Source organism: Stenotrophomonas sp. YJH_SMC_10, from assembly GCF_059371555.1.
The window spans coordinates 1-111,449 of sequence record NZ_JCAFUS010000011.1 but is presented as its reverse complement, the minus strand read 5'-3'; the positions used below and the strand labels follow the sequence as shown (position 1 = coordinate 111,449).

The window sequence follows — 111,449 nt, the reverse complement described above, 5'->3', positions numbered from 1 at the left end:
CCTGGCCTGCCGTTCTTTTTCATCCGCGTGGACCGTGCGGGCAATGTGTCCAAGCGCCATTCGGCCACCGACTTCCACTTCTCGCAGGTGGGTGGATCGTGCCCCCTGTGGATCGTCTACGAGGCGTTCAACCAGCCCGGCCGCATCCTCACCCAGACCGCGCGCATGCCCGATGGCCGCCGCCATTTCTGGCTGGCGCGGCAGGTCAGCAGTGGCCCGGTGGGCCATGGCCAGCCCCGCAAGACCTTCGCGGTGGCGCTGGGCTGCGATCTGCAGCATGCCGAACGCCTGGTGTATTCGCTGGGGCTGGATGTGCAGAGCCCGGGCAACTCGGTGTCGATCGGGCCGGGTTGCCGGGTGTGCCCGCGCGAGGACTGCATGCAGCGCGCGTTCGCGCAGTTGCCGGGGCGATAGGGTTGGTTCGGCAGGGTTGCGCCCTGCACCTGCTTCAATCCAAGGCAACAGCAAAAGCAACAACGGGCTTTCCGTGGGATGGCGGGGTGGGTCCGGTTGCGGGGGACGCCGTAAACCCGTCCTTGGGGGCTTGTCCGCGGCATCCATGCCGCGGACACCCCCGCAACCGGACCCACCCCGCCTTCGACAGTTTCCCGCTGCTGTGGGTGGGTGCCGACCGTTCGTCGGCACGCTGCTCTTGGTGGGTGTCGACCAAGGTCGACACGCTTGATCCACACATCGCGTGGATCTACTAAACCTTTCGTGCGTAGGCTGCATCCCATTGCAATGCCTGCCCATGGAGACACCCATGCCCCTGTTGCGCTCTTGCCTGGCCCTGCTGCTCGCTGCCACCGCCACACCGGCGTGGGCGACGTTCTCCATTGCCGCCTGCAACGAGGCCGGCGACTGTGGGGTGGCGGTGGCCACGCATAACCTGGCGGTCGGCGGCGTGGGCGTGCCGTGGGCGCAGGCGAAAGTGGGTGCGGTCGCCAGCCAGTTCGAAACCAACCCGACCTATGGGTCGAAGGGTCTGGAGTTGATGGCCAAAGGCCGCACGCCTGCGCAGGTGCTGAAGCAGCTGTTGGATGAAGATGGCAACTTCGATGGCACCACGCTGGCCGAGCGCCAGGTGGGGCTGGTCAGCGCACGCGGCGGCAATGCGCAGTACACCGGCGCTACCGCGCAGCAGGCGGATTGGGCCGGTGCGCAGGGCGAGGGCATGCTGAGCGTGCAGGGCAATGGTCTGGCCGGGTGGGAGGTGCTGGCATCGATGCAACGCGTCTTCGCCACCTCACGTGGGCCGCTAGCCGCGCGCCTGCTGGCGGCGTTGGAAGCAGGTCAGGCAGCGGGTGGCCAACGCAGCGGACAGTGGTCGGCGGCGCTGCTGGTGCGTACGCCCGGCGGCGACTGGCAGGACACCGACCTGCGCGTGGACGCTGACCCACGCGCGGTCGCAAGGCTGCGCGAGCTGTACGACATGCGCCTGTCCAACGAGGCGATCATCCGCGCCGAGCAGCGCTGGGAGAAAGGCGATGTGGCAGGGGCGCGTGCGGCACTGGCGACCTCGTTGTCGCTGGCCCATGGCTGGGACCGCACCTGGGCGCGCGCTGCGCGCCTGGCGATGCGGCAGGGGGATATCGCGCTGGCCCGCGAATACCTGGCCGGCCTGCGTGCGCTCAATCCGGGCTGGGTGAAGCAGGAGCTGGCGCTGCCGTTGTATGTACCCATGCAGGGTGATGCGGTGGTGGCGTCGTGGCGATGAGGCACCGCAGGGGTCAGATCGTGCCGACCAAGGTCGGCACCCACCAGAACAGTTCAATCGGCTGCGGCGGAGATCAGTAGATCGGCGTGACCTTCATCTGCGGCAGCGGTCGCGGCGCCCCATCGGTAAGGTCAGGGCCGAGGTCGTCCCAGCTGCGGCCCTGCTCGACCATCAGCCCCCACAGTTGCTGCGAGGCCAGCCGCTTGTCTTCCGAGCCCAGCTTGTACGAGGGCGGTGACGGTTCACCGCGGGCGACCATCGAATACGCCGCGCGGTAAGCCAGCACCTGCTGCGCCGGATCATCGGTGCGCGCCACCTCCAGCGTGTAGCGCTGGTAGGCCGAGGCCAGGTTGCGCCAGCGGATCCAGTAGTGGTTCTCGAACGAGAACGAACAGAAACGCGCACCGGCCAGGCTGCCCTTGTCGGCGATGCGGGTCAGCACCTCCTGCGGCATGTCCAGGTTCATGCCACCCTCGTCGCCCTGCAGGCTGACGTGCACGATGCGGTCGCGATAGCCCGGTGCGCGCGCCTGCAGCAGGTCGCGCCAGTTCTGCATGGTCGCCACGACGGCGAACAGGAAGCGCCCCAGTTCGGCTGCGGCCAGCGGCGTGGCAATGGACTGGTAATGCCGTTGCCAGCCGTGGCGGTTTTCGGTGGGCAGGAACACCGCATGCTCCAGCGCCTGCCGGCTGCCGCTGCCCTGGCTCACTGCTTCGGCGTGCTGCGGATAGACCAGGTTGATGGCGAAGGTCGGCCAACGCGGCAGGGCGGCGTCGAACAGATGGATCGGGAAGTTGCTGCTGATGCCGCCATCGGAGAACCAGCAGATGCGGAAGGCGGTGATCACCGGGCCGCAGGCCTGCCCGGCACTGGTCAGCCCCTCCATGCTGTCGGCCACGTTGTGCTCCGGGTCGGCCGCAGGGGCGGTCGGTTCGCAGCGTCGTTCGCGGCGTGAGGGTTCATGCAGCGGCACCGCGCTGATCAGCAGCGGGAAGCTCAGGCTCATGCGCGTGGCCACCAGCACCGGCAGCTTCGGGCCCTGCGGCAGGTGGTAATACCGCCGCCCGTCCACCTCCAGCGGCGGGCCAGCCTGGCTCACCAGCCACTGCACGACGCTGGCGGGGAACAGCTGTTCGAACTCCTCGCGCAGGAACCAGAACTGTGCGCCGCCCAGCGGCAACGTGCGCGGCTCGTTGTGCGAGATGCAGGTGGTGATCATCTGCAGGCTGATCGCATGCGGGCTGTCCGGCTCACCGGCATAGCGCGGCGCATCGTGCAGGTCGGCGAAGGTCAACGGTGCATCCAGCGGCTTGCCGGACAACTGCTGCAGGCACGCATGCAGCCACTCGGTCAATGCCGGCTTGCGTGCATCGCGCCCGAGACCACTGCACAGGCCCAGCAGGTTGCGCCGCGCCACCCGTGCCACCCGCAGCACCGCGCCAGCGACGCCAGCCCCGTACGCGCACAGCAGTGACGGCAGCAGCGTCGCGGCCACCCCGCTCCAGCCACCGCCCCACCCGCCCAGCCCGAGCAGCAGCGCCAACGACACCAGCACTTCCAGCGGCGCGATCTCGAATACGGCGACGGCCAGGCACAGCAGTTTGTGCGGCAGGCTGGCATTGCCGGTCAGCACCACCAGCAGGCGATAGGCCGCGCGCGCGCCACGCGCCGGCTGGAACAGGCTGTAGATGAAGCCGCGCCGCGACAGCTGTGCCGACACCGCCGACAGCCCGCCATAGCCGGCGTCGCCGGCAAGCTGCTCGCCAGCCTGCATGCGGCGATCACCGCAGGCTGCCGCTGCCGCCACCGCTGCCGCAATGGCGCCGGCCGAAGTGCCGCCGATGCTCTTGAACCGATACTCGCGGGCCAGCGCCAGTACCGCATTGGGGTACACGATGCCGCTGGTGATGCCGCCTTTCATGACCAGATCGCAGTACTTGTCCGCCACTGTCTTGCCCCCGAGCATGCCGTCCGCCGCGTGGGTTGCAGTATGGCGCAGAGGCTTCTCAGGGCCTGAGAACAACGGCGCAGTCCGCGCACGCAATGCGCCGTTCAGCAGAAAGCGTGGCTGCAGGCTTGACCGGCCCGTCCATCGGCGTAGCATCTGCAGCAAGCCAAGGGACAGACCCGCGGCTGCCACAACGACATGAGGGATTCTCATGGAATTCGACTATCTCGTCTTCATCGGGCGATTCGAGCCCTTCCACAACGGCCACGCCGCCGTTGCCCGCCTGGCCCTGAGCCGGGCCCGCAAGCTGATCTTCCTGGTCGGCTCTGCCGATACCCCCCGCAGCCTCCGCAATCCCTGGACCGTGGCCGAACGCGCCGTGATGATCCAGGCGGCCCTCGACGGCCATGGCGACCGCCTGCTGATCCGCCCGCTGCGTGACCACCTGTACAACGAAGCACAGTGGATCGCCAACGTGCAGCGCCAGGTGGCTGACGCCCTGCGCAACGACGGCGCCGCCGCCGATGCCAGAGTCGGCCTGATCGGCATGGACAAGGATGCGTCCAGCTACTACCTGCGCGAGTTCCCGCAGTGGCCGCTGGTGGACGTGCAGCACACCGCCACGCTGTCGGCCACCGAACTGCGGCGTTACCTGTTCGAGGCCGGCGACGTGGACTTCCACGGTGCATTGCTGATGCTGCGTGGCAATGTGCCGGCGCCGGTGTTCGACATGCTCGAAGCGTTCCGCAAGAGCGCGCCGGCCTATGCCCAGCTGGTCGCCGAGTACCGCTTCATCGAACAGTACAAGGCCGCCTGGAAGGATGCGCCCTACGCGCCGACCTTCGTCACCACCGATGCAGTGGTGGTGCATTCGGGCCACGTGCTGCTGGTGCGCCGCCGCTCGGAACCCGGCAAGGGGCTGTGGGCATTGCCCGGCGGTTTCGTCGGCCAGGAACAGAGCCTGCTCGACAGCTGCCTGCGCGAACTGCGCGAGGAAACCCGGCTGAAGATCCCGCTGCCGGTGCTGAAGGGGTCACTGAAGGGCCAGCAGGTCTTCGACCACCCCGACCGCAGCCAGCGCGGCCGCACCATCACCCACGGTTTCCACTTCGAATTCCCCGCCGGCGAGCTGCCGCCGGTGCGCGGCGGCGATGACGCCGACAAGGCGCGCTGGATACCGGTGAGTGAAGCCCTGGACATGGGCCCGCAGCTGTTCGAAGACCACCTGCACATCCTGGAGTATTTCCTCGGCCGCGGCTGACAGGCCCGGCCTCTCCACTGGCGGATAGACCGCCGGTGCCACCCGACGCGAAGGAGCTTCCGTCATGCACTACCTCGATAATCTTCTCCTCAACACCGACAGCTACAAGGCCAGCCATTGGCTGCAGTACCCCCCGGGTACCGATGCCACGTTCTTCTACGTTGAATCGCGTGGCGGCCTGCACGATCGCACGGTGTTCTTCGGCCTGCAGGCGATCCTCAAGGACGCACTGGCACGGCCGGTCACCCACGCCGACATCGACGACGCCGCTGCGGTGTTCGCCGCGCATGGCGAACCGTTCAACGAGACCGGCTGGCGCGATATCGTCGACCGGCTTGGCGGCCACCTGCCGGTACGCATCCGTGCCGTGCCCGAGGGCAGCGTGGTGCCCACCCACCAGGCACTGATGACGATCGAGTCGACCGATCCGGCCGCGTTCTGGGTGCCGTCGTACCTGGAAACGCTGCTGCTGCGCGTGTGGTATCCGGTCACCGTGGCCACCATCAGCTGGCACGCACGGCAGACGATTGCCGCGTTCCTGCAGCAGACCAGCGACGATCCGCTGGGGCAGCTGCCGTTCAAGCTGCACGACTTCGGCGCGCGCGGTGTATCGAGCCTGGAATCGGCCGCGCTCGGCGGTGCCGCGCACCTGGTCAACTTCCTCGGCACCGATACCGTATCGGCCCTGTGCCTGGCCCGCGCGCACTATCACGCGCCGATGGCCGGCTATTCGATTCCCGCCGCCGAGCACAGCACCATCACCAGCTGGGGCCGCGAGCGTGAAGTGGACGCCTACCGCAACATGCTGCGCCAGTTCGGCAAGCCCGGTGCGATCGTGGCGGTCGTGTCGGACAGCTATGACATCTACCGCGCGATCAGCGAGCACTGGGGTACCACCCTGCGCGATGCAGTGATCACCTCGGGCGCCACCCTGGTCATCCGGCCCGACTCGGGCGACCCGGTGGAGGTGGTGGCCGAAAGCCTGCGCCGGCTGGATGAAGCGTTCGGCCACGTGATCAACGGCAAGGGCTATCGCGTGCTCAACCACGTGCGGGTGATCCAGGGCGATGGCATCAACCCCGACACGATCCGCGCCATCCTGCAGCGCATCACGGGCGACGGTTACGCGGCCGACAACGTGGCCTTCGGCATGGGCGGCGCCCTGCTGCAGCGACTGGACCGCGACACGCAGAAGTTCGCGCTGAAGTGCTCGGCGGCACGGGTCGACGGTGAGTGGGTCGATGTATACAAGGATCCGGTCACCGATGCCGGCAAGACCAGCAAGCGTGGCCGCATGCGCCTGCTGCGCCGCCTGGATGACGGCAGCCTGCATACGGTGCCACTGCCGGCCAACGGCGACGACACCCTGCCGGTCGGCTTCGAGGACGCGATGGTGACCGTGTGGGAGAACGGGCGCCTGCTGCACGACCAGCGGCTGGACGACATCCGGGCCCGGGCGGCGGCGGGACGCTGAAGGCGTTTGCGGGAGTCAGGGCCCGGTGCGGGGCAACGGGGATCCGACCCCGGGCTTGACCCCTGCGGCCAACAGGTCCACCTTGCACACGCCGAAGGTATCCCTGCCGTGTCTGGATGGTGGCAGGGATTTAAACGGGAATCCGGTGAAGGCGCCTGGCGCGCCCATTCCGGAGCTGCCCCGCAGCGGTGAATGGAAACGAATCCTGCCAACAGCACTGGGCTCACGCCTGGGAAGCGGCAGGGAGTAGGTGGGCTGCGGCCCGTGTCCATCAGCCCGAATACCGGCCCCGGCCGGGGGACACGACCGTCCCCTGATTCGACCTGGACTCTCCGCGGGGAGGGTGCCGGGGCCATCGTCGTCCTGCGCGCGCAGGCGGTGTGGCCGCGCGCGTCCTGTTCACGGTATCCGGCCAGCCCGCTTCCACGCCCTGACGCACCCGACGATGACCGAGTTCCAACGCCCCACCCTGACCCTGCCCGCCGACGGCAAGCGCCTGCTGCTGCATTCATGCTGCGCGCCCTGTTCCGGCGAAGTGATGGAAGCGATCACCGCCTCCGGGATCGACTACGCGATCTTCTTCTACAACCCGAACATCCACCCGGTGAAGGAGTACGAGCTGCGCAAGCAGGAGAACATCCGCTTCGCCGAGCAGCACGGCATTCCGTTCATCGATTGCGACTACGACACCGACAACTGGTTCAGCCGCGCACGCGGCATGGAGAACGAACCCGAGCGCGGCATCCGCTGCACGATGTGCTTCGACATGCGTTTCGAACGCACCGCGCTGTACGCGCACGAACACGGCTACGACACCATCAGTTCGTCGCTGGGCATCTCGCGCTGGAAGAACATGGCGCAGATCAACGACTGCGGCATTCGCGCCGCCTCGCGCTATGAAGGCCTGCAGTACTGGGACTACAACTGGCGCAAGGGCGGCGGTGCCAGCCGCATGATCGAGATCAGCAAGCGCGAGCAGTTCTACCAGCAGGAGTACTGCGGCTGCGTGTACTCGCTGCGCGATGCCAACCGCCACCGCCGCGAGAACGGCCGCGAGCGCATCAGGATCGGCCTGCTGTACTACGGGCAGGACGCTGGGACGCCGCAGGGCGATTGACGTGTGCGCATGGGGCGGCCACGCTGGTCGCCCCTTCTGTTGTACCGGAACTGCCATGACCGCCCTGCCCGCCGATGTCGCCCTGCTGGTGATCGACCTGCAGCCGGACTTCATGCCCGGGGGCGCCCTGGCCTGCGACCAGGGCGATGCGCTGGTGGCCCCCATTGCCGGACTGTTGGCGCAGCGCCGCTACCGCACGGTGGTGGCGACCCAGGACTGGCACCCGGCGGACCATGCCTCGTTCGCCAGCCAGCACCCCGGCCAACGCCCGTTCGAGACCATCCTGCTGCATGCGCAGCCGCAGACCCTGTGGCCGGACCACTGCGTGCAGGGCAGCGCCGGTGCCGCCCTGCACCCGGGCGTGGACTGGACCACGGCCGACCTGATCCTGCGCAAGGGCACGCGCCAACAGGTGGATTCGTACAGCGCTTTCCGCGAGAACCACGGCCCCGACGGCGAGCGCCCGGCCACCGGCCTGGCCGGCTGGCTGCATGAGCGGCGCATCCGCGAAGTGCACGTGTGCGGCCTGGCCCGCGATTACTGCGTGCTGTGGAGCGCGCAGGACGCAGTGAAGTCCGGCTTCCGGGTGAAGTTCCTGTGGGAGCTGACCCGGCCGGTGACCGAAGCCAATGATGCGATGGTGCGCGAGGCGCTGGGCAAGGCGGGGATCGCGATCGCCTGACCCAGAGCGGTAGTGCCGGCCGCTGGCCGGCAACGCCTGGATCCCTGCAGTTGCCGGCCAGCGGCCGGCACTACCGGATCACACCCGTGGGTAGCGCCGGGCCATGCCCGGCGGACCACGAAGGGGCAGCACGTTACCGGAACACCACCGTGCGGTGCCCGTTGAGCAGGATACGGTGCTCCACATGGCGGCGAACCGCGCGTGCCAGCACCAGCGATTCGGTATCGCTGCCCAGCCGCACCAGTTCACGCGGTGCCATCGCGTGGTCCACGCGGGCCACGTCCTGTTCGATGATCGGGCCTTCGTCCAGATCCTCGGTCACGTAGTGCGCGGTGGCACCGATGATCTTGACCCCGCGCGCGTGTGCCTGGTGGTAGGGCTGCGCGCCCTTGAAGCTGGGCAGGAAGCTGTGGTGGATGTTGATCGCACGGCCGGCCAGCGCGCGGCACAGCGTGGGTGACAGGATCTGCATGTAGCGCGCCAGCACCACCAGGTCGATGCGCTCGCGCTCGACCAGATCGATGATCTGCTGCTCCTGCACCGCGCGCGTATCGGCGGTCACCGGCAGGTGGTGGAACGGAACCTGGTAGGAGGCGGCCAATGGCGCGAAGTCGGCGTGGTTGGACGCCACCGCCGCGATGTCGACCTTCAGCTGGCCGCTGTGGGCGCGGAACAGCAGGTCGTTGAGGCAATGCCCCTGTTTGCTGACCAGCACCAGCAGGCGTGCGCGGCGGCGGCCATCGTGCAGCTGCCAGTCCATGCCGAAGTCCTGGGCGAGCGTGGCCATCGCGGCGTGCACGGTCTCCAGCGGCAGGCCGGCGTCACGGTCGAAATGCACGCGCAGGAAGAAGCGGCCGCTTTCCTCGTCACCGAACTGCTGGGCGTCGAGGATGTTGCAGCCGTGGTCGAACAGCAGGCCGGACACGCGATAGACGATGCCGGTACGGTCGGGGCAGGACAGGGTGAGGATGGAATCGGGGCGCATCGGCACAGTGTAGGGCAGCATCCTGCCCAGCGGCGGGATGATCGCCGATGCAGCCGAACCGATGGGTTCAGTCCCAAGCGATACTTGGCCTCCATCGTGGCAAGCTGGTTGGTCATGAACCTGTTGCAACTGATCCGCAGCTTCACCCGCACCGCAGAGACCGGCAGCATTGCCGCCGCGGCCCGCATCCTTGGCATCAGTGCCACCGCAGTCGGGCAGAACATCAACCGGCTGGAGGCGCATCTGGGCGTACGGCTGCTGAACCGCAGCACGCGCCAGCTGGCGCTCAGCGAAGCCGGGGCGCTGTACCTGGCGCAGGTGCGCCACATCGAGGCCGACCTGGCGCGCGCGCAGGCGATGGTCACCTCCGGCGACATCGAACCGGCCGGGCCGCTGCGCATCGCCAGCAGCAGTGCGTTCGGCCGCCATGTGCTGGCGCCGTTGCTGCCTTCGCTGCAGCAGCGCTACCCGCAACTGCAGCTGGAGCTGCGCCTGACCGACCGCGCCGTGCAGCATGGCCCGGAAGCGGTGGATGCCAGCATCCGCATCGGGGCGCAGCTGGAGGACGGGGTGGTCGCGCGGCAGCTGGCGCGTGTTCCGTTCGTGTTCTGCGCCTCGCCCGCCTACCTTAAGGCCCATGGCACGCCGCAGGAACCCGCTGAACTGGGTCGCCATCGCGGGCTGCTGCACCGCTTTCCCACCGATGGCCGGCCATTGCGCTGGGGCCTGCTGAAGGACGGCCAGCGTGTGGACGCTGCGCTGCCGCCCAGCATGGTCTGCGATGACATCGATGCGCTGGCGTCGCTGGCGGTGGCCGGTGCCGGCATCACCCGGCTGGCCGCGTTCGTGGCCGAGCCGTACCTGCGCGATGGCCGCCTGCAGGCGGTGTTCGGCGCCGACAGCGCGTGGCGGCCGGAACCGATGGACGTCTATTTCTGCGTCAGCGACCGCCGCGACTTCACCGCCAAGATCCGCGCGCTGTTCGAACACCTGCGGGCCGGCATGGCGCCGGCCTGGCGGGTGTGAGCCTCAGCGCGCCTTGAACACGCCGCGCGCCTCGCGCGGCTCGCAGCGCAGGTACTGCGGCGCCGCGTCCACGCTGTCACGCAGGGCAGCGGCGGCATGCCACGGCCAGCGCGGGTCGTAGAGGATGCCGCGCGCCATGGCCACGGCATCGGCGTGGCGATGGCGCAGGATCGATTCAGCCTGCTCGGGCTCGGTGATCATGCCCACCGCGATGACCGGCATGCGCACCTTGGCCTTGATCGCCGCCGCGAACGGCACCTGGTAACCGGGGCCGACGGTGATCTTCTGGCGCTCGTCCAGGCCGCCGCTGGAGACATGCAGGACGTTGCAGCCGCGCGCGTCCAGCACCTGGGCCAGTGCTTCGCTCTGCACCAGGTCCCAGCCACCCTCGACCCAGTCGCTGGCGGAAATGCGCACGCCCACCGCGACCTTGTCCGACACCGCCGCGCGTACCGCGTCGAACACTTCCACCAGCAGGCGCAGGCGGTTCGGCAGCGAGCCGCCATAACCGTCGGTACGGTGGTTGCTCAACGGCGACAGGAACTGGTGCAGCAGGTAACCGTGCGCGGCATGCAGCTCGATCAGCTCGAAGCCCAGGCGCTCGGCACGCACCGCACTGGCGGCGAAGGCGGCGATCACTTCGGCAATGCCCGCCTCGTCCAGTGCCTGCGGCGCCGCATCGGCGGCGTGGAACGGCAGCGGTGACGGCGCCACGGTGGTCCAGCCACGCGCATCATCGGCCGCCAGCTGGCCACCGCCGTCCCAGGGGCGGGCGGTGGATGCCTTACGGCCGGCATGGCCCAGCTGGATGCCCAGCGGCATCGGCGACCAGCGGCGGATGCTGGCCAGTACCTGTGCCAACGCGGCCTCGGTGCCGTCGTCCCACAGCCCCAGGTCGGCCCAGCTGATGCGGCCGCGTGGTTCGACCGCGGTGGCTTCCAGGATCAGCAGGCCGGCGCCGGACTGCGCCAGGTTGCCCAGGTGCATGGCGTGCCAGTCACTGGCGCGGCCGTCTTCGGCGGAGTACTGGCACATCGGCGCGATGACGATGCGGTTGGACAGGGTCAGGGGGCCGAACGAGATCGGCGAGAACAGCTGGCTCAAGACAGGAATGCACGACGTAGGGGATGCGTATTGCACCGCTGCGCGGCTCCGGGATCAACCATCTGGATGGATCGCTGTTTCGCGGGGACGGGTTGCCGGTAGAGTCGACTGACAGTCGACTGCTTTTCCAACGGCTCTCGAAAGGCCCGCGCTGCGCGCGATAGTCGACTGACAGTCGACTCTACCCAGCCGGTGGCTCGATAACCGACGCCAGCGCCTCGGCGCAGTCCCGCTCGTCCTTGAACTGCAGCAGGTCGTCGGCACGGGTGCGGCCACGATTCACGGCGGCCACCGGCAATCCGGCCCTGGCGGCCGCCTGCACGAAGCGGAACCCGGAGTAGACCATCAGCGACGAGCCCACCACCAGCACGGCGTCGGCCTGGTGCAAGTGATCGTGCACTGCCGCCACGCGGTCGCGCGGCACGTTCTCGCCGAAGAACACCACATCCGGCTTCAGCAGGCCGCCGCAGTACGCGCAATCGGGTACAACGAAGCCGGAGAAATCAGCCTCCAGGTCGGCATCGCCGTCCGGGGCGATGCCGGCCTCCAGCGTGTCCCAGCCGGGGTTGGCGTCCAGCAGGCGCTGCTGGAACGCCCCGCGATCGCTGCGCCGCTCGCAGCCCATGCAGCGCACCTGATCCAGGCGCCCATGCAGGTCGATCACCGTGTGGCTGCCGGCACGCTGGTGCAGGCCATCCACGTTCTGCGTGAGCAGCAGCTGCAGTTTGCCGCGGCGCTCCAGCGCGGCCAGGGCGTGGTGGGTGCCGTTGGGCCGGGCCAGGCCGAAGCGCGGCCAGCCCAGCAGGCTGCGCGCCCAGTAGCGCTGGCGGGTGGCCGCCTCGCCCATGAAGGCCTGGTAGGTCACCGGCGGAGTGCGCTTCCACTGGCCGTCGGTGTCGCGGTAATCGGGGATGCCCGAGGCGGTGCTGCAACCGGCGCCGGTCAGCACGAACAGGCGCTGGGCGCGGTCGATGAAGTCGGTCAGCGGCAGGGTCATGGCTGCCAGATGGGGGCGCCGCAGCGCCCCTGCAAGCGCCGGTTCAGCTGGCGTGCTCAGGCGGCCGGCAGCGGGGGTACCGCGATCGGGTGGCCTTCCTCGTCCAGTGCGATCATCACGAAGTGGCCGCGGGTGCACAGCTTGCGCTCGCCGCTGTGCAGGTCTTCGGCGACCAGTTCCACCTCCACCTTCATCGAGCTGCGGCCGACCTCGACGATGCGGCCGATGGTTTCCACCATCTGGCCGATGCGGATCGGCAGCTTGAAGTCGACCTGGTCGCTGCGCGCGGTCACCACGGTACGGCGCGAATAGCGGGCGGCGGCCAGGAACGCGGCCTTGTCCATCCATGCCAATGCCTGGCCACCGAACAGGGTGCCGAGATGGTTGGTGTGGTTGGGGAAGACGATTTCAGCCATGCGCACTTCGGTGGGCGGCACGGTCTCGGTGATCGGGGTCATGGGGGTGCTTCGGTGTGGGGTGCGGCAATTTTAAGCCAGGCCCCGTGCAGGCAGCGCTACACTGCGCCACGCCCACCGCCAGGACCGCCCATGCCCGCCACTTCCGACCTGCTGGCCTTCGCGCTGGTTTCCCTGGCCATGGTGCTCACGCCCGGGCCGAACATGATCTACGTCATCTCGCGCTCGATCTGCCAGGGGCCGATGGCTGGCCTGATCTCGCTGGGCGGGGTGGCGCTGGGCTTCGTGTTCTACATGCTGTGCGCGGCACTGGGCATCACTGCCCTGCTGATGACCGTGCCGTTTGCCTACGACGCGCTGCGCATCGGTGGCGCGCTGTACCTGCTGTACCTGGCGTGGCAGGCGCTCAGGCCCGGCGGCCGTTCGCCGTTCGCGGTGCGCGAGCTGCCGCAGGACAGCCCGCGCAGACTGTTCACGATGGGCTTCCTGACCAATCTGCTGAACCCGAAAGTGGCGGTGATGTACCTGTCGCTGCTGCCGCAGTTCCTGCATCCGGACAGCGAGGGCAGCGTGCTGCTGCAGTCGATCGTGCTGGGCTCCACCCAGATCGCGGTGAGTGTGACCGTGAACGGCATCATCGCGCTGACCGCTGGCAGCATCGCCGGTTTCCTGGCCGCGCGCCCCACCTGGCAGAGGGTGCAGCGCTGGCTGATGGGCACGGTGCTGGCCGGGCTGGCGGTACGCATGGCGGTGGAAGGGCGGCGCTAGCCGCGCCTTGTAGCGTCGAGCCATGCTCGACTGCTGTTTGCGAAGACCAGTCGAGCATGGCTCGACGCCACAGAAACGAAAAACCCCGGCATTGGCCGGGGTTTCTCGTTGCGACAGGCCTGACCGGTCCGATCAGAAGTTCATGTCGAAGGCGACTTCGCCCTGCACGCCGACCTGGTAGGCCGAGACGCGGCGTTCGAAGAAGTTGGTCAGTTCCTGCACGTCCTGCAGTTCCATGAACGGCAGCGGGTTGCGCACGTTGTACTTCTTTTCCATGCCCAGCTTGGCGAAGTGCTGGTCGGCGCAGTGCTGCAGGTACTGGCGCATGTCGCGGGTCGAGATGCCGGCCACGCCGCCGGACAGCACGTCCTCGGCGAACTGCACCTCGCACTCGATGGCTTCGGCCAGCATGTCGTAGACCTGCTGCTTCATCTCGTCATCGAACAGGTCCGGCTCTTCCTCACGCACCACGCGCACCGACTCGAACGCGAACTCCATGTGCGCGCTCTCGTCGCGGAACACCCAGTTGGTGCCCGAAGCCAGGCCCGGCAGCAGGCCGCGCGAACGGAAGTAGTACACGTAGGCGAAGGCAGCGAAGAAGAACAGGCCTTCGATGCAGGCGGCGAAGCAGATCTGGTTGAGCAGGAACTGGCGACGCTGCGCGCGGGTCTCGATGCGGGTCAGGTCCTGGATCGAGTCGATCCACTTGAAGCAGAAATCGGCCTTCTTCTTGATCGAGTCGATGTTCTCCACCGCCGAGAACGCCTTGGCGCGCTCTTCCGGATCCGGCAGGTAGTTGTCGAGCAGGGTCAGGTAGAACTGCACGTGCAGTGCTTCTTCATACAGCTGGCGCGACAGGTACATGCGCGCTTCGGGCGCATTCAAGTGCTGGTACAGGTTCAGCACCAGGTTGTTGGACACGATCGAATCGCCGGTGGCGAAGAACGCGACCAGGCGGTGGATCAGGTGGCGCTCACCCGGCGACATCTTGCTGTGCAGGTCGGTGATGTCGATCTGGAAGTTGATCTCTTCCACCGTCCAGGTGTTCTTGATCGCGTTCCGGTACATGTCATAGAACTGCGGATAGCGCATCGGGCGCAGGGTCAGTTCAAAACCGGGATCGAGCAGCATCTGCTTGGGCTTGTCGGCCATGGGTGTTTCCTTGAATTCCTGGGTGAGCCACCGGGCATGGCCCGGTGCTACCGTGGGTGATGATCGTTGGCCGGGGTTGCCGGCCAGCGGCCGGCACTACCGCGCGGCGGTGCCGCTGTTACTGGCAGGCCTCGCAGGCTTCCGGGTTTTCCAGCGAGCAGGCGATGGCTTCGTCCGGGCTGAACACCTTGGCCGGGGCCGCCGCGCTCACCGTGGTCTTGGCGATCTTGGTGGCCGGACGCGAACGCAGGTAGTAGGTGGTCTTGATGCCCTGCTTCCAGGCGTACATGTACATGGAGGACATCGCGCCGATGTTCGGGCTTTCCATGAACAGGTTGAGCGAGGCCGACTGGTCGATGAAGGCGCCACGCTCGGCGGCCATGTCGATCAGCGAACGCATCGGCAGTTCCCACGCGGTGCGATAGACCTCGCGCAGCGCTTCCGGGATCTGCGGCAGACCGGCGATGGAACCCTCGGCCAGCTTGATGGCATCGCGCATTTCCGGCGTCCACAGGCCCAGCTTCTTCAGCTCGTTGACCAGGTAACGGTTGACCTGCAGGAAGTCACCGGACAGGGTCTCGCGCTTGAACAGGTTGGACACCTGCGGCTCGACGCACTCGTAGCAGCCGGCGATCGAGGCGATGGTCGCGGTCGGCGCGATCGCGATCATCAGCGAGTTGCGCAGGCCGTGTTCCTTGATGCGCTCACGCAGGGCATCCCAGCGCGCGGTGTCTTCCGGCACCACGTTCCAGGCGTCGAACTGCAGTTCGCCACTGGCGGCGCGGGTGTCGTTGAACGACGGGTGCTTGCCGCGTTCCTGGGCCAGCTCGCAGGAGGTTTCCAGCGCGTGGAAGTAGATCGCTTCGGCAATCTTCTTCGACAGGGCGCGGGCCTCGGCGCTGTCGAACGGCAGGCGCTTGCGGAAGAACACGTCCTGCAGGCCCATGCAGCCCAGGCCGACCGGACGCCAGCGCAGGTTGGCGCGGCGGGCGGTCTCGATCGGGTAGAAGTTCAGGTCGATGACACGGTCGAGCTGGCGCACGGCCAGGCGCACGGTCTCGGCCAGCTTCTCGAAGTCGAACTCGTTGTGCTCGTCGAAGTGGTTGCCCAGGTTGATCGAACCCAGGTTGCACACTGCGGTTTCATCGTTGGAGGTGACCTCCAGGATTTCCGTGCACAGGTTGGACAGGTGGATCACGTTGCCCGGACGCAGGGTCTGGTTGCTGGCGCGGTTGCACTTGTCCTTGAAGGTCATCCAGCCGTTGCCGGTCTCGGCCAGGGTACGCATCATGCGGGCATACAGCTTGCGCGCGGAGATGGTGCGGTTGGCCTTGCCCTGCGCTTCGGCCTGCAGGTAGGCCTGCTCGAAGGCTTCGCCGAACAGGTCGGTGAACTCCGGCACGACGCGCGGATCGAACAGCGACCATTCCTGGTCGGCCTCGACGCGCTTCATGAACAGGTCCGGCACCCAGTTGGCCAGGTTCAGGTTGTGCGCACGGCGGGCTTCGTCACCGGTGTTGTCACGCAGTTCGAGGAAGTCCTCGATGTCGGCGTGCCAGGTTTCCAGGTACACGCAGGCCGCGCCCTTGCGCTTGCCGCCCTGGTTCACCGCGGCCACCGACGAATCCATGGTCTTCAGCCACGGCACGATGCCGTTGGAGTGGCCGTTGGTCGACTTGATCAGCGAGCCACGCGAACGCACGCGGGTGTAGCTGACGCCGATGCCGCCGGAGAACTTCGACAGCTGGGCGATGTCGCCGTACTTGGCATAGATCGACTCCAGCGAGTCCTGCGGCGAGTCCAGCAGGAAGCACGAGGACAGCTGCTCGTGGGTGGTGCCGGAGTTGAACAGGGTCGGGCTGGACGGCAGGTAGTCCAGGTTGCCCATGCGCTTGTACAGCGCCAGGGTCTCGGACACGTCCTCGCTCAGCGCACTGGCGATGCGCAGGAAGAACTGCTGCGGGGTCTCGATCACCTTGCGGGTGTGCGGGTGGCGCAGCAGGTAACGGTCGTACAGGGTACGCAGGCCGAAGTAATCGAAGTTCAGGTCCAGCGCGCCGTCGATGGCGTCGTTGAGCTTGCGTGCATTGGTCTGCACGAAGTTCAGCAGGCGGTCGTTGATCAGGCCGACTTCATGGCCACGGCTGACCGACTGCGAGAAGGCGTAGATTTCCTGGCCCGAGACTTCCTTGGCGATGTAGTTGGCCAGCAGCCGCGCGGCAAGGCGGCCGTACTCGGGCTCTTCACCGATCAGCAGGGCGGCGGTGCGGATGGACAGCTCGTCCAGCTCGCGGGTGGTGGCGCCGTTGTACAGGCCGGAAATGGTGCGGGTGGCCACGCGCATCGGATCGACGGCGTGCAGGCCTTCAGAGGAACGCTGCACCGCGCGCACGATCTTGTTCAGGTCCACCAGTTCGGTGGTCCCATTGCGCTTGGTCACACTCATCGCGTTGGCCGTCGGCGGCGACGTCAACAGGAATTCGCTTTCCTTCTCGATGGTGGCGCTGGATTCGGTGCTCACGGCGTGTGTCCTCTTGGCGTGATTGGGGGTGCTCGATGCATCGGGTGACGCGGCCCGGGACATGACAGCCCAGGGTGACAGGACGGCGTCGCAGGGAATGAGACCTGCGCCGGCCACTGCCGTTGACGATCGCGGAGGGGTACTGGGGCCACCCCCTGGAATTGGGGTTGCTGCGACCGACGGCCACAAGATAGTGGGGGTAATGGGGTCCGTCAACGCCAAATGTAGTGAAATTCGGCAATCCCTTGCGCCGCAAGGATCGTGCCATCGACGCCTGGATCGGACGCTTCAGACCTGCCGGAACGGGCTGCGCAGTCAAGCCCGAAAGGCGTCATTGCGGTGGCACAACGCACCGCGAAAACGGAACAATGACAGCTTCACATGACAGTGATGAAACTGGCTAGGGACAACCCTGTGGATAGATCGTGGGCAGCCGGTGGGAATCCGGTGGATGCCGGGATCACCCTCCGGGCAGCGACGCGAGGCCGTATGTGGCGGCCGGGCCGGAAGAGCCGCCGCAGGGAAACGCCGTTGCGCCCTATCCCCCGATCATTGCCGGCCAGCGGCCGGCACTACCGGAATCCCAAGGGGGGCGTGCCGGCCGCTGGCCGGCAATGCACGCCCGCAGAGTCGCTCACGCCCGGTGCGGGGTGCCCAGGTACTCAGCGCTCTGCATCTCGATCAGGCGCGAGGCGGTGCGCTCGAAGGCGCCCTGCAGGCGCTGGCCGGTGTACAGCTCGATCGGCGAAGTGCTGGCGGTACAGACCAGGTTGACGTGGCGGTCGTACAGCTCGTCGATCAGGTTGACGAAGCGGCGCGCGGCATCTTCGTTCAAGCGGTCGAAGGCGGGAATGCCACCCAGCAGCACCGTGTTGAACTCGTGCGCGATCTCGATGTAGTCCGACGGCCCACGCGGGCCCTCGCACAGCGCGGCGAAATCGAACCAGGCGATGCTCTTGCCGCGGCCCCGGACCGGGATCTTGCGGCCCTCGATCTCGATGTTGCCGGGCTTGGCCGGCTGGCCGCCGCTCAGTTCGCTCCAGCGCGTGGCCAACCAGTCGTCGCTGTCGGCCGCCAGCGGTGCGCGGTACACCGGCGAGCGGGTCAGCGCGCGCATCCGGTAGTCCTCGGTGCCTTCGGCATACAGCTCGACGCAGAAGCGCTGCAGCAGGCCGATGGCCGGCAGGAAGCTCTCGCGCTGCAGGCCGTTGAGGTAGAGGTTCTCCACCGCGGTGTTGGAGGTGGTGACCAGGGTCACGCCCTCGGCGAACAGGCGCTCCAGCAGCCGCGCCAGCAGCATCGCGTCACCGATGTCGGTGACGAAGAACTCGTCCAGCACCAGCACGCGCAGGTTGCTGCGCCATTCCTGGGCGATCTTCGCCAGCGGGTCGCTCTGGCCCTGGTGCTCGCGCAGGCGCTCGTGGACGCTGCGCATGAAGCGGTGGAAGTGGGTGCGGTACTTCTGCCTGATCGGCAGGCCGTCGTAGAACAGGTCGACCAGGAAGGTCTTGCCGCGGCCGACGCCGCCCCAAAAGTACAGGCCCTTGACCGGCTCGGGCTTTTTCCAGAACGAGGACAGGCGATCCAGCCAGCCGTCCTCGGCACTGTCCAGCAGGGCCAGGTGGATGCGGTCCAGCTCGGCCAGCGCCGCATGCTGGGCCGGATCGTCCTGCCAGTCACCGCGGGCGACCCCTTCCGCGTACCGCTGCGACGGGGTCAGCTCGGTTGCACTCATGCCGCCGCGCCCAGCCAGTGCTTCACGCCGTGGGTCAGCGCGCCACGCAGGTCGATCAGCTTGCGGTGGAAGAAGTGGCTGGTCTCGGGCATGCGTACCAGCTCATGCGGGGCGTCCAGCGTGTCCAGCCACTGGTAGACAGCCTGCGGGTCGACGATCTCGTCCTGCTCGCCCTGGATCACCAGCCAGCGCGCCGGCGGCGCGATGCCGTCGAAATCCCAGCGACCGGCCGGCGGCGCGATCGAGATCAGCGCTTCCGGCTGCAGCGTGGCGGCGGCCTTCAGCGACACGAACGCGCCGAAGCTGAAACCGGCCAGCCACAGGCGGTCGTGCGGGCGCTGGCTGCGCACCCAGGCGGCGACCGCCTTCAGGTCGTCCTGCTCGCCCACGCCGCCATCGAAGGTGCCGGCCGAAGCGCCGACGCTGCGGAAGTTGAAGCGCACCGTGGCGATGCCCAGCTCGCGCAGGGTCGTGGCGGTCATGGTGACCACCTTGTTGTGCAGGGTGCCGCCCTCGGTGGACAGCGGATGGCAGACGATGGCCACGATCGGCTGTGCCGGCACGTCGGCCTTGGGCAGGTCGACGACCACTTCCAGCGGGCCGGCCGGGCCGTCCAGTTCGAGGCAGGCGGTTTCGCCGGGGGCGACGGGGAACGAAGGCTTGTGCATGGCACCATGATACCGTCCCCCGCCCCTGCCCTGTGCCCGTCCCATGCTCTTCCTGTCTTTAGCCGTGATCTGCAGCGTGCTGGTTTCGGTGTTGTTGAAGATGGCCGGACGCCGCCAACTGGATGTTGCGCAGATGGTCACCTGGAACTATCTGGTGGCGGCAACGCTCACCGCCGTGGTGCTGCAGCCGCCGCTGGATGCGCTGCGCGCGCCACATGCCCCGTGGCTGTCCTTGCTGGCGCTGGCGGTGGTGCTGCCCTCGATCTTCCTGGTGCTGGGCCGCGCCGTGGCGGTGGCCGGCATCGTCCGCAGTGACGTGGCGCAGCGCTTGTCGCTGCTGCTGTCACTGGCCGCCGCGTTCCTGTTCTTCGGCCAGACCGCCACGCCGTGGAAGCTGGCCGGGCTCGGCCTGGGCCTGCTGGCGATGGTGGCGATCAGCCTGCGCCCACGCGGGCCGGTGGTCGCGTCCTCGCCCGGCGGCTGGGGCTGGCTGCTGGGGGTATGGGCCGGGTTTGCGGTGGTGGACGTGCTGCTCAAGCAGGTGGCGCTGTCCGGCACGCCGTCGATGGCGGCGGTGCTGGCCAGCTTCAGCGTGGCCTTCGTGCTGATGCTGGCGCTGCAGCTGTGGCGGCATGCGCGTGGCCGCAGCCGGCTGGCCTGGCGCAACCTGGGCGCGGGTGCGCTGCTGGGCCTGCTCAATGGCGGCAACATCCTCTTCTATGTACACGCGCACCAGGCGATGCCGGACAGCCCGGCCACCGTGTTCGCCGGCATGAACATCGGGGTGGTGGTCTTGGGCGCGCTGGTGGGTGTGTTCGCCTTCGGCGAGGCCACCACGAAGTGGAACCGCGCGGGGCTGGCGCTGGCGGTGCTGGCGATCGGGTTGATCGCCTGGGGGTGAGCGTTGGTTGCGGCGGGCCATTTCCGCGCCCGCGGTGGGATGTCACTTTTCTTTTCGCGCGAAAAGAAAAGTAACCAAAAGAAACGCGCCGCCAGCCGCGAGCCGGTGCTGTGCACCGGTACCCTGCGCTTCTCGGTGAACCAGGGGACGGCGCCGAACTCGCTGCGCTCAGACATCGGCGCCTCTTCGCCCCTGATTCACCTGCGATGCTCGGCTCGCTTGAAGGCGGACTGGTAGATCAAAAGCAACGGCAGCATCCGTGCCGATCAAGGTCCCTCCCAGAGCAGATCCCCGGCGAACCCTATCTGTCGAAACCCAGCAGCAGCGGGTCGTGGTCGGAGCTGCGCCACGGGCCCTGCACGTTGCGGCCCTGGTAACCGCTGGCGTCCTGCTCGTCGGCGTTGCTGTGCCATTCGGCGGCACCGCGCAGGCGCTTGGCCATGCCCGGGTTCAGCAGGGCGTGGTCGAGACGGCCGGTGTAACCGTTGTAGACGTAGCTGTAGGGATGCTCGACCTTGGCCACCTTGAACGCGTCCTGCCAGCCCAGGTCACGCAGGGTGCGGATCGGGTCCTCCATCGCGTAGGCGTTGAAATCGCCAAGCAGCACCGCGTCCCTGGCACCGGTACCGGTCGGGTCGGTCTGCAGCCAGGCGTGCAGCTGCTGCGCCGAGGTCACGCGGGTGGCGTTCCAGCAGCCCTGGTTGTCGTTGTGGTCGGCGTCGGCACTGCTCGCATCGCGGCAGCCCTTCGACTTGAAGTGGTTGGCGACCACCACGAACGGCGCACCGTGCTTGCCCTGGAAGGCCTGCGCCAGCGGCACGCGGCTGTGCTCGACGAACGGGCCGCCGGTCAGTGTGGCCGGCTTGCCCAGCGGTTGCAGGCGGTTGCTGCGATAGATGATGCCGACCCGGATCGGGTTGTCGCCGGGGCCGTTGCCGGCGTCGACGAAGCGCCAGTCGCCCTGCGCGCCGCGGTCGCGGTTGAGCGCATCGACCAGTTCGGCGATGGCCGACTGCGGGCCGTAGCCGTCGTTCTCCAGTTCCATCAGCGCAGCGACATCGGCGCCCAGCGCGTTGACCGTGGTGACCAGCTTGGCGAGCTGCGCCTTGTGCTCGTCCAGCGTGCGCGCGCCGCGCAACGTCGGGAAGCCACCGCCCTGGCCGTCACCATTGAAGAAGTTCTCCAGGTTGAAGGCGGCCACGTGCAGGCTGCCCGGCACCGTGGGTACTGCCGGGCGCTTCAGTTCCGGCAGCTTCAGCGCGCCTTCGACCTGCAGGCGCGGATGGCCCTGCGCGTCCACGCGCACGATGCCCTCCACGTTGCGCAGCTGCATGCCGGTGCGCAGCACCGGATTGCCCGGCAGGTAGGGCACGCTGGCGGGGTCGCGGGCAGTACGGCCATCTTCCAGCACCAGGCGGCGGCGCTGGTTGTCGGCCATCACCTGCTCATAGCCGGCAGAGCCCGGCGCGGCCACTTCGGTCGGCTGCCAGAGGCGGCCATCGAAGGCCACGGTGAGCTGGCCGAAGCGCTCCAGGCCGTCGGTACCGGCCAGGGTGAGCGGCGCAGCGATGCGCACGCGCTGCCCATCCAGCGCGCGCCAGTCGGCCGGCGCGGCGGTCAGCACCACCGGGGCGCTGCTGCGCGCGGCAGGGGGCGTCGCGATCGGCGTGGCCTGCGGCTGGGCCTGGGCGAACGCGCCGGCCGGCAGCAGCAGGGACAGGGCAAGGGCGAAGGAGCGGCGGTGCATCGACGGGCGATTCCTGGGAAGAGGGCGCACAGACTAACCCTGAAATGCGAAGCCCCGTCTGCAGGCGGGGTTTTGAGCTTGGTGGGCAAAGCCACCGGCGGCGGAAGGAGAACGACCGGGGCGATGGGGCGACCGGCGGGTAGAGTCGACTGTCAGTCGACTATCGCGCGCAGCGCGGGCTTTTTCGGTGGCGTTGGGAAGAGCAGTCGACTAACAGTCGACTCTACCCCCGTTCCGCGGTTCCGCCATCCGGTTCGGCCGTTCCCCGTTCCGCGGTTCCGCCATCCCGTTCGGCCGTTCCCTGTTTCGACGTTTCCGCCGTTTTGCGGTTCGGCCGTTCCGGCGGTTACTTCAGGTTGGCCAGCATCCAGTCCACGGTGGCGTGGATCTGTTCTTCGGTCAGCGCCGGGTTGCCGCCCTTGGGCGGCATGATGCCGCCGTCGGGGCCGGTATAGCCCTCGATGGCGTGCTTGTAGAGGGTGTCCTTGCCCTGCGCGATGCGCTTGTCCCAATGCGAATGGTCCAGCGTCGGTGCCATGCCCACACCGTTGGTGTGGCAGGCGGTGCACAGGTTGTCGAAGATCACCTTGCCATCCTTGGTGCCGCCGTAGGCCACCTGCGACGCCGCCTTGGCCAGCGCGGCGGCCTTGGCCGCGGCCTGCGCGGCGGCGCCGGTGCTGCCGGCATAGACCGCGCCGGTGGGCGAAATGCGCTGTTCGGTGCGCTTGGCCGCAGTGGGCGACACCTCGGGCGGAATCCGGGTGTGCAGGTAGGCGGCAAGGACGATGAGGCCGAGGGTGATGGTCGCCAGCAGCGCGATCACCATGGAGAAGCGTTTCAGGAACTCCAGATCGTAATTCCGCACTCTTCGTTACCCCTGGCTGATAGTCGTTGGACCACGGCTGAGCGACTGCGTGATGGACCGAGTATAGAACGCGCCTTGCGTGCGACAACAGGCGTCAATGCTGGTGCGGCGCAGCATGCCGGGGGCTGGGGTCAGATCCCTTTTGCGCCGCAAAAGGGATCTGACCCCAGCAACAGAAGCCGGCCAGCGGCCGGCGCTACCGGATTACCGGGGCGCCGATCGCGCGCAGGCAGAAGCTGCAGATCGCATCCACCAGCGCATCCTCGTCGCGGTGCGCTTCGCGGCTGGGTGCGGTGGGGCCGACCATCGCCTCGGTGAAGGCACCGACCAGGCAGGCGGCGGCCACATGCGCGTCCTGCGCCGGCAGTTCGCCGGCCGCCACGCCTTCTTCGACCAGCCGCAGGAACACGTCGCCAAACGCGCGGCGGCCGCGCATGCGCTCGGCTTCCACGTCCGGATCGACCGGTTCGACGATGAAAGCATGCGCCAGCCCCGGCCCGGCCAGGGCGCGGCGGACGAAGGCGGTGATCGCCAGCCGCAGGCGCTCGCTGGCCGCCTCCGGGCCACTGGCGATGCGCTCCATGATCGCGACCTCGTGGGCCACGGCGGCGTTGAGGACCTCCACGAACAGCTCGGCCTTGGACGGGAAGTGGCGGTAGATCAGGCCGGTGGACACCCCCGCCTGGGTCGCCACGGCGGTCACCGGGGCGTTGCGCCAGCCGCCGGTCGCGACCAGTTCGCGGGTGGCCAGCAGGATCCGTTCACGGGCGCCCGCCAGGCGTTCTTCCATCAATGCAGAGCGTTTATAGGCCATGTTCTGATTCTAGTTTCAATTTTTGAATTCGTATTCACTTCTTGTCCGAACCCCGCTACGCTGGGGCCATCGCCCGTGCGGGTGGCGGTCCTGCCGACCGCCGCCCGCTCCCCCGCCGGGTGCGTCCATTTCCTGCCATCCCGCCGTGGAGCCACCACAATGCACGTGCCATCCCTGAACTTCGATCTTGGCGAAGACATCGACCTGCTGCGCCAGAGCGTGGCCCATTTTGCCGCCGCCGAGGTCGCACCGCTGGCCGCCGAGGCCGATGCCAGCAACCAGTTCCCGCTGGCCCTGTGGCCGAAGCTGGGCGAGCAGGGCCTGCTCGGCCTCACCGTGGAAGAAGCATACGGCGGTACCGGCATGGGCTACCTGGCCCACGTGGTGGCGATGGAAGAAATCTCGCGCGCCTCCGGTGGCATCGGCCTGTCCTATGGCGCGCACTCCAACCTGTGCGTGAACCAGCTGCGCAAGAACGGCAATGAGGAACAGAAGCAGCGCTTCCTGCCCGGCCTGTGCGATGGCAGCCTGGTCGGTGCGCTGGCGATGAGCGAGCCGGGGGCCGGCTCGGACGTGGTGTCGATGAAGCTGCGCGCCGACAAGCGCGGCGACCGCTACGTGCTCAACGGCAACAAGATGTGGATCACCAACGGCCCGGATGCCGACGTGCTGGTGGTCTATGCCAAGACCGACATGGACGCCGGCGCCAAGGGCATCACCGCGTTCCTGGTCGAGAAGGGCATGAAGGGCTTCTCCACCGCGCAGAAGCTGGACAAGCTGGGCATGCGTTCTTCGCCTACCTGCGAGCTGGTGTTCCAGGACTGCGAGATTCCCGAAGAGAACGTGCTGGGCCAGGTCGGCGGTGGCGTGCGCGTGCTGATGTCCGGCCTGGACTACGAGCGCGTGGTGCTGTCCGGTGGCCCGCTGGGGCTGATGGCCGCGGCCATGGACGTGGTGATGCCCTACGTGCACGAACGCCACCAGTTCGGCGAACCGATCGGCAGCTTCCAGCTGATCCAGGCCAAGATCGCCGACATGTACGTGGGCCTGGGCGCCTGCCGCGCCTACGTCTATGCCGTGGCGCGCGCCTGCGACCAGGGCCGCACGACCCGCCAGGACGCCGCCGGTGCCATCCTGTACGCCGCCGAGAAGGCCACCTGGCTGACCGGCCAGGCGATCCAGATCCTCGGTGGCAACGGCTACATCAATGAATACCCGACCGGCCGCTTGTGGCGCGACGCCAAGCTGTATGAAATCGGCGCCGGCACCTCGGAGATCCGCCGCATGCTGATCGGCCGCGAACTGTTCCAGCGCACCCTGTAAGGCCACCGCGATGACCGTCCTGACCAGCCAGCTGCAACCGGGCAGCGAAACGTTTGAAAGCAACCGCGCGGCCATGCAGGCCGTGGTCGACGACCTGCATGCCACCCTCGCCCGCACCGCGCTGGGTGGCAGTGAGGCGGCGCGCGCCAAGCACACCGCACGCGGCAAGCTGCTGGTGCGTGAGCGCATCGACGCCCTGCTCGACCCCGGCAGCGCCTTCCTGGAAATCGCGCCGCTGGCCGCGCACGGCATGTATGAAGACGCCGTGCCCGCCGCGGGCGTGGTGGCCGGCATCGGCCGGGTGAGCGGCGTGGAATGCGTGATCGTGGCCAACGACGCCACGGTCAAGGGCGGCACCTACTACCCGATGACGGTGAAGAAGCACCTGCGCGCGCAGGAGATCGCCGAGCAGAACCACCTGCCCTGCATCTACCTGGTCGATTCCGGCGGCGCGTTCCTGCCGCTGCAGGACGAAGTCTTCCCCGACCGCGATCATTTCGGCCGCATCTTCTACAACCAGGCCAACCTGTCGGCGCAGGGCATTCCGCAGATCGCCTGCGTGATGGGCAGCTGCACCGCCGGTGGCGCCTATGTGCCGGCGATGAGCGACGAGACCGTGATCGTGCGCGAACAGGGCACGATCTTCCTCGGCGGCCCGCCGCTGGTGAAGGCGGCCACCGGTGAAGTGGTGACGGCCGAGGAACTGGGGGGCGCCGACGTGCACACCCGCATCTCCGGCGTGGCCGACCACATGGCCGACAACGATCTGCAGGCGCTGGCACGGGTGCGCGCGATCATCGCCCAGCTCAACTGGCGCAAGCCGGAACCGGCGATGGCGGTGCAGGCCCCTGAAGCGCCGTTGCTGCCGGCCCATGAACTGTATGGCGTGATCCCGGCCGATACGCGCAAGCCCTACGACGTGCGCGAGGTGATAGCGCGGCTGGTGGATGGCTCGCGCTTCGACGAGTTCAAGCCGCGCTACGGCGCAACGCTGGTGACCGGTTTCGCCCATCTGAACGGCTACCCGATCGGCATCATCGCCAACAACGGCATCCTGTTCTCCGAGTCGGCCCTGAAGGGCGCGCACTTCATCGAGCTGTGCACCCAGCGCAACATCCCGCTGGTGTTCCTGCAGAACATCACCGGCTTCATGGTCGGCCGCAAGTACGAACAGGGCGGCATCGCCAAGGACGGCGCCAAGCTGGTGATGGCGGTGGCCTGTGCCAAGGTGCCCAAGTTCACCGTGGTCATCGGCGGCTCGTTCGGTGCCGGCAACTACGGCATGTGCGGCCGTGCGTACTCGCCCAACTTCCTGTGGATGTGGCCGAACGCGCGCATCGGCGTGATGGGCGGCGAGCAGGCCGCCAGTGTGCTGGCCACGGTCAAGCGCGATGGCATCGAAGCCAAGGGCAGCCAGTGGCCGGCGGCGGAAGAGGATGCCTTCAAGGCACCGATCCGCGACCAGTTCGAACAGCAGGGCCACCCGTACTACGCCAGCGCGCGCCTGTGGGACGACGGCGTGATCGATCCGGCCGACACCCGCCAGGTGCTGGCGCTGGCGCTGTCGGCCAGCCTCAACGCCGCCCCGCAGCAGACGCGCTTCGGCGTGTTCCGCATGTGACCCGTGCCATGACCGAGCACGCTCCTATGAAGCACGTTGCCATGTTCAGCAAAGTCCTGATCGCCAACCGCGGCGAAATCGCCTGCCGCGTCATCGCCACCTGCCGCCGCCTCGGCATCGCCACCGTGGCGGTGTACTCCGATGCCGACCGCAACGCACGCCATGTGCGCCTGGCCGACGAAGCCGTCCACATCGGCCCGGCCGCCGCACGCGAGAGCTACCTGCGTGGCGATGCCCTGCTTGACGCCGCGCGCGCTACCGGCGCAGAGGCCATCCACCCCGGTTACGGCTTCCTGTCGGAGAACGCCGACTTCGCCGATGCCTGCGCCGCCGCCGGCATCACCTTCATCGGGCCACCGCCCAGCGCGATCCGTGCGATGGGTGACAAGAGCGCGGCCAAGGCGCTGATGGCCAAGGCCGGTGTGCCGCTGACGCCGGGTTACCACGGTGACCAGCAGGCGCCGGACTTCCTGCGCGCACAGGCCGATGGCATCGGTTACCCGGTGCTGATCAAGGCCAGCGCCGGTGGCGGTGGCAAGGGCATGCGCAAGGTCGAGCGCAGCGAGGACTTCGTCGATGCGCTGGCCAGCTGCCAGCGCGAGGCAGCCTCGGCGTTCGGCAACGACCACGTGCTGGTCGAGAAGTACGTCGAACGGCCGCGCCATATCGAGATCCAGGTGTTCGGCGACAGCCACGGTGAAGCGGTCTACCTGTTCGAGCGCGATTGCTCGGTGCAGCGCCGCCACCAGAAAGTCCTGGAAGAGGCTCCCGCCCCAGGCATGAGTGCCGAGCGCCGCGCCGCGATGGGCCAGGCCGCGGTCGATGCCGCGCGCGCGGTGGGCTACGTCGGTGCCGGCACGGTGGAGTTCATCGCCGGTCCGGACGGCGATTTCTATTTCATGGAAATGAACACCCGCCTGCAGGTCGAGCACCCGGTCACCGAATACATCACCGGCACCGACCTCGTGGAGTGGCAGCTGCGCGTGGCTTCGGGCCAGCCGCTGCCGCTGCGCCAGGACCAGCTGGCCATCCATGGCCACGCGATCGAAGCGCGGCTGTACGCCGAAGATGCCGATCGTGGCTTCCTGCCGTCCACCGGCACCCTGCGCCGCCTGCGCCTGCCGGCAGCGTCGGCCCACGTGCGCGTCGATACCGGCGTGGAGGAAGGCGACAGCATCACCCCGTACTACGATCCGATGATCGCCAAGCTGATCGTCTGGGACGTGGACCGCGACGCCGCGCTGCGCCGCATGAGCCAGGCACTGGCCGACTGCCAGGTGGTGGGCGTGACCACCAACGCTGGTTTCCTGCGCCGCCTGGTGAATACCGGTTCGTTCGCGCAGGCCAGGCTGGATACCGCGCTGATCGAACGCGAACAGGCGGCATTGAGTGCCGTCGGCGATGCGGGTGCGGACCTGTGGCTGCTGGCCGCCGTGGCCGCAGTGGCAAGCACGGCACCCGCCAGCACCGACGCGCGTGATCCGCATTCGCCGTGGCAGTCACAGGATGGCTGGCGCCTGGGCGCGTGCGCGCCGCGCGTGCTGCCGCTGCAGCAGGGCGAGCGCCGGCACACGCTGAAGGTGTGGGCGCAGGCCGATGGCTGGCGCGTGCAGTGCGATGACGCAGCACCGGTGGGGGTGATCGGCACGGCCGATGTGCGCGGGCTGGCGGTGCAGCTGGGCGGGCGCCGCTGGACACTGCAGCTGCTGCGTGACGGCGACCAGCTGTACCTGTTTGGTGCCGATGGCCAGCATCGCTTCACCCTGCACGATCCGGTCAGTGAATCGGACCATGCCGTGGCCGACGCCGGCAGCCTGCTGGCCCCGATGCCGGGCAAGATCGTGGCCACGCTGGTCGCTGCCGGTACCGAGGTCAAGCGCGGTACGCCGCTGGTGGTGCTGGAGGCAATGAAGATGGAGCACACCCTGCAGGCACCGGCCGATGGCACGGTGAAGGGTTACCGTGCCAAGGCCGGCGACCAGGTCGGCGACGGCGCGGTGCTGGTGGACTTCGAGGCGGCCTGATCGCCGGGGCGGCGGCCGCTCAGGGGCCGTCGCCCGCCACCACCCGCCCGGCCGGATCGAATTCGGCCGTGTCCAGCGTGGCGCTGCGCCACCCCAGGCCACAGATGGCCATCGCGCTCTGGCCGATGCCATCGAAGCCGAAGGCACGATCGACATCGGCATCGTTGATCGCCGCTGTCACGAACGCTGCCAGCCCGCGCTCGGTGGCGCACAGGTACAGCAACTGCGAAATGTGGCCCACGTCCAGCGTCACCGCACGGTGCGCCTTGGCATGGTTGCGGTACTTCCAGAAGCAGCGGTCATAGCGCGGCGCCAGCACCAGCAGCGCCGGCGCATCGGCGAACCACGCCTGCCCGGACAGCATCCGCCGTGCCATCGCAGGCAACGCCTGCGGCGGCGGCGACGGCAGCGGCAGCACGGCGTGCTGCACCGGATGATAGTGGTACAGGCCCGGTGCCAGTCCTTCCACGTTCTGCACCAGCAGGAAGCCCTCAGTGGGATGCAGGCCGCCACCGGAAGGCACGTTCTTCTTCAGGAACTCGGTATCACGCTCGACCTTCTGCACCGCGTGGGCCATCAGCGTGCGCTGCAGCACCTGGGCCAGCAGCGGCAGTGGCAGCGCGCGCTGCGGGTCGAAGTTGCGGCAGGTCGCGCGGCGCGCCAGCAGGGCGTCGAACGCCGCCTCTTCGCTGCGCGGCAGTGGCTGGTAGTCGCCCTGCATCGGCTGCACCACCGGCGGCGGCGGCCCGAGACGCTGGCGCAGGCCGGCGGCGGTGTCCAGGCCCTGCCGGCGCATGTCGTCCACGCTGTCCACGGCCTGCCAGCGCGCGTGGCGATGGGCCAGCGCGGCCAACGGCCACCACTGGCTGCGCCGCAGCGCTTCGTCGCGCATCTGGTGCCCCACCTCGCTCGGTGGGTCGGTCAGCAGCAGGCCCTGTTCGACCAGGCGGGCCAGCATGGCCGGGGACGCATCGGCCGGCGGTTCGCTCCAGCGGTGCGCGCTGAGCTCGCCCAGCAGCTGGCGCTCCTCGGCATCGACCGGCAGCGGCTGGTCCAGATGGGCGGCCAGCGCCACCCAGCTGATCTGGCTGTCCATCTCGGCATGGCCGGCCAGCATCGCGCGCAGGTCCAGGGTGACCGCCTCGCGCGGCTCGAACATCAGGCTGGCGCAGCGGCGCAGGCGCATCGGTTTCCTTCCTTGTGCCGCACAGCCGGCATAGCAGCAACGACCGCAGCGCGGCCAACTTTAGCGATGTGCACCGCCCGGCCCTCAATGGCAGGCTGTCGCGGCCGATACGAGTAGCTCCACCTACGGACGTTCCCCATGAGCACCCATCCCCGCCTCTCCGCCGCGGACGCCAGCACCCTGCTGGACCATCTGATCGGCAATGACGACTTCCGCCGCCACTTCACTGCTGCGCCGGGCGAGGCGCTGGCCTCGATCGGCCTGGATGCGGCCGTCGGTGAAAGCGACTGCATGAAGATCGACACCCTGGCCCCGGTCGAGGAGCTGCGCCGGGTGCGCGATGCACTGCAGGCCCATCTGTCCGGTTCGGTGGCAGCCATGACGGTGGTGTTCTGCTTCGAAGCGGGCAGGGTCGGCGAACGCATCGACGGTTGAGCCGCCATCAGGGTGCGCCCGTCGCGGCCGGCGTCGCCCAGGTCGAGACGTCATGCACGTTCAGCGGTTGCCATACCTGCAGCGCGGTGACCTCGGCAATCGCCCGGCCACGGTGCTGGGCCAGCCAGGCCTGCTGCCGGCGCACGGCCGCGTCGTCGCCCTGCGCACGCAACGCGAGCAGCAGCACCACGTGGGCCTGCACCGGCTCGTTGCCGTCGAGCATCGGCTCGATCAGGGTGCGGGCGGCATCCGGTCGCTGCATCTCCAGCTGATCCTCCGCGCTGACGATGCGCAGCCAGCGTTCCGCGACTGGACTACGCAGGCTGCTCAGCAGCGGCCGCTGCTCGTCCAGCCAGCGCCTGGCCAGATCGAACTGGCCCTGGCGCTGGGCCAGGTGCACCAGCGCCAGCCATTGCAGGCCACGCGCATGCAGCATGGGATCATCGCGCTCCTGCAGCATCGGCTGCAGCAGTGCGGCGGTGGCCTGCAGTCCGGTCCGGTCCGCCGTGCCGCACAGCGCCGATACGCTGGCGTGCTGCAGTCGCTGCTGCACCTGGAAGTCGGCCAGCGTCGGCGCCGGTGCGTCTTCGCGTACCGCCTGCTGCATGGCCGCGCAATCGCGCTGCGCGGCCGCCAGCAGCAGTTGCGCGCGCAGCTTCATGCGCTGCTGCAGGGCATCGGCGGCACGGATCTGCGGCAGCAGTTGCGCGGCCTTGGCGTACTGGCCCTGCGCGACCAGCACGTCCACGCCGGTCTCATCGGCATCATCACGGCCGCGCAGGACCTGTGCCTGGGCCAGCGTCTCGGCCGCCAGCTGCGGCTGGTTGGCGGCGATCTGTATCCGCACCAGGTGGACCAGCGGATACAGGCGCAGCGGATCCTGCGGCACCGCGGCCGCACGCGCATAGGGTTCGGCCTCGCTGAACTGGTTGGCCTGCAACAGGTACCAGGACGTGTTGGACAGCCCGGCGAACGAATCCGGATAGACCTTGGCCAGCGTGCGCCAGTGCTCCAGTGGCCAGCCACCGGGCTCCAGCTCGGCCATCCAGGCCTTCAGGTACAGCCGCTCGCGTGGCGGCAGTCGATCCTGCAGGTCCAGCGCGTGCTGCATGGCTTCGCGCGCGCGCCGCCCTTCCTCGACGCGCGCATGCAGCTTGGCCACGCCCATGTAGGCCAGGGCAAAACCGGGATCGATGTCGATCGCGGCCTGGTAGAGGTTGCGTGCCTCTTCGAAGCGACGCTGGCCCAGCGCGCTTTCGGCCAGCGCGAACGCACGCAGCGCGCGCAGGTCCTGGGTCGAAGCGCGCGGCAGCGGCAGCGATTGCTCGAGGCTGGCCACCGACTCACCCAGTCCGCGACGCAGGCGACCGACCACGTCGTCCACCGCGAACACCATCTGGTCGGATCGATCGGCGGTGGCGGTGAAGGTCTGGATCACCTGGCCACTGCCCGGCGCGGCAACATCGATGGCCAGCTCGTAGCCACCGATCTTCTGCCGCACGGTCGGCAGCAGCACCGCACGCGCGCCCTCACGCACCGCCACATCGACCGCGGTATCGCGGTTGAGCCGGGTATCGCCCGAGAGCCGCGCCATTTCCAGGCTTTCGCGGATCTTGCCTTCCGACAGCACGTTCACGTAGCGCGACTGCTCCAGCGCGATCCGGATCGCGTGCCGCATCGAGTCATCGAAGATCGGATCGCCGGTGAGGTTGTCGACATCGCCAAGCACCACCCAGTCACGTTCGGCGAAGGCAATGGCCGGCTCCGACCGCAGCAGCAGCCAGCCGCCGAGCACGGCCGCGGCCAGGATCAGGCCTTCGGCGGCCATCACCAGCGGTTGCCGCCACAGCGGCAGGTCGCGGCGCGCCTTGGCGTTGGCGCGCGGCATGCGCAGCGGCGCCGAGCCGATCTCGCCCACTTCGATCACTTCCTGCACCACCGGCACGCCCTTGAAGCGCCAGCGCCCGTGCGACTTCCACAGCAGGCGCGCGCCACGCTCACCCAGTGCATCGGTGGCGCGGCGGGTGAGCGATTCGGCGACCGCCGACAGCAGGATCTGGCCGGGGCGGGCCAGCGTCATCAGGCGCGCGGCCATCGGCTTGGCCAGGCCTTCCACTTCCATCGACTTGGCACCGGCGCGAACCGCTTCGGCGCTGTTCTCCCAGGTCAGCACGTCGCCCACGTGCAGGCCGGCGCGCGCGCGCAGTTCAATCGCGCGCTGCTGGCCCAGCGCGTGCAGTTCGCGCTGGTAGTCCAGGGCGAAGCCCAGTGCGTCGACGGCGCGCTCGAACAGCATGAACAAGCCATCGGAGCGATCGATCAGCTGGCCGTTCCAGCGCTGCTGCAGTACCAGTACCAGGCGGTCGTGTTCCTGGAACAGTCTTGCCGCCGCCACATCGCCGATCCGCTCGACCAGCTGCAGCGAATCACACAGGTCGGTGAACAGCAGGGCGCGTAGCTGGGGGCTATGCGGGGCTGACGTTCCGTTGTCGCCATTCATCGCCTGCCTCTCCCTATTGGCCGTCCGGATCATCCGCCCAGCGCAGGCAGTTGCCGCCATCGCGCTTGGCCTGGTACAGCGCACGATCCGCGCAGGCATACCACTCGCTCCAGCCTGCCTCCGGCGCCAGCAGGCAGGCACCGATGCTGACCAGGCTCACATGCGGCGTGCCATGGCTGCGCTCGAGCAGGCCATGCACCGCACTGATGATGAACTCGGCCGCGTGCTGCACGATCTCGCGGTTGCCGCGGCGCAGGATCAGGCAGAACTCATCGCCGCCGAGCCGGCATGCCAGGTCCTGCTCGCCGGCCATCGAGCGCAGGATGTTGCCCATGCTCTGCAGCACGCGGTCGCCGGCCTGGTGGCCATGGCGGTCGTTGATCTGCTTGAAGCGGTCACAGTCGATCAGCAGCAGTGCCTGCGGTGGCCCGTCGGCATGCACGCGGCATTCCTGCAGGTACAGGGTGAGGCCGCGGCGGTTGTGCAGGCCGGTCAGCTCATCGGTTCGCACCAGCTCACGGGTGTGGGTCAGCTGGTGGGTGGTGATGTACAGGTTGTCCAGCGCGGTTTCCAGGTCGTGGTTGCGGCGGCGCAGCTGGCTGATCAGGGCCTGTTCGTTGGTCAGCACGCGCATGATCGTGCGACGCAGGAAGTACGCCACCAGCCCGGGATCGGATTCGACCAAGCGGTGGAAGTCGGCCGGCCCCAGCTCCAGCACATCGCAGTCGACCAGCGCACGCGCGCTGGCGCTGCGCAGGTGATCGCCGACCAGCAGGCCCAGTTCTCCGAAGAACTCGTGCCGCCCGAGCGTCTTGATCACCAGGTCCTCGCCGAAGTCCAGTTCGATCTGGCCGTCGAGGATCACATACATGCGCTCGCCGCGGTGGCCACGCTGGAACAGCCACTGTCCGGCATGAAGCTTGCATGGGCGGGCGAATCTGGCAAACAATGCCACCTCGGCATCGGACAACAGCGCGTGCACGATCTCGGCCATCGCCACGCGGGCGATACCTGTCGTCATATCACTGTTCTCGGCCGCACCCCTGCCGGTCATTCCCTGCACCCGCCGCCAGCGTCCCCTGGTGAGCCGCGGAGCATAGCACCGCTTTAAAGTGTGCGTCCTATCTCATTTTGAGCCTTCCGCCCCGCTTCCCGGATGTGAAGATCGGCGGTGGCCCGTTCTGGTCACCGGTGTCCGGGCAAAACCCTTGCCGGATCAATCCGATGCCGGGTTTCACAGGGTTTCGGCCAAGTTGCCGGGGCCGGGGTGCGCCTGATTGACGCTGCCCGCTGGCCGCCTGCTTGCATCGATACAACAACGCCGGCAGGTCCCCCGACCGGCCGGCGTTGTCTGGCCCTTCCCTGGCCACCCTGATCACCCGGTGCCCGGTAGTGCCGGCCGCTGGCCGGCAGCTGCATGGGCTTCGGAAACATCGATGGGTTGCCGGCCAGCGGCCGGCACTACCGGATCACGCGGCGCGTTCGCTGCGCCCGCCATGGAACTGCTCTTCCTCGGTGGAGCCGGTCAGCGCGGTGGTCGACGACTGGCCCTGCTGGATCGCCTGGGTCACCGCGTCGAAGTAGCCGGTACCGACCTCGCGCTGGTGCTTGACCGCAGTGAAGCCACGCTCGGCCGCTTCGAACTCGGCTTCCTGCAACTCGACGAACGCGCTCATCTGGCGGCGTGCGTAGCCGTGGGCCAGATTGAACATGCCGTAGTTCAACGCATGGAACCCGGCCAGGGTGATGAACTGGAACTTGTAGCCGTAGCTGCCCAGTTCGCGCTGGAACTTCGCAATGGTGGCGTCGTCCAGGTTCTTCTTCCAGTTGAAGCTGGGCGAGCAGTTGTAGGCCAGCAGCTTGCCCGGGAACTTCGCGTGGATCGCCTCGGCGAACCTGCGTGCGAACTCCAGGTCCGGCTTGCCGGTCTCGCACCACACCAGGTCGGCGTAGGGCGCATAGGCCAGGCCGCGGCTGATCGCCTGGTCCAGGCCGTTGCGGGTCTTGTAGAAGCCTTCGACGGTGCGCTCACCGGTGGTGAACGGCCTGTCGTTGCCGTCGATGTCGCTGGTCAGCAGATCCGCCGCTTCGGCATCGGTGCGCGCCACCAGCAGGGTCGGCACACCCAGCACATCGGCGGCCAGCCGCGCGGCATTGAGCTTCTCGATCGCCTCGCGGGTCGGCACCAGCACCTTGCCGCCCATGTGGCCGCACTTCTTCACCGAGGCCAGCTGGTCCTCGAAGTGCACGCCGGCAGCACCGGCCTCGATCATCGCCTTCATCAGTTCGAAGGCGTTGAGCACGCCGCCGAAGCCAGCCTCGGCATCGGCCACGATCGGCTGCAGGAAATCGATCTCGTCCTTGCCTTCGGCGTGGTGCAGCTGGTCGGCGCGCAGCAGCGTGTTGTTGATGCGCTTGACCACCGCCGGCACCGAATCGGCCGGGTACAGCGACTGGTCCGGATACATCTGGCCGGCCAGGTTGGCGTCGGCCGCCACCTGCCAACCGGACAGGTAGATCGCCTTCAGCCCGGCCTTGACCTGCTGCATGGCCTGGTTGCCGGTCAACGCACCCAGCGCGTTGACGAACTCGCGCTCGTGCAGCGACGCCCACAGCTTCTCCGCACCCAGGCGGGCCAGCGAATGCTCGATGTGGACGGTGCCGCGCAGGCGCACAACGTCGGCGGCGCTGTAGTTGCGCTGGATGCCTTCCCAGCGCGGGTTGGTGTCCCAGTCGTGCTGGATCTGTTCGGCAGTGGGCAGCGTGCTCATGTCTTTCTCCAGTTCGGTTCGTGCGTACAGCGGGGAGGGAAACGGCGGGAGGGCGGGCAGTCGGTCAATCGATGCGCGCGTAGGCCGGCAGGGTCAGGAAATCGGTCAGTTCGTCACTGCGGCTCAGTTCGCCGAGCAGGGCGATGGCCTCGCCGATGCGCGCGCCGCCGGGCAGCGCGGTGGTGTCGCCCAGCCGCGCCGGCAGCTGCGCCAGGGTGGCATCCAGCAGGGCCAGGTCGATCGCGGTGCCATCGTCCAGCTGCTGGCCCGGCGTATGCAGCCACTGCCACAGCTGGCTGCGGCTGATCTCGGCGGTGGCCGCGTCCTCCATCAGGTGGTGGATCGGCACGCAGCCGTTGCCATCCAGCCACGCTGCCAGGTAGCGCACGCAGACTTCCACGTTGCCTTCGAAGCCGGCGCGGGTGATCGTGCCCGGCGGCCGCGCGATCAGTTCGTCGCGGCCGACGCGCACATCCTGGCGCAGCACGCCGTGCTGGTTCGGGCCGGGCATGTGCTCGTCGAAGATCGCCATCGCCACCGGGATCAGCGCCGGGTGCGCGACCCAGGTACCGTCATGGCCGGCGCTGACTTCGCGCAGCTTGTCGGCGCGCACGCGGGCCATCGCCTGTTCGTTGGCGGCAGCATCGTTGTTGATCGGAATCTGCGCGGCCATGCCGCCCATCGCATGCGCACCGCGGCGGTGGCAGGTCTGGATCAGCAGTTCCGAATACGCCTTCAGGAACGGCTGGGTCATGGTCACCTGGCCGCGTTCGGGCAGCACGCGGTCGGCGTGGCGGCGGAAGGTCTTCAGGTACGAGAAGATATAGTCCCAGCGCCCGCAGTTAAGGCCGACGATGCGGTCACGCAGCGCGTGCAGGATCTCGTCCATCTCGAACACCGCCGGCAGCGTTTCGATCAGCACGGTCACCTTGATCTGGCCATGCGGCAGGCCCAGCATGCCCTCGATGTGCGACAGCGCGGTCTCCCACAGCGCCGCCTCTTCCATGCTCTGCAGCTTGGGCAGGTAGAAGTACGGGCCACGGTCCTTCGCCTGCAGGGTGCGGGCGTTGTGGAAGGCGAACACCGCCGCGTCGAACAGGCCACCGGCGAGGAACTGGCCGTCGATGCGCACGTGCTTTTCGTCCAGGTGCCAGCCACGCGGGCGCACGATCAGCACCGCCTGTTCGTCGTACGGGCGCAGCGTGTAGTGCTTGCCATTGGGGGCGGTGTACTGCAGATCGCCGCGCACCGCCGCAGCCAGCGACTGCTGGCCGGCCAACAGGTTGCGCCAGGTCGGCGAGGTCGAATCCTCGAAGTCGGCCATGAACACCTTGGCGCCGGAGTTCAGCGCGTTGATGACCATCTTCGGGTCGGTCGGCCCGGTGATCTCGACGCGGCGGTCCTGCAACGCGGCCGGCAGCGGCGCCACGCGCCAGTCGCCGCTGCGGATCGCGGCGGTGTCCTCGCGGAAGTCCGGCAGGCCGCCCTGGTCGAAGAACGCCTGGCGTTCACGGCGGGCCTGCAGCCGTGCCTGCCGGCCCGGTTCCACCGCACGGTGCAGCGACACCAGCAGGGCCAGCAGCGGCGCCGGCAGCAGGGTGTCCTGGCCGGCCACGCGCGTCGCCAGAGCGATACCGGGGGTGGCCTTCGCGGCGGGGGTGGGAACAGCGGAAGCGACGGCGGACATGGGGCGACTCCAGCGGTGGGGGAACGACTCCACGGTGCCGCCGGGCCTGAGTATTTGGCAAAACAGTTTTTGCAATGTTCTACATAAGTTGTGCTAATACTCGTGACACGATGAGCACACGCACCCCGCCAAGTCCGCGTTTTTCCTACAAATCGGATCGGCTGAAGCCGTTGCGCGCGTTCTGCCAGACCGTGCGCCTGGGTTCGGTCTCACGGGCGGCTGAGGCGCTGTTCGTCAGCCAGCCGGCCATCAGCCTGCAGTTGCAGGCCCTGGAACGGGAGCTGGGGGTGCCATTGTTCGAGCGCAGCGGGCGGCGCCTGGTGCCCAGCCGCGAGGGCCAGCTGCTGTACGAAATGGCGCAGCCGCTGGTGGAGAACCTGGACGGGCTGGAGGCCCGCTTCCGCGACAAGGTGCGCGGCCTGGATGCGGGCGAGCTGAACATCGCCGCCAACAGTTCGACGATCCTGTACCTGCTGCCGAAGATCGTCGAGCGCTTCCGCCTGCACCACCCGGACGTGCGCCTGACCCTGCACAACGCGATCAGCGCCGATGGCACCGACCTGCTGCGCGAGGATGCCGCCGACCTGGCAATCGGTTCGATGACCGATGTACCGGCCGACCTGACCTACGCCCCGGCCTACCGCTTCGAGCAGGTCCTGATCGCACCGCACGACCATCCTCTGGCTGCCGGTGGCGAGCTGGAGCTGGCTGACATCGCGCGCTATCCGCTGGTGCTGCCGCCGAAGCGGCAGATCACCTACCGCCTGGTCGACCAGGTGTTCCAGCGCCACCGCATCGCCTACACGGTGGCGCTGGAGGTGGGCGGCTGGGAGGTGATCAAGCAGTACGTGGCGATGGGCATGGGGATTTCGATCGTGCCCGCGCTGTGCCTGCACGAGGCCGATCGCGAGCGGCTGGCGGCGCGATCGATGAAGCGCTGGTTCCCCGAGCGCAGCTACGGGGTGATCGTGCGCCGTGGCAAGGCACTGTCGGCGCAGGCGCGGGCGTTCATCGAGCTGATCCAGCCGGAGTTGTTCAGTCCGCGCGATTACGACCAGAGCGGGCATTCGGAGCGGTGAGGGATGTTCGGCAGGGCTGCGCCCTGCACCCGCAGAGGCCGAAGCAACAGCAACGGCGACAGCGGGAATTCCGTGGGATGGCGGGGTGGGTCCGGTTACGGGGGACGCCGTAAATCCGTCCATGGAGGCTCGGTCGCGCCATCCATGGCGCTCACGCCCCCGCAACCGGACCCACCCCGCCTTCGACAGTTTTCTGCGAACTGTGGGCGGGGACGGATCCCGTTGCGGCGCAACGGGCTCTGACCCCGCCTCTGATTCATTTCCGGCTGACGATGAATAAACTGGACCCATGTCCATCGAACTCCGTCACCTGCGCTACTTCCTCGCTGTCGCCGATACGCTGCACTTCGGCCAGGCGGCGGAGCGGCTGGGCATGTCGCAGCCACCGCTCAGCCAGCAGATCCGCCAGCTGGAGGAACTGATCGGGGCGCGCCTGTTCGTGCGCAGCCATCGCCGCGTGCAGCTGACGCCTGCTGGGGAGCTGCTGCAGGAGCGCGCGCGCGCGATCGTGCAGCAGGTGGAAACCGCAGTGGACGAGGTGCAGCGTGCGCAGCGCGGCGAGCAGGGTGAACTGCATATCGGCCTGACCCGCGCTACGCCGCTGTCGCCGCAGATTCCGCGTTCGATCCTGCGCTACCGCCAGCAGTACCCGCAGGTGCGGCTGCAGCTGAGCGAGATGAACACCCTGCAGCAGATCGATGCGCTGCTGGAGGGCCGCCTGGACGTGGGCATCATCCGCAAGCGCGCATTGCCGCCGGAGCTGGTGGCGCACAGCCTGTTCGTCGATCCGCTGGCGCTGATCGTGCATGCCGACCACCCTGCCCTGCGCAGGCTGTCGAAGCAGGGCACGGTGTCGTTGCGCGACTTCGCACAGGAGCCGTTCGTGGCATTTCGCCGCAGTGCGGGCGCGGGCATCCATGACCACATGATCGCGTTGTGCGCGGCGGCGGGTTTCACGCCGCGCATCGTGCAGGAAGCCGGCGAGGCGTCGACATTGATCAGTCTGGCCGCCGCCGGGCTGGGCGCGGCGATCCTGCCATCGTCCTGCGACCACATCCGGGTGGAAGGCGCACGCTTCGTCGCGCTGGCCGACGCCGGCGCGCATTCGGAGGTACAGCTGGCGTGGCATCGCGAGCGCGTCACGCCGCTGATCCGCAACTTCGCCGGGCTGCTGCGCGGGGCGTTCGCCGGTAGAGTCGACTGTTAGTCGACTATCGGGCGCAGCGCGGGGGTTTTCGCGGTCTGATGGAAGAGCAGTCGACTAACAGTCGACTCTACCTCGGCAAATCCGCCACACCGTGGTTGCCGGCCAACGGCCGGCACGACCGTACGCGGTGGGTCACGCGGTGACCGGCTGCGGGGCGCGCTGCTGCAGCGCCCAGACGATGCCACCCCCGATCAGGGTCAGCACGGCAGCGAACGCGCACACGCCCAGCCAGTCCCAGGCCGCGTAGGCCAGGCCACCCACCCCGCCCAGCACGCTGGAGCCCAGGTAGTAGGCGAACAGGTACAGCGCTGAGGCCTCTGCGCGCATCGTACCGGCGCGGCTGCCAACCCAGCTGCTGGCCACCGAGTGGCCGCCGAAGAAGCCGAAGGTCACCAGCGCGATGCCCAGGGCCATCGTGCTCAGCCACGGCATCGCCAGCAGCGCGATGCCGGCGCCGATCAGCGCGAACGAGATCGACAGGATGCGGCCGCGCCCGTACCGCGTGGCCTGCTGGCCCATCCACGCCGAACTGAAGGTGCCCACCAGGTACACGCTGAAGATCAGGCCGACCACGGTCTGGCTGAGGTGGTACGGCGGCGCCAGCAGGTGGTAGCCCAGGTAGTTGTAGAGGGTGACGAACACGCCCATCAGCACGAACGAGGTGGCGAACAGCCACGGCAGGCCCGGGTCGGCGAACAGCAGGCGCCAGCGCGACGGCAACTGGCGCAGGCCATCGCGGCGGGGATGGAAATGGCGCGACGGCGGCAGCTGCAGCCACAGCAGCACGGTGCTGGCCACGGCGATGATCGAGACCACGCCGATGCCCCAGCGCCAGCCCCAGTGATCGGCGATGATGCCGGCCAGCAGGCGCCCGCTCATGCCACCGATGGCGTTGCCGCCGATGTACAGGCCCATCGCCAGGCCCAGCGCGCGGCTGTCCATTTCCTCGACGAGGTAAGTCATCGCCACCGCCGGCACGCCACTCAGTGCCAGGCCGAGCAGGGTGCGCAGCACCAGCAGCGTGGTCCAGTCATCCACCAGCGCCGTGCTCAGCGACAGCATGGCCGAGGCCAGCAGCGCGACGATCATCAACGGGCGGCGGCCGACCGCGTCGGACAGCAGGCCGGCCAACAGCATTGCCACGGCCAGCGTGCCGGTGGTCAGCGACAGCGACATCGCGCTGCCGGCGGCCGACACGCCGAAGTGGCGGCTGAACTCGGGCAGCAGCGGCTGCACGGTATACAGCAGGCCGAAGGTGGAAAAGCCGGCCAGGAACAGTGCCAGCGCGGTGCGGCGGAAGGCCGGCGTACCCTGCTGGATGCGGGTCTCTGCGCTGGAGTCGACAGTGGGGGGGCGGCGTTCGACGGCCGCCGCGGTTTCGCCAGTCATGGGATCGATGGGCCGGTGGGGGGACGGCCGGGCATGGGAGGGAACGGGCCTCAGACTAGGCCCGTCGATCCAGTCGATCCATAACCTGATAGATCAGGATTGATATATAGAAAGTATCAATTCAGCTTACAGGCGTTGCCACTCGAAACCGTCACCGCGGCGGTAGTACACCGCCACCGCGCGGCCGTAGATCTTGTCGGCGTCGACGAATCCGAAGAAGCGGCCGTCGAAGCTGTTGCCACGGTGGTCACCCAGCACCAGCACCTTGCCCGCCGGCACCACCAGGTCGGCGATGTCCGGACCGCCCCCCATGTCCAGATCGAGGCGGGCTCGGCGCTCGCCGAAGGCTTCCACGTCCTGCAGGTCGGCAATCTGCAGCGGCTGGCCGTTGATGCTCAGATGGCCCTCGCGCATCTGCACATGGTCACCGGCCACCGCCGCCACGCGCTTGATCAGCCGGGTGCCGTCGGCAGGTGAATCGAACACCGCCACTTCACCGCGCTGCGGAACGCCGGTGGACATCAGTTCCTTGCCGGTGAACGGCAGGCGCAGGCCATAGGCACGCATGTCCACCACCACCCGGTCGCCGGGCTGCAGGGTTGGCTGCATCGAGCCACTGGGCACCACGTAGTGGTTGGCCAGGGTATCGCGGGCCGCGGCGAGCAGGCCGAGCATCACCAGCAGCGGCAATGCTTCCTTCTTCAGCCAGAGCAGCGCGCGTTCGGGAAGGGAAGGACGGGCAACAGCATCCATGACAGGCTCCGGGTAAGGGAAGCTGCATCAGACCCCATCCGGGCGGGAGAGGTTCCCGTGCCGCCCTGCGAGCCTGGGCCCGGCGCTACGAAAGGGGTTACGCAGGTTTTACGCGCCGGCCCGGCTGCGGGCATCGCACCTTTACGGGCACCACGCGCATCGTGTGCCCACCGCGCCACAGGGCGCATTCCGCAAGGTGTTGTATGACCCTCCTGGTGATCCGCCACGCCTCTTCGTCGGCACCGCGTCCCCAACTGCCGGCACAGCTGGCCGGCCATCGCGTGCTGTGCAGCGACTGCGCCAGCCTGTCCGAAGTGCGCCAGTGCCTGTGCCAGCCGCAGGCGCGTTCGGCCGACTGGGTGCTGCTGGATGTCGGCGTGGCCGACGACGCGCAATGGCAGGCCGAGGGCGGCGCGTTGCAGGCGGCGCTGGAGCGGCTGCCGGCGCAGTACATCGAACTGCAGTCGCCCAGCGAGCCCGGCCTGGACGCGCGCCTGCGCCTGCAGCACGGTCCGGCCGCCGTGGTGGTCGACCAGCGCAGCCAGCAGGCCGGGTACCCGTTGTCGCTGGCCATCGTCGGCCGTCGCCTGGCACAGGAGGGCTGAGCCATGTCGATCTTCATCATCCGCGGCCCGGAAGCGGCCGGCGCACTGATCCGTACCGCGATGCCACTGCCGGCGCAGGTACTGAAGTCGCTGGTGCATCGCGCGATCGACGCCGGAACCAGCGTGGCGATCCGCGCCTGCGGGTCGGAACAGGAACTGCTCGATGCGCTGCGCGTGGCCGATCACAGCCGCGGCGAAGTGACGCTGCTCGACCCGGGCGCATGCGCCAACAGCCTGCGCCTGCAACGCCTGCTGCCCTACCTGCACAATGCCTACGTGGAGGTCCACGACGACGGCGCGGTGGCCGAGCCCTGCCTGCCGGCCGGTGTCGGCCAGCGCCTGGGCATCGCCGCCGGCTATGGCGCGCAGAGCTACGTGCTGGCGCTGGATATCGCGCTGGATCACCTGGGGTTGGCCGAACAGGCCAACCGGGTGCACGTGGGAACGTGATGGCCGGGCAGTGCCCGGTACCCGGTAGTGCCGGCCGCTGGCCGGCAACCTCGACGGCAACGGCTGGCATTCCGTGGGATGACGCGATCTGCAGTGGATGCACGCCCTGCGTGGATGAGCGGCACACTGCGGAATCTGTCGATGGCATCCACGCAACGAAAAACGGCGGGGTTTCCCCCGCCGTTATTTCTTTCGTACTTCAGGTCACGCTTACTTCAGCCCGCGGAACTTCAGCAGCGGTTCCACCGACGGATCCTTGCCGCGGAAATCGCGGTACAGGGTCGACAGCTCCACGCTGTTGCCGCGCGAGAGGATCTTGTCGCGGAACTCCTGGCCGTTGGCCGCCGTCAGCCCACCGTGCTCGGTGAACCACTGGTAGGCGTCATGGTCGAGCACTTCGGCCCAGAAGTAGGCGTAGTAACCGGCCGAGTAACCACCACCCCAGATGTGGTCGAAGTAGGTGGTGCGGTAACGCGGCGGCACCTGCGGCAGGTCGACCTTGAACTTCTTCAGCGCGCTGGCTTCAAAGGCGCCGACATCCTGCAGCGGCGCATCGGCCTTCTGGGTGTGCCAGGCCAGGTCCAGCAGCGCGGCCGACAGGTACTCGGTGGTCGCATAGCCCTGGTTGAAGCTGCGCGCCTTGAGGATCTTGTCGACCAGTTCCTGCGGCATCGCCTCGCCGGTCTTGTAGTGCTTGGCGTAGTTGGCGAACACCTTCGGGTCCAGCGCCCAGTGCTCGTTGAACTGCGACGGGAACTCGACGAAGTCGCGCGAGGTGGCGGTGCCGGCGATCGACGGGTACTTCACGTTCGAGAACATGCCGTGCAGCGCATGGCCGAACTCATGGAACATGGTGGTGACGTCGTCGAAGCTGATCAGCGCAGGCTGGCCGGCGGCCGGCTTGGTGAAGTTGCAGACGTTGTAGACCACCGGCTTGGCACCGGTCAGGCCGTCCTGTTCGACGAACACGTCCATCCAGGCGCCGCCGGACTTGCTGTCACGCTTGAAGTAGTCGGTGTAGAACAGGGCCAGCGAGGTACCGTCCTTGTCGAACACTTCGTACACCTTCATGTCCGGGTTGTAGGTCGGAATGTCGGTGCGCGGCTTGAAGGTGATGCCGTACAGCTGGGTGGCGGCGTAGAAGACGCCGTTCTGCAGCACGTTGTCCAGTTCGAAGTACGGCTTGATCTGCGACTCGTCCAGATCGTACTTGGCCTTGCGCACCTGCTCGGCATAGAAGTCCCAGTCCGATGCGGCGACCTGGAATCCGCCCTTCTGCGCGTCGATGACCTTCTGGATCTCACCGGCTTCGGCGCGCGCCTTGGCGGTGGCGGCCGGCACGGTGTCGGTCAGCAGCTTGAGCGCGGCAGCCGGGGTCTTGGCCATCTGGTCGCCCAGCTGGTAGTCGGCGAAGGTGTCGAAGCCGAGCAGCTTGGCCTTCTGCGCACGCAGCTGGGCCAGGCGCTGCACGGTCTGCCGGGTGTCGTTGGCATCACCGCGCTCGGCGCGGGTCTCCGAGGCCTTCAGCACGGCGGCGCGCTGGTCGCGATCGCTCAGCGAGCCGAGCACCGGCTGCTGGGTGGTGTTCTGCAGCGGCAGCAGGAACTTGCCGTCCAGCTTGCGTTCCTTGGCGGCGGCCGCGGCGTTGTTGATCGCATCCTCGTCCAGGCCGGCCAGCTTGGCCTTGTCGTCGACGACGACGGCCGCAGCGGCGGTGGCGGCCACCAGGCGGGTATGGAACTGGGTGGAGAGGGTGGTCTCTTCCACGTTGAGCTTGCGCAGGGTCGCCTTGTCAGCGTCGGACAGCTGCGCACCGGCGCGCACCAAGCCATCGTAGTAGTGCTCGACCAGGCGCTTCTGCACCGGGTCCAGCTCCAGCGTGTCACGCTGGTCGTACAGCGACTTCACGCGCGCGAACAGCTTCGGGTCGAGGTTGATCTCGTCCTGGTGCGCGGCCAGCTTCGGCGCCACTTCTTCCTGGATCTTCTGGCGCGCATCGTTGGTGTCGGCCTGGACCAGGCCGAAGAAGATGCGCGACACGCGGGTCAGGGTCTCGCCGCTGCGCTCCATCGCCACGATGGTGTTGTCGAAGGTGGCCGGCTCGCTGCTGTCGGCGATCTTGCGCACGTCGGCCAGGTGCTGGCGCATGCCCTCTTCGAACGCCGGCAGGTAGTCGCTGTCCTTGATCTTGTCGAACGGCGGGGCCTGGAACGGCAGCGTGCTGGCACTCAGCAGCGGATTGGTGGAGGCTTCGGCCGGCTGCTGGGCCGGGGTCTTCTGGGCATCGGACACGGGGGTGGACTCCTTGCCGGAACAGGCCGCCAGCGCCAGGCTGATGGCGGCGGCCAGGACTACGGTACGCGACATGTAAAACGCTCCTTGGGCAGACGGTATGGATACCAGCCCTCCACCCTACTCCTGTCGCGCTCGCCCGGCATGTGCCGGACGTGGCGTCTGTGCGGCGGCCTGCAACCGGCTCAGACCGTGCCGCGGGTCTTGCCGATCCAGGGCCGGTAGAACTCCCGGATGGCAGCCATGTCGGCCACATCGTCGCCGCTCGGGGTGAACAGCGGACCGATGCCGATGGTCTTTTCCGGATAGTGGAAATACGCGGTCAGGATCGGTACGTCAGCCATCCGGGCAATCTTCAGGAAGCCGGCCTTCCAGTCCTTCACCGCCTTGCGGGTGCCCTCGGGGGTGATGGCGAACCACATCTTCTCGTTGTTGCGCAGCAGGTCCACGGCCTGGCCCACCGTGCCCTGCGGCGAGCTGCGATCGAGCGGGATCACGCCCAGCCGGTGCAGCAGCGGGCCCAGCGGCCACCAGAACAGCGACGCCTTGCCCAGCACCTTTACCTTCATGCCCAGCGCGATCTTCGCTGCCATGCCCCACAGCCCGTCCCAGTTGGACGAATGCGGGGCAATGATGAAGACCAGCCTGGGGATGTCAGGCAGGGTGCCGGTCACCTTCCAGCCACCGAGACGCAGGGTGCAGCGCGCCAGCCAGCGCAGGAAGGCGTTGGGTTTGACCTGCGGCATCTGCGGCGGCACGGCCGGCAGCAACGAAGTCGGGTTGTTCAAGCAATCACTCCCAGTCACGTGATGAGCGCCCGCGCTTGATCTGCGCGCGCCCGCGTTTGGCGTCCAGACGACGCAGTTTCGACCCGAGGGTCGGCTTGGTGGCCTTGCGCGGTTTGGGCACGCTCAGCCCGGCCTGGATGAAGGCCGCCAGCCGCTCGCGCGCATCCTCGCGATTGCGATCCTGGGTGCGGAAACGTTGCGCGTCGATGACCAGCACGCCTTCGCCGGTCATGCGCCGGTCACGCCGCGCCAGCAGCCGCGCGCGCAACGGTTCGGGCAACGAGGGCGAGTTGGCCACGTCGAAACGCAGTTCCACCGCGGTGGACACCTTGTTGACGTTCTGGCCGCCGGCGCCGCTGGCGCGCACGAACCGCTCGACGATCTCGCCGTCGGGGATTTCAAGCTGCGCGCTGATGGTGACCGGTCCACTGCCCATCCGCGCATTGTAGCGGCAGGCACGTGGTGGAGTGCGCCATCGCGCCCCGTATGCCGCCGATCAGGCACCGAACACGCCGCCTTCGCCTGGGCTGCGGGTATGCTGGCGGTCCCATGTACCGCAGGAAGCCCCGCATGACCCGCTTCACACCCGCCCTGCCGTCCCTGCTGCGCCGCGCCGCCCTGCTGCTGGCGCTGGCCGTGGCCAGCGTTCCGGCCCTGGCCGCCCCGCCGACCGACGGCGACATCAACCGCCTGCTGTCGGCCTCGCGCGCGCAGAGCATGATCGACACCATGGTGCCGCAGATCGAAGCCATGCAGCAGCAGCAGTTCCAGCAGGTGGCCGCGCAGCGCCAGCTCACCGCCCAGCAGCAGGAACAGCTGAAGCGGATCCAGGCCCGGACCAGCCAGACCCTGCGCCAGGCGATGTCGTGGCAACAGCTGCGGCCAATGTACGTGGACCTGTACAAGAAGACCTTCAGCAAGGAAGACGTGCTGGCAATGGCCGAGTTCTACGAGAGCGCGGCCGGCCAGAGCCTGCTGGACAAGACCCCGGCGCTGATGCAGAACGTGATGGTGGCCATCCAGGCCCGCATGCAGCCCCTGTTTGCAGAGCTGCAGAAGGACCTGGAAGCGATCGTCAACGAACCGGAAAAGAAGTGAGGTAGTGCCGGCCGCTGGCCGGCTCCCAGTACATCTGGCATCACGCAGCTGCCGGCCAGCGGCCGGCACTACCGTCAAACGGTGTCCACCTGCCAGCCGAACAGGTCAAGCGCCTTCTGGAATTCACGGTCCAGCGGCGCACTGACATCCACGGCGCCGCCGCCGGGATGCGGGAAGCGCAGGCGCTCGGCGTGCAGCAGCATGCGATGCACGCCCTGCATGCGGAAGATCCTGTTTGCAGAGCTGCAGAAGGACCTGGAAGCGATCGTCAACGAACCGGAAAAGAAATGAGGTAGTGCCGGCCGCTGGCCGGCTCCGCAGTACATCTGGAATCACGCAGCTGCCGGCCAGCGGCCGGCACTACCGTCAAACGGTGTCCACCTGCCAGCCGAACAGGTCCAGCGCCTTCTGGAATTCACGGTCCAGCGGCGCACTGACATCCACGGCGCCGCCGTCGGGATGCGGGAACCGCAGGCGCTCGGCGTGCAGCAGCATGCGATGCACGCCCTGCATGCGGAAGATGCGGTTGTGGCGGCCATCGCCGTGGCTGGTATCGCCGATCATGTGGTGCGACAGGTGCTTGAGATGCCGGCGGATCTGCCGGAAGCGCCCGGTCTGCGGCTGGCAGCGCAGCAGCGCGTAGCGCGAGCGGGTGAATTCACCCACCGGCACCGACAGCTCGCCGGTGGCCAGGCGCTGGAAATCGGTGATCGCCGGCTTCTTCACCGGCTTGCCCGGCCCACCATCCAGGTCATGGTCCACCCGCCACGACAGCTCGGCCGGCCAGCCCCGGCAGACCGTCAGGTAGTCCTTGGCCACTTCGCCACCCATCAGCGCCTTGCCCAGCGCACTGGCGGTCTCGCGGTCGAAGGCCAGCAGCAGGCAGCCGCTGGTGGCCCGGTCCAGGCGGTGCACGAGGAAGATCGGGCGGCCCAGCTGCTCGCGCAGGCGGTCGGCCAGGAAGTCGTCCTCGCCTCGGGCCAGCTTGCTGTCGTGGACCATCAGCCCGGCGGGCTTGTTGACCACAGCCAAGCGCTCGTCCAGGTGCAGCAGCTGCAGGGGCACGGTTTCAGTCTCGACCGCGGCGAGGGTGTCAGGTTCGGTACTCACCGCAGGATTATCGGGGCTGGGCACTGAATGGGGTAGAGCCGGCCGCTGGCCGGCTGCCTCCGGGCAGTTGGATTGCTGCGGTTGCCGGCCAGCGGCCGGCACTACCGGATCACGGGTGTGTGGCGCGGCGGTCAGCCGTTGCGCACGGCCAGCAGCTCGCCGTTGCCCACCGGCACCAGGCTGGTGCTGAACGCCGGATCAGTGTCCAGCAGCGCCCGCAACGGCTCCATCTCCACCGCGTGCGACGTGGCGTTGTCCACCACCAGCAGGCCCCCCGGCCGCAGCACACGGCGCAGCTGCGGCCACCAGCCGGCGTACTGCGCGCGGTCCGAATCGAGGAACAGCAGGTCGATGCTGCCTTCGGCGGCCTCGGCCAACCACTGCCCGGCATCGCCATGCACCAGCGTGATGTGCGCGGCCAACCCGCTGCGCGCGAACGTGGAGCGCGCCATCGCCGCCTTGTCCTCGGCAAATTCCAGCGTGGTCACGTGGCCGTCGATGGCGGCGGCGGCCTCGGCCAGCCACAGCGTGGAGTAGCCGTTGGAGGTACCGATTTCCAGCACCCGTCGCGCATTGCCGAAACGCACCAGCACCGACAGGAATTCGCCGGTGTCCGGCGTGATGTTGAGCATGCGGCGGCCGCGCTGGCTTTCACGCGCGTCGTTCTCGGCGCCGAAGCGTGCCAGCTCATCCTTCAGCGCCCGCAGCACCGGGTCTACTTCCACCACGCGCGCGCCAGCGCCAGCGCACCGACGGCACCGGACACCCAGCTCCACATCGGCACCTCACCCCAGTACCAGCCTGGCGGCTGCAGCACGTACATCAGCGCGGCGATGGCCAGCAGGCCAACGCCGGTGATTGCGCCGACCGCGCGCTTCTGCAGGCGCTGCACGCTGGCGTCGAGCGCGACCAGATCGCGCGAGCGCATCGCCAGCTCATGGCGGCCCTCCACCTGCTGGGTCAGCCAGGCATGCACCAGGCGCGGCATGTCCGGCGCGTGGGTCATGATCTCCGGCAGGCGCTTGCCGATCTCGCGCACCACCCGGCGCGGGCTGTAGCGCTCGCGCAGGATCTTCGCCAGCACCGGCTTGGCCACTGCCCAGATGTCGATCTGCGGGTCCAGCTGGCGGCCGACGCCTTCGATGTTCAGCAGGGTCTTCTGCAGCAGGATCAGCTGCGGCTGCAGGGTCAGCTGGTAGCGCTGGGCCACGCGGAACAGCTTCATCAGCACTTCGGCCAGCGAGATCTGCGACAGCGGGCGGGTGAAGTACGGCTCGCACACCGAACGCACGGCTGCTTCCAGATCATCGATGCGCACGTTGTCCGGCATCCAGCGCGCCTGCACATGCAGCTCGGCGATGCGGCGGTAGTCGCGGTTGAAGATGGCCATGAAATTCTCGGCCAGGTAGTACTGATCTTCCTGCGACAGCTGCCCCATGATGCCGAAGTCCAGCGCGATGAAGCGCGGATTGGCGCGGCGCGCCGGATCGGTGTCGACCCAGATGTTGCCGGCATGCGCATCGGCATGGAAGAAGTTGTCGCGGAACACCTGGGTGTAGAACACCCGCACGCCCTTGGCAGCCAGCGCCTTGCGGTCGATGCCGGCCTTGTCCAGCGCGACGATGTCATCGGACGGAATGCCCCACACCCGCTCCAGGGTGAGTGCACGCTCGGCGGTGTGGCTCCAGATCACTTCCGGGACGTACAGATCGTCGCTGTGTTCCCAGAAGCGGCGCAGCACGCTGGCGTTGGCGCCTTCGCGCTGCAGGTCCAGTTCGGCGGCCAGGGTGTTCTCGACCTCGGCCACCACTTCACGCGGACGGATCTTGTCGGCACGCGGATGGGTACGCTCGACCAGCGCGGCCAGCGAATTGAGCAGGGCGATGTCGGCGTCGATCTGCTTCTCGATGCCCGGGCGCAGCACCTTGACCACCACCTGGCGGCCATCGGCCAGCGTGGCCGCATGCACCTGCGCGATCGAGGCCGAGGCCAGCGGTTCGGTATCGAAGCTGGCGAACGCCTCGCTGACCGGCCGGCCGAGGGCATCCTCGACGATGCGGCGTGCGGTTTCGCCATCGAACGGCTTGACCCGATCCTGCAGCAGGGTCAGTTCGTTGGCCACGTCCGGCGGCACCAGGTCGCGGCGGGTGGACAGGATCTGGCCGAACTTGACGAAGATCGGGCCGAGATCCTGCAGCGCCAGGCGCAGGCGCGCACCGCGCGACTGCACGGCGATGTCGGCCGAGGCACGCGGTACGAACGGCTTGGCCAGGCGCAGCCAGCGCTCGGCCGGCGTGCCCTGCAGCAGGTCGTCGAGGCGGTAACGCAGGATCACCCGGCCGATGCGGCTGGCCCGCAGCACGGCCTTCATGCGGCACCCGGCAGGCGCTGCACGCGTGCGCCGAGGCGCTCGACGTCATCGCGCAGCACGTCCACGTCATCGTGGAAGGCATCCAGCTCGGCGCGCGGCACTACATCGCGCGACTCCTCGGTGATGAATTCGGCGGCGCTGTGGGCCAGGTCGATTGCCCCCTGGCGCGCATGCTGCAGGGCACTGCGCAGGGTGTTGGCAACCTGCACCCCCAGTACCTCGCCGAACACGCTGACGAACGGCTGCTGCCAGTCCGGATCGAAGCCCTTGGCCAGCTGCTGCAGGCGGCGCGCCAGTTCGGCGTCACCGGCCACGCGCACGCGGCCCTTGCTGTTGGATTCGCCGCGCCGGGCGTTGGCCAGCAGCGGCAGCTGCGCCAGCACGCCGGCCAGGCTGCTGCGCACGGCCAGGTCGGCTTCCTGCGCATCCACCGGGCCGACCCGCAGCTGGTCGCCATCAACGCTGATGCGCATTGCCAGCGACGGCGCTTCCAGGGTCAGGTCGATGTGCCGGCCATCGAGGCTGGCCAGGGCATGGCGGGTATCCGGATCCAGCGCCAGCGCGCGGTTCAGGGCGATCTGCAGGGCGCGGCCAGCGACCGGCTTGAGGGACTTGAGCAGGGAAGGAGCCATGCGCGCATTCTACCTGCGTGGGTGGGGAGCTTGGGCCGGGCTGCCGCCCGGCACCCGCGGTAGTGCCGGCCGCTGGCCGGCAACCTCAACCCCAACAGCAACAGCAACAGCGGGCATTCCGTGGTTGGCGGGATGGGGCCGGTTGCGGGGGACGCCGTAAACCCGTCCGTGGGGGCTTGGCCGCGGCATCCATGCCGCGGACACCCCCGCAACCGGCCCCACCCCGCCTTCGACGGTTGCCTGCCGTCCGTGGGGTCGGATCCCGTTGCTCCGCAACGGGCTTCGACCCCTGTTGATGGGCCATGAGGACGGTAGATCCACGCCATGCGTGGATGGATTTCTGGTTCATCTGTGCCTCACGCGGTGGGTCGATGAAGGTTCATGCTATGAGGCCACGCAACGCACAGGACATCGCATTTCCCATGGCACGCACCCGGGTCGGCATCATCTTCGGTGGCAAGTCTTCCGAACACGAAGTTTCACTGCAGTCGGCGAAGAACATCCTGGACGCCCTTGATCGCGAGCGCTTCGAGCCGGTGCTGGTCGGCATCGACAAGCAGGGCCAGTGGCATCTGAGCGAACCGGCGACCTTCCTGCTGCATGCCGACGATCCGGCCCGCATCGCGCTGCATCGTTCCGGCCTGTCGCTGGCGGTCCTTCCGGGCGCCGAGCAGGCGCAGCTGCAGCCCTCGGACGCGGCCAGCGCCCTGGCGCAGATCGATGTGGTGCTGCCGATCGTGCACGGGCCGCTGGGCGAGGACGGCGCGCTGCAGGGCCTGCTGCGCATGGCCAACCTGCCCTTCGTCGGTTCACCGGTGCTGGGATCGGCCGTGGCGATGGACAAGGACGTGACCAAGCGCCTGCTGCGCGACGCGGGTCTGCAGGTAGCGCCGTGGTTGTGCATCCGCCGCCACCAGGCGGCGTCGGTGGATGTCGATGCGGTGATCGCCCGGCTCGGCCTGCCACTGTTCGTGAAGCCGGCCAACCAGGGTTCGTCGGTGGGCGTGAGCAAGGTCAAGGATGCGGCGGGCTTTGCCGAGGCGCTGGCACTGGCACTGCGCTACGACCACAAGGTGCTGGTGGAATCGGCGGTGGCCGGCCGCGAGATCGAATGTGCGGTGCTGGGCAACGCGCACCCTCAGGCCAGCCTGTGCGGCGAGGTAGTGGTGCACGACGAGTTCTATGCCTACGACACCAAGTACATCAACGAAGATGGCGCCGACGTGGTGGTGCCGGCCGATATCGATGCCCTCACGCAGGCACGCATCCAGCAGATCGCCCTGCAGGCCTACCAGGCGCTGGAGTGCGCGGGCATGGCGCGCGTGGACGTGTTCCTCACCGCGGGCGGCGAGATCATCATCAACGAGGTCAATACGCTGCCGGGCTTCACCCGCATCAGCATGTATCCGAAGCTGTGGGGCGCCAGCGGCATCGACTACACCACGCTGATCACCCGCCTGATCGAACTGGCGCTGGAGCGCCATGAGGCCGATCGCGGGCTGCAGAGCGCTGTGTAACGTGGTGATCGCCCGCAGAGTCGAGCATGGCTCGACTCTGCGGAAAGCGATGCCGGCCAGCGGCCGGCACTACCGGCTAGCCTCGCTTGCGGAACATCGAGATCACGGCAAGGATCAGGAACACCACGAACAGGATCCAGGCGATGTTCGTTGCGGCGCCGGCAATTCCGGAGAAACCCAGAACGGCGGCGATGATGGCGATGACAAAGAAAATAATGGCGTAGTGCAGCATGGCGCTCCTCGCGGGTGGTCGAGCCTTGGATGGCGTGGGTCCATCCTCCCGATCCAGCGGTGTGCAACCAGTGATGGCGATCTATGCGGCAGATGAAGCCTTCAGCCTGCGCAGCCCTTCTTCGATGCTGACCTGCGGCACGTAGCCGAAGTCACGGCGTGCCGGTTCCATGCTGTACCAGTGCGGCGTGCACAGCTGCTCGGCCAGGAAGCGGGTCAGCGGCGGCTCGCCGCGCAGGCGCAGCAGCGGCCACAGCCGCTCGCAGACGGCGCCGATGCGGTAGGCGGTCTTGAAGCTGATCGCCTTGTCCACCGTTGGCGCACCCACCGCCTGCAGCAGCCTGTTGACCAGCTCGCGCATCGGCAGCGGCTCGCCGTTGGAGATGAAGTAGGCCTTGCCCGCACACGCAGCGCCCGGTGCCAGGGCGTCAAAGGCGAGGAAGTGCGCCAGCGCGGCGTTGTCGATGTAGGTGGTATCGACCTTGTTGCTGCCATCGCCGACCAGGCGCAGGCGCCCCTGCCGCGCCCGCTCGGCGAGCCTGGGCACCAGCTGCTGGTCACCGGGGCCCCAGATCAGCCGCGGGCGCAGCGCCACCGTCGCCAGCGCGGCGTCATTGGCCGCCAGCACGCGCTGTTCTGCGATCGCCTTGGTGGCCGCATACGGCGCCTGGAAATCTTCCCCGTACGGCACCTCGTCCGCGCCCAGGCCTTCCACCGGATGCGTGGCACGATGGGTCACGCTGGGCGTGGAGGTGTAGACCAGCCGGGTGATGCCATGCGCGCGGCACGCCGCGATGACGTTGTCGGTGCCGACCACGTTGGCCTGGTGGTAGCTGTCATAGCTGCCCCACGCCCCGGCCTTGGCACCGTTGTGGAACACCGCATCGACGCCGGCCACCGCGTGCAGCACCGCCTGTGCATCGGCGAGGTCGCCGCGGATCTGGCCCACGCCGATCGCCTGCAATGCCGGGTAATGACTGCGGTTGAACGCCAGCACCTGGTGGCCACGTTCAACCAGGCCACGGCACAGCGCCTGGCCAAGGAAACCACCACCGCCGGTGACCAGGATCTTCATGCGCGCTTCTCCAGTTCGGCGCTGGCCCAGACGGCGAGCTTTTCGCGGCCGATCTTGGCGTTGTGACGGATATCGACGGGGAACGCCGGATGCACCAGGAAGTGCTGCAGGCCGGCCTCCGGCAGGCGGGCGGCGGCGTGTGCACGCAGCGCTTCCTGCAGCGCCGGGCTGTCGGACTGGCCGCGCTGCAGTTCCACGCACAGCACCGGCACCTGCGCGCCGGCGGCGCCGACGCCGACCAGTGCCGTGCGCGCCACGCCGGCCACGGTGTTGAACACCGGCTCGACCTGCTCGGTGTACAGCGGCCCGCGCGCGGTTTCCACGCGCTGGGTCTTGCGCCCGCAGAACCACAGGCGGCCCTGCGCGTCGAAGTAGCCCACATCGCCCATGCGGTGGACGATGCGCGTGCTGCCGTCGTCCAGCGTCTCGCGGATCTTCGCCGCCGCGGTGGCCTGCGGGCGGTTGAAGTAACTGTCGGTGGCGGTCGGTCCGGCCACGGTGATCTCGCCCACTTCGCCGGTGGCCAGCACGCGCGCCTGCGACCACTCCGGCAACGGTGCGTCGTCGATGGCGATGATGCGCACGTCGTTGGGCGCCACCACGCTGCCCACGCAGGTGCCGGCACCGGCCTCGGTCGCGGCACGGGTACGCTCCAGTTCGCGCCCCTCGACCACCGCCACCGGCAGGCACTCGGTGGCGCCGTACGGGGTCCAGAACTGCGCATCGGCCGGCAGCAGGCCCCGGATGGTGGCGACCACATCCGGCGGCACCGGGGCACCGGCCGAGGTCACCCGGGTCACCGTCGGCAGCGGCCGGCCATGCCGCGCCAGCACCCGCATCAGGGCCGGCGAGCCGAACAGCTGGGTCACGCCGAAACGCTGGATGGCGTCGTGCAGGCGGGCCGGGTCAGCCTGCGCCGGCCGGGTCGGGTCCATGTCCGGAATCACCGAGGTCAGCCCCAGCGCCGGATCGAACAGCGCGAACGGCGGGAACGTCGGCAGGTCCACACCGCCCGCTTCCATGCCGAAGGCGCTGCCCAGCAGCTGGATCTGTCCAACGAAGTGGCGGTGGCGGTAGACCACGCCCTTGGGCACGCCGGTGGAGCCACTGGTGAACAGGATCGCGGCCATGTCCTCGCCATCGGTGTCGGCCAGCATCGGCCCAGCGCTGGCGCCAGCGCGCTCCAGCGCGGCCAGCGTGGTGCCGCCCCAGCCGAGGCGCCGGCCGACCGTGACCAGGCGGGTGGCCGACGGCGCCCAGCGCAGCACCAGCCGCGCCACGTGCGCCAGCGGAATGCCGATGAAGGCCTGCGGCTGCGCTTCGTCCAGGCACTGCTTCAGCGCACGCCTGTCGATGCCCGGGTCGACCAGCACCGGCACCGCGCCCAGCTTGAACAGCGCGAACATCAGCAGGAAGAACTCCGGCGAGGGCCGCACCATCACGACCGTACGCACGCCGCGGCCGATCCCGTAACCGGCCAGGCCGGCGGCCATGGCATCGCTGCGGGTGTCCAGCTGGCGGTAGTCCAGGGTCACGTCGTAGGCCGCCATGCCATTGCCCGCGCCGCGGCGGCCGGGACAACGGATGGCAATCTGGTCAGGGCGTTCACGCGCCAGTTCAGGCAGGCGCGCGGCAATGTTGCAGGGTCGGTTCATCCGTTCATTGTCGCCGCTTACGGAATTTCTTGCGCGGCGGCCCACTTCGTGGAAAATCCGCTCCCTCGTTCCTGATTCCGACTGCCGCCCGAGGCGGCTTGCCCATGCAACATCCCTGCATGACCTGCGGCGCCTGCTGCACCCAATACCGCGTGGCCTTCCACTGGATGGAATCGGACGAGGTCACCCCCGGCGGCGTGCCGCACCAGCTCACCGAGGTGCTGGACCCGCACCGCCTGTGCATGCGCGGCACCCACTCCAAGCCGGTGCGCTGCGTGGCGCTGGATGCGCAGATCGGCGTGTACTCGCGCTGCACCATCCACCCCAACCGGCCCAGCGTGTGCCGTGAGGTGGATGCATCCTGGGAGTACGGCAAGGCCAGCCCGCAGTGCGACAAGGCACGCATCGCCTATGGCCTGGATCCGCTGACGCTGGCCGACTGGCGCTGGCGCGATGATGCCGACAATGACGACGACCATCCGGACGACAACGGCAACAGCCCGTCCTCACCGCCGCAGGCACCGGTCGCGGCGTAATGGTAGTGCCGGCCGCTGGCCGGCAAGCGCGCTATGCGCGCCGGGTTCATGAAGTTGCCGGCCAGCGGCCGGCACTCCCGGGATCCGGCCCGGGAGCCGATCAGAGCGGGTTCGCGTCCAGGAAGGCGCGGATCTCCGGCACCAGCACTTCATGCTTGTCTTCCAGCACGTAGTGGCCGGCGTCCTCGAAGGCATGCACCTCGGCCTGCGGCAGCGCGGCCTGGAAACCCTTCAGGAAGTGGTGGTCGAACACGAAGTCGCGCAGGCCCCAGCCGAGGAAGGCCGGTCGATCCGCGAACGACGGCAGCGCCTTGCCGGCCCGTTCCAGCAGCGACCAGGCCTTGTCGGCCGGCGACAGCGGGATGTCCTGCATGAAGCGGACGGTGCTGATGCGGTTGGCCCAGCTGTTGTACGGCGACACGTACGCGCGGCGCACATCGGCCGGCATCTTCCGCTCCACGCCCAGCCACGAGGCACCGGACGAGAACGCGTTGAAGCTGCGGATGATCCACTCACCGATCTTCCAGTGGCGGCCGAGCGCGATCTGCCAGGGCATCTTCTTCGCCGCCGGCATCGGGAACGCGGCGGTGTTGAGCACCACCAGGCGCTGGACCTGGGCGTGGTGCGACAGCGCCCAGCCGAAGCCGATCATGCCGCCCCAGTCGTGCACGGCCAGGGTCACCGGGCCGGTGATGCCCAGGTGCTTCAGCAGCGCATCGAGGTCGTCCACGCGCGACTGCAGCGTGTAGTCGTAGCGGCTGTCATCGGGCTTGTCCGACAGGCCCATGCCGATGTGGTCCGGCACGATGCAGCGGTACCTGTCCGACAGGCCGGCCACCAGCGTGCGCCAGTAGTAGCTCCACGACGGGTTGCCATGCACCATCAGCACCACTTCGCCGTCGCGCGGGCCTTCGTCGAGATAGTTCATCGACAGGCCCGGTCGGACCTCGAAGCGCTGCGGGTGGGCGGGGTAACCGGGAAGCTGGGACATCGAATCGCACCTGTAGAAAGGGCCGGTAGAACCGGCCCCTGGACACTTGGAAAAATCATCGCTGCCCATCGTGCAGCAGGTCAGCGGTGACTTTTTTACCAGACCACTTCAGCCATCGAGCAGTTCAGGCCCGAGCCAATGCCCAGAAGCGCGATGCGATCGCCCTTCTTCAGCTTGCCCAGCTGCTTGAGCTTGCTCAGCACGATCGGCACCGAGGCCGGGCCGATGTTGCCGTGCTCGCCGAAGATGGTCATGACCTTCTTCGGGTCGATGCCGAAATTCTTGATGAACGCGGCGGTGTGCGGCTGGCTGACCTGGTGGATCACGAACTGGTCCAGTTCTTCCACGGCCCAGCCGAGTGCGATCTTGGCGGCGCTGAAGGTCTTCTGCGCCAGCTTGATGCCTTCGATCAGCAGCAGGCGGGTGTCGGTCACCATGCGGTCCAGGTTGCCCAGGCACAGCTGGTTCCACTCGGTGGCCGAGCGGGTCACGCCGCCCTTGTAGCGCGGGGCATCCGGCACCAGCTCCGAGCGCGCCATCACCATCGCGGCGGCGCCCGAACCGGTGGTCAGCGCGGCCAGCTCGTTGCGGAAATCATCGGCGGTGACGTCCGGGGCGGTCATGCGCTCCAGGGTCTTCTCGTACACCAGGTTGGCGGTCTCGCCATCCACCACCAGCGCGTAGTCGATATCACCGCGCTCGATCATGCGCGCGGCGATATCCATGCCATTGATGAAGGCCAGGCAGGCATTGGCGACGTCGAAGGTCATGCATTCGTCGCTGACGCCGAGGTTGCCCGACACGATGGAGGCGGTGGACGGCTCCAGGTAGTCGCGGCTGACCGAGGTGTTGACCAGCAGGCCGACCTGGGTCGCGGTGATGCCCGCGTCTTCCAGCGCCTTGCGCCCGGCCATGGTGGCAGCGTCCGAGGCCAGTACGCCGTTGTCCCACAGGCGGCGGGCGTGGATGCCGGCGATGTCGCCGAGCACATCGGTGCGGATACCCAAGCGATCCAGCGTCGGCTGCAGCCGCTCGTTGATTTCCTTGGTCGTCAGCGTATGCGGCGCGTCGACGTGTGCCAGGCCGGCGATCGAGACATTCTTGAAGAGCATCGAGGTTAGCGCCAAGGCTCAGGCAAAAGGGGGCGCTATTCTATAACCCCCGGGCTTTCACCGCATCTTTACGAATTCAGCCTTGGCCGTATGGTGAAGCGTTCAGCGCGGCGGGCACTGGAACGCTGCAAAGCGCTGGCTGCCATCGGCGGGGGCCGCAGCGGCCTGCACGGCATTGGCGCCGGCGCTGGGGGCCTCATTGCGGGCCAGCGTTTCCAGCTCTTCCTGCACCCGCAGCGGGTTGCGGTTGTAGAAGCCGACCTTGCTCTTCACGGTGACCACCACCTCGCCCTTGGCGATGCAACCGGCTGGAACCGGGCCCGCCGGCAGCACGCGGGTCGCCTTGCCGGCCGGTTCGATCGGCACCCAGGTACAGGCGGTGACGGTGAGCAGCAGGGAGGAAAGCAGCAGAACGCGCATGGGCAGATCCTGGAAGGGTATGGGGGGATTCTGCCTGAACAGCCTGAATCGGGGGTAGCCGGGGCCGGGGTCATAGCCCCCTGCGGGGGATCCGACCCCAGGTCGGCAGAGGGGTCAGCCCCCCCGCAGGGGGCTCTGACCCCGGATGCATGACGGGGTTGCCGGCCAGCGGCCGGCACTACCGGGGCAGCCGGCCCGCCACAGGGCGGGCCGGGTATTGCCTTATTTCTTGACCGGGTTGCCTTCGGCGTCGATCACCGTCACCTCGCCCAGGTTCAGCGCACGCACCGCCGCTTCGGTCTGCTTGAGATCGCCCACCACCACCCAGGTCAGGGCCTGCGGCTTGATCTCGGCAGCGGCCTGCTGCACCTGCGCCGGGGTCATCGCTTCGATCTCGGCCTTGCGGCGCAGCACATAGTCGTCCGGACGCTTGAACTGCACGATCGAACCGATGGTGGCGGCCACCGCGCTGGCGGTCTCGTAGGCACCGGGCAGGCTCAGGGTCTGGATGTTGCGGATGCGGTTGACCTCGGCCGCGGTCGCCGGCTTGCTGCCATCGGCGAACGCGGCGATTTCCTTGCGCATCTCGGCCATCGCCGGGCCGGTCTTGTCGATCTGCACCGGCGCGCTGGCCATCCACGGGCGCTGGCCCACCGAGTTGACCGCGCTGCTGCGCGCACCGTAGGACCAGTGCTTGTCCTCGCGCAGGTTCATGTTCAGGCGCGAGGTGAAGTCGCCGCCGATCACCCCGTTGGCAATGTCGAAGCGGGTGGAACTGGACGCACTGGAGGGCGGCACCACCTGGCCGGCGAACAGGTTGGCCTGCACTGCACCCGGCTGGTCGATCAGGAACACGCGCGGGCCCTTCGGCAGTGCGACATCGGTGGCCGCCTTCACCTGCGGCGCATCGCCTGCCGCCTTCCAGTCGCCCAGCTGCTTGTCCAGCAGCGGCACGATCTCGGCCAGCGTGGTGTCGCCGACCACGATCAGGGTGCCGTTCTGCGGCCGCAGCCAGTCGTGGTGGAAGTCGACCAGGTCCTCGCGGGTCAGGCCGTTGATCGCCGCCTCGTCGCCACTACCGGTGAACGGAATGGCATACGGATGGCCCTTGCCGTACAGCAGCGGCGGCAGCACGCGCATCGCCACCGCACCGGGGTTGACCTTCTCCTGCTGGATGCCGGCGATCCAGGTCGCCTTGACCCGGTCGATCTCGCCCTGCTCGAAACGCGGCTCACGCAGCAGGTCGCGGTACAGCGCCAGCGACGGTGCCAGGTTTTCCTTCAGCGCCGACAGGTCCACGCTCATCGAGTCCAGGCCGGCCGAGGCATCCAGGCTGGCGCCCAGTGCGTCAGCGGCATCGGCGAAGGCCAGCGAGCCCAGCTTGCCGGCGCCTTCGGTCATCAGGCTCATGGTGAAGTTGGCGGTGCCCGGCTTGCGGCCCTGGTCGGCACTGAAGCCGCCCGGGAACTGGTAGCTGAACTGCACCACCGGGATCTCATGGCGCTCGGCCAGGATCACCTGGGTGCCGTTCTTCAGCGTGGCACGCTGCAGCGCCGGGAACTTCAGCTGCGGGAACTCGCGGGTCTGCGGCACGCCGGCCTTGCGGTCGACCTGCTCCGGCAGGGTGCTGTACTTGGGGTCCACCGCCGGTACGTTGAACGGCTTCGGCGCCTGGCTGGGATCTTCCTTCAGCGCCACGCGTTCACCCGGTGCGATCACCAGGGTGTGGCTGCCCTTGTCCAGCCACTGCGCGCCCAGGCGGCTCAGGTCGGCAGCGCTGGCCTTCTCGATGTTGGCCAGCGAGGTGCGGAAGCAGCCCGGGTCGCCAGTGAACACTGCGCACTCGGCCAGTGCGTCGGCCTTGCCGCCGAAGCCACCGATGCGCTCGATGCCGCGGATGAAGCCTGCGCGGGCACCGGTCTTGGCCCGCTCCAGCTCGGCCGCGGTGGGGCCCTGCTTGATCAGCCGGTCCAGTTCCTCGTCGATGATCTTCTCGACCTTGGCCGGGTCCTGGCCCTGCTTGACCGTCGCCATGATCACGAAGTTGGAGCCCAGCTGCGACGTCGACAGGCCCGACGCGATGCTGTCCACCAGCTTGTCCTGGTGCTGCAGGCGCTGGCTCAGGCGGGACGACTTGGCACCGCCCAGCACCTGCGCGAACAGCTGCAGCTGATCGACCTCGGTGGTGCCGACCTGCGGCACGTTCCAGGCGCGGTAGATGCGCGCCTGCGGCACCTTGTCGGTCATCGTCTCGCGCGTGTCGGCGCTGCGCTTGGCCACGTTCACGGCCGGCTGCGCCATGGTCGGGCCGGCCGGGATGCTGCCGAAGTACTTGGCGACCTTTTCCTTGGCGGTGGCCAGATCGATGTCGCCGGCCAGCACCAGTACCGCGTTGTTCGGGCCGTACCAGGTGCGGAACCAGGTCTTCACGTCATCCAGCGACGCCGCGTTGAGATCGTTCATCGACCCGATCACGCCGTGGTGGTACGGGTGGCCTACCGGGTACAGCGCCTTGTTGAGCTGGTCCCAGGCCTGGCCGTAGGGCTGGTTCTCGCCCTGGCGCTTCTCGTTCTGCACCACGCCGCGCTGCTCGTCCAGCGCGGCCTGGTCGATCGCACCGACCAGATGGCCCATGCGGTCCGATTCCATCCACAGCGCCATGTCCAGCGCGGTAGTCGGCACGTTCTCGAAATAGTTGGTGCGATCGGTGTTGGTGGTGCCGTTCTGGTTGGTGGCACCCACCTGCTTGAACGGTTCGAAGAATTCGCCGTCGTGGTTTTCGCTGCCCTGGAACATCAGGTGTTCAAACAGGTGCGCGAAGCCGGTACGGCCGGCCGGTTCATCCTTGCTGCCCACGTGGTACCAGACGTTGACCGCAACGATCGGCGCCTTGCGATCGGTATGCACGATCACGCGCAGGCCGTTGGGCAGGGTGAACTGCTCGTACGGGATATCGACCTTGGCCGGTGCCGCCGGCTTGGCGGCGAGCGCATGGGTGGGCGCGAGCGTGCCCAGGGCGGTGCTGAGGGCGACGGCCAGCAGTGCAGCGCGCGGGCGAAGGGCGAGAGACATATCCGGATCCTTGGTCACGAAGGTGAACCCCGATCCTAGCCTGCGCGCGCGGCGGCCGGAATCGGTCACCAGTCACTGGGGGTGTTCGCCCCCAAGGCCCTCCGCTCCCGGCCCGATCGGCGTGCCTGGCCCGTCACATGCGCCGGCTGAAGACGTCCGGACAGTGTCCGTGGCGCGACGAATGGACAGGTGTCCGCCCAGCGGACACTTTTCGGATGCCGAAAAACCCTTTCAAATCAATAACTAAAAGTTGGCACGCGGATTGCTTGGTACTTCCTGCGCCAGGAAGGGCTTCAGACAAAAGCTGACTGAAGACTGAACAAATGCAGGAAATCGAAAATTTCTCTTGCATGCCCAGAATTGGTGTACTACCTTACTACCACACCACCGCTCAACAACACTAAACAGGCCCCGTCATGAACACCAAGACCATTGCCATCGCCATCGCCCTGATCGCCGGCACCGCGGTTGTTTCGTCGGTGCAGGCCTCCGAATCCATCAAGACCCTGGCCACCGTGCAGGTTCGCCCGGCCGCCGACCAACTGGCCCAGCAGGCCTGGGAACAGGCCAGCGGCATCCCGACCCTGGCCACCGTGGAAGTGCGCCCCAGCGCTGACCAGCTGGCCGAGCGCAACGGCTACGTCGCCGCCCCGGTCGCCGCCGCGATGCCGATCACCACCCTGGCCTCGGTGGAAGTGCGCCCGAGCCTGGAACAGCGCGTCGCCCTGGCCGCCGAACTGGAAGCCCAGCGCTACGCCGCCACCCTGGCCGCCGCCGCCACCAACGTCGCCAACTCGGTCATCGTCAACCTGCCGGCCCTGCAGGTGCGCCCGAGCGCTGCCGACCTGCAGGCGCTGGCCACCGAAACCGCCCAGGTCCTGCTGCGCCCGTAAGCGGTGCCGCCCTGCCCAGCGCAGGGCGCGCGCCGTAAAGCCGGCCGCCGTCGCAGGTACACTGCGCCGATGAATGCCGCGCCCCCGTTCCACGTGATCCTGTTCCAACCGGAAATCCCGCCCAACACGGGCAATGTGATCCGGCTCTGTGCCAACACCGGCGCGCAGCTGCACCTGGTCGAGCCGCTCGGCTTCGCACTGGAAGACAAGCAGCTCAAGCGCGCCGGCCTCGACTACCACGAGTACTCGCGCCTGCAGGTGCACCCCGACCTGGACACCGCGCTGGCGCGGATCGCACCGAATCGGTTGTTCGCACTCAGTACCCGCGCCAGCGTGCGCTACGACAGCGTGGCCTTTGAAGAGGGCGATGCCTTCCTGTTCGGCCCGGAAAGCCGTGGCCTGCCGCAGGACGTGCTCGATGCACTGCCGGATGGCCGCCGCCTGCGCCTGCCGATGCGGCCGGGCAACCGCAGCCTCAATCTTTCCAACACCGTTGCCGTGGTGATGTACGAGGCGTGGCGGCAGCACGGGTTTGCTGGTGGGGCGTAGCTCACGTGTGTCACTTTCTTTGCTCGCGCAAAGAAAGTAGCCAAAGAAGCGCGCCGCCATCGGCGAGCCGGTGCTGCGCACCGGTACCCTTCCGCTTCAAGGCGGACCCGACAGCCGCGCGGTAAATCCACGCCATGCGTGGATGCCTTCCGCCTGGATCAATCAGGAGTGGGCGCCCTTGCGTTGCCCGGGGCGTGTGCGATTGTCCACAAAAGAAAACTCCAGACCATCAATATCGGCATGCGCACCGCACATGCCCAAGCCCGTCACCGTCGGGTCGATCCCGCCGGATGAGACTCTCAGCGCACCTGCATGTTTCTCGATAGCCACTGTGCCCAGTTCGGACTGATGAATCAGTTTTCCGCCTTCTGGCTTCATATGCAGCACGAAGGAGCAGACGTGCTGCATCGACTGGGTGCTGTGCAGCTCAACCCTGTAGCCCAGTGATTCTTCGACAATCGACAGGCTGTCCCTGAATCCATCGCGGCAACTGCGTCCGCTGCCCGGTTCGGTACACAGATCGCTCGCCTGCGAATAGCTGCCTGCCCATGCCGCATCATCCCTGTTGCCTGCCCACGCCATCTGCAGCACGGAGGCTTGGAAGAGCAGCGGGAGGCACAGCAGTCTTACAGTGGAATTGTTCTTCATTCAGTTTGCATCTCCGGATAGGCGTCCGTTGCCGCCCACCCTACTCGGCAATGCCGGCCAGCGGCCGGTACTACCGGTGCACTCAGAACGCGTTGATGCCGGTCAGTTCGCGGCCGATCACCAGCTGGTGCACGGTCTCGGTGCCTTCATAGGTGATCACCGATTCGAGGTTCAGTGCGTGCCGGATCGCCACGTGTTCGGTGGTGATGCCAGCCCCACCGAGCAGATCGCGACACTCGCGGGCGATGTCGATCGCCATGCGGCAGTTGTTCCACTTGGCCAGGCTGACCTGCTGCGGCTGCAGCTGGCCGGCTTCCTTCAGCCGGCCCAGCTGCAGGGCCAGCAGCTGGGCGGTGGTGATGCGGCGGGCCATTTCCGCCAGCTTGATCTGCGCGCTCTGGGTGGCAGCCAGCGGGCGGCCGAACAGCACGCGCTCCTTGGCGTAGCCCAGCGCTTCATCCAGGCAGGCGATGGCCGCGCCGATCGGGCCCCAGCTGATGCCATAGCGGGCCTGGGTCAGGCAGCCCAGCGGCCCCTTCAGGCCCTTCACGTTCGGCAGGCGGTGGCTGTCGGGCACGCGCACGTCATCGAAGAACAGCGCACCGGTCAGCGATGCGCGCAGGCTCATCTTGTGCTTGATTTCCTGCGTGGTGAAGCCGGCCATGCCCTTCTCCAGCACGAAGCCCTGGATACCGTCCTCGGTCTGTGCCCAGACGATGGCCAGGTCGGCCACCGGGCCGCTGGTGATCCACATCTTGCTGCCGCTGATGCGCCAGTCGCTGCCGTCGCGCACCGCGCGGGTCTTCATGCTGGCCGGGTCGGACCCGCCGTGCGCCTCGGTCAGGCCGAAGCAGCCGATCAGCTCGCCGCGTGCCATCGCTGGCAGCCACTGCTGGCGCTGTTCCTCGCCGCCGTACGCGTAGATGGGATACATGCACAGCGAGCTCTGCACCGAAACGAAGCTGCGCAGGCCAGAATCGCCGCGCTCCAGCTCCTGGCAGATCAGGCCATAGCTGACCGCGCCGAGGCCACCGCCACCGTATTCGGCCGGCAGTGTCGCGCCGAGCAGGCCCAGAGACGCGATCTCCGGCACCAGCTCGGCGGGGAAACGGGCCTGGTCGAAGGCATCGCCGATGATCGGCAGCACGCGCTCGTTGGTGAAGCGGGCGACGCTCTCCTGCACCGCGCGCTCTTCCTCGTTGAGCAGGGAACGGACATCGAACAGATCGTACGGATGCAAAGCCATGGCACTCACGCGCAGTCAGGACCGGGCCATTGTCGGTCATCCGCACAGCGCGTGCCGGCCTGGGTCGGCACCGGCAGGGCTGCAGCCCTACGCTGCATTGCAGCAATCCGGGCGTGAACATCGCCGATCTAGCTCGATCACGCGCGGCCCGGTACCCTGACACATTCAAACAACCGTTTCGCCCGTGGCTGCACGCGCGATTCCCAGGCACCGCCGGTGGCCCCGATGCCGGCCCTACCCACGAGTCATGCAATCGATGAGCGCTGAAGCCAACGCCCTGCCCCCGCGTGAAGTAATGGAGTTCGACGTGGTGATCGTCGGCGCCGGCCCCGCCGGCCTGGCCACCGCGATCCGCCTGCGCCAGCGCGCGATCGAAGCCGGCCGCGAACTGTCGGTGTGCGTGCTGGAAAAGGGCTCCGAACCGGGCGCGCACGTGCTGTCCGGCGCGGTGATGGATCCGCGCGCGCTGGCCGAACTGTTCCCGGACTGGGCCGAACGCGGCGCACCGCTGAAGCAGAAGGTCACCCGCGACGAGTTCCTGTTCCTCAGCGAGACCGGGTCGCGCAGCACGCCCAATGCGCTGCTGCCGGAGTGCTTCCACAACGAAGGCAACTACATCATCAGCCTGGGCGAAGTGACCCGCTGGCTGGCGCAGCAGGCCGAGGCGCTGGAAGTGGCGATCTTCCCCGGCTTCGCCGCCGCCGAGGTGCTGTACGGCGGCAACGGCGAAGTGATCGGCGTGGCCACCGGCGACATGGGCATCGAGAAGGACGGCAGCATCGGCCCGGCCTTCGAGCGCGGCATGGCGCTGCACGCCAAGTACACGGTCTTCGCCGAAGGCGCGCGCGGCCACCTCGGCCGCCAGCTGATCGCCCGCTACAAGCTGGACGAAGGCAAGGACCCGCAGGCCTACGGCATCGGCATCAAGGAACTGTGGCAGATCGACCCGGCCAGGCATGAGCCGGGCCTGGTGGTGCACGCCGCCGGCTGGCCGCTGGACAGCGACACCTACGGCGGCGCGTTCCTCTACCACGCCGAAGGTGGCAAGGTCGCCATCGGCTACGTGGTCGGCCTGGACTACAAAAACCCCTGGCTGAGCCCGTTCGAGGAATTCCAGCGCTTCAAGACCCATCCGGATATCCGCAAGCACCTGGAAGGCGGTACCCGCATCGGCTACGGCGCGCGTGCGATCACCGCCGGCGGCCTGCTGTCGCTGCCGAAGACGGTGTTCCCCGGTGGCGCGCTGGTCGGTTGCGAGGCCGGTTATCTCAACGCCAGCCGCATCAAGGGCAGCCACGCCGCGATCAAGACCGGCATGCTCTGCGCCGACGCCGCGTTCGACGCGCTGGCCGCCAACCGCCAGCACGATGAGCTGAGCGACTATCCGAAGGCCTTCGAAGCCAGTTGGCTGTTCACCGAACTGCAGCAGGCCAAGAACTTCAAGCAGTGGTTCAAGAAGGGCCAGACCGTGGCCACGCTGATGACCGGCGTGGAGCAGTGGCTGCTGCCGAAGCTGGGCGTGCGCAACCCGCCGTGGACGCTGCACCGCACCCAGCCGGACCATGCCTGCCTGGAGCCGGCGGCCCAGCACACCCGCATTACCTATCCGAAGCCGGACGGGGTGCTGACCTTCGACCGTCTCAGCTCGGTGTTCCTGAGCAGCACCAACCACGACGAGAACCAGCCCAGCCACCTGACCCTGAAGGACCCGAGCATTCCGGTGAAGGTGAACCTGGCCGAGTACGCCGGCCCGGAAGCGCGCTACTGCCCGGCCGGCGTGTACGAGTTCGTTGGCGAAGCCGACAACGCACGCCTGCAGATCAACGCGCAGAACTGCGTGCACTGCAAGACCTGCGACATCAAGGACCCGACCCAGAACATCGTCTGGGTGACCCCGCAGGGCGGCGGCGGCCCGAACTACTCGGGCATGTGATCGCCCCGGGCTGCGACCGCGTGTCGCAGCCCGGCCACTGCAGCGCACCGCTATCCTGCCCGGCCATGCGTGTCTCCCTGCTCACCGCCCTTGCCTGGGCCCTGCTTGCCACGGCCTGCCAGCGCCCGCCTGCGCCAGCGGCCACGCCCGAACAGGCCCGGCAGCAGGCCATGCAGCGCGCGTTCGAACTGTGCGCCGGCTGCCACACCGTGCAGCCCGGCGGCATCCACCGCTTCGGGCCGAACCTGCACGGCGTGATCGGCCGCCGCGCCGGCAGCCTGCCCGACTACGGCTATTCCGAGGGCATGCGCCGCGCCGACATCACCTGGACCGCGCAGACCCTGGATGCCTTCCTGCAGTCGCCCACCCACGTGGTGCCCGGCACCCGCATGTACAACGCCTTCCCCAGCCCCGAACGCCGCGCGCTGGTGATCGCCTACCTGCAACAGCAGTCGGCTCAGTGAGCCAGTCGCTGCAGCTGATGCTGCAGCCGGGCCACGAACGCCGTGACGGCTGCGAACAACGGTGCCGGGTCGGTCCCGCCCGCATCCTGCAGGCGCTCGACCAGCGCGTTGGCCTGCCCGGCCAGTGCCGTCGCTCCGATCGCCCCGAGGCCGCCGGCCTGGCGATGCAGGTGCCGCGCCGCGGTCTCGCGGTCACCGGCCTGCACGGCGCGCAGCACGGCCGCGAGGTCGCCCTCACTGGCCTGCAGCAGACTGTCGCGCAGCTGTTCGGCCACCGCACGCGAACCGTAGCGCTGCTGCAGGGTGGCCAGGTCAGGCACCGCATCACCGTCGTCGGCGGCGTCCTCCTGTACGGCCGCGTCGAACGACTGGCCCTGCGCCTGCGGCAGCCAGCGCAGCAGCGCGGTGCGCAGCGTGGCCAGCGACAGCGGCTTGGCCAGCACCTCGTCCATGCCTGCCTCGCGGCAGCGGCGCGCATCGTCGTCCAGCACGCTGGCGGTCAATGCCAGCACCGTCAGTCGCGGCTGCCCGGTACGACCCTCGCGTTCGCGCAGCAGGCGGGTGAACCCAAACCCGTCGAGTACCGGCATGCGGCAGTCGGTAATGACCAGGTCGAAGGACTCTGATGACAAGCGGTCCAGCGCCTGCTGGCCGTCGCCCAGCAGCACATAGGGCACGCCCAGTTGCTGCAGCCGCCACGCCATCATCGCCTGGTTGGTCGGGTGATCCTCGATCACCAGCACCCGCGCCTGGCGCAACGCGGCGGGCAGCAGCGCGGTCTGGTCCTGCTCGGCCAGCAGCGCCGCCGCGTCCTCGCTGCCGGCCTCGACCAGCGAGACCCGCACTTCGGCGCGCGTGCCTTCGCCCAGCGTGCTGTGCAGGGTCAGTTCGCCCTGCATCATCTGCACCAGGCGCTGGCAGATGCTCAGGCCCAGGCCGGTGCCGCCGTGGTCACGCTGGATGTAGGCGCCGGCCTGGGTGAATGGCGCGAACAGGTGCTGCAGTTGTTCCGGTGCGATGCCCATGCCGGTGTCGGTCACGCTCAGGCACAGCGGCTGCACACCGTCCTCGCTGGTCGGCCCCAGCACCTCCAGCTGCAGGCGCACCTCGCCCTGGCTGGTGAACTTGATGGCATTGCTGAGCAGGTTGAACACGATCTGGCGCAGCCGTACGCCGTCCACTTCGTGGGCCGGCGCCAGATCGGGATCGATCTGCACGTGCAGCGCCAGGCCACGCGCGCTGGCCTGCGCGGACAGCAGGCGGCACACGCTTTCCAGCAGGGGCCGCAGCGGTTGCGGCACCGGCTCCAGGCGCAATGCACCTGCTTCCAGCCGCGAGTAATCGAGGATGTCGTCGAGGATCTGCCGCAGCATCTGCGCCGAATCCTCGATCACGCCGAGGATGCGCTGCTGCTCGCTGTCCAGCGGCGAGTGCGCCAGCACCTCCAGCATGCCCAGCACGCCACTCATGGGCGTGCGGATCTCGTGGCTCATCGTGGCCAGGAAACGCGATTTGGCTTCCGCAGCCTGCTCGGCCTCTGCCTTCGCCGCCGCCAGCGCATCGGCCTGCATCCGCGCTTCGGTCACATCCACCCAGTAGCCGCTCCAGATCACCGCGCCCTCTTCGGCGGCATAGGGGTGGGCCTGGCTGCGCACCCAGCGCGTGCCTTCCTCATCGCTGCGCAGGCGGAACTCCAGGACCAACGGTGCGAACTGGCGCGCGGCCTGTTCGATGGAATGCAGGATGTGCGCGCGGTCGTCCTGCTCGATGCGTTCCAGCAGCAGCTTCGCATCCTGCTCGGCCTGCTGCCGGGTGATACCGAACAACGCCGGCAGGTCGCCGGCAATGAACGGGAAACTGAGCGTGCCATCGGCATCGCGACGTGCCTGGTAGACCACCGCCGGCAGGTTGTCGGTCACCTCGGCCAGGCGCTGCTCCAGCTGGCGGCGTCCTGCCACCTCACGGCGCAGGCGCCAATGGCCGACGCCATGCACCAGCAGCGCGGTCAGCAGCACCAGCAGCACCGGCACGCCCCACCGCAGCACGTTGCTCCAATCGACACCGTTGCGGTACTCCACCCCCAGCCAGGCGTTGCGCAGGGCCTCGCGCTTGCGTGGGGTCATCTGCAGCAGCAGGCGATCGAAGGTGGTGGCCAGCGCCGCGTGGCGGCGATCCACGGCCAGCACCAGCTGGTCGTTGAAGCCGGCCGGTGCCGCCACCTGCAGCCGCCCCGGGAAACGGCTGCGCAGCAGGTGATCCACCACGGCAAGGTTGCCGATGTACGCATCGGCTTCGCCATCGAGCAGGCGCTGCAGTGACTGTTCGACGCTGCGTGCAGCGATGATCCGCGCCTGCGGTGCCTGCTGCAGCACGTAGCCGCGCACACGCTCCGGGTCGGACAGCAGCACGCGCTTGCCCTGCAGGTCAGCCAGGTCCAGCAGCGACTCGCCATCGCTCCTGACCACAATCACGTTCGGCACGCTGATGAAGGGCTGGCTGAACACCCAGTCCGGGCCCAGGTAACGTGAATCGACAGGAATGCCCATCACCGCCTGCAGCTCACCGCGGCGGGCCTTCTCGCGTACCTCGTACCAGTCGTGGCTGTCCTCGACCTGCAGGTTGGCACCGGCCTGCATCAGGCGCTGCAGGTATTCGCTGGCCAGGCCGCTGGGCCGGCCATCCTCGCCGGTGAACGACAGCGGCGCGGCATTCGGGGCGAAACCGATCTTCAGCGGCTGCTCCAGCACGCGCTTCTCGGCCTGGCTCAGCGCCAGCTGCGCCGATGCCGACCAGTGCGGCGGTGACAACCAGCGTTGTGCCAGGGCATCGCGCTGGGCCTGGCTGGTGGCCGCCAGCGCCAGGTCCAGGGCTTCGGCCAGGGGTTGCTTGCTGTTGGGAATGCCGAAGTGCAGCCGCTCAGGGGGCAGGTCGCTCGGCCGCAGCAGCGCCACGCCCTGCAGGCGCCGGCTGGCAATCAGCTCGGTGGCGACAAATGCATTGCCGATGTAGACGTCGGCCTTGTCGTCTATGACCATCTGCAACGCGCTCAACGTGTCGCTTGCGACAAGCTGGCGGGCACGCGGGAATCGGGCGCGCACCTGCGGACCGGTCAGGAAATCCTGCTCGATCACGACCCTCAGCCCATCCAGGTCCGGCATGTCGGAGGCACGCAGGTCATCGGGCCGGCCCACCAGGGCGAGCGGCGCCTCACTGTAGGCCGCGGTATAGACCATGCAGCGGGTGCGGTCGGCACTGAGACCGACATTCATCACCACGTCGATCTCGCCACGGCATGCCGCATCCAGCACGGATGTCCAGTCGGGATAGCGGCGCGCCTCGACCTTCATGCCGAGCTGGCGTGCAAGATGCGACAGGTAGTCCGGTCCCAGACCCACCTGCTGGCCGTCACGGAGGGACTCGAAGGGCGGCCAACCGCTGTCATACTGCCCGACAACGATGGTCGGATGCGCCACCAGGTATTCGCGCTGCAACGGGCTGAGCGGCAGCAGCCCAGGGACCGGCTGTGCCTGGGCCACGGGCAGGGCCAGCACCGCCAGCAGCAGGAGCAGCCCGCGAACAGCCCACCTACGCATCTGCGTCGATCTCCTAGAATCCTGCCAGGGACCGCGATGGTCGCGGTCCGGCGTGCCCGATGGCCATACTAGAGCATGAGCTTGCGCATCATCATCGCAGACGATCACCCGGTGGTCCGCATCGGTACCCGCGCCGTCATCGAGTCCAGTGGCGTGGGCCGCGTGGTCGGCGAGGCCGACAGCGCGCAGGCACTGATGACCCTGCTCGCCAACCAGCCCTGCGACCTGCTGGTCACCGACTACTCCATGCCGGGCAGCCCGCAGGCCGATGGCTTCGCCATGATCGGCATGATCCGGCGCCGCCACCCGGACCTGCCGGTGCTGATGCTCAGCGTTTCCAGCAACCTGGCGATCCTGCGCATGGTGCTCGACAGTGGTGTGCTCGGCCTGGTCGACAAGAGTTCGTCGATGGACGAGCTGCCGCAGGCGATCCAGGCGGTCTACCGCGGCCAGCCCTACATCAGCCGCAGCCTGCGCGAGCGGGTGGAGGCAGCCGGCAGCTGGCGCATGCGCGAGGGCGACGGCAAGCCGCTGTCCCCGCGCGAGGTGGAGGTGCTGCGCCTGCTCGGCACCGGCATGACAGTGAAGGAGATCTCGCTGCTGCTGCACAAGAGCGTCAGCACCATCAGCCGGCAGAAGGGCGATGCGATGCTCAAGCTGGGGTTGAAGGGCGATGCCGAATTGTTCGACTACCTGCGTGACGGGAAAATCTGAGACGCGATTCACATAATCGCCCGGACAGCAATGCGAGGTCGAAGGAATTGACCGGCGCATGTCCGGCCCCCAGCCGCGTCGCCGTGGAGATGCGGGCCGCCAGCGGGCAGGGCCTGGCGCTCAGCAGCGGTGCGGTGCAGGGCGCGCCTGACGTGCTGCAGCCGCAGCAGGAGACCCCGCGGGAGCCGGCGCGGCAGGCCCAGAAGGCGATGGGCGTCTGACATGCCAACGCCTTGGCAGAGAAGGGAGGGGCCATCTCCGCGTGGCCTTTTCCCTTTCTGCCAGCTGAGCGGCCGAGGCCGCTTTCAGCCTTGCTTCATGCCACCTGCCGCTAGATGAATGCGCAAGCCGCACGGTGGACCAGGCAATGTTCCGGCAATGTTGGAACGCCAGCGTGGACATCACGGCAGCCGGGGCGCCCCGCGCCCTCCCTGCCCAGCGTGGCATGCACCTCACAGGAGAACGAATCATGCTCAGTACTTCCACACTCAGCTTCCGTGGTCTGGCGATGGCGCTGGCACTGGTGGCCGGTGTCGCCGTGGTCAGCGATGCCAGCGCGATGTCGAGGAAGGACAAGCGCACCCTGGTCGGCGCCGTGGTCGGTGGCGTGGCCGGCAACCTGCTCTCCAACGGTGATCCTGCCGCCACCGTCGGTGGTGCCGTGGCCGGCGGCGCGATCGGCAATCTGACCACCTCCGACCGCCGCGACCGTCGTTATTACGACAATCGCTACTACGACAACCGCTACGACCGCCGCTACGATCGTGGCTACTACCGCAGCGGTTACTACGACCGCGGCGACGACCGCCGCTGGCAGCGTGAGCGTTACTATGACAACCGCTACTACCACGACCGCGGCCGCCATCGCGGCTGGTAAGCAGCGCGGCATCCTCGATGCCGCTGTACGGACGGGCGGGTCGGTGACCCGCCCGTTTGCGTTGGTGGCGCTCATGGCGTTGAATGCGCAGCCTTGGATGTGACTTTCCCCTCTCGGGCTGCGGCATGACGTCTTCCTCCCACCGCGTGCAGGGCCTCAACAACGACGAGGTGGCTGCCGACTGGCCACCGATCAGCGCGGCGGACATCGCGTGGCTGCGCCAGCGCTACCCGCAGCTGGACAGCGGCAGTCAGCCGCGCTGGCACAGCCCGCGGCCGCTGTCGGCTGCCGCCATCGTCAGCGGCGCGAACGGGGCGGTGTTCGTCAAGCGCCATCACCACAGCGTGCGCAGCGCGACGTGCCTGGAAGAAGAACACCATTTCATCGCCCATCTCGCTGCGGCGGGCGTACCGGTGGTGCAGGTGCTGCCAGCGGCCGATGGCCGCACCGCCGTCGAGCACGGCGAGTGGACCTTTGAACTGCACGCCGTCGGCGTGGGCGATGACCTGTACCGCGACGCGGTGTCGTGGTCGCTGCTGACCGATGTCGCCCAGGCCCGCGAAGCCGGGCGCGCACTCGCACAGCTGCACCGTGCCGCCGCCAGCTACCATGCGCCCCAGCGCAGCACCCATCTGCTGGTCGCGCGCGATGATCTGATCCGCGCCGACGATCCGATCGCGGCGATCAAGGCAGGACTGCATGAGCGTCCCGGGCTGGCCCGCTATCTCGCGCGCATTCCCTGGGAGGCGCAGCTGCAGCGCGACGTACTGCCGTGGCACGCCGGGCTGGCCGAGCGCCTGCGCGCCGAGCCACGGCTCTGGGCGCATAACGACTGGCATGTCTCCAACCTGCTGTGGCGCGACGGGCAGGTCAGCACCGTGCTGGATTTCGGCCTGGCTTCGCCCACCAGCGCACTGTTCGACCTCGCCACCGCGATCGAGCGCAACGCGGTGGCGTGGCTGGAACTGGAACGCGGCAGCGAGGCCGTGCGCCTCGACATCGCGCTGGCGCTGCTCGAGGGCTATCGCCAGGTGCTGCCGCTGTCGGCGGCACGCGCGCACCTGCTGGCCGACCTGCTGCCCATGGTCCATTTCGACTTCGCACTGTCCGAAGTGGAGTACTTCGAGGGCATCACCGGCTCGACCGCGAATGCCGACGTGGCCTGGCAGCCTTTCATGCTGGGCCATCCGGCGTGGTTCCATACCGCCCCGGGGCAGGCACTGCTGCAGGCCCTGCACGCCGCCGCGTGACCCGGTTGGGACACCGTTGGGGTCAGATCCCTTTCCTGCGGAAAGGGATCTGACCCGGCAGCCTGAAGGACGCCCGCTCGCAAATCCGTACCATTTGTAGTGAAATGGTGACCTGAAGCGGGGGTGCCTGGATCTGCCAGGCTGAGAGAGTCCCTTGGAACCTGATCCGGTTTGCACCGGCGTAGGGAGCTTTGAGCCGCAGCCACACCCCCATCATGGGCCGGTGCACCTGCGCGCCGTCGCTTCGTCTCCCTTGTTGTCCGAAGACGAATCGAATGAACCGCTGCCTGCGCCCCACCCTGCTCTCCCTCGCCCTCTGCGCCGCGCTGCCGCTGCACGCCAGCGAGGCCGAGTCGTCCCCCGATGCGGCTGCCCGCGGCGCCGAAGGTTCGCCGACCGAACTGGCGGCGGTGCGCGTGGAGGCGGGCAAAGCGAAGGCCGATACCTCGCGCGTGAATGCCTTCGGCGGCGGTTCGTGGAAGGACACGCCGGCGTCGGTGAACGTGCTCGAGCGCGATTACCTCGACCGCCGCCAGGTGCGCTCGCTGTCCGAGCTGGCCAGCAACGATGCCTCGCTGGGTGATGCCTACGCGCCGGTGGGCTACTACCAGAACATCGCCATCCGCGGCTTCGCACTGGACGCGGCCACCGGCTACCGCTTCAACGGGCTGTCCATCGCCGGCGAACAACGCCTGGCGCTGGAGAACGTGCAGTCGGTGGAGATCCTCAAGGGTGAAGCCGGGCTGGCGGCAGGCGTGATGGCGCCGGGCGGGATCATCAACTACATCGGCAAGCGCCCGGCCGAGGTGCGCACCGCCACGCTCGGCACCGATTCGGAAGGATCGCGCTACGCCGCTGTCGACGTCGGTCATTGGATCACCCCGCGTTTCGGCCTGCGCCTGAATGCCGCGTGGGATTCCAGCCATTCCTATGTCGAGCACGCCGATGGCCGCCGCAACTTCTACGCGCTGGCCGCCGACTGGTTGATCGGCGAACGCGGCAAGCTGGAGGTGGATGCGAACTACCAGACCAGCGCGCAGCGTTCGGTGTCCGGCTACCAGCTGCTGGGCGCGCGCGACCTGCCGCGCGGTGTCGACCGCGAACACCTGCTGGGTTACCAGCCGTGGCAGCGCCCGGTGGACATCGCCAGCACCAACATCACCGCCCTGCACACCTACGATTTCAATGACGCCTGGCAGTCGCGCGTCTCGGTCGGCCACAGCCGCTCGGTGATCGATGACAACGTCGCCTTCGCCTACGGCTGCTACTACGCCACGCAGTGCGCCGATGGCAGCGTGCCGGGCAATTACTTCGCGCCGAACGGCGACTATGACGTCTACGACTACCGCAGCCCGGACGACACCCGCCGCAACCAGCAGGCCCGTGCCGAGCTGCGCGGGCGCTTCCAGACCGGCAGCGTCGGCCACCAGCTGACCGTCGGTGCCGACTACTTCCGCCGCACCGTGGACAGGCGCCCGAGCGTCAACGAGTACGTCGGCACCACCAACATCCACGATGCGCCGGTGCCGGTATTCGAGCCGTCGCCGAAGATGCCGGGCCCGTCCGCACGACGCCTGGACAGCCGCCAGACCGCGTTCTTCGCGCTGGACCGGATCAGCTTCGGTGATGACTGGCAGTGGTTGGCCGGCGGTCGCTTCGTGCGCCTGGACGAGCGTGCCTACGACAAGCGTGGTACGCCGCAGCGGCACAGCCGCCTGTCGCGTTTCCTGCCGCAGACCGCAGTGGTGTGGAAGGCCACCGACCAGCTCAATGCCTATGCCAGCTACGTGCGCGGCATTTCGCTGGGCCAGGAGGCGCCGTTCTGGACCAGCAACGCCGACACCTTCCTGCCGTCGGTGCAGTCGCGGCAGCTGGAAGTGGGCGTGAAGTACGTGCCGGTCGAGGCGCTGACGCTGGGCGCGGCGGTGTTCCGCATCTCGCAGCCGTACCAGTACGCCAAGCCGGACAGCAGCGACGTCGGCTACACCTTCGTCGAGGAAGGCACGCAGACCCACACTGGCCTGGAGCTGACCGCCAACGGGCAGCTGACCGACGCACTGCAGATCGTGGCCAGCGCCAGCGTGCTGCAGGCGCGCGCGCGCGACACCGGCACGCCGGCCTATGAAGGCCATCAGCTGGTGAACGTGCCGAAGCTGCGCGCCAGCGTGCACCTGGCCTACGCGCTGCCGTTCGTGCAGGGCCTGGATGTCACCGGCGGCTGGCGCTATGCCGGTGCCAACGTGGCGCGTGCCGACGGCGGCGTGCGCGCACCGGACTACTCGGTATTCGATGCGGGCCTGCGCTTCCAGCATCGCCTGCACGAGCGTGCGGTGACCTGGAACCTGTCGGTGGACAACGTGTTCAACCGCTTCTACTGGCGTGATACCGGCAGCAGCGGCGGTGACTACTACCTGTTCCCCGGCGCACCGCGACAGGCCCGCCTGTCGGTGACGTTCGCGTTGTGAGCAGCGTGATGCTCGAGTGGAGCGCCGCGCTGTGCAGCATCCTCGGCGTCTGGCTGATGGCCCGCCGCCGGTTGTCGGCGTGGCCGGTGGGCCTGCTGTCGGTGGCTCTGTATGGCCTGGTGTTCGCCGAGGCCAAGCTGTACTCGGACACGCTGCTGCAGGTCGCCTTTGGTGGCTTCCTGGTCTACGGCTGGCTGAACTGGCGCCAGCACGCGGCCGACGAGGGCAGCATCCGCATCGTGCCGCTGGCGCGTAGCACGCTGCTGCGCGACCTGGCCATCGGCCTGTGTGGTGGCGTGGCGCTGGGCGCGGCCATGCACACCTTCACCGATGCCGCGCTGCCCTGGCTGGATGCGATGCTGACCGCGCTGAGCCTGGTCGGCCAGTGGTGGCAGGCGCGCCGTCACGTGGCCTGCTGGTGGGTGTGGATCGCGGTGGACGTGGTCTACGTCGGCGCGTACCTGTTCAAGTCGCTGCACGTGACCGCCGCGCTGTATGTGTTCTTCCTCGGCCTGGCCGTGTTCGGCCTGCGCGCATGGAGCGCGGCCGCGCGCGAGCCACAGGTGGCAACGCAGTAGAGCCACGCCATGCGTGGCTGTTGCGGGCAATCGGCGCGCCATCCACACATGGCGTGGATCTACGGGCTCAGGGCCAAACCCAGGCGCAGCGGCTGGCGCATGTCGGCCGGTGGGGCCGCCTGCAACGGCGCAGCCTGCAGCGTCGCGCGCAGGTCGGCATCGACCTGGGCATCACCCAGGCTGTCGAACTCCAGTTTCGAAATGCGGCCGTCCGCGGCGATCCACAGGCTTACCGGCAGTGGCATCGGCGTGTCCGGGTGCGCCTCCAGCCATTCCAGTACACGCTGCGCCTGCGGATCGTGCTCCTGCTGCAGGCGCTGCTGCAGCTGGCCTCCCACGGAGGCGGCGTAGGCCATCCAGTGCGCAGGGGCTTCCTGCGCGGAAACGCTGGCACTCCCCAGTGCCAACGCGCCGAGCACTGCAGCCAGATGCCGCCACCAGCGGCGCATGCCGGTCCTGTTCCCTGCCATGACCATCGCCTGCCTCCTGCACTCCCATCCAGCGCGCCATGGTCGGCGCCCTAGATGACAGGCAGATGGCGGCCGGTGATGGCCCGGCGCGATCACTCGCCCAGGTCGGCCAGCACCTTGCGCGAGGGCGCGAAGAAGGTCACGCCGGTGGTGGCGGTGGAGAAGTCGAGGATGCGGTCGTGCAGTGGCGCGGGATTGCCGATGAACATGCGCTCGAGCATCTTCTCGATCACCCACAGGCGGCGGGTGTAGCCGATGAAGTAGGTGCCGTACTCGCCGCGGCCCGGGTTGGCGAACGGCATGTTGTCGCGCAGGATCTCGTGCTCGCCGTCGGCATCCTCGATGGTGCACAGCGTCTTGTGCGACTTCTGCGCATCGGCCGGCGCGTCGTCCAGCTCGATGTTGTCGTGCTTGGTGCGGCCGATGATCGCTTCCTGCGCCTCGGTCTTCTGCGCGCGCCAGGCGTCAAGGTTGTGCAGGTACTTCTGCACCACCACGTAGCTGCCGCCTGCGTGGTCCGGATCCTCGTCACCTACGATCGTGGCTTCCGGCAGCGACAGCCCTTCCGGGTTGGCGGTGCCGTCGACGAAATCGAGCAGGTCGCGGCCATCGAAATAGCGGAACCCGGCCACGTCATCGACCGCTTCAACGGCATCGCCGAAGGCCATCAGCAGATTGCGCTCGAACGCCACGATCAGGTCCATGGTGCGCGCCCGGATGTGGTACAGCAGGTCACCGGGCGTGGACACGGCGGTGTGGGTGGCGCCCTTGATCTCGCGGAACGGCTTCAGCTCGCGCGGCGGCGTGGAGCCCACCAGCGGCTGCCACACGCGGTGGCCGATGGCCACGTTGCAGGTGAAGGTACGCTCGATCTCGCGGATGGCGGTGTTTTTGATCAGGTCATCGGTGCTCGCCAGCACCTCGCGTGCCCTGGCGATCGACGCCTCGTCATCCTTCACCTTCAACACCAGGAACGCCGCCGAATGGGTCAGTGGCGCGGTGATCTGCTGCGGCTCGTTGTCGAGCGTGTGGTTGAGGGCGGTGATCGGTGCGGGCTGGGAGTTCACGGCGGTTCCTGCGGGCTTGAGGCGGGCGCATCGCGCGTGGCGATGTGCGGGCGATCATAGCGGAACCGCCAGACCGGGGACGGAGCGGTTCTCAGTTCGCGGTCGATGCCGCTTGTGCTTGAGAGAGCGCCATGACGCTGCAGACTACGTAGCGTTGTGGATCGGTCCAGGCGATGCGCAGATACGGGCCTTCGAGCAAGCCATGGTCGCAGAGCCAGCCAAATACCTCGACCGGACTCCATTCGCGACCGGCCGCAAACGCTACACCAAGATCACGCAGGGCAGCGAACAAACGAGCTTTGCTGATGTCGTCGCCCACTTCAGCACGCAAGGTGGGGGCCTGTCCCTGGAAGCCGAGGGCATGCAGCGCCGCAAGCACGCCAGCGTCCAGAACCGCTACCTGCACGGTGCTGCCGTCGGCCTGCTGCACATATGCGGAAATGGGGATCTGCATGCGGGAACTCTGCCTGGCTCGGTCCCAGTATGCCCGCTCCACGACGGGCATAGGCAGGATCAATCCACGTCACTCCAGACCGCCAGCTCGTAGCCGTCCAGATCGCGGAAGTGGAAGCGGCGGCCGCCGGGGAAGGCGAACACGGCCTGCACCACCTCACCACCGGCGGCAACCACGCGCCGCTCTGCATCGGCCAGGTCCGCGCAGTAGAGGATCACCAGCGGTCCCCCATGGGCACGCACCTGCGCGTCGGCCACGAAGCCACCTTTCAGGCGGCCGTCGTCGAACTCGGTATAGGCCACGCCGTAGTCGGTGAACTGCCAGCCGAACACCTCGCCATAGAAGCGCTTGCTGCGGGCGATGTCGGCGACGTTGAATTCAATGTTGTCGATGCGGCGTTCGGCATCGTGGGTAGCAGCATGGCTCATGGCATGGCTCCGTTGAGGGAGCCCCAGCGTCGGTCAGTGCAGCCGGCGGGTCTTGAACAAAACGGCCATCATTGCCCCCACTCCAGGCGCAGTTCGCTGGCGGTCATGCCAGCCAGTTCGCGAGCGTCACGGCTGAGATGGGCCTGGTCGGCATAGCCGGCATCGGCGGCCAGCATCGCCAGCGAGTGCTGCGGCAGCGCGCGACTGTGACGAAGAAACCGTTGCAGGCGCAGGATACGCTCCAGCGTCTTGGCGCCGTAGCCGAACTGCGACTGGCTGAAACGCCGCAGGCTGCGCGGGCTCAGGCTCAAGTGCGCCGCCAGCGTATCCAGCGTGGCGTCACCCGCGGCGAGCGCCCGGAACAGGACATGTGCACGCTGCGCCGAAGTATCGAGCGCGGACACACCCATATGCTGCTGCAGGCAGTGCGCCATGCGCTGCAGGCGCAGTGCTGGCGCGGTGTCGCCGATGGAGGCCGCAGCCTTGTTCACCCACGTGCCCTTCAGATCAGCCAGTGGCACGGCCTGGCCGATGATCCCGGCCAAAGGCAGGCCCAGCGCGGCCAATGCCTGGCCGGGACGGAAGCGTGCGCCCAGCACCTGTGCACCGGGTGCCAGCGCCGGGTGCGCGGCCACGCGGTCCGGGCCGACCACGAACAACGCACCGTCGCGCCAGAGGATATCCACGCAGCCATCGGGCAATACGGTGATGTGCCCATCGGCATCGGCAGGAAGCTGGCTCTGCCAAAGCTGGCCGAAGTGGCCACGCAGCGAGCCAGGTGGCAGATGCTCCTGATAGGCCGTGCCGGTACCTGCGAGAGAGGGGGAATCGCCCATGCGACATTGTGGCGCCCCGGAGCCCATAAAAGTGAAGCCCGGCGCGAGGCCGGGCTTCGGTTGGCGTGTGGGAGAGAGAGAGAGAGTCACACGCCAGCACAACACGCACTAACGACAGGCGTTTGTTACCAGGTGAAGCGCGGGCCCACGAACCACTCGCGGTCGCCGGCCTTGGCCAGCTTCACTTCGCCACTCAGGCCCCAGTTCTGGTTGAACTTGGCGGTGGCGCCGACGCGGCCGTAGAACTCGCCGTCCGGGTTGATGCCGTGCTTCTTGGTGTAGTCCTCGTAGCCGGCCATCACGTAGCCTTCCACGTACGGGTTGAACGCGGTGCGCACGCCGACTTCGGTCGAGTAACCGTTGAAGTCCAGGCCGTGCTTCATGTCGAACTTCTGGTACGCGACGCGGGCGACCAGGTCGGTGTTCGGTGCGATGCCGTAGTTGTAGCCGGCACCGATGCGCCACTGGTCGACGTCATTCTTGAACGTGTCGGTCTCCTGCGCGCTGTAGTCGCCGAAGATGTGGAAGTTCGGGTGCACCGCCACCGAACCCTTCACCTTCCAGCCGTCGGCGTCGCCGCCCTTGGCATCGGTGTTCACGTAGCCGCCTTCAACGTAGTTGTACGACAGGCCATCGGTTGCCGATGCAGCGAACGGCAGAGCAGCCAGAAGACCCAGGGCGAGCAGCGAATTCTTGTTCATCGGGACACACCTTTCATTATTTTGGTTTCGTCGGCCGCCTCCCGGGAGGGGGAGAGAGAAGAGGCGGTCGACAGGTGTGAATTATCCGTTAGGGGGGCCAATCGACCCTGAATATTGAACTGACTGGTGTATAAATAAGGCTGCCGTTCAGGGAACTCGCTGAGCGGCACGTAGCTACGCTCCCGTAGCACGTGCCGATCGCGCCACTGATGGGAGCAATCATCTCCACAGATCATGAGGACAAAGGCGAACCCTGCTCAGAGTCTGCAACTCGCTAGTCTCCTCTCGGCCAGCTCGGCGAAGCAGACTGGAAAGGTCTGGTGGTCACGCTCGGATCATAGGATCAGGACTGGCAGGATTTCGTAGACAACTCAGAGCCGTAATCAGCGGTGACGAGAGCAGTACCTATGGCGAGCAAGCAGTACAAAGATGAGTTCAAGGCCGAGGCGATCAAGCAGGTGACCGAAAGGGCTTCGCAGTTGCGGAGATTGCCAAACGGCTTGTTGTCTCTTCCCATAGCCTGCACGAGATGGCTCCGGAAGGCCAAAGGCGGACGGCTGGCGGGAACGGCGGAGGGGTGATCTTGCGATCTTCAATGGACTCAGCCGAGGTCAGGTCAGACGCATGAAGGCTGGGATCAAACGCCTGACTGAGGCGCGCGACGTACTGAAAGGGCCGCGGCGTTGCCCAGACTGCGACATCCTGGCGCGGGTAACGACGGAGCGAGATTCATTGCGCGATGAGGCACTGTTCTTTGCCAAGGAATCGTTCTGAGATAAGAGGCGACCGAGCGCCACCGCAACAGGTATCCGATCCGGCAGATGCGCCGATGCCTGAAGGTGTCGTCCAGCGGCTTCCATGACTGGCGACCTAGACACCCCAGAGTCCGTGCACAGGGCAATATCCGATTGCTGGCCAAGATCCGTGCGCACCACGCGTCCAGTAATGGCGTGATGAACGCGCCGCGCATGCATGAGGCGTTGGGCTAAGCAGGCGAGACGGCCAGCCTCAACCGGGCCGCCCGGTTCGTGACGGCTGACGGGCTGGCTGGAGTTCCGCGTCGTCGACACTAACGACACAAGCCCTCGGTTCTGCGCGCGGCCTTCGTGCGCAACCATCTGGCACGCGACTTCACAGCAAACGAGCCCAACACAGAGTAGGTGCTGTACCCCCGCTACCTGAGAACCGGCGAAATCTGGTTGTACCTGTGTCCGGTGCTTGTTTTTTGCTCAGGCAAGGTCGTCCGCTGGTCGATGGCGCCAGTGCAGGATTGGCATCTGGTCCTGATAGCGGTGATGATGGCACGCTGGCAACAACCGAATTGCAGTGAGGTGATCCTGCACTCCCATCGCGGCATGCCGTTCAATAGCAGCGAGTGCCAGCATTTCCTGAGAGACCACCGCATCAACAGTAGAGCAACGTCGGCCACTGCTTTGACAATGCAGCCACCGAATGCTCCTTCGGGAAGCTCCAGCGTGAGCGTGTCTACCGACGCCGATACCTGAAGCTGGCCGAATCTACGGCGGATGCACTCGATTACATCGGGCGGTTACACGCCCCGCTCATCCAGCGAAGGCTTGATGCCAAAGATCAGCCTTTCGACTCTTACCCGATCGTCCGTGGAAACGGGGGTGGAACCCGTATCCCATGATGTGGTGGCAGGGCGAATGTGACCAGAGTCGAGGGTGACTTTAAAGGTGTCCTGATCTGGCCCCCTGAAAACGGACGCCATGAAGCCGTTTCAGGCGGCAGTCCGGAGCTGCCGGGCGTAGTTGTTAGGCGAGTGGTAGCCCAGCGCCGAGTGTAGCCGGGCTGGATTGTAGAAGCCGTGGACGTAAGCAGCGATGGACTGGCTGGCTTGTTCTCTACTGGCGTAAGGCTCGGCAGCCTCTTCTGTCTTGAGCGTCGCAAAGAAGCTCTCGGCCACCGCGTTGTCCCAGCAATTGCCAGGCCGGCTCATGCTTTGGACCACGCCATGGGACTGCAGCAGCTGGCGAAACTCGTTTCCCCAGTACTGCCCACCACGATCTGAATGGAAGATCAGGCCGGGTCGTTGTGGATGCAGAGCCCAAGCATTGGCAAATGCTTTCACCGCCAGCTCTTCAGTCAGACGCTTGGAAACGCTGTAGCCCAGCACCTGCCGGGTCTGGACGCTGATGACCACGGCCAGATGCAGCCATCCCTGGCGGGTAGGGACATACGTGATATCGAGGCTACGCAGAGACGTGACTGCAGACTCTGCAGTCCCCCTCCTAAGCGGGAGATCTCTGGAGCAAGGCGCCCCACTGCCAAGTCAAAGAGCGCCTTCGCGCCCCTTGCAAGCGAGGGTATCTCTCCTGCAGCGAGTAACAGGCTTCCTGCCTGGAACGTGATCTCACCCGCTTCGTTAAGCGCGCCCTTCATCTCAAAGGGTTGCCATGCTTCCGTGCCAGTAACGGCACGGAAGGCGAACGCCTGAGGCGACAACTGAATCAGCGCCGCTACATCGTTGATCGCCGCTTTGCCAATGGCACCAACGTACTTCCCGCCGGCTACGAGGTCGCGAGCGTCATCGCGCCTATAGATCAAGCCCTGCTGTCGACTCACGCCTGCCCCGTAGCTCTGGGCACGGAGGTTCTCTGCGTTCTGTGCGGCCCATGCATTCCAAGCCGGCCGGGTGATGTCGCCCATCACCGTTGCCCCATCACCGTTGCATAGCTACGCAAGTAGTTCCCGTCCGCACGCGCGGGTGCCGGAAGGTGTATTTGCGGGCGTAGCCCCAGTAGTGCATGAAGTCGTGGTTGGCCCGCTCATCGCCGGATACATGCACGGTCGGCAGAGTCAGCGCCCACTCCCCAATGATCACATCCTACTGCTAATAACATTGAAATCGAACTGCAAGCTAAAGCGATCCGGAGCATCCATGTTCGCCGCACGATAGACCGCATCTACCCCAAGCACCCAAGCATCTCCAGTTCCTGACACAACCCTCAGCTCCACCGGGAAACGGAGGGTCATCGCAGTTACGACACCGTGCATGGGATCGGTGGACAATTGTCGTAGACCTGTTTCGATGTCTGGCTTTGAAAGAAGAGTCAAAGACAGCAACCTGGCGCCCACGTCTTGAGCGGACAGCTCCGCTTCGACGTCATTCACAACGAAAGCAGGAAAGTCAGGGCCTCGCCTGATCCACGCCATCATATGGCGATCTGGCTCTGCGAGCTCGAATCCATCTACTTCAATGGTTAGGTCACTGTTGACTGACTGTACAAGCACTTATCGCCCTCTCTTCCAATCTAGATAATTCTAGGAGTGCCCGGAACCCGATCCGAATGATCTTCCCCAAGCAGGATAAGATCGAATGTAAACTCAATTGCACGCGCCTTTGCAAGAACGTTATCCGATCTTTCTGATAAGTGCGGAGCCTCTGCTTTGAGTGCCTTTATCACCGCTTGAATTGTGTGAAGCGTCTGCTTCGGAAGCATTGCCTGGCCCTTCCAAAGGGTGGCGAGTTCCCGGGTGAGTAAATCCACTCTAGAAAACTCTGTTTCGTTCAAATACCCAGATGATTGCAAGTCAACAATAAATCTATCGGAACTCAATTCCAGTTGCTCTTCAATTTCATTCACTCTATTGCTCCGATGATCGCCCGTTCAGGAATGCTCTGGAAAACAGTGACCTCCTGGGCCCAGATCGACCTATGACACGGGAGGCCTGCCCTTCCGTTCACCCGGGGAGCAGTTTTCCATACTTCGACGTGGGCAGTATCCGCCTTGCCAAGGTCAATGGCGACTATCCCATGCCCACTATCGTAAGCTCGAGCGACCTCAAGCTTCTTCGTTGTCGATATCCAAGGGCTATTCATAGCAGCACCACCCTCGCCCACACCCTGGTTTGCCACATGTTCGGCCGCAGTCCAAGTACCGTCAGGAGCCTTGGCGATCAAACCAGTCCCGCTCTTCAGAGCCGCAGCATCCTGGGCAGTCAATGCGCGGTAGACGATCATGCCCTTTTCAGGTTTTGCAACTAGACGCAGGTCCGAGATGGCATGCGGCGCTACGCGCTCCAGCGCTCCAGGGTTGGGCAACATACGGGTGGATCGCGCAGCGGTTCCCGCCCCACCCACGAAGATGCTTGCAACGCCGAAACTGATCGCGCCTGCCTTCTCAACTGATCCGTTCAACTCGAACGGCTGCCATACCTCTGTACCCGTGGCCCAACGATAGGCCATTGCCAGACTGCCCATCTGCGCGGTGGCCGCTAGATCATTGATCAGCCCCTTGACGCCTCCCTCCACGAATCGGCCCATCGCCCGAAGATCACGCATGTCATCCCGGCCCTGTACCACGTTACGGTCCCGTATCGCGCCTGCCCCGTAGCCCTGGGCACGGAGGTTCTCTGCGTTCTGTGCCGTCCATGCATTCCAAGCCGGCCGGGTGATGTCGCCCATCACCGTTGCATAGCTACGCAAGTAGTTCCCGTCCGCACGCCCCGGCGCCGGAAGGTTATAGTTGCGGGTAGCCACCCAGCTTTCGCACGAAGAGGCTGTCCAGAAACTCATCAGACAGCCCCTTTGCTCCATACGACTCCCCGGCGAGCCGACGTCTTTTAACTAAAGGACCCTTGCGTCAACCTCAGGACCACGGCTCACCACGGAACACGACATTCCTGATCTTGGTCAGCCATTCAGCCGCCTCCTCAGGGGACTCAAATTCGTTTGAAGTCAACTTGTTGATCTCCTCAACCGGGAGATCTCCCGACTCTACATAATGATCCATTTGGTCCTCAAGTAGTTTGACGTCGTATCCAATACGCCCTTCCTTTATAAGATCGCGAAGCTCGCGCACTTCAACCCATTCGACGTGACAGAAATTCCTAAGCGCTCTTTTCAACGGATCAGGCAAACCACTCATTCCACTATCCTCGCCTAAAAGTCATCACGGCTCAGGGAACATTGTATTGAACGCCCAAACACCAGACGAGCCCCTGTTATATCGCGCAACAACGTACGCATCGTTAGAAAATTGCGCACGACCGGCTCCTAACGGATTGTTCTTTGCTCCATATCTGGTGACGCTATACACGTGATCTCTGAAGTCATCGCCAAACATAGCTTTCGGCAGTCACATATGCGGCGTCGCTAGTAAATTGCGTCGCGTGCGCAGCGTAAGCATGTTGGCCACCGTGAACGCCGTCCACCCTGGTCCCGGTCATAGGATCTAAGCCTTCGACAACTCGAGTGTAGAGCTGGACCCTGGTCAGTTGCGATCCATGTCTCTGAACGCCGTGTCCCTCTGCGGTCAAGCGTCTCATTTGGACATCGATGACCGTCTCATCCGCGTTCGGTCCAGAGGATGCTGGCGCAGCGTCCGCACGCTGCGCGTTTCCAAGGTTCGTTGGGCGCACGGCCGCGAATGCGCGCTGGAGCGCGCCTTCGTGCAGGACAGCAGGGGCACCGATCTATCGCAGTGGCTGTACAACGGGCCTGGCGATGACGCTCGGCGCGGGGATCTCGGCTACTGGATCGGCTACCGCATCGCCCGCGACTATGTCTCCCGCGCGTCCGACAGGTCGAAGGCGATTGCGGAGCTGCTGGATGTACGGCCCGCGACGGCCAATGCGCTGCTTGAGGCAAGTGGATGGGTGCCTGCGTGCACCGCTGCAACACGCTCGAGAATCCAGCGCCCGTGAGTTCGGCTTCATACTGATGAATTGGCGATCTTGAATAGGCGCAAGGCGCTCGGCCGACGCAGACCAGCTCGCCTGATCCCGCTTGTTAATGTTGGGTCACAGGCGGACTTCACAGCCCTTCCACGTAGTCAAATTCCAGCTGAAAGCGCTTGGTAGCGCCGGGAACAAACGCCGCTATATTCCAGCTTCCCCAGACGAAGGAGGGAGTGCAATGAACCTGAACCCGCAACACATGAAGACGGCCCGCGCGCTTGCTGTAGCGCTCATCGCCACCGTGAGCCTTGGCGCTTGCGCCTCTTACAAGAACGAGTTTGCAACGATCAACTCGCGCCTCGACCAGCTCGATGTAAAGGTGCAGGGCGCCGCACAGAGCGCTGAATCCGCCAACCAGTCCGCACAGCAGGCCAACCAGCGCCTGGACCAGATCGAAGGCCGCGTGCAGCAGCTTGAAAGGGCACCTGCCGGCCGCAAGCCGCGCGGGTAACCGCTCCCTCACCGTTTGAATTGATCCACATCTGTACCGGGAACCAGTGGCCTTCGCCGGCCACTGGCGTCCTTCCACCACAGATCTGCATTGCAAGGAGCCGTCCCATTCGTACTTCCTCCTCCCCTGCACGCCGCGCCCTGCACGCCACTCTGGCCATGGCGCTGGCGGTTGCGTGCAGTGGCGTAGCCAACGCAAAGGACGCGAAGGACGACGTACCGGCCCAACGCGTCGCCGCCATCGATGAACTGCCGCCCGACCAGAACGTGTCCGAAACCGTGATCGAACTTGCCGGCTGGGTCGTTGCCAGCAAGGACAACCAGGGCTATCCGTTTGCGGTCATGGACAAGGCGGCGGCGCAGGTGCTGATCTTCAGCGGTGAGGGAAAGCTGCGTGGCGCGGCACCGGCACTGTTCGGTTCGGCCATCGGCGACCACTCCGCACCCGGCGTCGCAAAGCTCGCACTGAGCGCGATTCCCGGCCACGACCGCACCACGCCTGCCGGCCGCTTCATTGGCGGCTACGGCCCCTCCGACGATGCCGGGCGCGTGCTGTGGGTGGACTATGATTCCGCCGTTTCGCTGCACCCGCTGCCGCCGGGCAGCCCGAAAGAAAAGCGCGCCGAGCGGTTGGCATCGCCCACGCCGGACGACAACCGCGTCACCCACGGCTGCATCAACGTCTCGCCGACGTTCTACGAGCAGATCGTGCAGTCCACGTTCGAAAAGGGCGGTGTGTTCTACATCCTGCCGGACAAGGATTCGATCGCGAAGACGTTCCCGGAGTTCGCGCAGAGCCGTGGCGATGCGAAGGACGCCGACGAGAAGGGCGCGCGGCGCGCGAGCAAGTAGCGCGCGCTCGCTGTACCGGTCCACCAGACCGTCCGCCCGGCCTCGCCTCAGCAGCGAGCGCCTGGCCAGCACCGCCATCCCCTCCACCGCCCGCAGGTGAAAGGCGAGGGCTGCAATCGCCCGTCGCCATCGAATTCCTGTCGAACCGCCGCTCACCTGCATCGCTGCCAGAGTGCCGCCTGGTGTGCCGTCCGCTGCATGCCTACGGATCTGTTTCCTGGACGCGCAAGTGACGGCGCCGTGCTGCGGCAGGCCGGCACTTGCGGGCGGCTCATTTGTTCGATTATTCTAGAAATATGGAAACATCGAACGCAATCAGCGCGCTGACCGCCCTCGGTCACGCGACCCGACTCGCCGCCTTCCGCCTGCTGGTGGAGGCCGGCCCCGCCGGACGCATGGCTGGCGATATCGGCACCGCCCTGCAGGTGCCGCCGGCCACGCTCAGCTTCCATCTGAAGGAGCTGGTGCAGGCCGGCCTGGTAGAGAGCGAAAGCCAGGGTCGGCATGTCTGCTATCGCGCCAACTTCAATGCGATGAACGGCTTGATCGAGTACCTGACGCACAACTGCTGCGCGGGCTCGCCGACAGGGCAATGCACGCCCGGCGCCCCCGCGTGCGGGTGCTGAACCCACGCAACGCCCTCCCTCAAGGCAATTGCTCCATGACCCGCAATGTCCTGTTCGTCTGCACCGGCAACAGCGCCCGCAGCGTGCTTGCCGAAGCCACCCTGCGCGCCTGGGGCGGTGATCGCTTCACCGCGTTCAGCGCCGGCAGCCAGCCTGCCGGCCAGGTCAATCCATTCGCGCTGGCCCAGCTGCAGGGCGAAGGAATGCCCATTGACGGGCTGCGCAGCAAATCATGGGACGAATTCGTGGATGCAGCCCCGATGGACCTGGTGATCACCGTGTGTGACGCGGCCGCTGCCGAAGCCTGCCCGGTGGTGTTCGGTGACTTCATCCGCAGCCACTGGGGCCTGCCCGATCCGGCTGCTGTGACGGGCAGCGACGCCGACAAGGCCGCAGCCTTTGCGCTGGCCCACGCCATCGTGAAAACGCGCCTGCGTGCGCTGCTCGCACTGCCCGAATCGGTGTGGTCCGAACGCGAAGCGCTGCAGGACGCGCTGGATCGGATCGGCCAACTGCTGCCGACCGACGGCGCGCAGTGACGGTGCCACTGCCATGAGTCTGTTCGAGCGACACCTGACGCTGTGGGTTGTGCTGTGCATTGCGATGGGCACGCTGCTGGGCCACGTCCTGCCCGGTGCTTTCACGGTGCTGGCGTCCGCCGAAGTCGCCAAGGTCAACCTGCCGGTTGCCGCGCTGATCTGGCTGATGATCATCCCGATGCTGCTGAAGGTCGACTTCCGCGCGATGCGCCAGTTGCAGCAGCACTGGAAGGGCATCGGGGTAACACTGTTCATCAACTGGGCGGTCAAGCCGTTCTCGATGGCGCTGCTGGGTTGGCTGTTCCTGCGCCATGCCTTCGCGGACTGGCTGCCCGCAGCACAGATCGACAGCTACATCGCCGGGCTGATTCTGCTGGCGGCCGCGCCCTGCACCGCCATGGTGTTCGTCTGGAGCAACCTGTGCCGCGGTGATGCCAACTTCACCCTGAGCCAGGTGGCGTTGAACGACGCGATCATGGTGGTCGCATACGCACCGGTGGTTGCACTGTTGCTGGGCCTGTCGGCGATCACTGTGCCGTGGGACACGCTGCTGTTGTCGGTGGGTCTCTACATCGTGGCGCCGGTGCTGATGGCTTCGCTGCTGCGGCACTGGATCCTTTCGCGCCGCGGCGAGGCGGGCCTTCAGGGTGCGCTTCGAAGGTTGGGGCCGCTGTCCCTGTCCGCGCTGCTGCTGACGCTGGTGGTGCTGTTCGGGTTCCAGGGCCAGCAGATCGTGAAGCAACCGCTGGTGATCGCACTGATTGCAGTGCCGATCCTGATCCAGGTCTACTTCACTTCAGGCCTGGCCTACCTGCTCAACCGCCGCTTGGGCGTGGCGCACTGCGTGGCCGCCCCGTCAGCGCTGATCGGGGCCAGCAACTTCTTCGAGCTGGCGGTTGCCACGGCAGTAGGACTGTTCGGCGTGCATTCGGGGGCGGCGCTGGCGACGGTGGTTGGCGTACTGATCGAGGTGCCGGTCATGCTGTCCGTGGTCCGGATCGTGAACCGTACTCAAGCCTGGTATGAGAAGCGCAGCCCGCAGTGATGGAACGGACGCGCTGGGCCAGGCCGCGCGGAGATACTGGCGTCGCGTCAGCCCCGTATCTGGCTGGGCGTAACGTCCATCCGCCTGCGCAGCAGCCTGCGCAATGCCGCCGCGTCGCCCAGTCCAACCTGGGCGGCGACCTCGTCCACCGGCAACGTGCCTTGCGCCAGCAGGACTCGCGCGCGGTTGAGCCGTATTGACTGGATCAATGCCTGCGGCCCGTGGCCGAGCAGCCGCGTGACCTGCCGGTTGAGCGTGCGGATCGACGTGTTGGCGTAGGTGGCCAGATCCGCAACGGTGATAGCTCCAGGCATTGACCGCTCGATATGTGAGGAAAGCCGAGCGATCAGCTCGCTTTGCGGTGCCATCAGCGCCGGCGTCGCGTAGCGTGACTGAAGATGCCGGCGGTCCACCAGCAGCGCCTGTCCCACCGCAGACGCCAGCGCATCGCCGAAGCGCTGCCGCAGCACGTGCAGCATCAGGTCCAGATGTGCGAATGCGGCGCCGGCGGTCATCAACGCGCCCGACTCGATCACCATGCGGTCGGCTTCAACCGACGCCGCCGGTGCAACGCGGCGCAACGCTGGCGACAGCCACCATGTGGTGGTAACGCTGCGACCGGAAAGCAGTCCTGCCGCATTCAGCAGGAACACCGAGGAGCAGGAGGCAGCAATGCGCCCGCCGGACTGCACATGGCGGCGCAGCGCGGCCGCCAGCACAGGCACGTCATCCTGCGCCAGGCGCGCCGCCAACTGATCCGCGTCGTCCACATCCAGCCCTGGCAGGATCCAGCATTCGCGTCGGGTGGCCCGGTCCGGCAGCTGCGCCACGTCGACCTGCAATCCGCCCGCCAGACGCAGGGCACCGGCGTCAACGCCACAGACCCGCCATCGGGGAGGCATCACCCCGGCTCGCGGTGCAAGCTTCGCTGCGGTAGCGAGCACATCGAGGGTGAGTGCAACGCTGGAGCCAAAAGCGCCCGCGGGAACGACGAGTGTGAAATCGTGCATTGGCCGATTGTGCGTCAAAGATGGCAGATCGGCCACTTCAGTCGGTACTCGCGGGGGCGTCCAATGACGCTTCCTTTCCCCCACGGAGCACCACTGATGCCGACTCTCCAGATCAAGACGCCTGCCGGCGCATTCACCACGTCGCAATGCCGCGCGATGCTGTCCGCTGTCGAGCAGGCGGCCATCGCGTGCAGCGGACTGGGACCGCTGCCCCACCAGCGCCGGCTCTGCTGGGTGCTCCATGAGCCGGTCGCTCACTGGCGCTGTGGCGACGAGGACACCTTCGAGACGTTCGTCCCGGTGCTGGTACAGGTGCTGGCACCCGCAGGCGTGCTTGATGCTGAGCGACGCACGCGCTACGCACGGGCGGTGCACGATGCGATCGTCGGTGCACTGGCGCATCCGGAGTCGCGCCGCCTTGCCGTATCGATCACCGTCAGCGACGTCGCCGATGGGACCTGGGGCGCAAACGGCGAGCTGTGGAACCTGGCCAGGTTCGCGGCCGTGGCCGGTTATGCGCACATGCAGGCGTAATCGTCGCAGGCCGCTGCCGACGCTCGATCACGCTCCGCTTGCGCCCTGTCGCCATCGGCTTGGTGGGGCGTTGGTGGGCAACGTCGTCAACTCCGACCCGTGTCGCATATTCCTCATGCCGCTGTGGCCGTTGCGGCGCCTGCGTCTGCGACGGCTTAACCGCGTGCAAGAATGCCGAAAGCGTCTTTGATCAAGCATTGAATGCAACTGTTCTGATTGGCACTGCGCCGCGACACGCGTACAGATGGCGGGCCACCGGAAAATCGGTGGCCGGGCCTCGAAAACCCGTTAGATCACGAACGTTGTTTGCGCTTGCCAGCCGGCGTCACCCCGCGTGGCGCCGGCTGGCATTCCGTCTGCCGGCTATGGCGGGCGGAGCGTGGAGGCCTTGCGCCTGCCGGTCTTGTTCGTGATCTCCCGGTTTTCGAGCCACGTCTCCGCCCGCCACCTTTGTGTGGCGGCTACCGTCTGTCCTGCACGGAGCACTGCCATGACATCACCGGACTTCCCGCGCCTGCATCCGCATCACTCGCCCGCCAATGCCGGTGAGTTGCCAGAGCACGCGCCTGCGGCCGATCCGAACGCCTTCATCGCCACGCTTCACCGCATCGGCAAAGGCGCGGCCGCCGATGGCCAACCCTGGCCGGAGCGTCACCAGATGCCGGGCCGTTGCATGGCGCTGGCCGATGCGGACTGTGCACTGGCCGGCCAACGCGTGACGTTGGAGCTGCTGCTGGCGGCCGAGCGCGTGCGTCAGAACGGCGCGGAGGCGGAGTACGTGGGCGACCGGGTGATGGAAGGGCTGATCCTGGCGTGCCTGACCATGAACGCACAGGCCAGCGCGCGCATGCAGCCCGAAGGATGACGCGGGCACCACCTCACTCGCAAAGCGCGCTGTCTTCCTTCAACGCGGCATCCTGCAGTGGCTGGCGCTGTTCGATCTGCGCACGTTGTTCCGCCGTCGGTTCGCCCAGCCACCACACACGGCAGCGCGCGGTAAGACGGCCGACCATCTTCGCTTCCGCCGGCGAATACAGCATCGCCAACGCGGTGCCGGGGCAGTCGTGGGCCTGGCAGGCGGTGTAGAACCACCACGGCTCGCCCTGCAGCACCACCCGCTCGCCGGGCCCGCTGGGGCCGCTCAACAGCCGTTGGTGCAGCGAGGGAATCTCCTTGTCGCTGGATTCGGCTGCCGCCGTGTCCTTCATCAGGGTGTTGAAGGCCGCCAGCACCTTCGGGTCCTTGCGACCGCAGTCGTCCACGGTGTTGCCGCCGACCAGGGTGAAGAAGTGGGTCGCCAGCGGATTGTCCGCGCAGGTGAGTTCGCCGCCGGCGCTCGGGTCTTCCGGTTCGCCTTCGTTGTCCCACACCGCGGGGTCCACGCCGTCTTCGATGGACGGTTCCTTCTCGACCGCCGTGGCCGTGGCCGCAGGTGCTTCGGCAGTCGGTGCCGGTGCCGCCGGTGCTGCGGCCGGTGCGGGTGCCTGCCCGCAGGCCGCCAGCAATGCGACCGTCAGTGCCATCCCTGTGATTCGAATCTTCATTCCCAGTCCTGTTCCATCCATTCGGGTTCCACGCCAGGTGCGGTCAGCGCACCTGCCGGGTCTGCGATTGTATGGGTGCCGGGTTGCGCCGCAGCACGCGGTGGCGGCACAACGGCCGCCACCGCGGGCACGGTCACGGTGGCAGGGTTTTCTGCACGCTGATCTGGATGCCCTGGTTGTCGCGGCTGCTGCTGTCGAACTGGTTCTGGTATTCGGCACGCAGCGACCAGCCCTTCAGCGTCTGCAGGCCGATACCCGCGCCCAGCAGCGTGTGGTTGCGCGACTGCCGGCCCAGGCTGGTGCGATAGACCGGGCCGGACATCAGGTCGGCGTAGCGCATGAAGACCTCGCTGGAGCCCTGCATGTCATGGCCGAACTCGGCGCGCAGCTGCGGCGTCCACATGCCGTAGTCGCGCTTCACCCACCACTGGGCCAGCACACCTGCGGTGGCGGTGCTGGTGTTCACCGTCTGCTTCCCGAAGTCGAGCGCGTACACCGCATCGCCGCGCTCGCGATAGCCATCCAGCGTTGCGCGGGCCAGGTCCAGGCGCCCGTACGGGGTCAGCAACAGGTTGTCCAGACGGTGCTGGAAGCCGGTGGAGAACGAGGCGAACCACTGCCTGCCACCGCGGCTGCCATAGGCGGTATTGCCGTTGTCGGTGATGAAGCGACGTGCATCGAAGGTCAGCCACTGATAGCCCAGCAGGCCATCCACATAGAACCCGCCTTGCGGATGGAAGCTGGCATAGCCGGCGATGCTGTAGCCATCGACCGTGCTGCGGCTGCCATTGCGACCGATATCGGACGCGTCGTGGCCATAGCCGATGCCCGCGCCCAGGCTCAACGACGGACCCAGCTGGCGGTCCGCACCCAGGCTGACGCCGGAGGTGGTGAAGTCGATGCCGTTGCTGCCTGCACCCGGCTTCAGCGTGCCGAAGTTCACCGCACCGCCGGTCCAGAACGCGAAGCCGTCGGCCGGGGTGGCCGCAGGCGCGGCATCGCCCTGCAGCGCCGGTTCCTCGACCATCGACAGTGCCTCGCCGGTGGCGCCGATGCCCTTCTGCAGCAGCTCGGTCTGCTGCGCACGGCGCTGGCTGCTGGCCGAGCTGAAGGTGATGCCGTTGCTGAAGCAACTGCGGCCGCCGCCGGCGCGCAGGCTTTCCAGGCGCCGCTGGAAGTTGCCGATCTGGCCGATCGCCATGCGTCGCGCACCCTCCACCTGTGCGTCGAGCACGCCCAGCACTTCGGCATCGCGTGAGGGATCGCTGCGCGGCTTGACCATCACATCCACCGTGCCGGGCGCCGAGGTGGCGAAGGCATTGCTCAGCGTGTAGGTGATGCGCACCGCACCCCCGAACGTCGCCGCCGCGGTGAAGGCCAGCGTGTAGCCGGTGCCGCTGGCGGAGATGCTGGCGGTACCCGCTTCGGCCGGCGAGACCGACACCACGTTGGCGGCGGTGAACGGTCCGCCGCGTGCGGTCGTGGTCAGGTCCACGTTGACCACGGTGCCGGCAATCGCCGAAGCGTTCAGTGCCGGTGCCACCGGGCGTGGATTGACGTTGATGCTGATCCGCGCCGGGGCCGATGCGCCGAACGGGTTGCTGAGCGTGTAGTCGAAATCGACGACACCGGACGCGTCGGCAGCGGCGCTGTAGACGATGCCGGTGCCCTGCACCACCGCAGTGCCTGACGATGGTGCCCGGGTAATGGTCACTGCGGTGAAGGGACCATTGGTCGCCCCGGCCTCGGCCTGCACGGTGACCGATTGCCCGGCCAGCACGGTGGCGCTGTGCGTCGCCGCCACCGGCACCGCCAGCGGCGTGACGGTGATGCTCACCGTGGCCGCCGTGGAAGTACCGCCGGGGCCGGTGGCGGTGTAGGTCAGGCTGTCGTTGCCGAAGAAACTGGTGGCCGGGGTGTACACCACGTCCAGCCCGCTGACCACCGCCGTGCCATGCGTGGGCGCCTGCACGATCGCGATGCTGGTGATCGGCCCGGTGTCGTTGGCAGAGACGTTGATGCTCACGGCCGCATTGGCCGGCGTGCTGGCCGCATCGTTCACCACCACCGGCACCGGCTGGTTGATGCCCAGCGTGTACGCCTGGCTGCCGGTAAAGCCGAAGGAATCGGTGGCGGTGACGGTGAAGCTGTAGTTGCCGGCAGTTGCAGGCACGCCGCTGAGGATACCGGCGCTGCTCAGCGCGATACCGGGAGGCAGCGCGCCTGTGGCCAGGCTGTAGGTGAAACTGCCACTCCCGCCACCGGCACTCACTGTCTGGCTGTAGGCCGTTGCGACCTGGCCACCGGGCAGCGTGGTCTGGATGAAGACAATGGCCGGTGCATTCACCGCCACCGTGTAGGCCTGGCTGCCGGTGAAGCCGAAACCATCGGTCGCGCGCACGGTGAAGGTGTAGCTGCCGACGGTGGTCGGTGTGCCACTGATCACGCCGCCACTGCTCAGCGCGATACCCGGTGGCAGCGCACCTGCAGTCAGGCTGAAGGTGTAACCGCCGTTGCCACCGCTGGCGGTCAGTGTCTGGCTGTAGGGAGTGCTGCCCGCCGCCGCAGGCAACGTGGCCGGCGTGAGCGTGATCGCCGGCGCAGTGACTGTGAAGCTGTAGGTCTGGCTGCCGGTGAAGGCGTGGCTGTCGGTCGCAGTGATCGTGAAGGCGTAGGTGCCAGGGGTGGTGGGTGTACCGGACACAGCGCCAGCGCTGCTCAGGCTGATGCCCGGCGGCAATGCGCCGCTGGACAGGCTGTAGGTGTAGCCGCCGGTGCCTCCGATGGCACTGATGGTCTGCGCGTAGAGCTGGCCGCCAGTGGCTGCCGCCAGCGAGGAAGGCGCCAGCGTGATCGTCGGTGCCAACACGACAAGCGTGTAGCTCTGGCTGCCAGTGAACGGTGCACCGGTACCGGTACTGCTGTCGGTTGCCCGCACGGTGAAGTTGAACGTGCCCGCCACGGTCGGCGTACCGGACAACACGCCGGCGCTGGACAACGACAGGCCTGCGGGCAATGCCCCGCTCAGCAGCACGTAGGTATAACCCGGTGTTCCGCCACTGGCGGAGAAGCTGTGGTTGTAGGCGGTGCCGGCGCTGGCATCGCCCAGGCTTGCCGCCGGCAGCACGACGACACCGCCCGCCACGGCGCCCGAATAGGACTGGCTGCCGGTGAATCCGCCGCCATCGGTGGCGCTGATGGTGAAGCTGAAGGCGCCCGCCTGGGTGGGCGTGCCACTCAGCACTCCGGTGCTGGGGTTCAACGACAGGCCTGCCGGCAGCACACCCGCGTTGACGCCATAGGTGAACGTGGCCGGATGACCTTCCGAAGCCACGAACGTCTGGCTGTACGCGATGCCGATCGTCGGCGCGGGCAAGGTTGCCGGCGACAGCGTGATGGTGGGCGCGGCCACCGACAGCGTGTAGCTGCCCGACACAGTGAAGGGAGCGCCTGGACCGCTGGAACCATCGGTGGCGGTGAGGGTGAAGGTGAAGTTGCCGGTGGCACTGGGCGTACCCGACAGACTGCCGGTGGAGGCCAGGGTGACGCCAGGTGGCAATGCGCCCGCGGTGATCGCGTAGCTGTACGGTGCGGTGCCATTGGCGGCAGTGAAGCTCAGTCCGGTCACCGCTGCTCCGGCGGTAGCGTTGAGCACGCTGCCCGGTGTCGGTGTCAATGTCAGCGTGGGTGCGCTCACGGTGATCGCGTACGCTCGGGTGCCGGTATACGGGCCCGTGCCCGTGCTGCTGTCGGTGGCCGCAAGCGTGAAGTTGTAGGTACCGCCTGCAGTGGGCGTACCGCTGAGCACGCCGCCGCTCGACAGGCTCAGGCCCGGCGGCAGGGACCCGGCGGTGACGGCGTAGCTGTAGCCGACGGTGCCGCCGGAAGCGGCCACGGTCTGCGAGTAGGCCGCGGCCACGGTGGCATTGGGCAGCGAGCTCGGCGCGATCAGGATCGTCGGGGCGTTCACGGTCAGTGCCAGCGCCGCGCTGCTCGCACTGAAGGGTCCGGTGCCACCGCTGCTGTCGGTGGCGGTCACCGTGAAGGTGAAGGTACCGCCCGCCGTCGGCGTGCCTGCCAGGCTGCCATTGCTGGCCAGCGTGATGCCCGCCGGCAGGCTGCCCGAGGTGACCGCATAGCTGTAGGGCGCGGTGCCGCCCGCTGCGCTGGCCAGCGAGCCACTGTACGCCGTGCCGACCGTTGCGGCAGCCGGATTGCCCGGTGCATAGGTGACGGTCGCGGCAGCGATGTTCAGTGTCAGCGTGCCGCTGGTGGCACTGAACGGGCCGGTGCCGGTGCTGCTGTCAGTGGCGCGGACGGTGAAGGAGAAGCTGCCGTTGGCGGTCGGCGTGCCGGACAGGCTGCCGTTGCTGGCCAGGGTCAACCCAGGCGGCAGGCTGCCCGAATTGAGCGTGTAGCTGTACGGCGTGGTGCCGCCACTGGCACCGGCCAGTGACTGGTTGTACGCCACGCCGACGGTTCCTGCGGGCGGGTTGGCGGGTGCGTAGGTGATCGTTGGCGGCGAGACCGTGAGGGTCGCGGTCGCCGGGCTCGAGGTCCCACCGGCATTGGTGGCGGTATAGGTGAAGCTGTCCGGCCCCGCATAGCCCGGCGTGGGGGTGTAGGTGATCGAGGTTCCCGAGGCGGTTGCAGTGCCATGCGCGGCCTGGGTACCGACCGCAACCGATGCCGGGACGCCACCGGTGATGTTCAAGGTGATCGGGTTGCTGGTACTGCCGTAGGCAACCGTCGCGCTGACCGGATTGGCGACCGGCGGCACCACGTTCTGCACGTTGATCGACAGGTTGGTCGCCGAGAAGAAAGGCGTAGGCGTGCTGCTGTCGGTGACGCGCACGCTGAAGTTCGTCACCCCCAATGCGGTGGGCGTACCCGAGATGGCCCCGTTGCTGGCCAGCACCAGTCCGGTCGGCAAAGTAGTACCGGCGTCGAGCGCAAAGCTGTAGGGGCCATTGCCACCACTGGCGGTCAGCGTGAAGGAGTACGGCGTATTGATGGCTGCTGCGGAAGGCACATTGGTGACCGTGATGGTCGGCGCAGCAACGCTGATCGAGTAGCTCGCCGTGCCCGTCAACGGTGTGCCGGCACTGTCGGTGGCGGTCACCGAGAACGCGAACGTTCCCTGCGTGGTCGGCGTACCGGACAGGAGGCCAGTGCCACTCAACGTCATTCCGGCCGGCAGTGCACCGGAAGTGACGGCATAACCGTAGGGCGCGGTGCCACCGCTGGCGCTGAGTGTGACACCTGCATAGGACACGCCCACCGTTGCGCCGGGCACGGTGGCCGGCGAAATCGTGATCGGCGAGGCCGATGCCTGGATGTACACGGTGACCTGCACATTGTGCGAGCCGGTGCCATCATCGAAGGCGAAGGTATCGATCGTCGATCCGTTGCCGCTGTGGGCATAGGAGATTCTCGAGGCCGCATGGCTGGTGATGGTGGCAGTACCGTTGCCGGCCGGCGTGGTCACATTGCCGATGCCGAAACCGGGCACGCCCTGGCAGCTCGAGGCGTCGATGGTAATGGTGCTGCCGGCGGCCATCGGTGAGCCCGCGCTGGCATTGGCCGGCGTGAAAACCGAGCATGCTGCATATGAAATCGCGGGCAGCGCGAGTGTGGCGCCCAGCAGCAGGATTGCCCCAAGGCGGCCCCAAAAACGACGGCCGAGCCCATAGCGCATCGCGTCGCGATGCATCGACTCTGCGTGCCACATGTTTTGCCCCCTGCTTGCCCGGCTTCCCGACGGGCGCTGCGCCTTGTTGCGCGAGTGAGAAAACCGCCGTGGCAGCCGGTCGGGCAGCCGCGGTTCCTGACCTCCCCACCCGGCAGACTCCCTGGCCCTGCCCGGCGGTCCTGCCCCTCGAATCCCTGAATCACGTGGGCAGGCAGCGCGATATTCTTGCCCACAGCCACCGACACTTGTCAAGGATCCCGATAATGCGCCAGAGTTATATCGCCGGCCGGGGGCCAAGTGCCGGCGCCTATCCCAGGGGGAAAATCGTATGTCGGAACCCTTTCTCGGGCAGATAATGCCCGTGGCGTTCAACTTCGCGCCGAAGAACTTCGCTTTCTGCAACGGTCAGTCGATGTCCATCCAGCAGAACACCGCGCTCTTTTCGCTGTTGGGTACGTTCTACGGTGGCAACGGCACGACCAATTTCCAGCTTCCGGACCTGCGTAGCCGCACGCCCCGGGGATCCACCAATGGCAGCAACATGGGTGATCGCCAGGGGCTGGAGAGCGTGACCCTGCTGACGTCACAGATTCCCCAGCACGCACACGTTTTCGGCGGCACCACCGCCGACGGCTCAACGCGTATCCCACAGGGCAACGTGCTGCTCGGCAAAACCGGCACGCAGAATGTCTACGGTGCTTCAAGCGGAGCGCAGGTGCCCTTGAACGTGCTTGATGCCAGCGGGCAGACGCAGCCACACGCGAACCTGCAACCGTATCTGGTCATCAACTTCTGCATCGCACTTTATGGAATCTACCCTTCGCGCGGCTGACCGGAGTTTCTGCCATGTCTCAACCCTTTGTTGGCGAAGTCCGTCTGTTTCCCTACAACTTCGCGCCGGCGGGCTGGTTCGATTGTGATGGCCGACTGCTGCCCATTTCCGAATACGACGTGCTGTACACCTTGCTGGGCACCACCTACGGTGGCGATGGTGTGAACACCTTCGGCCTGCCCAACCTCTGCGGGCGCGTACCGGTTCACCAGGGCACCGGCATTGGCCTCGGCACCTATGTGCTTGGCCAGGCAGGCGGCAGCGAATCGGTCACCCTGACCACCGCGCAGCTGCCCGCGCATACCCATGCGCTCAATGCGGTGAACTCGGCAGCCACGTCGGCGGCACCCGGGCCGGCACTGCAGCTCGGCGCGGTCAGTGGCGACACGCTGTATACCGACAGCACCACCGACCTTGGCAGTGGCACCCTGGTGGCAGCATCGGTGAGCGCGATCGGCGGCGGCCAGCCACACGACAACACCATGCCCTCGCTGGTCGCCCGCTACTGCATCGCATGGGCAGGCGTCTTCCCATCGCAAGGCTGACGATCATCGACCGCCTACCAGGACCCCTATCATGAGCGATCCCTTTACCGGCGAAATCCAGATTTTCGGCTTCAACTTCGCCCCTTACAACTGGGCGATGTGCCAAGGACAGCTGATGCCGATCCAGCAGAACACCGCGCTGTTCTCACTGCTGGGAACGACCTTCGGTGGCAACGGCACCAGCAACTACCAGCTGCCGAACTTCACCAACAACATCGCATGCGGCCAGGGCAGCGGCCCGGGCCTGTCGCAGCGCGACATGGGCGAGACCTTTGGCAGCGACAATGTCACCCTGTTGATCAACGAGATGCCCAACCACACCCATGGCGCACGCATCTACAACCAGCCCGACACTGCGCATCGCAGTGGCATACCTGGCAATGGAAATGCACTGATCACGCCGGAGTCGAGTCCGATCCTGGCCGTGACACCGACAGTCAACAGTACCTTCCCGCTGACGACGGTGGGCGTCGCGGGTGGGAGTCTGCCGCATGAGAACCGGCAGCCCTATCTCGCCCTGAACTTCTGCATCTGCCTGTCGGGCGTCTTCCCGCAGCGGCCATGACGTCGAACGTGGCACTGGCCTTTCCCTCGCTGCGGGCAGCCTGGCTGCCCGCAGCGAGGGACGGTCTTCCCGCAGGTGTGAGCGTGCGCGAAGCACAGGATGGCGACCTGCCCTTCCTGCAGCGGCTCTATGCCGAATCACGTGCGGCCGAGCTGGCCAATGTGCCGTGGCCGGACGCCTTGCGCCAGGCGTTCCTCGACAACCAGTTCGCGCTGCAGCACCTGCACTACACCCGGCATTACCAGCCTGCGCACTATCTGCTGGTCGAGCAGGCCGGACAGCCGATCGGGCGCCTGTACCTGCATTGCGACGAACACGAAGCCACCCTCATCGATATCGCCCTGCTGGACGCCGTGCGCGGCCGTGGCATCGGCTCGGCCCTGGTGCGCTGGGTACAACGCGCGGCGCATGCGGTGCCGCTGCACAGCGTCGTCCTGCATGTCGCCTGGGAGAATCTGGCCGCGCGCCGTCTCTACGAACGGCTCGCGTTCCACACCGAAGGCGATACCGGCAGCCACCTGCGCATGCGCTGGGTGGCGACAGCGGTCAGTTGAACAGTGCCTGGTAGATGAAGCCGGTCCGATCGCGCGCGATCGGCACCAGGAAAATGCCGAACTCGCCGAGCCCATGGTGGCGCATGGTGTAGGTGCGCTGCGGGAACAGCACCGCCGATTCATTGCGGAACAGCAACGAGAACGGTGCGCGCATCTGGCCGGCAATCTGCCGATCAGGCATCGGCGCGGCTTCCACCAGCACGAAGGGGACACCGGTGTTCTCGATGTCGGCGCTGAACGTTTCGTTGAGATGACCTGCGAACTGGTCCAGCTGGAAAAAGTGCATGCGTCCCCTCCCCCGGTTGACGTCGAGCATGCCGAAGCGGCAACGCGCTTTCAATGGGGCCTGCGCCACCGCCTGCCGGGCGCGGATGGGGGATACTCGCCCTTGCGCTCACCGGCGCGCCCAAGGACTGAGCCGATGCGTATCTGCCTGCTGCTTCTCGCCCTGTCCGGACCGCTGCTGGCCGCCGATGGCCCGCCATCGGCGCCGGCGGCCACTGCGCTGCCGGAGGTACCGCTGCCCCCTTCGCTGGATCGCGTACTGCGCGACTACGAGCAGGCGTGGCACACGGGCGACGCCAAGGCGCTGGCCGGGTTGTTCGCCGAGGATGGCTTTGTGCTGCAGAGCAACCAGCCGCCGGTGCGCGGCCGCAGTGCGATCGAGGCCGCATATGCCGGACAGGGCGGCAGTCCGTTGCGGCTGCGTGCGTTGGCGTACGCGGTGGACGGGAATGCGGGCTACATCATTGGTGCCTACCGCTACGGCAACAACGTGGGGGACACCGGCAAATTCACGCTGACGCTGAAGCGCGTGGGCGATGGGCCGTGGTTGATCTTCTCGGACATGGACAACACCAGCGCGCCACCACGGGCGCGGTGATCGCTGCCGCCGGGCGCCAACCAAGGTTGGCAGCGACCAGAAGCGGGTTCGGCAGTAGATCCACGCCATGCGTGGATGGGTCGCGCACATAAAAAAAACCCCGGCACGTGCCCGGGGTTCTTCGATTCACTTGAACAGCGTGTCCGGATATTCCGGTTTCTGTTCCCGCGCCAGCAATGCGCGCAGCCCTTCTTCCGGCGTCTGCTCGCCGTGCAGCACGGCACGCACGCGGTCGGAGATCGGCAGGTCGATGCCATGGCGGCGCGCCTGTCGCATCACTTCGTCGGCGGTCTGCACCGACTCGACCACCTGGCCGATTTCGCGCACGGCATCCTGCAGCGTCTGGCCGCGGCCCAGGGCCAGGCCCAGGCGACGGTTGCGCGACAGGTCGCCGGTGCAGGTCAGCACCAGATCGCCGAGGCCGGCCAGGCCCATCAGCGTTTCCGGCTTGGCGCCGATCGCAGCGGCCAGGCGCAGCATCTCGTTCAGACCACGGGTGATCAGGCCGGCACGAGCGTTGAGGCCCAGCTGCATGCCATCGGCCACGCCGGTGGCCACCGCCAGCACGTTCTTCATCGCGCCGCCCAGCTCGGCACCGACCATGTCGTCGCCGGTGTAGGCGCGGAACGCCGGGCCATGCATCGCCTCGGCCACCGTCTGCGCGAACTCGGGCACGTCGCCATGCACGGTGATCGCGGTCGGCAGGCCCTGGGTCACTTCCTTGGCGAACGACGGCCCGGTGACGACGGCCAGCGGCACGTCCTCACCCAGCACTTCGCGCGCCACTTCATGCAGGAAGCGGCCCGAACCGGGTTCGAAGCCCTTGGTGGCCCAGGCCACGCCGGCACCGGCCGGACGCAGCGGCGCCAGCGCGCGCACGGTTTCACCGAAGGCATGCGACGGCGTCACCACCAGGATCCAGGCCGCGCCCTCCACCGCCGACGCCAGGTCGGTGGTAGCCCGCAGGCTGTCCGGCAGCGGGATGCCCGGCAGGTAACGCGGATTCTCGTGGCGCTGGTCGATGGCGTCGACCACGGCAGCATCGCGGCCCCACAGCACGGTCGGGTGACCGTGCCGTGCGAGCAGGCTGGCCAGCGCGGTTCCCCAGGAACCGGCGCCAAGCACGGCGATCTTGTCAGCGGGAGTGCTCATCCGTGACGTCGCGGCAGGAATCAGGCGTTGCCGGCCGGCTCGGAGTCAGCCAGCGACGGTGCGTCGCCCTGCTCCTGGCGCTGGCGCAGGGTTTCTGCGTACAGGCCTTCGAAGTTGATCGGCTGCAGGAAGAACGGCGGGAAGCCGCCGGCCTGGATCAGGTCGCTGATCAGCTGGCGCACGTACGGGAACAGGATGTTCGGGCACTGGGTGCCGAGCAGCACGTCGATCGACTGCGGGTCCAGGCCGACCAGGCCGAACACGCCGGCCTGCTTCACTTCGGCCACGTAGGCGGTGCGCTCACCGGCCTGGCAGGTCAGGGTCACGGCCAGCACGACTTCGAAGGCGTTCTCACCCAGGCGCTGCACCTGCTGGTTCAGATTCAGCTGCAGCTCCGGCTGCACCTGGTCATTGAAGATGGTCGGCGCGTTCGGCGACTCGAAGGAGACGTCCTTGACGTAGATCTTCTCGACGGTGAAAGCGGGGCCGGTAGCGGCATCGACCGGCGCAGCGGCGCCGTTGGTGATCTCTTCGGACATTTCCAGTAACTCCAGGTGAATGCAATGAAAACGATGGTCGAACTACTGCGATGGGGGCGGGATCAGGCCCAGACAAGGCCGGATCCGCCACCTGCGACAATCAGTTACGGCCCTTGACCAGCGGCAGCTCGGCCTGCTGCCAGGCGGGGATGCCGCCGTCGAGCACGTAGACCTTCTCGAAACCGGCCTTCTTCAGCGCCTTGGCGGCGGTTTCCGAAGCGTTGCCGCTGCGGCACACCAGCACCACCGGCGACTGCTTGGCGTTGGCAACCAGCTTGTGCTCCGGGCCGAAGGCACTGGCCTGGGCGTTGCGGCTGCCGGCAATGTGGCCCTTCTCGAAGTCACCGCTGGCCGACAGGTCGACCACCACCGTGCCGCCCGCGTTCATCAGCTGGGTCAGTTCGGCGGGCTTGATGCCCTTGAAGCCCCGGAACAGGCGGCGGATCTCGGTGACGATGATGGCCACGGTCAGGCCGACCAGGGCCGCGGACAGCATCGGGTTTCGGCCTGCAAAGGCCAGCAACTCTTCGTAATTCACTCAGGTCACGGGTCGATTAAGCGGGCGCCGATTGTCGCACAAGCCGGACGCGGCCCGTCACTGCCCCTTCCACAGGTCCGGCAGGCCGGCGGTCTGCCACCAGCGCTTGGCCTCCGGGTCCCAGCGCCAGCGCTCGACCACCACCACCGTGCGCTCGGCCTGGGTGTTCTGGTTGATCACCCCGATTTCGACCCGGCGCTCGACCAGGCCGCCATCCAGCGCGGCACTGCTGCGCTCGCGGTAGGACGACACGCGCAGCTGCGCGTAACGGTTGAGCTCGAACTCGGTCGGCGGCTTTTCCTTGCGCAGCTTCGGGTCCAGGTAGCCGATGGCATCGTCCATGCTGCCCCAGCGGATGGTGGCGCCGTAGGCGACCTGGGTCTCTTCCAGCAGCTTGCGCTGCTTGCGGCTCAGGTCGTCGGCCGAAGCCACGGCGCTGACCAGCAGCAGGGAATACATCAGGAACTGGATGAGGCGGCGCATCGGTGGTTTCCCCAGGACGTCAGCCTGCCATCCTACCCTCTGGCGAAGGCAACAAAGCGACCGCTGAACTCGGCCGCAGGCTTGCCATCGGCACCGGGCTGGGTGGCAATGATGCTGATCCGGGCCTTGCGGCGCTGGCGGAAGGTGTTCAGGAAGGCATCCCAGCCGGTGGCTTCGGCCGCTTCGGCATGGGCATGCAGGTCCTCGTAGACCGGCGCCAGGTAGCGCAGGTTGCTGTCGGCCACGTAGACCTCGGCATCGTGGCCAGCCAGGCGCAGGCGCAGGCTGACCAGGGCCCAGCCGGACAGGGTCAGCACCGAGGCCAGGCTGCCGCCGAAGGCGTTGCCCTTGTCGTTGACGTTGGCGGCCAGCGGCGCGGTGATGCGCAGCACGCCGTCAGCATAGCCGTCGAGGCGGATCTGCATGGCGCGCACCGCCGGCATGCAGTCCAGCACGTCCTGCAGGGCGGCCAACGAGGAAGTCAGGGCATCAACGGACATCGGAGCAGCGACCACGACAACGAAGGGCCCGCATAATGCAGGCAATGGTCGACCATACGATACCCACTGGCGCCACCCGTTCCGGCGCGCGCTGGACCCTGATCTCGCTGCGCCCACAGGGCCAGCAGGCGGCGCTGCGCCGCGCCGTTGCGGGGCGGGGCGGACAGGTACTGGCGCTGCCGCCGTGGCGGCTGCAGCGCCTGCACGGCACGCCCGTGCTGCGCCAGCTGCAACGCGCGCTGAACTGCGACCGGGTGGTGTTCACCAGCCCCGCCGCCGTCACCGCCGCAGCATCGCTGCTGGCGCTGGCCGAAGCGCAGCGCAGCCCCTGGCTGACCGTGGGCGAAGGCACCGCGCGCGCGCTGCAGGCGCACGGCGTGGCCGAGGTGCATGCGCCGCAGCGGATGGACAGCGAAGGCCTGCTTGCGCTGCCGGTGCTGGCGGACGTCCGCGGCCTGCGCATCGGCCTGGTGACCGCGCCCGGCGGGCGCGGCCTGATCGCCGCGCAGTTGCAGGCGGCGGGCGCCACGATCGAACGCGCCGACGTCTACCAGCGCCGCCTGCTGCGCCTGCCTCGGCGCACGCTGGCCCGCTTGGCGCATTCAGCCCAGCCGTGGGTGCTGGCCGTGAGCAGTGGCGAAGCGCTGCAGCACGTCTGGCAGCAGCTTCCGCCGGCCGAGCAGCAGCGCCTGCGCGCCTGTGCCCGCGTGGTGGTCGCCAGTGACCGCCTCGGCGAACAGGCGCAGGCGCTCGGCCTGCAGCGCATCACCCGCAGCGCCGGCCCCACCGCTGCGCAGCTGGTGGCCGCTGCACACGCCACGCTCACCGTCCCGGCAGCGACCTGAACAGGGACGTGGATCACGCTTGCCGCTGTCGTCGGCAACAGTGATGCTGTGCACAACGCGGCCAGCCGGACTTCCACCGGCGACGCTGCCGACAAGGAAGCCCGATGAACGACACTCCGCCCGCTCCCCCACCCCATCGACCCGTGCGCTGGCTGCTGCCGCTGGCCGCTGTGGTCGTGCTCGGCGCGGGCGGCTATGCCGGCTGGTACGTCTGGCAGCAGCAACAGCATGAGCAGGAAGCGCAGGCACAGACCACGGCCGTCCAGCTGAAGGGCCTGGAGGCCACGCTGGATGCGCTGCGTCGTGACCAGCGCGCGACCAGCCAGCGCCTGCAGGACGCAGCGACCACCAACCGCGTGCTGCGCGACGAGATGCTGGGCCTCTCCCAGCGCAGCGCGTTGCTGGAAGAGAACCTGGCCAAGCTGGCCGACAGCGCCAACCAGGGCCGCCAGGCGGTGCAGCGCGACGAGGCCGAGCTGCTGCTGACCCAGGCCGCACAGCGCCTGAACTACGCCGACGACGTAGACGGCGCACGTCGCCTGTATGCGCAGGCGGCCACCGCACTGGCCGAACTGCCCGACACTGAGGGACTGAACCTGCGCCAGGCGCTGGTGCAGGAGCGCGAGGCCCTGGATGCACTCGGCAGCGGCCCGCGCGTGCAGGCGCTGCAGCGCCTGGATGCTGTGGCCCAGGCGCTGCAAGGCCTGCCCTCGCAGATCACCGGCACGACCGGCGGCAACGCAGCCAAGCCCTGGTGGCAGGCCACGCTGGCGCCGTTCGTGGACATCACCCCGAGCCGCCAGAACGGCCCGCTGACCGCCGCCGAGCAGCGCACTGCCGACGATGCGCTGCAGCTGGAACTGACGTTGGCCCGTGCCGCCATCGAGCGCGGCGACCGGGCCGGCCGCAATACCGCCCTGGACCGCGTGGAGCACTGGGCACAGCGGCGCTGGCCGGATTCACCAGCCCTGCGCGCGCAACGTGCTGAACTGAAGGCCTTGCGCGAACTGCAGCTGCAGGCCAACGACGCTGTCCTTGGCAGCACCCTGCAACAACTGCGCACCCAGACCGACCGGAGGTAAGCCCGCATGAAACCCCTGCAATCCCTGGTCGTGCTGTTGCTGGCCGTGGCCATCGGCGTGGTGGCCGCGCAATGGCTCGGCGCCGATGACCTGAACCGCTTTGGCGAGGTGACCCTGCGCTACGGCGGCTACGACTACCACAGCAACCTGCCGAAGGTGGCGCTGCTGGCAGTGATCACGGTGCTGGTGCTGTGGCTGCTGTGGAGCCTGATCGCCGCACCGTTCCGCGCCTGGGGCCGCTACCGCCGCAAGCAGGGCCGGGTGCGCCTGATCGACGGCCTGCAGGCCTATGAGCACGGCCAGTGGCAGCGTGCCGAAAAACTGCTGGATGGTGCGGCCAAGGACCCGGAAGTGAGCGCGGTGGCGCTGGCCAATGCGGTGCGCAGCGCACAGGCACGCGCCGACGGCCCCGCCGGCGAAGCACTGCTGCAGCGCCTGGGCGAAAGTGACGCCACCCTGCAGGCGCTGCTGCGCGCCGAACAGCTGCTGGCGCGCGACCTGCCGGTGGATGCGATCAACGCGCTGGACGTGGCGGCGATCCAGCCGCTGCCGCCACGCGGCCTGTGGCTGCGCACCGAGGCACTGGCACAGGCCGGCCGCGCCCACGAGGCGTATGGCCAGCTGGGTGCACTGCGCCAGAGCAAGGTGCTGCCGGCCGAGGCCAGCAGCGAACTGGAAGCGCGGCTGGCTGCGCAGGCGCTGCTGGAAGCGGCCGACGTCAACGCGCTGGCCGCGCAGTGGGAAGCCACGCCGAAGGCGTTGCGCCCGACCCCGGACGTGGTGGGCGCGTATGCCAGCCGCGCCGTGGCGCTGGACTGGGACGAGCCGGCGCTGCTGGCGCTGGAACAGGCCCTGGACCAGCGCTGGGATGACGAACTGGTGGCGCTGTATGGCCGCCTGCCGGCCGAGCGCCTGGCCACCCGCCAGGCCAACCTCGCTCGCTGGCGCAACGTGCATGACGGCTCGGCCGCGCTGCGGCTGGCGCAGGGCCGCGTGGCCCTGGCCCAGCAGCAGTGGGAGGCCGCCGATGCGTTCCTGCACGAGGCCATCGCCGCAGGCGCCGGTGCACCGGCGTGGGAAGCACTCGGTGAACTGTTCGCCCAGCGTGGCGAACACACGCTGGCCGCACAGTGCCTGGCCAATGCGCTGCGCCTGCAGCGCGGCGAGGACAGCGTGGCGCTGGTGCGCGGCAGCGAGGCGCCACTGCGTGCCACCGTGGAAGAGCAGCCGATCGCGGTGCAGCCGCCGGTGTATGACGCCAACGAAGAGCGCGACGAGTTCGGTAATCCGCGGTTGCCGTGAAGCGTGCCGACCAACGGTCGGCACCCACCGATGCAAAAAAGAACGCCGCCCATTGGGCGGCGTTTTCGTACCAGCGCTGCCGGCCAGCAGCCGGCACTACCGTGATGCTCAGCGTTCGACGATCGCCACCACGCCCATGCCGCCGGCGGTGCAGATCGACACCAGCGCGCGGCCACCGCCGCGTTCGGCCAGCTGCTTGGCGGCGGTGGCGATGACGCGGGCGCCGGTGGCGGCGAACGGATGACCGGTGGCCAGCGACGAACCCAGCAGGTTGATCTTGTCCGGGTCGATGCGGCCCAGCGGTGCGTCCAGCCCCAGGCGGTTGCGGCAGTAGTCCTCGCTCTCCCACGCACGCAGGGTGCACAGCACCTGCGCGGCGAAGGCTTCGTGGATCTCGTAGATGTCGAAGTCCTGCAGGGTCAGGCCATTGCGCTTGAGCATTTCCGGCACCGCGATGGTCGGTGCCATCAGCAGGCCTTCGCCATGCACGAAGTCCACTGCCGCCACGTGCGCGTCACGCAGGTAGGCCTGCGGCTCATGGCCATGCGCGCGCGCCCACTCTTCGCTGGCCAGCAGTACCGCAGCGGCACCGTCGGTCAGCGGGGTGGAATTGGCAGCGGTCAGCGTGCCGCGGCCGGAAACCTTGTCGAACGCCGGCTTCAGCGTGGCCAGCTTTTCCAGCGAGGTGTCCGGGCGCAGGATGTTGTCACGCTCGACGCCACGGAACGGTGCGATCAGGTCGTTGAAGAAGCCACGCTCATAGGCGGCGGCCAGCTTCTTGTGCGAGGACACCGCCCACTCGTCCTGCGAGTCGCGCGAGATGTTCCATTCCTTGGCCATGTCCTCGCAGTGGTCGCCCATGCTCTTGCCGGTGCGCGGCTCGGCCACGCCCGGGAACTCGGGCTTGAGCTCGGAGAACTTGAAGCCGGCGGTGAGCGCGCGGATCTTGTCGCCGGTGCTCTTGGCGCGGTTGGCGGCCAGCAGGCGTGCACGCAGCTTCTTGCCGTAGACGATCGGCACGTCGGAGGTGGTGTCCGAACCGCCACCGATGCCCGATTCGATCTGGCCCAGCGCGATCTTGTTGGCCACGGTGATGATGCTGTCCAGCGAAGTGCCGCAGGCGCGCTGCAGGGTGATGCCCGGGGTCAGCGGCGACAGGCCGGAGGACAGCGTGGCCTCACGGCCCAGGTTCCAGTCGCTGGAGTGCTTGATCACCGCACCCATCGCCACTTCGCCCAGCTGCTGGCCGTGCAGGCCGAAACGTTCGACCAGCGCGCCCAGCGTACGGACCGACATGCCGAGGTTGCCGACATCCGAATACGCGGTGTTCTGGCGGCAGAACGGAATGCGGACGCCACCGAGGATGGCGACGGGACGAGCGTTGGGCATGGAGATACCTGGCATGGATGAGGGTGTCTGCAACATGGCCTGCACGGCGGAGCAGGCATAATGGAGCCAAGTGTAGCTGCCGCCCTGTGATGGGCCAACCGTGGAACCATGAGCAAACCCGACCCCGCGATGAATGCCCTTGGCGTGCTGGCCCTGGAACTGGCCGGCGGCGAAATCCCCCGCCAGGCGGTACTCAGCGCTGAACAGGCCGGTGAACTGGCCGAACGTGTCGGCCGTGACCTGTCCAAGCTGGTGCCACAGGTCGCCGAACTGGACCTGGTGTTCGCCGCCGCGCATTTCGACCCGGCCGAAGTCCTGCGTCCGGGCTGGCCGATCCATCGCCGCCTGGAAGAACTGCAGATGCGTGCCCCGGGCCGCAACCAGGGCCCGCGCCTGCTGGCCTTCGGCACCGATGCCGCAGGCGATGTGCCGCTGCCGTTCCAGGCCGATGCGACCCTGGTGGGGGGCGGCCTGCGCGTGGTGCCGTTCCTGCTGACCGGCAGCGACGTGGCCACCACCCATGCCGTGGCCGAGGCGCTGGAAGACACCCTGCTGGCCAACGGCATGGCGCATGCCGATACCGCGCTGATGGCGCAGAACGCCTTCGGGGCCCGCATCGAGCACGCGCGCTATTTCACCGTGAACGACCTGGCCGCGATGATGTCGATGCAGTACGACAACCAGGGCCTGGCCGCGCTGTGGCCGCTGATCGAGACCGCGATCATGGCGCCGGGCGAAGATGAGTGGCTCAATGCCGCGCCCGAGCCGTTGCTGCGCTATACCCATGGCGAGGCACGCATGGCGCTGTTCGATCCGGCCGGTTGGTGCGCGTACTACAACCACAGCAAGAACGACTGCGACCGCCTGCAGGGCATCTACGAGCAGTTCCTGATGCGCCAGCGGCAGATGGCCGCGGTGCTGGAAGCGCATGGCGTGCCGGTGCTGTTCGTGCACTGCGAGGCCGGCCAGGACGCCCGCGAGCTGCTGGCGCGCTGAAGACGGGTAGTGCCGGCTGCTGGCCGGCAACGTCCGGATCTGCGATTGCCGGCCAGCGGCCGGCACTACCCATAAAGAATGAAAGAACGCCGGCTTGCGCCGGCGTTTCCCGTTTCCAGCAGAAATGGCCGCAGTGTTGTTCGTGCACTGCGAGGCCGGCCAGGACGCACGCGAGCTGCTGGCGCGCTGAAGGACGGGTAGTGCCGGCCGCTGGCCGGCAACGTCCGGATCTGCGATGGCCGGCCAGCGGCCGGC

Annotated in this window: 102 protein-coding genes, 4 pseudogenes and 2 riboswitches (1 of these 108 running past the window's edge); of the genes and pseudogenes, 48 read left to right on the top strand and 58 right to left on the bottom strand. The window is 67.5% G+C overall.

Features of this window, described 5'->3' with window-relative positions:
* Both AC5P9C_RS14975 and AC5P9C_RS14970 read left to right on the top strand, forming a co-directional pair.
* On the top strand, positions 1–414 hold the end of the coding sequence (locus tag AC5P9C_RS14975) for a helix-turn-helix domain-containing protein (RefSeq protein WP_049466250.1). 954 nt of this gene lie to the left of the window's left edge; 414 of the gene's 1,368 nt are visible here — the last part of the coding sequence; its start codon lies off the left edge, out of view; its stop codon occupies positions 412–414.
* 349 nt (positions 415–763) lie between these two features.
* Complete coding sequence (locus AC5P9C_RS14970; RefSeq protein WP_064237433.1) at positions 764–1,717, top strand: DUF1028 domain-containing protein; 954 nt, start codon at positions 764–766, stop codon at positions 1,715–1,717.
* A gap of 73 nt (positions 1,718–1,790) precedes the next feature.
* Here the strand turns inward: AC5P9C_RS14970 and AC5P9C_RS14965 are convergent, their stop codons facing one another.
* Complete coding sequence (locus tag AC5P9C_RS14965) at positions 1,791–3,683, bottom strand: RpoH suppressor (protein ID WP_329853924.1); 1,893 nt, start codon at positions 3,681–3,683, stop codon at positions 1,791–1,793.
* Positions 3,684–3,876: 193 nt separating this feature from the next.
* Here AC5P9C_RS14965 and AC5P9C_RS14960 point away from each other — a divergent pair, with 193 nt between their 5' ends.
* The 4 genes from AC5P9C_RS14960 (at position 3,877) to pncA (ending at position 8,199) form a co-directional block, all read left to right on the top strand.
* Positions 3,877–4,926: a bifunctional nicotinamide-nucleotide adenylyltransferase/Nudix hydroxylase gene (locus AC5P9C_RS14960; RefSeq protein WP_049465432.1), complete on the top strand. Its 1,050-nt coding sequence runs from the start codon at positions 3,877–3,879 to the stop codon at positions 4,924–4,926.
* A 64-nt stretch (positions 4,927–4,990) separates the two neighbouring features.
* A complete protein-coding gene (locus AC5P9C_RS14955; RefSeq protein WP_343541229.1) occupies positions 4,991–6,400 on the top strand; it encodes a nicotinate phosphoribosyltransferase in 1,410 nt (469 codons plus the stop codon).
* A gap of 78 nt (positions 6,401–6,478) precedes the next feature.
* A riboswitch (cobalamin riboswitch) is annotated at positions 6,479–6,706 on the top strand.
* A 139-nt stretch (positions 6,707–6,845) separates the two neighbouring features.
* Positions 6,846–7,517 (top strand): epoxyqueuosine reductase QueH, encoded by a 672-nt coding sequence (locus AC5P9C_RS14950; RefSeq protein WP_049415804.1) that lies wholly within the window; start codon positions 6,846–6,848, stop codon positions 7,515–7,517.
* Between the two features lie 55 nt (positions 7,518–7,572).
* The gene (gene pncA, locus AC5P9C_RS14945; protein ID WP_343541226.1) at positions 7,573–8,199 is read left to right on the top strand and encodes a bifunctional nicotinamidase/pyrazinamidase; all 627 of its coding nucleotides are present in this window, start codon (positions 7,573–7,575) and stop codon (positions 8,197–8,199) included.
* Positions 8,200–8,332: 133 nt separating this feature from the next.
* Here the strand turns inward: pncA and purU are convergent, their stop codons facing one another.
* Positions 8,333–9,184: a formyltetrahydrofolate deformylase gene (gene purU / locus AC5P9C_RS14940; RefSeq protein WP_026347242.1), complete on the bottom strand. Its 852-nt coding sequence runs from the start codon at positions 9,182–9,184 to the stop codon at positions 8,333–8,335.
* A gap of 114 nt (positions 9,185–9,298) precedes the next feature.
* Between purU and AC5P9C_RS14935 the strand changes: the two genes are divergently transcribed.
* The gene (locus tag AC5P9C_RS14935) at positions 9,299–10,210 is read left to right on the top strand and encodes a LysR family transcriptional regulator (RefSeq protein ID WP_053462614.1); all 912 of its coding nucleotides are present in this window, start codon (positions 9,299–9,301) and stop codon (positions 10,208–10,210) included.
* Positions 10,211–10,213: 3 nt separating this feature from the next.
* Here the strand turns inward: AC5P9C_RS14935 and AC5P9C_RS14930 are convergent, their stop codons facing one another.
* From AC5P9C_RS14930 to AC5P9C_RS14920, 3 genes are all read right to left on the bottom strand, one after another.
* A complete protein-coding gene (locus tag AC5P9C_RS14930; RefSeq protein ID WP_343540790.1) occupies positions 10,214–11,314 on the bottom strand; it encodes an NADH:flavin oxidoreductase/NADH oxidase in 1,101 nt (366 codons plus the stop codon).
* 181 nt (positions 11,315–11,495) lie between these two features.
* Positions 11,496–12,311, bottom strand: coding sequence for an NAD-dependent protein deacetylase (locus AC5P9C_RS14925; protein WP_495205207.1), 816 nt, complete (start codon positions 12,309–12,311; stop codon positions 11,496–11,498).
* A gap of 56 nt (positions 12,312–12,367) precedes the next feature.
* Positions 12,368–12,769 carry an acyl-CoA thioesterase gene (locus tag AC5P9C_RS14920; protein WP_343540794.1) on the bottom strand — a complete coding sequence of 134 codons (402 nt, stop codon included), beginning with the start codon at positions 12,767–12,769 and terminating at the stop codon, positions 12,368–12,370.
* 90 nt (positions 12,770–12,859) lie between these two features.
* Here AC5P9C_RS14920 and AC5P9C_RS14915 point away from each other — a divergent pair, with 90 nt between their 5' ends.
* A complete protein-coding gene (locus AC5P9C_RS14915; protein WP_049465444.1) occupies positions 12,860–13,495 on the top strand; it encodes a LysE family translocator in 636 nt (211 codons plus the stop codon).
* Between the two features lie 132 nt (positions 13,496–13,627).
* On the opposite strand, the gene AC5P9C_RS14910 is transcribed toward AC5P9C_RS14915, so the two are convergent.
* From AC5P9C_RS14910 to AC5P9C_RS14895, 4 genes are all read right to left on the bottom strand, one after another.
* The gene (locus tag AC5P9C_RS14910; RefSeq protein ID WP_014035600.1) at positions 13,628–14,647 is read right to left on the bottom strand and encodes a ribonucleotide-diphosphate reductase subunit beta; all 1,020 of its coding nucleotides are present in this window, start codon (positions 14,645–14,647) and stop codon (positions 13,628–13,630) included.
* A 118-nt stretch (positions 14,648–14,765) separates the two neighbouring features.
* Positions 14,766–17,168 carry a ribonucleoside-diphosphate reductase subunit alpha gene (locus AC5P9C_RS14905; RefSeq protein WP_057494534.1) on the bottom strand — a complete coding sequence of 801 codons (2,403 nt, stop codon included), beginning with the start codon at positions 17,166–17,168 and terminating at the stop codon, positions 14,766–14,768.
* Positions 17,169–17,802: 634 nt separating this feature from the next.
* Entirely contained in the window at positions 17,803–18,903 is a 1,101-nt protein-coding gene (gene zapE / locus AC5P9C_RS14900) for a cell division protein ZapE (RefSeq protein WP_053504951.1), read from the bottom strand.
* On the bottom strand, positions 18,900–19,571 hold the full coding sequence (locus AC5P9C_RS14895; protein ID WP_329851837.1) for an alpha/beta hydrolase: 672 nt from the start codon (positions 19,569–19,571) through the stop codon (positions 18,900–18,902). Before AC5P9C_RS14895 ends, zapE begins: the two co-directional genes overlap by 4 nt.
* Positions 19,572–19,614: 43 nt before the next feature.
* Here AC5P9C_RS14895 and AC5P9C_RS14890 point away from each other — a divergent pair, with 43 nt between their 5' ends.
* Positions 19,615–20,472 (top strand): EamA family transporter, encoded by an 858-nt coding sequence (locus AC5P9C_RS14890; RefSeq protein ID WP_103283186.1) that lies wholly within the window; start codon positions 19,615–19,617, stop codon positions 20,470–20,472.
* A gap of 301 nt (positions 20,473–20,773) precedes the next feature.
* On the opposite strand, the gene AC5P9C_RS14885 is transcribed toward AC5P9C_RS14890, so the two are convergent.
* From AC5P9C_RS14885 to AC5P9C_RS14875, 3 genes are all read right to left on the bottom strand, one after another.
* A complete protein-coding gene (locus AC5P9C_RS14885) occupies positions 20,774–22,219 on the bottom strand; it encodes an ExeM/NucH family extracellular endonuclease (RefSeq protein ID WP_057494531.1) in 1,446 nt (481 codons plus the stop codon).
* 346 nt (positions 22,220–22,565) lie between these two features.
* Positions 22,566–23,084 carry a c-type cytochrome gene (locus AC5P9C_RS14880; protein WP_343540801.1) on the bottom strand — a complete coding sequence of 173 codons (519 nt, stop codon included), beginning with the start codon at positions 23,082–23,084 and terminating at the stop codon, positions 22,566–22,568.
* Positions 23,085–23,280: 196 nt separating this feature from the next.
* Positions 23,281–23,898 carry a TetR/AcrR family transcriptional regulator gene (locus AC5P9C_RS14875; protein WP_049467968.1) on the bottom strand — a complete coding sequence of 206 codons (618 nt, stop codon included), beginning with the start codon at positions 23,896–23,898 and terminating at the stop codon, positions 23,281–23,283.
* 159 nt (positions 23,899–24,057) lie between these two features.
* On the opposite strand from AC5P9C_RS14875, the gene AC5P9C_RS14870 reads away from it, so the two are divergent.
* Genes AC5P9C_RS14870 through AC5P9C_RS14860 form a run of 3 tightly spaced genes read left to right on the top strand, consistent with a single transcriptional unit; the run spans position 24,058 to position 28,866 of the window.
* Positions 24,058–25,221: an isovaleryl-CoA dehydrogenase gene (locus AC5P9C_RS14870; protein WP_053461863.1), complete on the top strand. Its 1,164-nt coding sequence runs from the start codon at positions 24,058–24,060 to the stop codon at positions 25,219–25,221.
* Between the two features lie 10 nt (positions 25,222–25,231).
* The gene (locus AC5P9C_RS14865; RefSeq protein ID WP_343540803.1) at positions 25,232–26,842 is read left to right on the top strand and encodes a carboxyl transferase domain-containing protein; all 1,611 of its coding nucleotides are present in this window, start codon (positions 25,232–25,234) and stop codon (positions 26,840–26,842) included.
* A gap of 8 nt (positions 26,843–26,850) precedes the next feature.
* Positions 26,851–28,866 carry an acetyl-CoA carboxylase biotin carboxylase subunit gene (locus tag AC5P9C_RS14860; RefSeq protein WP_414615190.1) on the top strand — a complete coding sequence of 672 codons (2,016 nt, stop codon included), beginning with the start codon at positions 26,851–26,853 and terminating at the stop codon, positions 28,864–28,866.
* A 19-nt stretch (positions 28,867–28,885) separates the two neighbouring features.
* On the opposite strand, the gene AC5P9C_RS14855 is transcribed toward AC5P9C_RS14860, so the two are convergent.
* A complete protein-coding gene (locus AC5P9C_RS14855; protein ID WP_074726522.1) occupies positions 28,886–30,052 on the bottom strand; it encodes a putative peptide maturation dehydrogenase in 1,167 nt (388 codons plus the stop codon).
* 138 nt (positions 30,053–30,190) lie between these two features.
* On the opposite strand from AC5P9C_RS14855, the gene AC5P9C_RS14850 reads away from it, so the two are divergent.
* Positions 30,191–30,487 (top strand): NHLP-related RiPP peptide, encoded by a 297-nt coding sequence (locus tag AC5P9C_RS14850; protein WP_049467976.1) that lies wholly within the window; start codon positions 30,191–30,193, stop codon positions 30,485–30,487.
* Positions 30,488–30,494: 7 nt separating this feature from the next.
* Here AC5P9C_RS14850 and AC5P9C_RS14845 read toward each other — a convergent pair whose 3' ends face one another.
* The 4 genes from AC5P9C_RS14845 to aceB all read right to left on the bottom strand — a co-directional run bounded on the left by AC5P9C_RS14845 (position 30,495) and on the right by aceB (position 37,445).
* Positions 30,495–32,987, bottom strand: a complete 2,493-nt coding sequence (locus AC5P9C_RS14845) for a putative peptide modification system cyclase (RefSeq protein ID WP_414615189.1) — start codon at positions 32,985–32,987, stop codon at positions 30,495–30,497.
* Positions 32,988–33,000: 13 nt separating this feature from the next.
* A complete protein-coding gene (locus AC5P9C_RS14840; protein ID WP_049467980.1) occupies positions 33,001–34,041 on the bottom strand; it encodes a GGDEF domain-containing protein in 1,041 nt (346 codons plus the stop codon).
* A 415-nt stretch (positions 34,042–34,456) separates the two neighbouring features.
* A complete protein-coding gene (gene aceA / locus AC5P9C_RS14835) occupies positions 34,457–35,758 on the bottom strand; it encodes an isocitrate lyase (RefSeq protein ID WP_049467982.1) in 1,302 nt (433 codons plus the stop codon).
* 64 nt (positions 35,759–35,822) lie between these two features.
* Positions 35,823–37,445, bottom strand: coding sequence for a malate synthase A (aceB, locus tag AC5P9C_RS14830; RefSeq protein WP_103283190.1), 1,623 nt, complete (start codon positions 37,443–37,445; stop codon positions 35,823–35,825).
* Positions 37,446–37,555: 110 nt separating this feature from the next.
* On the opposite strand from aceB, the gene AC5P9C_RS14825 reads away from it, so the two are divergent.
* Positions 37,556–38,524 (top strand): LysR family transcriptional regulator, encoded by a 969-nt coding sequence (locus AC5P9C_RS14825; RefSeq protein WP_053461858.1) that lies wholly within the window; start codon positions 37,556–37,558, stop codon positions 38,522–38,524.
* A 289-nt stretch (positions 38,525–38,813) separates the two neighbouring features.
* Positions 38,814–39,731 (top strand): LysR family transcriptional regulator, encoded by a 918-nt coding sequence (locus AC5P9C_RS14820; protein WP_049466732.1) that lies wholly within the window; start codon positions 38,814–38,816, stop codon positions 39,729–39,731.
* 132 nt (positions 39,732–39,863) lie between these two features.
* Here AC5P9C_RS14820 and AC5P9C_RS14815 read toward each other — a convergent pair whose 3' ends face one another.
* Positions 39,864–41,120: an MFS transporter gene (locus AC5P9C_RS14815; RefSeq protein WP_414615188.1), complete on the bottom strand. Its 1,257-nt coding sequence runs from the start codon at positions 41,118–41,120 to the stop codon at positions 39,864–39,866.
* A gap of 126 nt (positions 41,121–41,246) precedes the next feature.
* Positions 41,247–41,873: a signal peptidase I gene (lepB, locus tag AC5P9C_RS14810; RefSeq protein ID WP_343542941.1), complete on the bottom strand. Its 627-nt coding sequence runs from the start codon at positions 41,871–41,873 to the stop codon at positions 41,247–41,249.
* Positions 41,874–42,076: 203 nt separating this feature from the next.
* Between lepB and AC5P9C_RS14805 the strand changes: the two genes are divergently transcribed.
* Complete coding sequence (locus AC5P9C_RS14805) at positions 42,077–42,478, top strand: hypothetical protein (RefSeq protein ID WP_053461854.1); 402 nt, start codon at positions 42,077–42,079, stop codon at positions 42,476–42,478.
* 3 nt (positions 42,479–42,481) lie between these two features.
* Positions 42,482–42,928 carry a 3-dehydroquinate dehydratase gene (locus AC5P9C_RS14800; RefSeq protein WP_343542939.1) on the top strand — a complete coding sequence of 149 codons (447 nt, stop codon included), beginning with the start codon at positions 42,482–42,484 and terminating at the stop codon, positions 42,926–42,928.
* A 210-nt stretch (positions 42,929–43,138) separates the two neighbouring features.
* Here the strand turns inward: AC5P9C_RS14800 and dcp are convergent, their stop codons facing one another.
* From dcp to arfB, 3 genes are all read right to left on the bottom strand, one after another.
* A complete protein-coding gene (gene dcp / locus AC5P9C_RS14795; protein ID WP_057493986.1) occupies positions 43,139–45,295 on the bottom strand; it encodes a peptidyl-dipeptidase Dcp in 2,157 nt (718 codons plus the stop codon).
* A gap of 110 nt (positions 45,296–45,405) precedes the next feature.
* On the bottom strand, positions 45,406–46,008 hold the full coding sequence (locus AC5P9C_RS14790) for a lysophospholipid acyltransferase family protein (protein ID WP_049466721.1): 603 nt from the start codon (positions 46,006–46,008) through the stop codon (positions 45,406–45,408).
* A 4-nt stretch (positions 46,009–46,012) separates the two neighbouring features.
* A complete protein-coding gene (gene arfB / locus AC5P9C_RS14785) occupies positions 46,013–46,444 on the bottom strand; it encodes an alternative ribosome rescue aminoacyl-tRNA hydrolase ArfB (RefSeq protein ID WP_005420755.1) in 432 nt (143 codons plus the stop codon).
* A gap of 113 nt (positions 46,445–46,557) precedes the next feature.
* On the opposite strand from arfB, the gene AC5P9C_RS14780 reads away from it, so the two are divergent.
* Complete coding sequence (locus tag AC5P9C_RS14780) at positions 46,558–47,106, top strand: DUF2059 domain-containing protein (protein ID WP_370596897.1); 549 nt, start codon at positions 46,558–46,560, stop codon at positions 47,104–47,106.
* 74 nt (positions 47,107–47,180) lie between these two features.
* Here the strand turns inward: AC5P9C_RS14780 and AC5P9C_RS14775 are convergent.
* From AC5P9C_RS14775 to AC5P9C_RS14755, 5 genes and pseudogenes are all read right to left on the bottom strand, one after another.
* A pseudogene (locus AC5P9C_RS14775) lies at positions 47,181–47,342 on the bottom strand (pseudouridine synthase); the annotation flags it as partial.
* Between the two features lie 130 nt (positions 47,343–47,472).
* Positions 47,473–48,240 (bottom strand): pseudouridine synthase, encoded by a 768-nt coding sequence (locus AC5P9C_RS14770; protein ID WP_370596896.1) that lies wholly within the window; start codon positions 48,238–48,240, stop codon positions 47,473–47,475.
* Positions 48,241–48,347: 107 nt separating this feature from the next.
* Positions 48,348–48,926 carry an O-methyltransferase gene (locus tag AC5P9C_RS14765; protein WP_343543087.1) on the bottom strand — a complete coding sequence of 193 codons (579 nt, stop codon included), beginning with the start codon at positions 48,924–48,926 and terminating at the stop codon, positions 48,348–48,350.
* 5 nt (positions 48,927–48,931) lie between these two features.
* Positions 48,932–50,587 (bottom strand): ubiquinone biosynthesis regulatory protein kinase UbiB, encoded by a 1,656-nt coding sequence (gene ubiB / locus AC5P9C_RS14760; RefSeq protein WP_074725791.1) that lies wholly within the window; start codon positions 50,585–50,587, stop codon positions 48,932–48,934.
* Positions 50,584–51,219 (bottom strand): ubiquinone biosynthesis accessory factor UbiJ, encoded by a 636-nt coding sequence (locus AC5P9C_RS14755; RefSeq protein ID WP_074725792.1) that lies wholly within the window; start codon positions 51,217–51,219, stop codon positions 50,584–50,586. The genes ubiB and AC5P9C_RS14755 overlap by 4 nt, the downstream gene beginning before the upstream one ends.
* A gap of 422 nt (positions 51,220–51,641) precedes the next feature.
* On the opposite strand from AC5P9C_RS14755, the gene ddlA reads away from it, so the two are divergent.
* On the top strand, positions 51,642–52,736 hold the full coding sequence (gene ddlA / locus AC5P9C_RS14750; RefSeq protein ID WP_103283196.1) for a D-alanine--D-alanine ligase: 1,095 nt from the start codon (positions 51,642–51,644) through the stop codon (positions 52,734–52,736).
* A gap of 76 nt (positions 52,737–52,812) precedes the next feature.
* Here the strand turns inward: ddlA and AC5P9C_RS14745 are convergent, their stop codons facing one another.
* The 3 genes from AC5P9C_RS14745 to oleC all read right to left on the bottom strand — a co-directional run bounded on the left by AC5P9C_RS14745 (position 52,813) and on the right by oleC (position 55,697).
* Positions 52,813–52,968, bottom strand: a complete 156-nt coding sequence (locus AC5P9C_RS14745) for a DUF1328 domain-containing protein (RefSeq protein ID WP_005407633.1) — start codon at positions 52,966–52,968, stop codon at positions 52,813–52,815.
* 81 nt (positions 52,969–53,049) lie between these two features.
* The gene (gene oleD, locus AC5P9C_RS14740; protein WP_064237414.1) at positions 53,050–54,042 is read right to left on the bottom strand and encodes a 2-alkyl-3-oxoalkanoate reductase; all 993 of its coding nucleotides are present in this window, start codon (positions 54,040–54,042) and stop codon (positions 53,050–53,052) included.
* Positions 54,039–55,697, bottom strand: a complete 1,659-nt coding sequence (gene oleC / locus AC5P9C_RS14735; RefSeq protein ID WP_049470044.1) for an olefin beta-lactone synthetase — start codon at positions 55,695–55,697, stop codon at positions 54,039–54,041. Before oleC ends, oleD begins: the two co-directional genes overlap by 4 nt.
* 104 nt (positions 55,698–55,801) lie before the next feature.
* On the opposite strand from oleC, the gene AC5P9C_RS14730 reads away from it, so the two are divergent.
* Positions 55,802–56,233: a YkgJ family cysteine cluster protein gene (locus tag AC5P9C_RS14730; protein WP_029380125.1), complete on the top strand. Its 432-nt coding sequence runs from the start codon at positions 55,802–55,804 to the stop codon at positions 56,231–56,233.
* A 100-nt stretch (positions 56,234–56,333) separates the two neighbouring features.
* Here AC5P9C_RS14730 and AC5P9C_RS14725 read toward each other — a convergent pair whose 3' ends face one another.
* From AC5P9C_RS14725 to AC5P9C_RS14710, 4 genes are all read right to left on the bottom strand, one after another.
* Positions 56,334–57,224: an alpha/beta fold hydrolase gene (locus tag AC5P9C_RS14725; protein ID WP_414615357.1), complete on the bottom strand. Its 891-nt coding sequence runs from the start codon at positions 57,222–57,224 to the stop codon at positions 56,334–56,336.
* Between the two features lie 95 nt (positions 57,225–57,319).
* The gene (locus tag AC5P9C_RS14720; RefSeq protein WP_010487115.1) at positions 57,320–58,336 is read right to left on the bottom strand and encodes a 3-oxoacyl-ACP synthase III; all 1,017 of its coding nucleotides are present in this window, start codon (positions 58,334–58,336) and stop codon (positions 57,320–57,322) included.
* Positions 58,337–58,438: 102 nt separating this feature from the next.
* On the bottom strand, positions 58,439–58,756 hold the full coding sequence (locus tag AC5P9C_RS14715; protein WP_005407628.1) for a DUF4156 domain-containing protein: 318 nt from the start codon (positions 58,754–58,756) through the stop codon (positions 58,439–58,441).
* 222 nt (positions 58,757–58,978) lie between these two features.
* Positions 58,979–61,828, bottom strand: coding sequence for a M16 family metallopeptidase (locus AC5P9C_RS14710; protein ID WP_053461845.1), 2,850 nt, complete (start codon positions 61,826–61,828; stop codon positions 58,979–58,981).
* Between the two features lie 416 nt (positions 61,829–62,244).
* On the opposite strand from AC5P9C_RS14710, the gene AC5P9C_RS14705 reads away from it, so the two are divergent.
* Both AC5P9C_RS14705 and AC5P9C_RS14700 read left to right on the top strand, forming a co-directional pair.
* Entirely contained in the window at positions 62,245–62,721 is a 477-nt protein-coding gene (locus AC5P9C_RS14705) for an XAC0231 family protein (RefSeq protein ID WP_049470054.1), read from the top strand.
* A 69-nt stretch (positions 62,722–62,790) separates the two neighbouring features.
* Positions 62,791–63,270 (top strand): tRNA (cytidine(34)-2'-O)-methyltransferase, encoded by a 480-nt coding sequence (locus AC5P9C_RS14700; protein ID WP_049455011.1) that lies wholly within the window; start codon positions 62,791–62,793, stop codon positions 63,268–63,270.
* A 162-nt stretch (positions 63,271–63,432) separates the two neighbouring features.
* Here AC5P9C_RS14700 and AC5P9C_RS14695 read toward each other — a convergent pair whose 3' ends face one another.
* Entirely contained in the window at positions 63,433–63,918 is a 486-nt protein-coding gene (locus tag AC5P9C_RS14695; protein ID WP_033835515.1) for a hypothetical protein, read from the bottom strand.
* Positions 63,919–64,000: 82 nt separating this feature from the next.
* The gene (locus AC5P9C_RS14690; RefSeq protein WP_343543274.1) at positions 64,001–65,164 is read right to left on the bottom strand and encodes an acyl-CoA dehydrogenase family protein; all 1,164 of its coding nucleotides are present in this window, start codon (positions 65,162–65,164) and stop codon (positions 64,001–64,003) included.
* 256 nt (positions 65,165–65,420) lie between these two features.
* Between AC5P9C_RS14690 and AC5P9C_RS14685 the strand changes: the two genes are divergently transcribed.
* Both AC5P9C_RS14685 and AC5P9C_RS14680 read left to right on the top strand, forming a co-directional pair.
* Positions 65,421–67,097, top strand: coding sequence for an electron transfer flavoprotein-ubiquinone oxidoreductase (locus AC5P9C_RS14685; RefSeq protein WP_312559500.1), 1,677 nt, complete (start codon positions 65,421–65,423; stop codon positions 67,095–67,097).
* A gap of 65 nt (positions 67,098–67,162) precedes the next feature.
* Positions 67,163–67,561, top strand: coding sequence for a c-type cytochrome (locus AC5P9C_RS14680; RefSeq protein WP_053461842.1), 399 nt, complete (start codon positions 67,163–67,165; stop codon positions 67,559–67,561).
* Here the strand turns inward: AC5P9C_RS14680 and AC5P9C_RS14675 are convergent.
* Complete coding sequence (locus tag AC5P9C_RS14675) at positions 67,555–71,154, bottom strand: ATP-binding protein (protein WP_414615346.1); 3,600 nt, start codon at positions 71,152–71,154, stop codon at positions 67,555–67,557. The two genes, AC5P9C_RS14680 and AC5P9C_RS14675, sit on opposite strands and share 7 nt — an antisense overlap.
* 75 nt (positions 71,155–71,229) lie before the next feature.
* Here AC5P9C_RS14675 and AC5P9C_RS14670 point away from each other — a divergent pair, with 75 nt between their 5' ends.
* From AC5P9C_RS14670 to pnuC, 6 genes are all read left to right on the top strand, one after another.
* Positions 71,230–71,868, top strand: a complete 639-nt coding sequence (locus tag AC5P9C_RS14670) for a response regulator (RefSeq protein WP_049439268.1) — start codon at positions 71,230–71,232, stop codon at positions 71,866–71,868.
* A gap of 83 nt (positions 71,869–71,951) precedes the next feature.
* Positions 71,952–72,089, top strand: a complete 138-nt coding sequence (locus AC5P9C_RS14665) for a hypothetical protein (RefSeq protein ID WP_312580512.1) — start codon at positions 71,952–71,954, stop codon at positions 72,087–72,089.
* Between the two features lie 248 nt (positions 72,090–72,337).
* Positions 72,338–72,745, top strand: a complete 408-nt coding sequence (locus AC5P9C_RS14660) for a glycine zipper 2TM domain-containing protein (protein ID WP_049416597.1) — start codon at positions 72,338–72,340, stop codon at positions 72,743–72,745.
* Positions 72,746–72,870: 125 nt separating this feature from the next.
* Entirely contained in the window at positions 72,871–73,995 is a 1,125-nt protein-coding gene (locus AC5P9C_RS14655) for a phosphotransferase enzyme family protein (RefSeq protein WP_343541148.1), read from the top strand.
* Positions 73,996–74,104: 109 nt separating this feature from the next.
* Positions 74,105–74,200, top strand: a riboswitch (TPP riboswitch).
* 70 nt (positions 74,201–74,270) lie between these two features.
* A complete protein-coding gene (locus AC5P9C_RS14650; protein ID WP_343541150.1) occupies positions 74,271–76,460 on the top strand; it encodes a TonB-dependent receptor in 2,190 nt (729 codons plus the stop codon).
* 8 nt (positions 76,461–76,468) lie between these two features.
* Complete coding sequence (gene pnuC, locus AC5P9C_RS14645; RefSeq protein ID WP_057494013.1) at positions 76,469–77,038, top strand: nicotinamide riboside transporter PnuC; 570 nt, start codon at positions 76,469–76,471, stop codon at positions 77,036–77,038.
* A 59-nt stretch (positions 77,039–77,097) separates the two neighbouring features.
* Here the strand turns inward: pnuC and AC5P9C_RS14640 are convergent, their stop codons facing one another.
* The 6 genes from AC5P9C_RS14640 to AC5P9C_RS14615 form a co-directional block, all read right to left on the bottom strand.
* Complete coding sequence (locus AC5P9C_RS14640; RefSeq protein ID WP_343541152.1) at positions 77,098–77,514, bottom strand: hypothetical protein; 417 nt, start codon at positions 77,512–77,514, stop codon at positions 77,098–77,100.
* An 86-nt stretch (positions 77,515–77,600) separates the two neighbouring features.
* A complete protein-coding gene (locus tag AC5P9C_RS14635) occupies positions 77,601–78,575 on the bottom strand; it encodes a Dyp-type peroxidase (protein WP_049465993.1) in 975 nt (324 codons plus the stop codon).
* A gap of 91 nt (positions 78,576–78,666) precedes the next feature.
* Positions 78,667–79,029, bottom strand: a complete 363-nt coding sequence (locus tag AC5P9C_RS14630; RefSeq protein WP_065428186.1) for a hypothetical protein — start codon at positions 79,027–79,029, stop codon at positions 78,667–78,669.
* Between the two features lie 59 nt (positions 79,030–79,088).
* A complete protein-coding gene (locus AC5P9C_RS14625) occupies positions 79,089–79,457 on the bottom strand; it encodes a VOC family protein (RefSeq protein WP_057494000.1) in 369 nt (122 codons plus the stop codon).
* A 68-nt stretch (positions 79,458–79,525) separates the two neighbouring features.
* Complete coding sequence (locus tag AC5P9C_RS14620; RefSeq protein ID WP_329853880.1) at positions 79,526–80,293, bottom strand: helix-turn-helix transcriptional regulator; 768 nt, start codon at positions 80,291–80,293, stop codon at positions 79,526–79,528.
* A gap of 125 nt (positions 80,294–80,418) precedes the next feature.
* Positions 80,419–80,994: an OmpO family porin gene (locus AC5P9C_RS14615; RefSeq protein WP_049465985.1), complete on the bottom strand. Its 576-nt coding sequence runs from the start codon at positions 80,992–80,994 to the stop codon at positions 80,419–80,421.
* A gap of 407 nt (positions 80,995–81,401) precedes the next feature.
* On the opposite strand from AC5P9C_RS14615, the pseudogene AC5P9C_RS14610 reads away from it, so the two are divergent.
* Positions 81,402–81,675, top strand: a pseudogene (locus AC5P9C_RS14610) (transposase); the annotation flags it as partial.
* A 1,060-nt stretch (positions 81,676–82,735) separates the two neighbouring features.
* Here AC5P9C_RS14610 and AC5P9C_RS14605 read toward each other — a convergent pair.
* The 5 genes and pseudogenes from AC5P9C_RS14605 to AC5P9C_RS14585 all read right to left on the bottom strand — a co-directional run.
* Positions 82,736–83,239 (bottom strand): annotated as a pseudogene (locus tag AC5P9C_RS14605) (IS3 family transposase); the annotation flags it as partial.
* A 596-nt stretch (positions 83,240–83,835) separates the two neighbouring features.
* Positions 83,836–84,174: a hypothetical protein gene (locus AC5P9C_RS14600; RefSeq protein ID WP_414615130.1), complete on the bottom strand. Its 339-nt coding sequence runs from the start codon at positions 84,172–84,174 to the stop codon at positions 83,836–83,838.
* A 95-nt stretch (positions 84,175–84,269) separates the two neighbouring features.
* A complete protein-coding gene (locus AC5P9C_RS14595) occupies positions 84,270–84,602 on the bottom strand; it encodes a hypothetical protein (protein ID WP_343541156.1) in 333 nt (110 codons plus the stop codon).
* Positions 84,599–85,423: a hypothetical protein gene (locus tag AC5P9C_RS14590; RefSeq protein WP_057494005.1), complete on the bottom strand. Its 825-nt coding sequence runs from the start codon at positions 85,421–85,423 to the stop codon at positions 84,599–84,601. Before AC5P9C_RS14590 ends, AC5P9C_RS14595 begins: the two co-directional genes overlap by 4 nt.
* Positions 85,424–85,607: 184 nt before the next feature.
* On the bottom strand, positions 85,608–85,886 hold the full coding sequence (locus AC5P9C_RS14585) for a hypothetical protein (protein ID WP_143025152.1): 279 nt from the start codon (positions 85,884–85,886) through the stop codon (positions 85,608–85,610).
* A gap of 481 nt (positions 85,887–86,367) precedes the next feature.
* Between AC5P9C_RS14585 and AC5P9C_RS14580 the strand changes: the two are divergent.
* The 6 genes and pseudogenes from AC5P9C_RS14580 to arsB form a co-directional block, all read left to right on the top strand.
* A pseudogene (locus AC5P9C_RS14580) lies at positions 86,368–86,664 on the top strand (DUF2268 domain-containing putative Zn-dependent protease); the annotation flags it as partial.
* 211 nt (positions 86,665–86,875) lie between these two features.
* Positions 86,876–87,148: a hypothetical protein gene (locus tag AC5P9C_RS14575; protein WP_010487149.1), complete on the top strand. Its 273-nt coding sequence runs from the start codon at positions 86,876–86,878 to the stop codon at positions 87,146–87,148.
* A 158-nt stretch (positions 87,149–87,306) separates the two neighbouring features.
* The gene (locus AC5P9C_RS14570; protein ID WP_049465980.1) at positions 87,307–87,999 is read left to right on the top strand and encodes a hypothetical protein; all 693 of its coding nucleotides are present in this window, start codon (positions 87,307–87,309) and stop codon (positions 87,997–87,999) included.
* 296 nt (positions 88,000–88,295) lie between these two features.
* Entirely contained in the window at positions 88,296–88,625 is a 330-nt protein-coding gene (locus AC5P9C_RS14565; protein ID WP_049465978.1) for an ArsR/SmtB family transcription factor, read from the top strand.
* 35 nt (positions 88,626–88,660) lie between these two features.
* On the top strand, positions 88,661–89,164 hold the full coding sequence (locus tag AC5P9C_RS14560) for an arsenate reductase ArsC (protein ID WP_103283208.1): 504 nt from the start codon (positions 88,661–88,663) through the stop codon (positions 89,162–89,164).
* A 13-nt stretch (positions 89,165–89,177) separates the two neighbouring features.
* The gene (arsB, locus tag AC5P9C_RS14555) at positions 89,178–90,209 is read left to right on the top strand and encodes an ACR3 family arsenite efflux transporter (protein ID WP_343540917.1); all 1,032 of its coding nucleotides are present in this window, start codon (positions 89,178–89,180) and stop codon (positions 90,207–90,209) included.
* Between the two features lie 47 nt (positions 90,210–90,256).
* On the opposite strand, the gene AC5P9C_RS14550 is transcribed toward arsB, so the two are convergent.
* Positions 90,257–91,219: a GlxA family transcriptional regulator gene (locus AC5P9C_RS14550; protein ID WP_103283210.1), complete on the bottom strand. Its 963-nt coding sequence runs from the start codon at positions 91,217–91,219 to the stop codon at positions 90,257–90,259.
* 96 nt (positions 91,220–91,315) lie between these two features.
* Between AC5P9C_RS14550 and AC5P9C_RS14545 the strand changes: the two genes are divergently transcribed.
* Both AC5P9C_RS14545 and AC5P9C_RS14540 read left to right on the top strand, forming a co-directional pair.
* Entirely contained in the window at positions 91,316–91,753 is a 438-nt protein-coding gene (locus AC5P9C_RS14545) for a tautomerase family protein (protein ID WP_057494011.1), read from the top strand.
* Positions 91,754–92,243: 490 nt separating this feature from the next.
* A complete protein-coding gene (locus tag AC5P9C_RS14540; protein ID WP_270952047.1) occupies positions 92,244–92,618 on the top strand; it encodes a hypothetical protein in 375 nt (124 codons plus the stop codon).
* 13 nt (positions 92,619–92,631) lie between these two features.
* On the opposite strand, the gene AC5P9C_RS14535 is transcribed toward AC5P9C_RS14540, so the two are convergent.
* Together AC5P9C_RS14535 and AC5P9C_RS14530 are read right to left on the bottom strand one after the other, a co-directional pair.
* Positions 92,632–93,297: an Ivy family c-type lysozyme inhibitor gene (locus AC5P9C_RS14535; RefSeq protein ID WP_343540912.1), complete on the bottom strand. Its 666-nt coding sequence runs from the start codon at positions 93,295–93,297 to the stop codon at positions 92,632–92,634.
* A 133-nt stretch (positions 93,298–93,430) separates the two neighbouring features.
* Positions 93,431–98,857 (bottom strand): putative Ig domain-containing protein, encoded by a 5,427-nt coding sequence (locus AC5P9C_RS14530; protein ID WP_343540911.1) that lies wholly within the window; start codon positions 98,855–98,857, stop codon positions 93,431–93,433.
* Positions 98,858–99,317: 460 nt separating this feature from the next.
* Here AC5P9C_RS14530 and AC5P9C_RS14525 point away from each other — a divergent pair, with 460 nt between their 5' ends.
* Genes AC5P9C_RS14525 through AC5P9C_RS14510 form a run of 4 tightly spaced genes read left to right on the top strand, consistent with a single transcriptional unit; the run spans position 99,318 to position 101,485 of the window.
* Complete coding sequence (locus AC5P9C_RS14525; protein WP_049470832.1) at positions 99,318–99,821, top strand: phage tail protein; 504 nt, start codon at positions 99,318–99,320, stop codon at positions 99,819–99,821.
* A gap of 14 nt (positions 99,822–99,835) precedes the next feature.
* Positions 99,836–100,366: a phage tail protein gene (locus AC5P9C_RS14520; protein WP_103283215.1), complete on the top strand. Its 531-nt coding sequence runs from the start codon at positions 99,836–99,838 to the stop codon at positions 100,364–100,366.
* A gap of 31 nt (positions 100,367–100,397) precedes the next feature.
* Entirely contained in the window at positions 100,398–100,931 is a 534-nt protein-coding gene (locus tag AC5P9C_RS14515) for a phage tail protein (RefSeq protein ID WP_343540908.1), read from the top strand.
* Positions 100,928–101,485: a GNAT family N-acetyltransferase gene (locus AC5P9C_RS14510; protein WP_239505234.1), complete on the top strand. Its 558-nt coding sequence runs from the start codon at positions 100,928–100,930 to the stop codon at positions 101,483–101,485. Before AC5P9C_RS14515 ends, AC5P9C_RS14510 begins: the two co-directional genes overlap by 4 nt.
* On the opposite strand, the gene AC5P9C_RS14505 is transcribed toward AC5P9C_RS14510, so the two are convergent.
* A complete protein-coding gene (locus AC5P9C_RS14505) occupies positions 101,478–101,771 on the bottom strand; it encodes a DUF6916 family protein (protein WP_049470820.1) in 294 nt (97 codons plus the stop codon). The genes AC5P9C_RS14510 and AC5P9C_RS14505 overlap by 8 nt on opposite strands.
* Before the next feature lie 135 nt (positions 101,772–101,906).
* On the opposite strand from AC5P9C_RS14505, the gene AC5P9C_RS14500 reads away from it, so the two are divergent.
* Positions 101,907–102,368 (top strand): YybH family protein, encoded by a 462-nt coding sequence (locus tag AC5P9C_RS14500; RefSeq protein ID WP_074725812.1) that lies wholly within the window; start codon positions 101,907–101,909, stop codon positions 102,366–102,368.
* 126 nt (positions 102,369–102,494) lie between these two features.
* Here the strand turns inward: AC5P9C_RS14500 and AC5P9C_RS14495 are convergent, their stop codons facing one another.
* From AC5P9C_RS14495 to AC5P9C_RS14475, 5 genes are all read right to left on the bottom strand, one after another.
* Positions 102,495–103,520: an NAD(P)H-dependent glycerol-3-phosphate dehydrogenase gene (locus tag AC5P9C_RS14495; RefSeq protein ID WP_021204061.1), complete on the bottom strand. Its 1,026-nt coding sequence runs from the start codon at positions 103,518–103,520 to the stop codon at positions 102,495–102,497.
* 20 nt (positions 103,521–103,540) lie between these two features.
* Entirely contained in the window at positions 103,541–104,059 is a 519-nt protein-coding gene (gene secB / locus AC5P9C_RS14490; protein WP_005407596.1) for a protein-export chaperone SecB, read from the bottom strand.
* 100 nt (positions 104,060–104,159) lie between these two features.
* Positions 104,160–104,597 (bottom strand): rhodanese-like domain-containing protein, encoded by a 438-nt coding sequence (locus tag AC5P9C_RS14485; protein WP_005420930.1) that lies wholly within the window; start codon positions 104,595–104,597, stop codon positions 104,160–104,162.
* A 57-nt stretch (positions 104,598–104,654) separates the two neighbouring features.
* On the bottom strand, positions 104,655–105,080 hold the full coding sequence (locus tag AC5P9C_RS14480; RefSeq protein ID WP_049470818.1) for a hypothetical protein: 426 nt from the start codon (positions 105,078–105,080) through the stop codon (positions 104,655–104,657).
* 32 nt (positions 105,081–105,112) lie between these two features.
* Entirely contained in the window at positions 105,113–105,580 is a 468-nt protein-coding gene (locus AC5P9C_RS14475; protein ID WP_049470815.1) for a YiiD C-terminal domain-containing protein, read from the bottom strand.
* 35 nt (positions 105,581–105,615) lie between these two features.
* Here AC5P9C_RS14475 and AC5P9C_RS14470 point away from each other — a divergent pair, with 35 nt between their 5' ends.
* The 3 genes from AC5P9C_RS14470 (at position 105,616) to AC5P9C_RS14460 (ending at position 108,809) form a co-directional block, all read left to right on the top strand.
* Positions 105,616–106,425 carry a uroporphyrinogen-III synthase gene (locus AC5P9C_RS14470; protein WP_074725813.1) on the top strand — a complete coding sequence of 270 codons (810 nt, stop codon included), beginning with the start codon at positions 105,616–105,618 and terminating at the stop codon, positions 106,423–106,425.
* A gap of 104 nt (positions 106,426–106,529) precedes the next feature.
* Positions 106,530–107,507, top strand: a complete 978-nt coding sequence (locus AC5P9C_RS14465; RefSeq protein WP_343540904.1) for a uroporphyrinogen-III C-methyltransferase — start codon at positions 106,530–106,532, stop codon at positions 107,505–107,507.
* Positions 107,508–107,513: 6 nt separating this feature from the next.
* On the top strand, positions 107,514–108,809 hold the full coding sequence (locus AC5P9C_RS14460; protein ID WP_414615131.1) for a heme biosynthesis HemY N-terminal domain-containing protein: 1,296 nt from the start codon (positions 107,514–107,516) through the stop codon (positions 108,807–108,809).
* A 108-nt stretch (positions 108,810–108,917) separates the two neighbouring features.
* On the opposite strand, the gene AC5P9C_RS14455 is transcribed toward AC5P9C_RS14460, so the two are convergent.
* Positions 108,918–110,213 (bottom strand): acetyl-CoA C-acetyltransferase, encoded by a 1,296-nt coding sequence (locus AC5P9C_RS14455; protein WP_005420942.1) that lies wholly within the window; start codon positions 110,211–110,213, stop codon positions 108,918–108,920.
* Between the two features lie 93 nt (positions 110,214–110,306).
* Between AC5P9C_RS14455 and AC5P9C_RS14450 the strand changes: the two genes are divergently transcribed.
* Positions 110,307–111,194 (top strand): hypothetical protein, encoded by an 888-nt coding sequence (locus AC5P9C_RS14450; protein WP_053461823.1) that lies wholly within the window; start codon positions 110,307–110,309, stop codon positions 111,192–111,194.
* Positions 111,195–111,449 lie beyond the last annotated feature (255 nt).

What these genes read in the sequence shown, in the direction of transcription:
- AC5P9C_RS14670 (WP_049439268.1), top strand. Translation starts at nt 71,230, where the DNA reads ATGAGCTTGCGCATCATCATCGCAGACGATCACCCGGTGGTCCGCATC.
- AC5P9C_RS14560 (WP_103283208.1), top strand. Translation starts at nt 88,661, where the DNA reads ATGACCCGCAATGTCCTGTTCGTCTGCACCGGCAACAGCGCCCGCAGC.
- secB (WP_005407596.1), bottom strand. Translation starts at nt 104,059, where the DNA reads ATGTCCGAAGAGATCACCAACGGCGCCGCTGCGCCGGTCGATGCCGCT.
- aceB (WP_103283190.1), bottom strand. Translation starts at nt 37,445, where the DNA reads ATGTCCGCCGTCGCTTCCGCTGTTCCCACCCCCGCCGCGAAGGCCACC.
- AC5P9C_RS14840 (WP_049467980.1), bottom strand. Translation starts at nt 34,041, where the DNA reads ATGACCGGCAGGGGTGCGGCCGAGAACAGTGATATGACGACAGGTATC.
- AC5P9C_RS14545 (WP_057494011.1), top strand. Translation starts at nt 91,316, where the DNA reads ATGCCGACTCTCCAGATCAAGACGCCTGCCGGCGCATTCACCACGTCG.
- AC5P9C_RS14700 (WP_049455011.1), top strand. Translation starts at nt 62,791, where the DNA reads ATGAATGCCGCGCCCCCGTTCCACGTGATCCTGTTCCAACCGGAAATC.
- AC5P9C_RS14575 (WP_010487149.1), top strand. Translation starts at nt 86,876, where the DNA reads ATGAACCTGAACCCGCAACACATGAAGACGGCCCGCGCGCTTGCTGTA.
- oleC (WP_049470044.1), bottom strand. Translation starts at nt 55,697, where the DNA reads ATGAACCGACCCTGCAACATTGCCGCGCGCCTGCCTGAACTGGCGCGT.
- AC5P9C_RS14505 (WP_049470820.1), bottom strand. Translation starts at nt 101,771, where the DNA reads ATGCACTTTTTCCAGCTGGACCAGTTCGCAGGTCATCTCAACGAAACG.
- AC5P9C_RS14955 (WP_343541229.1), top strand. Translation starts at nt 4,991, where the DNA reads ATGCACTACCTCGATAATCTTCTCCTCAACACCGACAGCTACAAGGCC.
- AC5P9C_RS14855 (WP_074726522.1), bottom strand. Translation starts at nt 30,052, where the DNA reads ATGCGCCTGCGCCGCTGCGCCAGCCTGATGTTCGAGCCGCGCGAGGCG.
- AC5P9C_RS14915 (WP_049465444.1), top strand. Translation starts at nt 12,860, where the DNA reads ATGCCCGCCACTTCCGACCTGCTGGCCTTCGCGCTGGTTTCCCTGGCC.
- AC5P9C_RS14660 (WP_049416597.1), top strand. Translation starts at nt 72,338, where the DNA reads ATGCTCAGTACTTCCACACTCAGCTTCCGTGGTCTGGCGATGGCGCTG.
- AC5P9C_RS14845 (WP_414615189.1), bottom strand. Translation starts at nt 32,987, where the DNA reads ATGAATGGCGACAACGGAACGTCAGCCCCGCATAGCCCCCAGCTACGC.
- AC5P9C_RS14720 (WP_010487115.1), bottom strand. Translation starts at nt 58,336, where the DNA reads ATGCTCTTCAAGAATGTCTCGATCGCCGGCCTGGCACACGTCGACGCG.
- AC5P9C_RS14455 (WP_005420942.1), bottom strand. Translation starts at nt 110,213, where the DNA reads ATGCCAGGTATCTCCATGCCCAACGCTCGTCCCGTCGCCATCCTCGGT.
- AC5P9C_RS14640 (WP_343541152.1), bottom strand. Translation starts at nt 77,514, where the DNA reads ATGGTCATGGCAGGGAACAGGACCGGCATGCGCCGCTGGTGGCGGCAT.
- pncA (WP_343541226.1), top strand. Translation starts at nt 7,573, where the DNA reads ATGACCGCCCTGCCCGCCGATGTCGCCCTGCTGGTGATCGACCTGCAG.
- AC5P9C_RS14820 (WP_049466732.1), top strand. Translation starts at nt 38,814, where the DNA reads ATGTCCATCGAACTCCGTCACCTGCGCTACTTCCTCGCTGTCGCCGAT.
- AC5P9C_RS14450 (WP_053461823.1), top strand. Translation starts at nt 110,307, where the DNA reads ATGAGCAAACCCGACCCCGCGATGAATGCCCTTGGCGTGCTGGCCCTG.
- AC5P9C_RS14520 (WP_103283215.1), top strand. Translation starts at nt 99,836, where the DNA reads ATGTCTCAACCCTTTGTTGGCGAAGTCCGTCTGTTTCCCTACAACTTC.
- AC5P9C_RS14950 (WP_049415804.1), top strand. Translation starts at nt 6,846, where the DNA reads ATGACCGAGTTCCAACGCCCCACCCTGACCCTGCCCGCCGACGGCAAG.
- zapE (WP_053504951.1), bottom strand. Translation starts at nt 18,903, where the DNA reads ATGAGTGCAACCGAGCTGACCCCGTCGCAGCGGTACGCGGAAGGGGTC.
- AC5P9C_RS14885 (WP_057494531.1), bottom strand. Translation starts at nt 22,219, where the DNA reads ATGCACCGCCGCTCCTTCGCCCTTGCCCTGTCCCTGCTGCTGCCGGCC.
- AC5P9C_RS14540 (WP_270952047.1), top strand. Translation starts at nt 92,244, where the DNA reads ATGACATCACCGGACTTCCCGCGCCTGCATCCGCATCACTCGCCCGCC.
- AC5P9C_RS14470 (WP_074725813.1), top strand. Translation starts at nt 105,616, where the DNA reads ATGCAGGCAATGGTCGACCATACGATACCCACTGGCGCCACCCGTTCC.
- AC5P9C_RS14870 (WP_053461863.1), top strand. Translation starts at nt 24,058, where the DNA reads ATGCACGTGCCATCCCTGAACTTCGATCTTGGCGAAGACATCGACCTG.
- dcp (WP_057493986.1), bottom strand. Translation starts at nt 45,295, where the DNA reads ATGTCGCGTACCGTAGTCCTGGCCGCCGCCATCAGCCTGGCGCTGGCG.
- AC5P9C_RS14825 (WP_053461858.1), top strand. Translation starts at nt 37,556, where the DNA reads ATGAGCACACGCACCCCGCCAAGTCCGCGTTTTTCCTACAAATCGGAT.
- AC5P9C_RS14800 (WP_343542939.1), top strand. Translation starts at nt 42,482, where the DNA reads ATGTCGATCTTCATCATCCGCGGCCCGGAAGCGGCCGGCGCACTGATC.
- AC5P9C_RS14590 (WP_057494005.1), bottom strand. Translation starts at nt 85,423, where the DNA reads ATGGGCGACATCACCCGGCCGGCTTGGAATGCATGGACGGCACAGAAC.
- AC5P9C_RS14535 (WP_343540912.1), bottom strand. Translation starts at nt 93,297, where the DNA reads ATGAAGATTCGAATCACAGGGATGGCACTGACGGTCGCATTGCTGGCG.
- AC5P9C_RS14875 (WP_049467968.1), bottom strand. Translation starts at nt 23,898, where the DNA reads ATGGCCTATAAACGCTCTGCATTGATGGAAGAACGCCTGGCGGGCGCC.
- AC5P9C_RS14685 (WP_312559500.1), top strand. Translation starts at nt 65,421, where the DNA reads ATGAGCGCTGAAGCCAACGCCCTGCCCCCGCGTGAAGTAATGGAGTTC.
- AC5P9C_RS14815 (WP_414615188.1), bottom strand. Translation starts at nt 41,120, where the DNA reads ATGACTGGCGAAACCGCGGCGGCCGTCGAACGCCGCCCCCCCACTGTC.
- AC5P9C_RS14690 (WP_343543274.1), bottom strand. Translation starts at nt 65,164, where the DNA reads ATGGCTTTGCATCCGTACGATCTGTTCGATGTCCGTTCCCTGCTCAAC.
- aceA (WP_049467982.1), bottom strand. Translation starts at nt 35,758, where the DNA reads ATGAGCACGCTGCCCACTGCCGAACAGATCCAGCACGACTGGGACACC.
- AC5P9C_RS14730 (WP_029380125.1), top strand. Translation starts at nt 55,802, where the DNA reads ATGCAACATCCCTGCATGACCTGCGGCGCCTGCTGCACCCAATACCGC.
- AC5P9C_RS14935 (WP_053462614.1), top strand. Translation starts at nt 9,299, where the DNA reads ATGAACCTGTTGCAACTGATCCGCAGCTTCACCCGCACCGCAGAGACC.
- purU (WP_026347242.1), bottom strand. Translation starts at nt 9,184, where the DNA reads ATGCGCCCCGATTCCATCCTCACCCTGTCCTGCCCCGACCGTACCGGC.
- AC5P9C_RS14600 (WP_414615130.1), bottom strand. Translation starts at nt 84,174, where the DNA reads ATGATGGCGTGGATCAGGCGAGGCCCTGACTTTCCTGCTTTCGTTGTG.
- AC5P9C_RS14725 (WP_414615357.1), bottom strand. Translation starts at nt 57,224, where the DNA reads ATGTCCCAGCTTCCCGGTTACCCCGCCCACCCGCAGCGCTTCGAGGTC.
- AC5P9C_RS14710 (WP_053461845.1), bottom strand. Translation starts at nt 61,828, where the DNA reads ATGTCTCTCGCCCTTCGCCCGCGCGCTGCACTGCTGGCCGTCGCCCTC.
- AC5P9C_RS14970 (WP_064237433.1), top strand. Translation starts at nt 764, where the DNA reads ATGCCCCTGTTGCGCTCTTGCCTGGCCCTGCTGCTCGCTGCCACCGCC.
- AC5P9C_RS14625 (WP_057494000.1), bottom strand. Translation starts at nt 79,457, where the DNA reads ATGAGCCATGCTGCTACCCACGATGCCGAACGCCGCATCGACAACATT.
- AC5P9C_RS14675 (WP_414615346.1), bottom strand. Translation starts at nt 71,154, where the DNA reads ATGCGTAGGTGGGCTGTTCGCGGGCTGCTCCTGCTGCTGGCGGTGCTG.
- oleD (WP_064237414.1), bottom strand. Translation starts at nt 54,042, where the DNA reads ATGAAGATCCTGGTCACCGGCGGTGGTGGTTTCCTTGGCCAGGCGCTG.
- AC5P9C_RS14515 (WP_343540908.1), top strand. Translation starts at nt 100,398, where the DNA reads ATGAGCGATCCCTTTACCGGCGAAATCCAGATTTTCGGCTTCAACTTC.
- ubiB (WP_074725791.1), bottom strand. Translation starts at nt 50,587, where the DNA reads ATGAAGGCCGTGCTGCGGGCCAGCCGCATCGGCCGGGTGATCCTGCGT.
- AC5P9C_RS14530 (WP_343540911.1), bottom strand. Translation starts at nt 98,857, where the DNA reads ATGGCCGCCGGCAGCACCATTACCATCGACGCCTCGAGCTGCCAGGGC.
- AC5P9C_RS14780 (WP_370596897.1), top strand. Translation starts at nt 46,558, where the DNA reads ATGTACCGCAGGAAGCCCCGCATGACCCGCTTCACACCCGCCCTGCCG.
- AC5P9C_RS14745 (WP_005407633.1), bottom strand. Translation starts at nt 52,968, where the DNA reads ATGCTGCACTACGCCATTATTTTCTTTGTCATCGCCATCATCGCCGCC.
- AC5P9C_RS14965 (WP_329853924.1), bottom strand. Translation starts at nt 3,683, where the DNA reads ATGCTCGGGGGCAAGACAGTGGCGGACAAGTACTGCGATCTGGTCATG.
- AC5P9C_RS14860 (WP_414615190.1), top strand. Translation starts at nt 26,851, where the DNA reads ATGACCGAGCACGCTCCTATGAAGCACGTTGCCATGTTCAGCAAAGTC.
- AC5P9C_RS14925 (WP_495205207.1), bottom strand. Translation starts at nt 12,311, where the DNA reads ATGACCCTGCCGCTGACCGACTTCATCGACCGCGCCCAGCGCCTGTTC.
- AC5P9C_RS14650 (WP_343541150.1), top strand. Translation starts at nt 74,271, where the DNA reads ATGAACCGCTGCCTGCGCCCCACCCTGCTCTCCCTCGCCCTCTGCGCC.
- arsB (WP_343540917.1), top strand. Translation starts at nt 89,178, where the DNA reads ATGAGTCTGTTCGAGCGACACCTGACGCTGTGGGTTGTGCTGTGCATT.
- AC5P9C_RS14585 (WP_143025152.1), bottom strand. Translation starts at nt 85,886, where the DNA reads ATGAGTGGTTTGCCTGATCCGTTGAAAAGAGCGCTTAGGAATTTCTGT.
- AC5P9C_RS14550 (WP_103283210.1), bottom strand. Translation starts at nt 91,219, where the DNA reads ATGCACGATTTCACACTCGTCGTTCCCGCGGGCGCTTTTGGCTCCAGC.
- AC5P9C_RS14890 (WP_103283186.1), top strand. Translation starts at nt 19,615, where the DNA reads ATGCTCTTCCTGTCTTTAGCCGTGATCTGCAGCGTGCTGGTTTCGGTG.
- AC5P9C_RS14495 (WP_021204061.1), bottom strand. Translation starts at nt 103,520, where the DNA reads ATGAGCACTCCCGCTGACAAGATCGCCGTGCTTGGCGCCGGTTCCTGG.
- arfB (WP_005420755.1), bottom strand. Translation starts at nt 46,444, where the DNA reads ATGGGCAGTGGACCGGTCACCATCAGCGCGCAGCTTGAAATCCCCGAC.
- AC5P9C_RS14460 (WP_414615131.1), top strand. Translation starts at nt 107,514, where the DNA reads ATGAAACCCCTGCAATCCCTGGTCGTGCTGTTGCTGGCCGTGGCCATC.
- AC5P9C_RS14500 (WP_074725812.1), top strand. Translation starts at nt 101,907, where the DNA reads ATGCGTATCTGCCTGCTGCTTCTCGCCCTGTCCGGACCGCTGCTGGCC.
- AC5P9C_RS14525 (WP_049470832.1), top strand. Translation starts at nt 99,318, where the DNA reads ATGTCGGAACCCTTTCTCGGGCAGATAATGCCCGTGGCGTTCAACTTC.
- AC5P9C_RS14655 (WP_343541148.1), top strand. Translation starts at nt 72,871, where the DNA reads ATGACGTCTTCCTCCCACCGCGTGCAGGGCCTCAACAACGACGAGGTG.
- AC5P9C_RS14630 (WP_065428186.1), bottom strand. Translation starts at nt 79,029, where the DNA reads ATGCAGATCCCCATTTCCGCATATGTGCAGCAGGCCGACGGCAGCACC.
- lepB (WP_343542941.1), bottom strand. Translation starts at nt 41,873, where the DNA reads ATGGATGCTGTTGCCCGTCCTTCCCTTCCCGAACGCGCGCTGCTCTGG.
- AC5P9C_RS14475 (WP_049470815.1), bottom strand. Translation starts at nt 105,580, where the DNA reads ATGTCCGTTGATGCCCTGACTTCCTCGTTGGCCGCCCTGCAGGACGTG.
- AC5P9C_RS14695 (WP_033835515.1), bottom strand. Translation starts at nt 63,918, where the DNA reads ATGAAGAACAATTCCACTGTAAGACTGCTGTGCCTCCCGCTGCTCTTC.
- AC5P9C_RS14480 (WP_049470818.1), bottom strand. Translation starts at nt 105,080, where the DNA reads ATGCGCCGCCTCATCCAGTTCCTGATGTATTCCCTGCTGCTGGTCAGC.
- AC5P9C_RS14755 (WP_074725792.1), bottom strand. Translation starts at nt 51,219, where the DNA reads ATGGCTCCTTCCCTGCTCAAGTCCCTCAAGCCGGTCGCTGGCCGCGCC.
- AC5P9C_RS14465 (WP_343540904.1), top strand. Translation starts at nt 106,530, where the DNA reads ATGAACGACACTCCGCCCGCTCCCCCACCCCATCGACCCGTGCGCTGG.
- ddlA (WP_103283196.1), top strand. Translation starts at nt 51,642, where the DNA reads ATGGCACGCACCCGGGTCGGCATCATCTTCGGTGGCAAGTCTTCCGAA.
- AC5P9C_RS14705 (WP_049470054.1), top strand. Translation starts at nt 62,245, where the DNA reads ATGAACACCAAGACCATTGCCATCGCCATCGCCCTGATCGCCGGCACC.
- AC5P9C_RS14620 (WP_329853880.1), bottom strand. Translation starts at nt 80,293, where the DNA reads ATGGGCGATTCCCCCTCTCTCGCAGGTACCGGCACGGCCTATCAGGAG.
- AC5P9C_RS14805 (WP_053461854.1), top strand. Translation starts at nt 42,077, where the DNA reads ATGACCCTCCTGGTGATCCGCCACGCCTCTTCGTCGGCACCGCGTCCC.
- AC5P9C_RS14715 (WP_005407628.1), bottom strand. Translation starts at nt 58,756, where the DNA reads ATGCGCGTTCTGCTGCTTTCCTCCCTGCTGCTCACCGTCACCGCCTGT.
- pnuC (WP_057494013.1), top strand. Translation starts at nt 76,469, where the DNA reads ATGCTCGAGTGGAGCGCCGCGCTGTGCAGCATCCTCGGCGTCTGGCTG.
- AC5P9C_RS14565 (WP_049465978.1), top strand. Translation starts at nt 88,296, where the DNA reads ATGGAAACATCGAACGCAATCAGCGCGCTGACCGCCCTCGGTCACGCG.
- AC5P9C_RS14615 (WP_049465985.1), bottom strand. Translation starts at nt 80,994, where the DNA reads ATGAACAAGAATTCGCTGCTCGCCCTGGGTCTTCTGGCTGCTCTGCCG.
- AC5P9C_RS14920 (WP_343540794.1), bottom strand. Translation starts at nt 12,769, where the DNA reads ATGACCCCGATCACCGAGACCGTGCCGCCCACCGAAGTGCGCATGGCT.
- AC5P9C_RS14850 (WP_049467976.1), top strand. Translation starts at nt 30,191, where the DNA reads ATGAGCACCCATCCCCGCCTCTCCGCCGCGGACGCCAGCACCCTGCTG.
- AC5P9C_RS14570 (WP_049465980.1), top strand. Translation starts at nt 87,307, where the DNA reads ATGGCGCTGGCGGTTGCGTGCAGTGGCGTAGCCAACGCAAAGGACGCG.
- AC5P9C_RS14910 (WP_014035600.1), bottom strand. Translation starts at nt 14,647, where the DNA reads ATGGCCGACAAGCCCAAGCAGATGCTGCTCGATCCCGGTTTTGAACTG.
- AC5P9C_RS14960 (WP_049465432.1), top strand. Translation starts at nt 3,877, where the DNA reads ATGGAATTCGACTATCTCGTCTTCATCGGGCGATTCGAGCCCTTCCAC.
- AC5P9C_RS14510 (WP_239505234.1), top strand. Translation starts at nt 100,928, where the DNA reads ATGACGTCGAACGTGGCACTGGCCTTTCCCTCGCTGCGGGCAGCCTGG.
- AC5P9C_RS14680 (WP_053461842.1), top strand. Translation starts at nt 67,163, where the DNA reads ATGCGTGTCTCCCTGCTCACCGCCCTTGCCTGGGCCCTGCTTGCCACG.
- AC5P9C_RS14865 (WP_343540803.1), top strand. Translation starts at nt 25,232, where the DNA reads ATGACCGTCCTGACCAGCCAGCTGCAACCGGGCAGCGAAACGTTTGAA.
- AC5P9C_RS14895 (WP_329851837.1), bottom strand. Translation starts at nt 19,571, where the DNA reads ATGCACAAGCCTTCGTTCCCCGTCGCCCCCGGCGAAACCGCCTGCCTC.